The organism is Halomonas halodenitrificans DSM 735 (assembly GCF_000620045.1).
GTDB lineage: Bacteria > Pseudomonadota > Gammaproteobacteria > Pseudomonadales > Halomonadaceae > Halomonas > Halomonas halodenitrificans.
In genome coordinates, this window is record NZ_KK211060.1 from 32,987 (window position 1) to 118,993 (window position 86,007).

Annotated in this window: 77 protein-coding genes, 4 tRNA genes and 1 pseudogene; 40 read left to right on the top strand and 42 right to left on the bottom strand. The window is 64.3% G+C overall.

The window, feature by feature from the left end; all coding sequences use genetic code 11:
* Positions 1–336 precede the first annotated feature (336 nt).
* The 4 genes from fmdA (at position 337) to Q358_RS0115805 (ending at position 3,276) form a co-directional block, all read left to right on the top strand.
* Positions 337–1,566: a formamidase gene (gene fmdA, locus Q358_RS0115790; RefSeq protein ID WP_027962852.1), complete on the top strand. Its 1,230-nt coding sequence runs from the start codon at positions 337–339 to the stop codon at positions 1,564–1,566.
* A gap of 3 nt (positions 1,567–1,569) precedes the next feature.
* Positions 1,570–1,869, top strand: a complete 300-nt coding sequence (locus Q358_RS17825) for an FmdB family zinc ribbon protein (RefSeq protein WP_051530469.1) — start codon at positions 1,570–1,572, stop codon at positions 1,867–1,869.
* Between the two features lie 360 nt (positions 1,870–2,229).
* Entirely contained in the window at positions 2,230–2,934 is a 705-nt protein-coding gene (gene csiR / locus Q358_RS0115800; protein ID WP_084286610.1) for a DNA-binding transcriptional regulator CsiR, read from the top strand.
* 126 nt (positions 2,935–3,060) lie between these two features.
* A complete protein-coding gene (locus Q358_RS0115805; RefSeq protein ID WP_027962854.1) occupies positions 3,061–3,276 on the top strand; it encodes a ribbon-helix-helix protein, CopG family in 216 nt (71 codons plus the stop codon).
* Between the two features lie 7 nt (positions 3,277–3,283).
* Here the strand turns inward: Q358_RS0115805 and Q358_RS0115810 are convergent, their stop codons facing one another.
* Genes Q358_RS0115810 through Q358_RS0115820 form a run of 3 tightly spaced genes read right to left on the bottom strand, consistent with a single transcriptional unit; the run spans position 3,284 to position 5,744 of the window.
* Positions 3,284–4,231, bottom strand: coding sequence for a 5-oxoprolinase subunit C family protein (locus tag Q358_RS0115810; protein ID WP_211248352.1), 948 nt, complete (start codon positions 4,229–4,231; stop codon positions 3,284–3,286).
* A complete protein-coding gene (gene pxpB, locus Q358_RS0115815) occupies positions 4,228–4,986 on the bottom strand; it encodes a 5-oxoprolinase subunit PxpB (RefSeq protein ID WP_051530472.1) in 759 nt (252 codons plus the stop codon). Before pxpB ends, Q358_RS0115810 begins: the two co-directional genes overlap by 4 nt.
* Positions 4,983–5,744, bottom strand: coding sequence for a 5-oxoprolinase subunit PxpA (locus tag Q358_RS0115820; RefSeq protein WP_027962857.1), 762 nt, complete (start codon positions 5,742–5,744; stop codon positions 4,983–4,985). The genes pxpB and Q358_RS0115820 overlap by 4 nt, the downstream gene beginning before the upstream one ends.
* Positions 5,745–5,952: 208 nt before the next feature.
* Between Q358_RS0115820 and Q358_RS0115825 the strand changes: the two genes are divergently transcribed.
* The 4 genes from Q358_RS0115825 (at position 5,953) to Q358_RS0115840 (ending at position 9,432) form a co-directional block, all read left to right on the top strand.
* Complete coding sequence (locus tag Q358_RS0115825) at positions 5,953–6,951, top strand: TRAP transporter substrate-binding protein (protein WP_043488630.1); 999 nt, start codon at positions 5,953–5,955, stop codon at positions 6,949–6,951.
* Positions 6,952–7,027: 76 nt separating this feature from the next.
* Positions 7,028–7,579: a TRAP transporter small permease gene (locus tag Q358_RS0115830; RefSeq protein WP_027962859.1), complete on the top strand. Its 552-nt coding sequence runs from the start codon at positions 7,028–7,030 to the stop codon at positions 7,577–7,579.
* A 14-nt stretch (positions 7,580–7,593) separates the two neighbouring features.
* Positions 7,594–8,889: a TRAP transporter large permease gene (locus Q358_RS0115835; protein ID WP_027962860.1), complete on the top strand. Its 1,296-nt coding sequence runs from the start codon at positions 7,594–7,596 to the stop codon at positions 8,887–8,889.
* 6 nt (positions 8,890–8,895) lie between these two features.
* Positions 8,896–9,432, top strand: coding sequence for a winged helix DNA-binding protein (locus Q358_RS0115840; protein WP_027962861.1), 537 nt, complete (start codon positions 8,896–8,898; stop codon positions 9,430–9,432).
* A 185-nt stretch (positions 9,433–9,617) separates the two neighbouring features.
* Here Q358_RS0115840 and Q358_RS0115845 read toward each other — a convergent pair whose 3' ends face one another.
* The 8 genes from Q358_RS0115845 to osmF form a co-directional block, all read right to left on the bottom strand.
* Positions 9,618–11,444, bottom strand: a complete 1,827-nt coding sequence (locus tag Q358_RS0115845) for a protein kinase domain-containing protein (protein ID WP_027962862.1) — start codon at positions 11,442–11,444, stop codon at positions 9,618–9,620.
* Between the two features lie 4 nt (positions 11,445–11,448).
* The gene (locus Q358_RS0115850; RefSeq protein ID WP_027962863.1) at positions 11,449–13,185 is read right to left on the bottom strand and encodes a dihydrolipoyllysine-residue acetyltransferase; all 1,737 of its coding nucleotides are present in this window, start codon (positions 13,183–13,185) and stop codon (positions 11,449–11,451) included.
* 38 nt (positions 13,186–13,223) lie between these two features.
* A complete protein-coding gene (locus Q358_RS0115855) occupies positions 13,224–14,201 on the bottom strand; it encodes an alpha-ketoacid dehydrogenase subunit beta (RefSeq protein WP_027962864.1) in 978 nt (325 codons plus the stop codon).
* A 1-nt stretch (position 14,202) separates the two neighbouring features.
* Positions 14,203–15,429, bottom strand: coding sequence for a thiamine pyrophosphate-dependent dehydrogenase E1 component subunit alpha (locus Q358_RS0115860; protein ID WP_043488632.1), 1,227 nt, complete (start codon positions 15,427–15,429; stop codon positions 14,203–14,205).
* A 180-nt stretch (positions 15,430–15,609) separates the two neighbouring features.
* The gene (locus tag Q358_RS0115865) at positions 15,610–16,338 is read right to left on the bottom strand and encodes an ABC transporter permease (protein ID WP_027962866.1); all 729 of its coding nucleotides are present in this window, start codon (positions 16,336–16,338) and stop codon (positions 15,610–15,612) included.
* Entirely contained in the window at positions 16,335–17,291 is a 957-nt protein-coding gene (locus Q358_RS0115870) for an ABC transporter ATP-binding protein (protein WP_027962867.1), read from the bottom strand. The genes Q358_RS0115865 and Q358_RS0115870 overlap by 4 nt, the downstream gene beginning before the upstream one ends.
* A complete protein-coding gene (locus tag Q358_RS0115875) occupies positions 17,288–18,466 on the bottom strand; it encodes an ABC transporter permease (protein WP_051530488.1) in 1,179 nt (392 codons plus the stop codon). The genes Q358_RS0115870 and Q358_RS0115875 overlap by 4 nt, the downstream gene beginning before the upstream one ends.
* Before the next feature lie 7 nt (positions 18,467–18,473).
* Positions 18,474–19,385 (bottom strand): glycine betaine ABC transporter substrate-binding protein OsmF, encoded by a 912-nt coding sequence (osmF, locus tag Q358_RS0115880; protein WP_027962869.1) that lies wholly within the window; start codon positions 19,383–19,385, stop codon positions 18,474–18,476.
* 27 nt (positions 19,386–19,412) lie between these two features.
* On the opposite strand from osmF, the gene Q358_RS0115885 reads away from it, so the two are divergent.
* The 10 genes from Q358_RS0115885 to Q358_RS0115930 all read left to right on the top strand — a co-directional run bounded on the left by Q358_RS0115885 (position 19,413) and on the right by Q358_RS0115930 (position 31,550).
* Positions 19,413–20,453, top strand: coding sequence for a DUF1853 family protein (locus Q358_RS0115885; RefSeq protein ID WP_245598344.1), 1,041 nt, complete (start codon positions 19,413–19,415; stop codon positions 20,451–20,453).
* A 426-nt stretch (positions 20,454–20,879) separates the two neighbouring features.
* Positions 20,880–23,651 (top strand): chlorate reductase subunit alpha, encoded by a 2,772-nt coding sequence (gene clrA, locus Q358_RS17830; RefSeq protein WP_245598345.1) that lies wholly within the window; start codon positions 20,880–20,882, stop codon positions 23,649–23,651.
* 12 nt (positions 23,652–23,663) lie between these two features.
* The gene (gene clrB, locus Q358_RS0115895) at positions 23,664–24,644 is read left to right on the top strand and encodes a chlorate reductase subunit beta (RefSeq protein WP_027962871.1); all 981 of its coding nucleotides are present in this window, start codon (positions 23,664–23,666) and stop codon (positions 24,642–24,644) included.
* A 14-nt stretch (positions 24,645–24,658) separates the two neighbouring features.
* Positions 24,659–25,399 (top strand): molecular chaperone TorD family protein, encoded by a 741-nt coding sequence (locus tag Q358_RS17835; RefSeq protein ID WP_051530474.1) that lies wholly within the window; start codon positions 24,659–24,661, stop codon positions 25,397–25,399.
* A 47-nt stretch (positions 25,400–25,446) separates the two neighbouring features.
* On the top strand, positions 25,447–26,244 hold the full coding sequence (locus tag Q358_RS0115905; protein ID WP_027962872.1) for a DOMON domain-containing protein: 798 nt from the start codon (positions 25,447–25,449) through the stop codon (positions 26,242–26,244).
* Positions 26,245–26,257: 13 nt separating this feature from the next.
* Entirely contained in the window at positions 26,258–27,382 is a 1,125-nt protein-coding gene (locus Q358_RS17840) for a P-loop NTPase (protein WP_051530476.1), read from the top strand.
* Positions 27,383–27,427: 45 nt separating this feature from the next.
* A complete protein-coding gene (locus Q358_RS0115915) occupies positions 27,428–29,296 on the top strand; it encodes a beta propeller repeat protein (RefSeq protein WP_051530478.1) in 1,869 nt (622 codons plus the stop codon).
* Between the two features lie 96 nt (positions 29,297–29,392).
* The gene (locus tag Q358_RS0115920; RefSeq protein ID WP_027962874.1) at positions 29,393–29,743 is read left to right on the top strand and encodes a DUF1853 family protein; all 351 of its coding nucleotides are present in this window, start codon (positions 29,393–29,395) and stop codon (positions 29,741–29,743) included.
* 239 nt (positions 29,744–29,982) lie between these two features.
* Positions 29,983–30,243, top strand: coding sequence for a helix-turn-helix domain-containing protein (locus Q358_RS0115925; protein ID WP_027962875.1), 261 nt, complete (start codon positions 29,983–29,985; stop codon positions 30,241–30,243).
* The gene (locus Q358_RS0115930) at positions 30,237–31,550 is read left to right on the top strand and encodes a type II toxin-antitoxin system HipA family toxin (protein WP_043488635.1); all 1,314 of its coding nucleotides are present in this window, start codon (positions 30,237–30,239) and stop codon (positions 31,548–31,550) included. Before Q358_RS0115925 ends, Q358_RS0115930 begins: the two co-directional genes overlap by 7 nt.
* Positions 31,551–32,150: 600 nt before the next feature.
* Here the strand turns inward: Q358_RS0115930 and Q358_RS0115940 are convergent.
* Positions 32,151–33,776, bottom strand: a complete 1,626-nt coding sequence (locus Q358_RS0115940) for a phospholipase D family protein (protein ID WP_084286612.1) — start codon at positions 33,774–33,776, stop codon at positions 32,151–32,153.
* A 192-nt stretch (positions 33,777–33,968) separates the two neighbouring features.
* Between Q358_RS0115940 and Q358_RS0115945 the strand changes: the two genes are divergently transcribed.
* Both Q358_RS0115945 and Q358_RS0115950 read left to right on the top strand, forming a co-directional pair.
* Positions 33,969–34,247, top strand: a complete 279-nt coding sequence (locus Q358_RS0115945) for a helix-turn-helix domain-containing protein (protein ID WP_027962878.1) — start codon at positions 33,969–33,971, stop codon at positions 34,245–34,247.
* Positions 34,237–35,526 (top strand): type II toxin-antitoxin system HipA family toxin, encoded by a 1,290-nt coding sequence (locus tag Q358_RS0115950; RefSeq protein ID WP_027962879.1) that lies wholly within the window; start codon positions 34,237–34,239, stop codon positions 35,524–35,526. Before Q358_RS0115945 ends, Q358_RS0115950 begins: the two co-directional genes overlap by 11 nt.
* Before the next feature lie 102 nt (positions 35,527–35,628).
* Here Q358_RS0115950 and cysS read toward each other — a convergent pair whose 3' ends face one another.
* Together cysS and Q358_RS17850 are read right to left on the bottom strand one after the other, a co-directional pair.
* Entirely contained in the window at positions 35,629–37,041 is a 1,413-nt protein-coding gene (gene cysS / locus Q358_RS0115955; protein ID WP_027962880.1) for a cysteine--tRNA ligase, read from the bottom strand.
* Positions 37,042–37,052: 11 nt separating this feature from the next.
* Complete coding sequence (locus tag Q358_RS17850) at positions 37,053–38,852, bottom strand: glutamine--tRNA ligase/YqeY domain fusion protein (protein ID WP_084286613.1); 1,800 nt, start codon at positions 38,850–38,852, stop codon at positions 37,053–37,055.
* 296 nt (positions 38,853–39,148) lie between these two features.
* Here Q358_RS17850 and Q358_RS0115965 point away from each other — a divergent pair, with 296 nt between their 5' ends.
* On the top strand, positions 39,149–39,646 hold the full coding sequence (locus Q358_RS0115965; RefSeq protein ID WP_027962881.1) for a peptidylprolyl isomerase: 498 nt from the start codon (positions 39,149–39,151) through the stop codon (positions 39,644–39,646).
* An 80-nt stretch (positions 39,647–39,726) separates the two neighbouring features.
* Positions 39,727–40,479 (top strand): UDP-2,3-diacylglucosamine diphosphatase, encoded by a 753-nt coding sequence (locus Q358_RS0115970; protein WP_027962882.1) that lies wholly within the window; start codon positions 39,727–39,729, stop codon positions 40,477–40,479.
* Positions 40,480–40,802: 323 nt separating this feature from the next.
* Here the strand turns inward: Q358_RS0115970 and Q358_RS0115975 are convergent, their stop codons facing one another.
* The 10 genes from Q358_RS0115975 to Q358_RS0116020 all read right to left on the bottom strand — a co-directional run bounded on the left by Q358_RS0115975 (position 40,803) and on the right by Q358_RS0116020 (position 50,015).
* A complete protein-coding gene (locus tag Q358_RS0115975; protein ID WP_027962883.1) occupies positions 40,803–42,620 on the bottom strand; it encodes a SurA N-terminal domain-containing protein in 1,818 nt (605 codons plus the stop codon).
* A gap of 158 nt (positions 42,621–42,778) precedes the next feature.
* On the bottom strand, positions 42,779–43,051 hold the full coding sequence (locus Q358_RS0115980) for an HU family DNA-binding protein (RefSeq protein WP_027962884.1): 273 nt from the start codon (positions 43,049–43,051) through the stop codon (positions 42,779–42,781).
* 177 nt (positions 43,052–43,228) lie between these two features.
* Entirely contained in the window at positions 43,229–45,634 is a 2,406-nt protein-coding gene (gene lon, locus Q358_RS0115985) for an endopeptidase La (RefSeq protein ID WP_027962885.1), read from the bottom strand.
* A 169-nt stretch (positions 45,635–45,803) separates the two neighbouring features.
* The gene (gene clpX, locus Q358_RS0115990; RefSeq protein ID WP_027962886.1) at positions 45,804–47,084 is read right to left on the bottom strand and encodes an ATP-dependent Clp protease ATP-binding subunit ClpX; all 1,281 of its coding nucleotides are present in this window, start codon (positions 47,082–47,084) and stop codon (positions 45,804–45,806) included.
* A gap of 109 nt (positions 47,085–47,193) precedes the next feature.
* Positions 47,194–47,814: an ATP-dependent Clp endopeptidase proteolytic subunit ClpP gene (gene clpP, locus Q358_RS0115995; RefSeq protein ID WP_027962887.1), complete on the bottom strand. Its 621-nt coding sequence runs from the start codon at positions 47,812–47,814 to the stop codon at positions 47,194–47,196.
* Between the two features lie 78 nt (positions 47,815–47,892).
* Positions 47,893–49,257, bottom strand: a complete 1,365-nt coding sequence (gene tig / locus Q358_RS0116000) for a trigger factor (RefSeq protein ID WP_027962888.1) — start codon at positions 49,255–49,257, stop codon at positions 47,893–47,895.
* A gap of 310 nt (positions 49,258–49,567) precedes the next feature.
* Positions 49,568–49,642 (bottom strand) — tRNA-His (locus tag Q358_RS0116005).
* Between the two features lie 31 nt (positions 49,643–49,673).
* Positions 49,674–49,748 (bottom strand) — tRNA-His (locus Q358_RS0116010).
* 45 nt (positions 49,749–49,793) lie between these two features.
* Positions 49,794–49,870: transfer RNA gene (locus tag Q358_RS0116015), tRNA-Arg, on the bottom strand.
* Positions 49,871–49,938: 68 nt separating this feature from the next.
* Positions 49,939–50,015, bottom strand: a tRNA-Pro gene (locus Q358_RS0116020).
* Positions 50,016–50,189: 174 nt separating this feature from the next.
* Between Q358_RS0116020 and folD the strand changes: the two genes are divergently transcribed.
* The 3 genes from folD (at position 50,190) to mtnN (ending at position 52,457) form a co-directional block, all read left to right on the top strand.
* A complete protein-coding gene (folD, locus tag Q358_RS0116025) occupies positions 50,190–51,047 on the top strand; it encodes a bifunctional methylenetetrahydrofolate dehydrogenase/methenyltetrahydrofolate cyclohydrolase FolD (protein ID WP_027962889.1) in 858 nt (285 codons plus the stop codon).
* A gap of 214 nt (positions 51,048–51,261) precedes the next feature.
* Positions 51,262–51,723, top strand: a complete 462-nt coding sequence (locus Q358_RS0116030) for an S-ribosylhomocysteine lyase (RefSeq protein ID WP_027962890.1) — start codon at positions 51,262–51,264, stop codon at positions 51,721–51,723.
* Positions 51,723–52,457, top strand: a complete 735-nt coding sequence (gene mtnN, locus Q358_RS0116035; RefSeq protein ID WP_027962891.1) for a 5'-methylthioadenosine/S-adenosylhomocysteine nucleosidase — start codon at positions 51,723–51,725, stop codon at positions 52,455–52,457. Before Q358_RS0116030 ends, mtnN begins: the two co-directional genes overlap by 1 nt.
* Positions 52,458–52,472: 15 nt before the next feature.
* Here mtnN and pyrC read toward each other — a convergent pair whose 3' ends face one another.
* Positions 52,473–53,513 carry a dihydroorotase gene (gene pyrC / locus Q358_RS0116040; RefSeq protein ID WP_027962892.1) on the bottom strand — a complete coding sequence of 347 codons (1,041 nt, stop codon included), beginning with the start codon at positions 53,511–53,513 and terminating at the stop codon, positions 52,473–52,475.
* A 150-nt stretch (positions 53,514–53,663) separates the two neighbouring features.
* On the opposite strand from pyrC, the gene Q358_RS0116045 reads away from it, so the two are divergent.
* Positions 53,664–54,560 carry a DMT family transporter gene (locus Q358_RS0116045; RefSeq protein WP_027962893.1) on the top strand — a complete coding sequence of 299 codons (897 nt, stop codon included), beginning with the start codon at positions 53,664–53,666 and terminating at the stop codon, positions 54,558–54,560.
* A 64-nt stretch (positions 54,561–54,624) separates the two neighbouring features.
* Positions 54,625–55,050: a hypothetical protein gene (locus tag Q358_RS0116050; RefSeq protein WP_027962894.1), complete on the top strand. Its 426-nt coding sequence runs from the start codon at positions 54,625–54,627 to the stop codon at positions 55,048–55,050.
* A gap of 24 nt (positions 55,051–55,074) precedes the next feature.
* Here Q358_RS0116050 and Q358_RS0116055 read toward each other — a convergent pair whose 3' ends face one another.
* The 3 genes from Q358_RS0116055 to Q358_RS0116065 form a co-directional block, all read right to left on the bottom strand.
* On the bottom strand, positions 55,075–56,319 hold the full coding sequence (locus tag Q358_RS0116055) for an NAD(P)/FAD-dependent oxidoreductase (protein ID WP_027962895.1): 1,245 nt from the start codon (positions 56,317–56,319) through the stop codon (positions 55,075–55,077).
* A 273-nt stretch (positions 56,320–56,592) separates the two neighbouring features.
* On the bottom strand, positions 56,593–57,048 hold the full coding sequence (locus tag Q358_RS0116060) for a tellurite resistance TerB family protein (protein ID WP_027962896.1): 456 nt from the start codon (positions 57,046–57,048) through the stop codon (positions 56,593–56,595).
* A 112-nt stretch (positions 57,049–57,160) separates the two neighbouring features.
* Positions 57,161–57,670, bottom strand: coding sequence for a hypothetical protein (locus Q358_RS0116065; RefSeq protein ID WP_027962897.1), 510 nt, complete (start codon positions 57,668–57,670; stop codon positions 57,161–57,163).
* A 176-nt stretch (positions 57,671–57,846) separates the two neighbouring features.
* Between Q358_RS0116065 and Q358_RS0116070 the strand changes: the two genes are divergently transcribed.
* Positions 57,847–58,293: a CopD family protein gene (locus Q358_RS0116070; protein ID WP_027962898.1), complete on the top strand. Its 447-nt coding sequence runs from the start codon at positions 57,847–57,849 to the stop codon at positions 58,291–58,293.
* Here the strand turns inward: Q358_RS0116070 and Q358_RS17855 are convergent.
* A complete protein-coding gene (locus Q358_RS17855; RefSeq protein WP_051530482.1) occupies positions 58,264–60,663 on the bottom strand; it encodes a Lon protease family protein in 2,400 nt (799 codons plus the stop codon). The two genes, Q358_RS0116070 and Q358_RS17855, sit on opposite strands and share 30 nt — an antisense overlap.
* Positions 60,664–60,811: 148 nt before the next feature.
* On the opposite strand from Q358_RS17855, the gene coaE reads away from it, so the two are divergent.
* The 3 genes from coaE to Q358_RS0116090 are packed head-to-tail and all read left to right on the top strand — an operon-like array spanning position 60,812 to position 62,594.
* Positions 60,812–61,444 carry a dephospho-CoA kinase gene (coaE, locus tag Q358_RS0116080; RefSeq protein ID WP_084286614.1) on the top strand — a complete coding sequence of 211 codons (633 nt, stop codon included), beginning with the start codon at positions 60,812–60,814 and terminating at the stop codon, positions 61,442–61,444.
* Between the two features lie 32 nt (positions 61,445–61,476).
* A complete protein-coding gene (gene yacG, locus Q358_RS0116085) occupies positions 61,477–61,704 on the top strand; it encodes a DNA gyrase inhibitor YacG (RefSeq protein ID WP_027962900.1) in 228 nt (75 codons plus the stop codon).
* Positions 61,701–62,594: a hypothetical protein gene (locus tag Q358_RS0116090; protein WP_027962901.1), complete on the top strand. Its 894-nt coding sequence runs from the start codon at positions 61,701–61,703 to the stop codon at positions 62,592–62,594. The genes yacG and Q358_RS0116090 overlap by 4 nt, the downstream gene beginning before the upstream one ends.
* Before the next feature lie 27 nt (positions 62,595–62,621).
* On the opposite strand, the gene Q358_RS0116095 is transcribed toward Q358_RS0116090, so the two are convergent.
* Both Q358_RS0116095 and Q358_RS17860 read right to left on the bottom strand, forming a co-directional pair.
* Positions 62,622–63,032, bottom strand: coding sequence for an SRPBCC family protein (locus tag Q358_RS0116095; protein ID WP_027962902.1), 411 nt, complete (start codon positions 63,030–63,032; stop codon positions 62,622–62,624).
* Between the two features lie 51 nt (positions 63,033–63,083).
* Positions 63,084–64,505, bottom strand: coding sequence for an MBL fold metallo-hydrolase RNA specificity domain-containing protein (locus Q358_RS17860; RefSeq protein ID WP_043488638.1), 1,422 nt, complete (start codon positions 64,503–64,505; stop codon positions 63,084–63,086).
* 130 nt (positions 64,506–64,635) lie between these two features.
* On the opposite strand from Q358_RS17860, the gene Q358_RS0116105 reads away from it, so the two are divergent.
* Genes Q358_RS0116105 through Q358_RS0116120 form a run of 4 tightly spaced genes read left to right on the top strand, consistent with a single transcriptional unit; the run spans position 64,636 to position 68,141 of the window.
* Entirely contained in the window at positions 64,636–65,469 is an 834-nt protein-coding gene (locus tag Q358_RS0116105) for a hypothetical protein (RefSeq protein ID WP_027962903.1), read from the top strand.
* 49 nt (positions 65,470–65,518) lie between these two features.
* Positions 65,519–66,181: a hypothetical protein gene (locus tag Q358_RS0116110; RefSeq protein ID WP_027962904.1), complete on the top strand. Its 663-nt coding sequence runs from the start codon at positions 65,519–65,521 to the stop codon at positions 66,179–66,181.
* Positions 66,178–67,005 (top strand): hypothetical protein, encoded by an 828-nt coding sequence (locus tag Q358_RS0116115; RefSeq protein WP_027962905.1) that lies wholly within the window; start codon positions 66,178–66,180, stop codon positions 67,003–67,005. Before Q358_RS0116110 ends, Q358_RS0116115 begins: the two co-directional genes overlap by 4 nt.
* A complete protein-coding gene (locus Q358_RS0116120; protein WP_027962906.1) occupies positions 67,002–68,141 on the top strand; it encodes a hypothetical protein in 1,140 nt (379 codons plus the stop codon). Before Q358_RS0116115 ends, Q358_RS0116120 begins: the two co-directional genes overlap by 4 nt.
* Positions 68,142–68,221: 80 nt before the next feature.
* Here the strand turns inward: Q358_RS0116120 and Q358_RS17865 are convergent, their stop codons facing one another.
* A complete protein-coding gene (locus Q358_RS17865; RefSeq protein ID WP_051530484.1) occupies positions 68,222–68,650 on the bottom strand; it encodes a phasin family protein in 429 nt (142 codons plus the stop codon).
* A gap of 266 nt (positions 68,651–68,916) precedes the next feature.
* On the opposite strand from Q358_RS17865, the gene Q358_RS0116130 reads away from it, so the two are divergent.
* Complete coding sequence (locus Q358_RS0116130) at positions 68,917–69,699, top strand: PAS domain-containing protein (protein WP_027962907.1); 783 nt, start codon at positions 68,917–68,919, stop codon at positions 69,697–69,699.
* Positions 69,700–69,942: 243 nt separating this feature from the next.
* Here the strand turns inward: Q358_RS0116130 and Q358_RS19145 are convergent.
* Positions 69,943–70,057: pseudogene (locus Q358_RS19145) on the bottom strand (prepilin-type N-terminal cleavage/methylation domain-containing protein); the annotation flags it as partial.
* 229 nt (positions 70,058–70,286) lie between these two features.
* On the opposite strand from Q358_RS19145, the gene pilB reads away from it, so the two are divergent.
* From pilB to Q358_RS0116150, 3 genes are all read left to right on the top strand, one after another.
* Positions 70,287–72,044, top strand: coding sequence for a type IV-A pilus assembly ATPase PilB (gene pilB, locus Q358_RS0116140; RefSeq protein ID WP_027962908.1), 1,758 nt, complete (start codon positions 70,287–70,289; stop codon positions 72,042–72,044).
* 26 nt (positions 72,045–72,070) lie between these two features.
* Complete coding sequence (locus Q358_RS0116145) at positions 72,071–73,303, top strand: type II secretion system F family protein (protein WP_027962909.1); 1,233 nt, start codon at positions 72,071–72,073, stop codon at positions 73,301–73,303.
* A gap of 182 nt (positions 73,304–73,485) precedes the next feature.
* Positions 73,486–74,340: a prepilin peptidase gene (locus Q358_RS0116150; protein ID WP_027962910.1), complete on the top strand. Its 855-nt coding sequence runs from the start codon at positions 73,486–73,488 to the stop codon at positions 74,338–74,340.
* Between the two features lie 97 nt (positions 74,341–74,437).
* Here Q358_RS0116150 and Q358_RS17875 read toward each other — a convergent pair whose 3' ends face one another.
* The 8 genes from Q358_RS17875 to Q358_RS18475 form a co-directional block, all read right to left on the bottom strand.
* The gene (locus tag Q358_RS17875) at positions 74,438–75,748 is read right to left on the bottom strand and encodes an O-antigen ligase family protein (protein ID WP_084286615.1); all 1,311 of its coding nucleotides are present in this window, start codon (positions 75,746–75,748) and stop codon (positions 74,438–74,440) included.
* Positions 75,749–75,850: 102 nt separating this feature from the next.
* Positions 75,851–76,864 (bottom strand): UDP-glucose 4-epimerase GalE, encoded by a 1,014-nt coding sequence (gene galE, locus Q358_RS0116160; protein WP_027962911.1) that lies wholly within the window; start codon positions 76,862–76,864, stop codon positions 75,851–75,853.
* 8 nt (positions 76,865–76,872) lie between these two features.
* The gene (locus Q358_RS18065) at positions 76,873–78,267 is read right to left on the bottom strand and encodes an undecaprenyl-phosphate glucose phosphotransferase (protein ID WP_084286616.1); all 1,395 of its coding nucleotides are present in this window, start codon (positions 78,265–78,267) and stop codon (positions 76,873–76,875) included.
* Between the two features lie 29 nt (positions 78,268–78,296).
* Positions 78,297–79,709 carry a mannose-1-phosphate guanylyltransferase/mannose-6-phosphate isomerase gene (locus tag Q358_RS0116170; protein WP_084286617.1) on the bottom strand — a complete coding sequence of 471 codons (1,413 nt, stop codon included), beginning with the start codon at positions 79,707–79,709 and terminating at the stop codon, positions 78,297–78,299.
* A gap of 3 nt (positions 79,710–79,712) precedes the next feature.
* Entirely contained in the window at positions 79,713–80,834 is a 1,122-nt protein-coding gene (locus Q358_RS17880; protein WP_043488641.1) for a glycosyltransferase family 4 protein, read from the bottom strand.
* Complete coding sequence (locus tag Q358_RS18470) at positions 80,834–81,931, bottom strand: glycosyltransferase family 4 protein (RefSeq protein WP_084286618.1); 1,098 nt, start codon at positions 81,929–81,931, stop codon at positions 80,834–80,836. Before Q358_RS18470 ends, Q358_RS17880 begins: the two co-directional genes overlap by 1 nt.
* Positions 81,932–81,934: 3 nt before the next feature.
* A complete protein-coding gene (locus tag Q358_RS18765; RefSeq protein WP_156940961.1) occupies positions 81,935–83,203 on the bottom strand; it encodes an O-antigen ligase family protein in 1,269 nt (422 codons plus the stop codon).
* Complete coding sequence (locus tag Q358_RS18475; RefSeq protein WP_084286619.1) at positions 83,196–84,434, bottom strand: glycosyltransferase family 4 protein; 1,239 nt, start codon at positions 84,432–84,434, stop codon at positions 83,196–83,198. The genes Q358_RS18765 and Q358_RS18475 overlap by 8 nt, the downstream gene beginning before the upstream one ends.
* A gap of 247 nt (positions 84,435–84,681) precedes the next feature.
* Between Q358_RS18475 and Q358_RS18480 the strand changes: the two genes are divergently transcribed.
* The gene (locus Q358_RS18480; protein WP_211248353.1) at positions 84,682–85,401 is read left to right on the top strand and encodes an IS110 family RNA-guided transposase; all 720 of its coding nucleotides are present in this window, start codon (positions 84,682–84,684) and stop codon (positions 85,399–85,401) included.
* Positions 85,402–85,407: 6 nt separating this feature from the next.
* Here the strand turns inward: Q358_RS18480 and Q358_RS0116195 are convergent.
* Positions 85,408–86,007, bottom strand: a 600-nt coding sequence (locus tag Q358_RS0116195; RefSeq protein WP_027962917.1) for an ISAs1 family transposase, incomplete at its 5' end; no start/stop codon positions are given.

The window sequence follows — 86,007 nt, forward strand, 5'->3', positions numbered from 1 at the left end:
TCCATGGTCTTTCCCTTGAGCACGCGGGAAAGGCGTCGGCTTATCAGAGCAACACCCGCCGCTCACGGCGAGGCCTCTCACTGTGGCGGCTCGGCTGTGAAGCGATTCTGGCCCGCCATCCAGCGGGCCGAATGGACCGACTCTTCCGGTTGATGCGACAAGAGGCGAAATTGGGCGTTACCGTATGATTCGTGGGGAGGCCTCAGGATCTGACCCCATCGACCATCCCATCGACCAGGCAGCCATTCCGGGCTGGTTATCGCGTCTGGCTTTTACCCTATTCTCTACTAATCTAAGCAAGGCGACTCCTACAACAACTCGAATCTCGAGGACGCCATGACCGACACGCTGATTCATATCGATCTGGGCAAGCCCGCCGTAGAGCACGACAACATCCACAACCGCTGGCATCCGGACATCCCGATGGTGGCCACGGTGAAGCCCGGCGACGACTTTATCGTCGAGTGCATGGACTGGACCGGCGGCCAGGTGGGCAACAACGATGGCGCCGAGGACATCCGCGATGCCGACCTGACGCGGGTGCATTATTTGAGTGGCCCCATCGGCGTCAAGGGCGCCGAGCCTGGGGATCTGCTGGTGGTGGACATCCTCGATATCGGCCCCTTTTCCGAGCAGACCTGGGGCTTCAACGGTATCTTCGCTCGCGAGAACGGCGGTGGCTTCTTGACCGAGCACTTTCCCGAGGCGCGCAAGTCGATCTGGGACTTCCACGGCATCACGACGCGCTCTCGCCATCTGCCCGGCGTCGAGTTCGCCGGTCTGATGCACCCCGGCTTGATCGGCTGCCTACCCTCCCGCGAGCTGCTGGATGAGTGGAACCGACGCGAGCAGGAGCTGATCGACACCGACCCCCAACGCGTCCCGCCATTGGCCAACCCGCCCCATGCCGATACGGCCCATATGGGACGCATGGACAGCGCCAGCGTGGCCGGTGCCGCCGCCGAGGGGGCCCGCACCGTGCCGCCGAGAGAACACGGCGGCAACTGCGATATCAAGGACTTGACCCAGGGATCACGGGTCTTCTTCCCGGTCTACGTCAAGGAGGGCGGCCTATCGGTGGGTGACCTGCACTTCTCCCAGGGCGATGGTGAAATCACCTTCTGCGGCGCCATCGAGATGGCCGGCTGGGTTCACCTACGTGTCAACCTGGTCAAGGATGGCATGCGTCTCTATTCGGTGAAAAACCCCATCTTCCAGCCGAGCGTCATGCAGCCTAGGTACCAGAATCACCTGATCTTCCAGGGCATTTCGGTAGACGAGAGCGGCAAGCAGCACTATCTCGATACCAATGTGGCTTACCGCCAGGCCTGCCTCAATGCCATCGAGTATCTCAAGAACTTCGGTTACAGCGGGGCGCAGGCCTACTCGATCCTGGGTACGGCGCCGGTGCAGGGGCATATCAACGGCATCGTCGATATTCCCAACGTCTGCGCGACCCTGTGGCTACCCACCGAGATCTTCGACTTCGATATTCAGCCCCAGGCCTCGGGTCCCCGGAAAAGCATCAAGGCCGGGGATTTGCCCAAGGCCGTCTGGAAGGGATAGCCCATGCCGATCTATGAATTCCACTGCTGCCGGTGCGGGTGCTTCGACGCGCTGGTCTCCATGAGCCAACGCGAAGCCCCCAGGGCCTGCCCCGGCTGTGGCGAGACGGCCACGCGGCGCCTGAGCGCGCCGCGCCTGGCCCTGATGCCGACGGCTCTGCGCCAGGCCCACACCATTAACGAACGCAGCGCCCATGAGCCCAAGAGCCAGCATGGTTGCCGTCACGATCATGCCACCGCCTCCACGGGGCGAGACACCCGGCCACGGGCAGGACGCGGGCGCCCCTGGATGCTCGGCCACTAGACCGCGGTCTTTGAGGGACCGATGGGGTGACCGATGGGGTCAGACCCCCAATTCCTTGGGGTCTGACCCTGAGGCCTCCCCACGAATAGAGTATTAAAATCAGTGTATTAGGATTGAAAAAAGTCTGCATGGGCAGGCATGTTGTTAATCGCGAAACAAACAATATGCCGAGGAGCCCATGCAGACGCCCCTATTCTAACCGCTTGGGGTCAGACCCCCAACCCCCTGGGGTCTGACCCCACCAACTCCCCCGGGGTCTGACCCCATCAGCCAAGCCCGGGCAGAAGGTTGGTGTCGGGGCATTATCCGGAGTGGCGATATTCGGGTACCATATCGTCACATCGGCAGATTGACGACATCATGGACTCTTCGACTCTTGCCTCTTCGGGGGCCCGCGAAAATCTCGGCGTCAGCGCTTATCATCGCCTGAAGCAGGACATCATTCGTAATGTCTTCAGACCCGGTGAGAAGCTGCTGATGAGCCGCTTGAAGGAGCGTTATGACCTGGGGGTCGGTCCCCTGCGCGAGGCGCTGTCGCATCTGGTCGCCGAGCGTTTGGTGGTGGCGATCAGCCAGCGCGGCTACCGGGTGGCTTCCATGTCGCTGGCCGAGCTGGCCGATATCTATGACGCCCGGGCGCATGTCGAGGGCCTGCTGCTGAAGCTCGCCATCGAGCGCGGCGATGACGCCTGGGAGGCCGAGATCCTGGCCCGGGCCCATACCCTCTCCAAGGTGGCACGGGTGGATTCCTCGGAGGAGCTGCTCGAGGTCTGGGATACCCGCCACCAGGCGTTTCATAGCGCCATCGTCGACGGCTGTCGCTCCCCGCATCTGCTGCAGATCCGCGAGAGCCTGTTCGACCAGGTGGAGCGCTATCGCCATCTATGGCTCCGCGAGACGGTGCTCTCCGAGGCGGCGCTGGCCCGCAAGCAGGAGGAGCATGCCGCCCTGGTCGAGGCGATCCTGGCCCGGGACAGCCGGCGCGCCACCGCCATGATGCACGACCACCTGATGACCCCGGTGCCGATCATCACCGAGGCCATGCGCCAACAGGGCCTGTCGTGAGGCCTACGCTAATGCGCGCTGGTCTCTACCATTCTCCAGAAAATCTGTCATGGTAAGGACATAAAGGCCTGCCAGGATGGCCAGTGTCGTATGACGCGGCAAGCCTCTCACCATGGAGAACGTGACATGCCCCATCATCTGCTGCGGTTTTCGCGTGAACTGGATCGACGCCTCGAGTCTCTCGCCCAGGCCACGGGCCTGAGCAGGTCGGAAGTCATCGAGCGCTGCCTCGAGGGCGGTGTCGCTGACCTCGAGGCCGAGCTGATGATGGAGGGTGCGGGGCCAGCGCGGGCGCGCACCAGCATCGACCAGCTTCTACGCGAGAGCGGCCTGGGGGCTTAGCAGCCCGCTACCGCTCCAGAGAGCGGCGAAGCCGGCGGTAGTCGCCCAGCGCTCGTTCGCCGGTGGTGGCCGCCAGCCGCACCTCCTGGCCCGGCAGGCACTGGGCCAGGCGCGATGCCGCCAGCGGCGTCAAGGCGCCCAGCCGGGGATAGCCGCCGATGGTCTGGCGGTCGTTGAGCAGCGCGATGGGCTGGCCGTCCGGCGGCACCTGCACGGCGCCCAGCCCGATGCCTTCCGAGACCAGCGAGCCGATGCGACACGCCAGCCGCGGCCCGCTCAGGCGCACCCCCATGCGATCGGCGCGGTCATCCACCTTCCAGGGGCGGTTAAAGGCGGCGAACAGGCTGTCGCCGGTGAAGTCTGCCACCTGGGCCCCGGGCAGCAGCGCCAACATGGCCGGGCGGGTGTAGTCCGGCGGTGCCGGCACCGGGGCCACGCCGGCCTCGAGGCGCCTGCCGGCGTCTGATGAGACCGCCAGGCGATCCCCCGTGGCGAGCGTGGCGCCATGGCCATCGAAGCCGCCTAGCCCCTCGCGCACCACGCAGCTAACGCTGCCCAGCACCGGCTCGGCCCGAAAGCCGCCGGCCACGGCCAGGTAGGCCCGCAGGCCGTTGCGCGGCGTGGCAAAGACCAGGGTCTGCCCTTCCCGCACGCGCACCGGCTGCCATAGCGGCAGAGGCTTGCCCTCCAGGGTGGCGGCGAGGTCGGCCCCGGCCACGGCGAGGCTCAGGTCACGCTCGGCCACCAGCGCCAGGCCGCCGAAGGTGATCTCCAGCGCCGGCGTGCCCCAGGCATTCCCCGCCAGGCGGTTGGCCCAGGCCCAGCCGTGCAGATCCGCCGGCCCGCCCTGGGTGACGCCCAGCCGACGCACCCCGAATCGTCCTCCATCCTGGAGCAGAGCCAGGGGCCCGGCGCGTTCGACGCGCAGGCCGATAACGGTATCTTCTGGCGTCATGAGTGCTTCTCCACCGGCGTCATATCCCCGCCATGGCGTTCGAAGGTGGCGCGGTCCACCGGCACGAAGCGCACGCTATCCCCTACCTTGAGCAGGCTGAAGCCGTCGCGATCGCGGTCGAACAGCCGGGCCGTGGTGCGCCCCAGCAGGCGCCAGCCGCCGGGGGTCACCGCCGGATAGGCGGCGGTCTGGCGGCCGGCGATGGCCACGCTGTTCACCGGCACCCGGCGGCGCGGCGTCGATAAGCGCGGCACCTCGAGGCGCTCGTCCAGCAGCCCCATGAAGGCGAACCCCGGGGCGAAGCCCAGGGCGAAGACGCGATACTCCCGGCCGGCGTGGCAATCGATGACCTCCGCCACGCTCATTCCCAGGTGCCCGGCCACGCCCTCGAGGTCCGGCCCCACCCGGGGGTCATACCAGGTGGGCAGCTCATGCACCTGGCCGGTGCCGGCCGCGGGGTCCGGCGTCAGGTCGGCGAGCAGCGCCTCCAGCCGGGCCCGGGCCACCTCCGGCGCCAGCCCCAGCGGGTCGAAGGTGACCAGCAGGGTGGTATAGGACGGCACCAGATCCACCAGGTCCTCGCCCAGAGCCGCCTCGCAGCGCCGCGCCAGGGCCCCCAGCCAGGCCAGGTTGTCCTCGTCGATGCGCTCGAAGAGGCGCACCAGCCAGCCATCGAGGCCGGCGGATTCGATCCGCGGCAGCCGGGCCCCGCGCCTCCCACCAAGCTCCGTCTCCTGGTGTATGCCTCGGCTCATGCCCCGGCTCCCGACGCGCCCAGGGCCTGGCGGATCGCCTTGACCGCGGCGATGGACTCGGGGTTGTCGCCGTGCACGCAGAGGGTATCGGCGGCCAGTATCAGCGGGCTGCCGTCGCTGGCCGTCAGGGCCTGGCCGCCGGCGATGCGCACCGCCTGGTCGACGATCACCTCGGCGTCGTGGTGCACCGCCCCCGGCTCGCGGCGCGAGACCAGCCGCCCGTCGCCGTCGTAGGCGCGGTCGGCGAAGGCCTCGAACCACAGCGTCACGTCCTGCTCGGCGGCCAGCTCACGGGCCGTGGTGGTGTCCCGGGTGGCCAGGGTCATCAGGGGCAGCGCCGGGTCGAAGGCCCGCACCGCCTTGAGCACCGCCCTCATGGTCTCGGGCTGCCGGGCCATGTCGTTGTAGAGGGCGCCGTGGGGCTTGATATAGCTCACCGCGAGGCCCTCGGCGCGGCACAGCCCGTACAGGGCGCCCAGCTGATAGAGCACCAGGTTCTCGACCTCCTCCGGCGAACACGCCAGGGAGCGGCGGCCGAAGCCCACCATGTCCGGATAGCCGGGATGAGCGCCGACCCGGACCCCATGCCGGGCCGCCAGGCGCAGCGTCTTGCGGATCACGTCCGGGTCCGAGGCATGAAAGCCACAGGCGATATTGGCCAGGTCCACATGGGGCATGACGTCGTGGTCCATGCCCATGGCCCAGGGCCCGAAGCTCTCCCCCATATCGGCATTGAGCAGCAAGGGACGTTGTGGCATCTCGGTCTCCCGATCAGAAAGTTCGCGAAGAATTTATCAGTGTTTTATCGATAAAACATCGTCATTTAGTCTAGTGGTCGTTGACGTGGCCAACTCATTCCACCTAACCTCGCCTTCCTTTAGCGCCTACACTCATAGCCTAGCCGTTGGCATGGGCCTCATGTCAGACGCACATGTCAGACACAACAACACTCACGAGGATGTCTCGATGTCTGTTAGCCAATCCCGACTCCCCCTTCTGGCCACCGCCCTCGGCGTCGGCCTGGCCACCCTGAGCACCGGCGCCCAGGCGGCCACCGAGTGGGATATGCCCACCCCCTACGGTGATCGCACCTTCCATACCGTCAATATTCGTGAGTTCACCGAGGACGTGCGCGAGGCCACCGAGGGCGAGCTGGATATCACCGTGCATTCCAACGGCTCGCTGATCGGCCATGCCGAGATCAAGAACTCCGTGCGCCGGGGCATCGTGCCCATGGGTGAGGTGATCATGTCGCGCCTGGCCAACGAGAATGCCATCTTCGAGGTGGACTCCGTGCCCTTCCTGGCCGCCAGCTACGCGGACGCCTGGACGCTGTGGGAGGCCTCCCGGGAGATCATCGCCGAGGAGCTCGAGAAACAGGGCCTGCGCCTGCTGTTCGCCGTGCCGTGGCCGCCCCAGGGCATCTACACCAACCAGGCCCTGGACACCGGCGATGACCTCAAGAACCTGAGCATGCGGGCCTATAACACCGCCAGCGAGCGCATCGCCCAGCTCGTCGGCGCCGTCCCCACCCAGGTCGAGGTGCCCGATATTCCCACCGCCTTCAGCACCGGCCGCGTCGAGGCCATGATCACCTCGCCGGCCACCGGTGCCGACACCAAGGCCTGGGACTACCTCGACCACTTCAACCATGCCCAGCTGTGGCTGCCCAAGAACATGATCATCGTCAGCGACAAGGCCTTCTCGCGCCTCTCCGACGATACCCGCCAGGCGCTCCTCGAGGCCGCCGCCGAGGCCGAGACCCGGGGCTGGGAGATGAGCCGCCAGGAGACCGACGACGCCATCGCCGTGCTCAAGGACAACGGCATTACCGTCACCGAGCCCAGCGAGGCCCTGGCCACCAAGCTCCAGGACGTCGGCGATACCATGACCGAGGAGTGGGTCGAACGGGCCGGCGAGCCAGGGCAGGCGATCCTGGATGCCTACTCGAGCGCGCGGGACTGATTCCGGCACGCCCCGACACGACGCGCCCCGGCCGTTCTGGCCGGGGCGCGCCAAGCCCCTTCGCGGAACCTCCCCCATGACCTATCGACTACGCCCCCTCTATAACCTGGGTGGCTATCTTTCGGCCGCCTGCCTGACCCTGATCTGCCTGCTGATTAGCGCCCAGATTGTGGGCCGCATCATCGACCGCCTCGCCACCGCCATCGGCGGCGAACGCATCGGCCTGGCCATTCCCGGGCTCTCCGATATCTCCGGCTTCCTGCTGGTGGGCGCCAGCTTCCTGGGGCTCGCCTACACCTTCGTGCATGGCGGCCATATTCGCGTCACCCTGCTGACCGGGCGCCTGGCGCCGGCGGTGCGCGCCTGGGTCGAGGTCTTCTGCCTCGGCATTGCCCTGACCCTGTGTGGCTACCTGGCCTGGAACCTGTACTGGCTGATTGCCGACAGCATCGCGTTCAACGAGACCTCCTATGGCCTGGTCCGCATTCCCCTGTGGATCCCCCAGAGCGCCATGATCCTCGGCGTCATCCTGTTCTGCCTGGTGCTGATCGAGACCCTGGCCCAGACCCTGAACACCGCCATTCGCCGCCCCCATCACTTCACCATCGACGACAGCGGCCACGAATAGGCCCGGAGCCCCCCATGCTATTGATGATGCTCGTTCTCTTCGGGGCCCTGTTCCTGCTGCTCGGCAGCGGCGTCTGGGTCGGTTTCTCGCTGCTCGCCCTGGGCTGGATCGGCCTCTCCCAGTTCACCTCGATCCCCACCGGGGATGTCATGGCGTCGGACATCTGGGGGGCCAGCTACAGCTGGGAGCTGACCGCCCTGCCGATGTTCATCTGGATGGGCGAGATCCTGTTCCGCTCGCGCCTGGCCGACGACATGTTCACCGGCCTGTCACCGTGGATGCAGCGCATCCCCGGGCGCTTGCTGCACACCAACGTGGTGGGCTGCGGGCTATTCGCCGCCGTCTCCGGCTCCTCGGCGGCCACCTGCGCCACCATGGGCAAGATGACCATCCCCGAGCTGACCCGCCGCGGCTACGACGAGAGCGTGGTGATCGGCACCCTGGCGGGCTCCGCCACCCTGGGCTTGCTGATTCCCCCCTCGATCATTCTGATCGTCTACGGGGTCGCCACCGACCAGTCCATCTCGCGCCTGTTCATGGCGGGTATCCTGCCGGGCCTGATGCTGATCTCGCTGTTCGCCCTCTACCTGATGCTCTGGGCGTGGCGCTATCCGGACCGGGTGCCTCCCGGTGAGGCGCGCCTGCCGCTGGCCGAGAAGCTGCGTCGGGCGCGGCGCCTGATTCCCCTGCTGGGGCTGATCGTCGGCGTCATCGGCTCGATCTACGCCGGCCTCGCCTCCCCCACCGAGGCCGCCGCGGTAGGCGTGGTGCTCTCGCTGCTGCTGGCGCGCTTTCAGGGCAGCATGGACCGCTGGGTGTTTCGCGACGCCCTGCTGGGTGCCGTGCGCACCTCCACCATGATCGCCTTCATCCTCGCCGGCGCCTCCTTCCTGACCGCCGCCATGGGCTTCACCGGCCTGCCCCGGGACCTGGCCGCCTGGATCGGCACCCTGGGCCTGTCGCCCTGGGTGCTGCTGGCGGCGCTGACGCTGCTGTTTATCCTGCTGGGCTGCTTCCTCGACGGCATCTCGGTCGTGGTGCTGACCACCTCCATCATGCTGCCCATGGTGGAAGCCGCGGGGATCGATCTGATCTGGTTCGGCATCTTCCTGGTGATCGTGGTGGAAATGTCCCAGATCACGCCGCCGGTGGGGTTCAACCTCTTCGTGCTCCAGGGCATGACCGGGCGCAACATCCTCTCCATCGCCTGGGCGGCCCTGCCGTTCTTCTTCCTGATGATGCTGGGCGTACTGCTGATCGTCCTGTTCCCCGGGATCGTCACCTTCCTGCCCACCGTGATGAACCAGTAGGCCGCCATGACAGAACCCTCCTCCTCATACGCCAGGGGCCGCATCAGCGGCCCCATCGTCTCGTCGGAACACCTCTCCCACCGCGCCCAGGAGCAGTCGGAACTGGAGTTCGGCTTGATTATCGCGTCCCACGCCTTCACCCGCTGGATGGTGCGCTGCATGGCCGCCGTGGGCTGTCCCGAGCTGGGCTCGCTGGACACCCTGGTCCTGCATAGCGTCAACCACCGCGAACGGGCCAAGCGCCTCGCGGACATCTGCCTGGTGCTCAATGTCGAGGACAGCCACACCGTGAGCTACGCGCTCAAGAAGCTGGCCAAGCTCGAGCTGGTCCACGGCGAGAAGCACGGCAAGGAGACCTTCTTCCAGACCACCGAGCTCGGCCGCGACACCTGCCAGCGCTACGCCGAGATCCGCGAGGACTGCCTGATCGACTCCCTCTCCTCGCTGGGCATCGAACCCGAGGAAACCCGCCGCCTGGCCAGCATGCTGCGGGCCATGTCGGGGCTCTACGACCAGGCCGCCCGAGCCGCCGCCTCGCTATAGCCGCCCATCTCACCCCCACCCCCTCACCTCTTGGGGTCTGACCCCGAGGGGGTTGGGGTCTGACCCCAGGGGGTTGGGGTCTGACCCCTGGCTGAGGGGTCTGACCCCAGGGGCGGGGGTCTGACCCCAAGGGTGGGGGTCTGACCCCAGGGGGTTGGGGGTCAGACCCCCAGGGGGGCTACCCCTCACCCAGGGGTAATCTGGCGCGGGTTGCGGGGATAGAAGCGCTCCGGCTGACACTCCACATGAGGGAAGAAGCGGGTGTCCTTGTAGGGCATCTTCATGAAACCCGAGACGCCGAGGCCTTCGATGAGCCCCACGGCGTCGAGGATCGCCTCCAGGCGTCGGCGGAACTCGTCCTCCCGGGAGGGGTCCAGCAGGCGGTAGTAGCTATGGATCTTGAGGTGGTTGGGCAGCGCCTCGAAGATGATCATGCCGGTATGGTGAATCTCGTTGAGGGCCTCCAGCGAAGCGATGATCGTCTCGGGCAGCACCAGAAACTCTTCCGGGTCGGGGCCATCCTCGAAGTAGCTGTGCAGGCGGGTATGATCCTCCAGCTCCGGCACCGCGCTCACCTCGTAATGCAGTTGCATGCCGGGCTGGGGCACGAAGGGCTGTTCCACTCCCTCGCGTTCCAGGTGCAGGGTATCCCGGGCGTTGAACAAACAGCTCTTGAAGATCCCCTTGCGGTAGATGGCCCGGGCCAGGTTGACCATGTTGTTCACCGCGGCGACGAAGGCCGGCTTCAATGTCGGATCATGCAGGTTCAGGGTGGTATCGATATAGACCCCGTCGCTCTCCCAGCGCACCGCCAGGCCGCCCACGACCGGATAGCGGCCGAGGCGGCTCACCGCGGCGAGGAAGGCCTTCTCGGTCTCGCCCATGCCCTGCATGAAGTTCTTGTAGTAGCGATCGAGCTGCACGTCGTTGACGTCGTTGAGGGTTTCCGCAACGCCCTCCTCGCGCAGGAAGGACTTGCGGGAGCTGTAGACCACGGTGTCGATCTCGCGGCCCGAGGGGCGGGTCCACGCCGGCACCAGCGGCGCTTCATCGGGCTCGGGAAGGTCGATCATGACCGTGCGTGCCAGGCGTGGCATCTCGCGGATGAAATGATCCCCCGCGCGCATGCGCAGGCGCGGATCGGGGTCCAGCATGCCATCGAGCATGCGGGCGAATTCCACCGGCAGCCCCAGGGAGCTGGCCGGAATGGCGTGATGCCCGAAGCGGCATGACTGGGCCGAGGCCAGCGCATAGAGCGTGCCGGCGACGCCCTGCTCGTCGAAGCGCGGCGAGGAGAGCGCGCCGTTGAGCTGCTCCTCACCGATAAAGTAGACGTCACCCAGCCGGGCGTTGGTCTGTTGCAGGTTATCCGACATCAGCTCCATGACGTTGGTCGCCACGAACTGCTGGTTGGCATCGAGCTGGGCGAACACCGAGGAGCCCCAGTCGATCAGGGCGGCGGTCTCGTTGCGGTGGTCGAACACCAGGTTGGAGGGCTTGATATCGCCATGGACGATGGGCTTGCCCGCCGGCCCCCGCTCCTGGCGCAGTGCCCCCAGGATATCCGCCAGCTGGCCGGCAATGCGCACGATCAAGCGCGGCGAGAGGCGCCCCTCGCGCAGGGAGACCTCCTCGAGATTCAGCCCCGGCGCGCGCTCCATCACCAGGATCGACTGGTGGCGCACCCGCTGATAGGCGACCAGCCGCGGCACCCGGGGATGCTCGACCTGCTCCAGCATGAAGGCCTCCTCCTCGAGGCGGTCCTGAAGATGCTGGGGCAGATTGACCCGGGTGAACTTGAAGACATACTCGTCGCCGATCCCCGTGATCCCGGCGAACACGAAGCCATAGGCCCCCTTGCCCACCAGCTCGATATCCCGGTAACCCAGCTGCTCGAGCTGCTCCTGGCATAGCGCCACCCACGCCCGGAGCTTGCGGGCATCACCCTGGCTCAGGAGATAGACCGACTGCTCCTCGGGGATATAGAACTGCTGCAGCGGCGCCTGGGTCATGGCATCAACTCAAGTGGAGCAGCATGGTCTCGGGGGCTTCCAGGTAGCCCTTCCAGGCGTTGCAGAAGCGGGCGATGGTGCCGCCGTCGATGATGCGGTGGTCGCCGGCCCAGGTCACGGTCATGATGGCGCGCTTGACGACGCGGTCGTCGGCGTCGAAGCGTGGCAGCCATTGGGTCTTGCCAATGGCGACGATGGCGAGCTCCGGGGCGTTGATGATCGGGGCGGCGTAGGTGCCGCCCAGGGCGCCGATATTGGAGATGCTGATGGTGCCGTCGCGGAGGTCTTCCTGGGCCACCTTGCCCGAGCGCGCCGCCTCGGTCAGGCGCTGTACCTCCCCCGCCACGCCGAGCAGGCTGCGCCGCTCCACGTCCTTGACGTTGGGCACCAGCAGCCCGGCACGGCTATCCACCGCCATGCCGATATTGACCGAGGGCAGGTAGTGGATCTCGCTGACGTCGTCATTGAGCCGGGCATTGAGGATCGGTGCCTCGCGCATCGCCAGGGCCATCGCCTTCATGAAGAAGGGCATCAGGGTCACGCGTACCCCCTCGGCCTCGGCCAGCGGCTTAAGGCGTTCGCGCAGCGCCAGCAGCTCGGTGACGTCGATCTCCTCGCCATACTGGAAGTGGGGAATGGTGCTGGCCGACTCCACCATGCGCCGCGCCATGACCGCGCGCACCCCGCGCAGCGGTTCCACCCGAACCTCGCCTTCGGGAGAAGGCGTCAAGGCGGATTCCCGCGCCTCGCCAGGCGCTCCCTGGGATGCCGCCGCCTGAGACGGTGCTTCCTGAGACGGTGCGCCTTCAGACGCCGCCGCTTGCCCCCCTTCGAGGTGGTGCAGCACGTCTTCCTTGAGTACCCGCCCCTGCTTGCCGCTGCCGGGCACCGCTTCCAGGGCCAGGCCGTGTTCGCGCAGCAGACGCCGCACCGCGGGGGCCGCGGGGATGCGCCCATAGGGCCCCTGGCCCTGCACGCTCTCCTGCCCGGCTGATTCCTGCCCACCTGACTCCTGCCCACCTGACTCCTGCCCGGCTGACTCCTTCCGAGGCGCCCCGGCGCTCGCGGCGGTGGGTGCCGAGGGTGCCGGGGCCGCCTCCGCCACGGCCGGTGAGCGGGTGCCCTCATCCTCGTCGGCGCCCTGCTCCGGCGTATAGGCGTAGAGCGGGGCGTGGACCCGGGCGACCTCACCCTGGGGCACATGCAGCCGGGTCATGGTACCCGCCTCGGTCGCGGTGATCTCCACCATCGCCTTGTCGGTCATCACATCGACCACCGGCTGGTCTTCCTCGATGGCGTCGCCCGCCTGGACCCGCCACTCGACCACCTCGCATTCGACGATGCCCTCGCCGATATCGGGCAGGATGAAGTCCTTGGCGGCCGCGGCCCGGGAAGCCGGCGCCTGTTCGGCTGTCTGCTCGGTCTTTTGCCGGGGCGCCTCGCCGGCATCCGGCGCCGCCTCGGCCTCTCTCTCTATATCCCCCTCGCCATCGCCTTCCGCCTCGCCCTCGGCGGTATAGGCAAACAGCGGGGCGTGGACCTTGGCGATATCGCCCTTGGCCACATGCAGCCGGGTGACCGTGCCGGCCTGGGGGGCGGTGATCTCGACCAGGGCCTTGTCGGTCATCACCTCGACCACCGGCTGGTCTTCCTCGATGGCGTCGCCCTCGGCCACGCGCCACTCGACTACTTCGCACTCCACGATACCTTCACCGATATCGGGCAGCATAAACTCGCTCATCTCGTCGTCTCCTCGACTGGTTGCGTCCGATATCGGCTTCAGAAGGCCACGCTGGCCTTGATCGCCTCATACACCTTCAGGTAATCCGCCAGATACTCCTTTTCCAGGGTCAGCGGGAAGGGCGTATCCATGCCGGTCACCCGGGCGATGGGCGCCTCCAGATAGAGGAAACAACGGTCCTGGACGGCCGCGGCGATTTCCCCGGCGAAGCCGCCGGTCAGCGGCGCCTCGTGGGTGATCACCAACCGCCCGGTCTTGAGCACCGATTCCACCACGCTGTCCTGGTCCCAGGGCAGAATGGAGCGCAGATCGATCACCTCGCAGGAGATATTCTCCGCCTCGGCAAGCTCCACGGCGCGGTCGATGACCTCCATCTGCGCCCCCCAGCCGAGCACGGTGACGTCGGTACCCTCCCGCGTCACTTCCGCCTCGCCGATGGGCAGCTGATAGTCTTCCTCGGGCACATCGCCGGTGGAGGCGCGATAGAGCCGCTTGGGCTCGAAGAACAGCACCGGGTCGGGATCACGTATGGCGCCCAGCAACAGCCCCTTGGCCTGATAGGGATTGCGCGGCACGACGACCTTGAGACCCGGGGTATGGGCGAAGTAGGCCTCCGGCGACTGGGAGTGATAGAGCCCGCCGGAGATGCCGCCGCCATAGGGCGCACGAATGGTCAGCCCGCCCACATTGAATAGATCACCGGAGCGATAACGGAACTTGGCCGTCTCGTTGACGATCTGGTCGAAGGCCGGAAAGATGTAGTCGGCGAACTGGATCTCCGCCACCGGCACCGAGCCCTGGGCCGCCAGGCCATTGGCGAAACCGATGATGCCCTGCTCCACCAGCGGCGTGTTGAAGCAGCGCGAGCGGCCGTACTTCTCCTGGAGATGGCTGGTGGCACGGAAGACGCCACCGAAGATGCCGACGTCCTCGCCGAAGCACAGCACCTTGTCATCCTCGGCCATGGCGATATCCAGGGCGTTGTTGATCGCCTGCAGCATGTTCATGGTCGGCATTTCACTTCCCTCCCTGGCTGGCGTCGTTGTCGGACGCGTCATGGCCGGCCGCGACATCCGGGTCCAGGGAGCGCGCCCCCTTGGGGTAGGCGTCGGGATACTGGCGCACATGCCGCTTGAGTTGGTCGAGCTGCTGTTGCAGCGCCGGGGTGACATCGGCGTAGACGTCACTGACCAGGCTCTCCAGCGGCGGCGGCGGCCGCTTCTCGGCACGCTTCATGGTCTCCAGCACCTCGCGGCGCAGCGATTCCTGCAGCGCCTTTTCCTCGTCGTCGTTCCACCAGCCCTGATCGATCAGCCAGTGCTGCATGCGCAGGATCGGGTCCTTCTCGCGCCACACCTCCTCTTCCTTCTTGGAGCGATAACCCGAGGGGTCATCCGACGAGGAGTGAGCCGCCAGACGATAGCTCATGGCCTCGATCATCACCGGCTTGTTCTGCTCCACGGCGATACGGCGCGCCTCGCGGGTGGCGGCGAGCACCGCCAGGATGTCGTTGCCGTCGACGCGAATCACGTGCATGCGGTAGCCGAAGGCCCGTGGGGCCACGCCATCGGCGGCGAACTGCTCGATGGAGGGGGTGGAGATCGCGTAGCCATTGTTGCGACAGAAGAAGATCACCGGCGCCTCATGCACCGCGGCCATATTGAGGGCGGCATGAAAGTCCCCTTCCGATGCCGCGCCCTCGCCGAAGAAGCACAGGGTGCACAGCGCCTCGTCGGCGAGCTTCTGGCCATAGGCGTAACCGGCGGCCTGGGGAATCTGGGTGGCCAGCGGCGAGGAAATGGTCATGTAGTGCAGCTTGCGAGACCCGTAGTGAACAGGCATCTGCCGGCCCTTGCCGTAATCGAGCTCGTTGCCGAACAGCTGGTTCATGAACTCGTCGTAGCTGAAGCCACGATAGACCAGGGCGCCCTGCTCGCGGTACTGGGCCATGATCATGTCGGCATCGTCGAGGGCCGCCGTGGCGCCGATCACCGCCGCTTCCTCGCCGATACACTGCATATAGAACGAGAGCCGGCCCTGGCGCTGGGCCGCCAGCATGCGCTCATCGAGCACCCGGGTCGCCACCATGCTGTGGTAGATCCTGAGCGCCAGCTCCCGGGGGAGCTCCGGGGCCTGGGCTCCCTCATAAAGAGAGCCGTCCTGCTTGAGCAGGCGGAAGGTGGGAATCGAAAACTCGTCGCCGCGGAGGAACTCGGGCGAATGGATATCTTGTGTCTTTGTCATCGTGGCATCCTCTACCCCTTTTGGGGGTAGTGTTGTCGCTTGTCTCGCCCCTCGCCAGGAGGATCACTCCCGGGGGATCAACGCAACCCAAAGTTGACGTTAACGTAACCTGACGAGATTCGACAGCCAAAGCGCATGCCCCTTTGGTCGAAGACCAGTGTTCCGGGGCTTGCCACCCGGTTAGCCCCGCCGGCTCAAGCGGGCGAAGAGGCTATCCACCGTTAGCGCCAGCAGGCCGATCAATACCGCCCCCTGGAGGATATAGGCGGTATTGCCGTTGATGATACCGGCGATGATCGGCGCCCCGAGGTTGCTCGCCCCCACGGTGGCGCCCAGCGCCGCCGTGGCGATATTCACGGTCACCGAGGTGCGGATGCCGGCCAGGATCACCGGCGCCGCCAGGGGCAGCTCCACCCGCCATAGCCGCTGGGCGGCCCCCATGCCCATGCCCCGGGCGGCCTCTTCCACCCCGGGGTCCAGGCCCTCCAGGCCCGCCAGGGTATTGCGCACGATCGGCAGCAGCCCGTAGAGCAGCAGCGCCACGATGATCGGCCAGGTACCGAAGCCCAGCACCGGCACCGCCAGGGCCAGCACCGCCACCGGCGGAAACGTCTGGCCCATGGATGCCGCCTGGGCCACCAGGGGCAGGAAGTCGCGCCCCCCGGGGCGGGTCACCAGGATCGCCGCCCCCACCCCCAGCACCACGGCCAGGCCCGAGGCGATGGCCACCACCCAGAGGTGGCGCAGCAACAGCGTCAGCAGGTCGGCCTGGGGATAGAGCACCCGGCGGGCCTCGGGGTCGCTCCAGCGCAAGAGCGCTTCGAACCACTCGCCCCCCGTGGCCAGCACCAGCAACAGGGCACACCAGGCCAGCGGCGCCCGCCAGCGCTTGAAGGCGCTCCGACTCATGGCTCGCCGCCTCCCTCACGCCCGGCGCCGACGATGCGGCGCAGCGAGATCTCGCCCACTGGCTGGTCGTCGCCATCCACCACCGCCAGGCGCTCGGCGTGCTCGCGAAACATCACCGCCAGGGCCTGGTGCAGAGTGGCCTCGCGAGACACCCGGGCCGGGGGCATCGGACGCGTCGCCAGGGGCAGCATCCGCTCGCCGACCCGGGTGATGGCGGCCGCCTTGAGGCCCCGGTCATCGCCGCCCAGCAGCGATGCCACGAAGTCGTCCGCCGGCGCGCGAAGCAGCTCCAGGGGCCCGCCCTGCTGAACGATGCGCCCGGCGTTCATCACCACCAGCCGGTCGGCCAGGGCCAGGGCCTCGTCCATGTCGTGGGTCACGAAGACGATGGTCTTCTGCAGGCGTGCCTGCAGGTCACGCAGCTCGGCCTGCAGCCCCTCCCGGGTGATCGGGTCCAGGGCGCCGAAGGGCTCATCCATCAGCAGGATATCCGGGTCCGCCGCCAGCGCCCGGGCCACGCCCACCCGCTGAGCCTGGCCCCCGGAGAGCTGGGCCGGATACTTGGCGGCAAACTGCTCGACCGGCAGGCCCAGCAGCAGCATCAGCTCCTCGACGCGCTCGGCGACCCGGGCGGCCGGCCACTTGAGCAACCGCGGCACCAGGCCGATATTGCGGGCCACCGTCCAGTGCGGGAAGAGCCCGGTGCTCTGGATGGCATAGCCGATCCGCCGGCGCAGCAGGCGCCCGTCGAACTCCCGGATGGGGCGGCCCTCGATATGGATCTCGCCGCCATCGTGCTCGATCAGGCGATTGATCATGCGCAGGGTGGTGGACTTGCCGCAGCCCGAGGTGCCCACCAGGGCGCACAGCTCGCCGCGTTCCACCGTCAGGGAGATGGCGTCCACCGCCGTCTCGCTGCCGAAACGCTTGGTGACGCTCTTGAGCTCGATCATGGGCTGGCTCCTGTGGTCTGACCGTTGCGGTGATCCAGGCGCCGGGAGAGCGCGCCCAGCAGCGCATCGACGGCCAGGGCCATGGCCAGGATCGGCAGGGCGCCGAGCAGCACCAGATCCATGGCCGCCTGGCCCAGCCCCTGGAAGATAAAGGTGCCCAGGCCCCCGGCCCCGATCAGGGCGGCGACGGCGGTCAGGCCGATGGCCTGGACGGAGGTGATGCGCACACCCTCCAGCACCACCGGCAGCGCCAGCGGCAGGCGCACCTGGCGAAACACCTGGCCGCGGCTCATGCCCATGCCGCGCGCCGCCTCCAGCACGCCGGGGTCCACCTCGGAGAGGGCAACGAAGGTGTTGCGCACCATGGGCAGCAGGCTATAGCCCAGCAGGGCCAGAAAGGCCGGCGCCCAGCCGATGCCGCTGACACCCAGCGCCGCGAGCCACTCGACCCTGGCCGACAGCCAGGCCAGCGGCGCCAGCAGCAGGCCGAACAGCGCCAGGCTGGGAATCGTCTGCAGGAAGTTGAGCAGCGCAAAGCCGAGACGCTCGACGCGGGGATTCTGGCGCATGGCCAGGGCGATGGCCGCCCCCAGCAGCAGGCTCGTGCCCACGGCCCCGCCCACCAGCAGCAGGTGCTGGACCAGCGCCTCGACGAAGGCCTCTCCTCGGCCCCTGAACTCCTGCCAGAGCGCCAGCGACTCGAGCCAGGGGGCCGTCAGCCACCAGGCGCCCAGCACCGGTAGTAGCCAAAGCCCCAGCTGCCAGCCGGCGAGGGCCAGGCGTGTCCGCAACTCGACCAGCAGCAGCGAGAGCCAGAACAGCGCAAGCCACCCGGCCGCTCCAATGCCGAGCCTCGCCTGGGGCAGTTCGGGGTCGAGGTGGCGCTGCGCCATCAGCGCCAGCCAGAGCGGCAGGGCCATCAGCAGCAACAGCGTCAGGGCCAGGGCCGCATAATAGGCGAGCCGGCCGGGCCGCCAGGCCACGACCGCCAGCCCCAGCAGCGGCAGGCAGCTGGCCACCGTCAGCGGCCAGCCCAGGGCCTCAGGCAGCGAGTAGGCCGTGCCCGGCACGATCCGGTTGGGGGCGATACTGCCCAGTGGCAGCCACAGCCAACAGGCCAGCGCCGCCAGTGACAGCATCAACACCACAGGATTGGAGGGCGCCTCCCTGCGCAACACGCGGTTACTCCTTCAGGCTAGACAGGAAGTCGGCGGCGACATCGGCCGGGGGACGCCCGTTGACCGCCACGTCACCGTTGAGGCGCTGCAGGGTATCGAGATCCAGCGCCGCGAAGACCGGCGCCAGCAGCTCCTCGACCTCCGGCCAGGCCGCCAGCACCTCGTCACGCACCACCGGGGCCGGCTGGTAGACCGGCTGCACGCCCAGGGTATCCTCCAGCACCATCAGGTCCAGTGCCTTGAGGCCGCCGTCGGTGCCGTAGGTCATGGCCGCATTCACCCCACTGGTCTGCTGGGCGGCGGCGCGCATGGTGGAAGCGGTATTGCCTCCGGAGAGCACCAGCAGCTGGTCGTCATTCAGCGCGAAGCCATAGGCCGCCTGGAAGGCGGGCAGCGCCTGCTCGGATTCGACGAACTCGGCGCTGGCGGCCAGCTTGAAGGTCTCGCCCTGCTCCAGGTAGCTGGTCAGATCCTCCAGGGTGGTCAAGTCGTGCTCCCTGGCCAGCTCGCCGCGCACGCTGATCGCCCAGGTATTGTTGGCCGGGGCCGGCGCCAGCCAGGTCAGGCCATTCTCGGCATCCCGCTCGCGCACCGTCTCATAGGCGGCCCGGGGGTCGTGCCAGGCGTCGTTGTCGGTCATGTCGAAGAAGAAGGCCCCGTTGCCGGTGTACTCGGGGTAGAGGTCGATCTCACCGGCCAGCAGCGCCTCGCGCACGATGCTGGTGGCGCCCAGCTGCAGCCGCTCCTCCACCTCGACGCCGCCGGCCTCGAGGCGCTGAATGATCAACTCGCCCAGCACCGAGCCCTCGGTATCGATCTTGGAGGAGACCGTGACCGGCTCCTGGGCCTGCAGCGGCGTGGCGCCAAGCGACACGGCGGTGGCGACGGCGGCGAGGGAAAACAGGGGACGTTGCATGGCGGAATACCACCCGACGGATCATGAATGTACCCTGAGTATAAGGAAACCCGGGAATACCTGCAGCACGCCACCGCCAACGCACAGGATACTGGCATGTTCACCGACGCAACGCCCCTGCTGGATCGCTGCCACCACCCGCTGGTGCGCGATCTGGCGTGGCTGCTGCTGGCCCCCGACCTGATCGCCATGCCCTGGCCGGGACGCCCGAGCCGGGGGGTCCTGGGCCTGGCCGATGACGACCGTGTCGCCGGCTGGCTGGATGAGCTGGAGACCTGGCCCCAGGCGCTCGAGGACCATGTCGGCGGCACGCTACAAGGCCGCATGGGGCTCTATCACGAGCGACTCTGGCAGTTCCTGCTCGCCATGGCGCCCGGCACGGAGCTGCTGGCCCATAACCTGCGCATCATGGACGGCAGGATCACCCTCGGCGAGCTCGACCTGCTCTATCGACGCCACGGTGAGGCGTCGATCATCCATCTCGAGGTGGCCATCAAGTTCTACCTGGGGCTGGCAGAGGGGCCTAGCGACGACCGCGCCCAGGCCCGCTGGATCGGCCCCGGCGGCGCCGACAGCCTGGCCGGCAAGCGCGAGCACCTGCATCGCCACCAGCTGCGGATGACCGAGCGGCCCGAGACCCGGGAGGCCATCGGGGCCACGCTGGGAGCGCGCGCCCCCTCGACCGCGACGCTATCGGCGCCAAGCAGCCGGGTCGCCATTCCCGGCGTACTCTTCGCTCCCTGGCACCACCCCCTGCCGCCGCCACGCGAGGCAACGCCCGACCATCTGCGGGGCCTCTGGCTGCACTGGCGCGATTGGTATCGCTATCGCCACGGCCTGCCTCGCGGCACCCGGGGCATCAGGCTTGGCAAGCCCCACTGGCTCGCCCTGCCCCGGCCCGAGCGTCTGCTGGCGCTGCGTGAACTCGACACCCAGCTTATCGCCTATTTCCGCACGCCTGCCGCGCCATTGCAGATCGTCCTGTGGCACCCCGAGGCCGGCTGGCGACGCGTGTTTATCGTCGCCGACGACTGGCCCCGGCAGATCCCCCTCCCGCCGAGGACATAGACTCGGATTCATCGCCATTTCCCCTGTCGAGCCTTCGACAGGCTGTTCCTCGGGCCGGGCAGCGCCACGATTCCTTGTATACAAGGCCAACTTCCCTTACCGCCACGATTTATTGATACACATCATCTCCGCTTCAGATCACGCTGTACCAGCACCGATCTGCCCTATACCACCGGTATACAACGGCTATAATTCCAGGCGAAATGCCTAGTCAAGCCAAGGTGGCCGAATACGCCATCCATCTTCCCTGACAGCCGCACTCCTCCTGGCACGACATCCGTCCCTGCTCCGGTGCAACGCGGTAACCGGCCACCCGGTTTATTAGATGTCAGTTCTTGATTAGCAAACGTTATAAAAGGCCGTGATATGCGTTTCATCGCCGCTGCGGTTCCATGGCCGGCGATGGCCCTTGATGAGGAGAGAACCATGGGGATGTGGAAGCTTAAGCGTCGCGATTTCCTGAAGGGGCTGGGCATCACCGGCACCGGCGCCATGCTCAGCGGCAATGTCTGGGCGCTCAACCGCCTGGAGCCCATCAACGACACCCTGGCCACCGAGTATCCCTACCGCGGCTGGGAAGATCTCTACCGCAACGAGTGGACCTGGGACAGCGTCGGCCATGCGGCCCACTGCATCAACTGCATGGGCAACTGTGCCTGGAACGTCTATGTAAAGGACGGCATCGTCATTCGCGAGGAGCAGATCGCCAAGTACCCCCAGGTCAACCCCAACATCCCTGACGCCAACCCGCGTGGCTGCCAGAAAGGCGCCATCCACTCCACGTCGATGTACGAGGCCGACCGCCTGCGCTATCCGTTGAAACGGGCGGGCGAGCGCGGCGAGGGCAAGTGGCAGCGCATCTCCTGGGACCAGGCCACCGAGGAGGTCGCCGACAAGATCATCGATATCTTCGAGAAGCATGGCCCCGGCAAGCTCAAGACTCACCAGGGGTCCGGCAACCAGACCATGGTGCGCCAGTCCGGGCCCGCCCGCTTTGCCGCCCTGGTGGGTGGCATTCAGCTCGACGGCTTCACCGTGGTGGGCGACCTGTTGACCGGTGCCCATCTGGCCTACGGCAACCCGCTGGAGAGCTTCACCTCGGACGCCTGGTTCGATGCCGACTACATCATGCTCGGCATGATCAACCCCAACGCCACCCGCATCCCGGATGCCCACTACATCTGGGAAGCCAAGTACAACGGCGCACGCATCACCAGCACGGCACCGGACTACAACCCCAGCGCCATTCACACCGACCTGTGGATGCCGATCAATCAGGGCACCGACCCGTTCCTGGCCATGTCGCTGGTGAACGTCATCATCGAAGAGAACCTGTTTAAACCCGCCTTCATGAAGGAGCAGACCGACCTGCCGATGCTGGTACGCCTCGACGACGGCCAGCTGCTGCGCGAAAAGGACCGGGTGGAAGGCGGTTCCGACGAGGTGTTCTACCACTGGGACCTGAACAGCGGCCAGGCGGTAAGGGCCAAGGGCTCCATGGGCGATGATGACAAGACCCTGAAGCTGGGTGACGTGGACCCGGCCATCGAAGGCGAGTTCGAGGTCGACGGCATCGCGGTCACCACGGTCTTCGAGCAGGTCAAGCGCGAGGCGGCCAAGTTCACCCCCGAGTCGACCTTCGAGACCACCAACATCCACCCCGATGTCGTTCGCCGGGAGGCCCGCCACCTGGCCGAGGCCCACAAGGCGATCATCATGCTCGGCTATATCACGTCGAGCTATTCCAACTGCCTGTACACCTGCTGGGGCTACGCGCTGACGCTGGCACTGACCGGCCATGGCGGTCGCACCGGCGGCCTCGACACCTCCTGGGTGGTGTGGAACCACCCGCGCTGGACGGAACTGGCCGGCTTCGAGGGCAAGAAATCGGCTCGCCTGGAGCCGGGTGGCCTGGGCGAGTTCCTGCGCGGCGGAATGATGGAGGGCGCCCGCAATCACTTCGATAACGCCAAGCTCAAGGAGCGCGTCGGCTTCGACCTCGACGAGATGGAAGAGATGATGGACGAGTCCATCGAGAAGGGCTGGATGCCCTACCATGGCGAGATCAAGGGCATGATCGCCATTGCGGACAACACCTTCCGCCGCAACAAGATGTCACACAAGTACCGCGAGGAGCATCTGCGCCAGGCGGAAGAGCTGTACGTGAACATCAACGTGCGCATGGACTCCACCGCGGAGTGGGCCGACTACGTGCTGCCGGCGGCCAGTCATTATGAGGCGTGGGATATCCGCACCCAGGGGTATCACCGCTTCGCCAATGTCTTTACCCAGTCGGTTCCGCCGGTGGGTGAGTCAAAGCCGGACTGGGAAATCATGGCGCTGCTCACCCGGAAGATTCAGGAAAGGGCCATCGCTCGTGGCATCGGCCCGATCCAGGATGGTGACGTTACCCGTGACCTGCACACCATTCATGATGACTTCACGCGCCAGGGCACGCTGAACACGGATTATGACGTGCTCAAGCACATCATCGAGGATTCGCCGGAGTTTGGGGGGGTAAGCCTGGAAGAGGCCGCCGAACGCGGCTTTATCGTGATGAACGAGCACGCGGGACTGAATCAGCCGCTCGAGGCGGACAGGGCCTATGATCCGTTCACCGCCCAGACCGATGGCAAGAAGCCCTACGACACCCTGACCGGACGCATCACCTTCTACTGCGACCACCCCTGGTTCAAGAAGCTGAATTCCACCGTGCCCACGGCACGCCTGTTCGCGGGACCCGAGGCGTCCAACTACCCGTTGAAGTTCTACTCGCCGCACTCCCGCTGGGCGATTCACTCCAACTGGCGCAGCAACAAGTACCTGCTGCGCCTACAGCGTGGCGAACCCAATATCTATATCAACCCCAGGCTGGCCGAGCAGAAAGGGATCCAGGACGGTGACACGGTGCGGCTCTTCAACGGCAACGGGGACTTCTTTGCCCAGGCCAAGTTCTACCCGAGCCTTCCGGCAGACTCGATCATGATGGAGCACGGCTGGGAGCCGCATCAGTATATCCATCGCCGCAACATGAACGTCTCCCACGCCGTGTTCCTGCAACCGCTGGAGCTGGCGGGTGGCTGGGGACACCTGAAGTTCATCTATGCCATGTGGAATGCCAACCAGCATATCCATGAGTCCAGCTACGACATCGAGCTGGCCAAGGCCGAAGACATCACTGACCCGCGGGCCGTTTAAGAGGAGATCGTCATGGCTGTCAAACGCCAACTCAGCATGGTGCTGGATCTTAACAAGTGCATCGGCTGTCACACCTGCTCCGCGGCCTGCAAGCTGATGTGGACCAACCGCAACGGTCGCGAGTTCATGTACTGGAACAACGTGGAGACACAGCCGGGAGAGGGCTATCCCCGCGACTATCAAAACATGGGCGGCGGCTTCGACAAGGAGGGTGCCCTGCGCCTGGGGCGCCAGCCGAGCCAGGAAGACTACGGCATTCCCTGGGAGTACAACTACCAGGAAGCGCTGATGACCGGCACCGACCCCTGGCTGCGTCCCCATGTCAAGCCGACCTGGGGGGCCAACTGGGATGAAGACCGGGGCGAGGGTGACTACCCCAACAGCTACTACTTCTACCTGCCTCGCCTGTGCAACCACTGCGACAACCCGGCCTGCCTGGCGGCGTGTTCACGCAACGCCATCTACAAGCGTCAGGAAGACGGCATCGTGCTGGTGGACCAGGAGCGCTGCCGCGGCTACCGCTACTGCGTCAACGCCTGCCCCTACAAGAAGATCTACTTCAACGAGCAGATCTCCAAGTCGGAGAAGTGCATCTTCTGCTATCCGCGTATCGAGAAGGGGCTGCCGACCGCCTGTGCCCAGCAGTGCGTCGGGCGAATTCGCTGGATCGGTTATCGCGACGACGAGGACGGCCCCATCCATCAGCTGGTGGAGAAGCACAAGGTCGCGCTGCCGCTGCATGCCGAGTGGGGCACTCAGCCCAATGTCTTCTATGTGCCACCCCTCTCGCCGTCTCGCTACGGTGCCGAGGGCCAGGAGCTGGACGAGTCGCGCATTCCCCTCGGCTACCTGGAGAGCCTCTTCGGTCCTCGCGTGGGCGAGGTGCTCGATACCCTGCAGGCCGAGCGCCAGGCCAAGGCCGAGGGACGCGAGAGTGAGCTGATGGACACCTTGATCGGCTACAAGCACGCCGAGATGTTCAAGCTGAGCTGAGACGAGGAGCCCCCGTGAGCACACCTTCCCCTACCCCACACACCGACGAGGTCGAGCGCCTCGTCGCCGCCGAGGCGGTCTACCGCCTGACCGCCGTGCTGTTCGGCTATCCACTGGCCGAGACCCAGCAGGCGCTCGAGAGCGGGCGCCTGCGCGAGGCACTGACTCCCGCCTGGCAGACCCTGACCGGCGAGTCCTGGCCGGAGCTGCCGGCAAGCCCGGACCTTGCCGCACTGGAGCTCGGCTATATGAGCACCTTCGTACAAGGGCAGCGTGGCAAGCCACGAGTGCCGCTGGTGGCCAGCGCCTATTCGGGTCTGCTGGGCGGGCAGACGCCGGGCAGCTTCCTGCTCAACGTCCAGGCCTTCTATCGCCATTTCGATCTGCAGGCCGCCCGGGGCGACGAGGGCCATGCCGATGAGCCCGACCACCTGGTGGCCATGCTCGAATTCTGTGCCCTGCTGTGCCACCTCGAGCACCAGGCGCTGCTGGCCGGGCGTGATCCTGCGCCCTATCAGCGCGCGCAACGCGACTTTATCGCCCGCTATGTGAGACCGCTGCTGGCGGCCATCCAGGAGCGCTTCAACGCCGAACGAATCGACGCACTCGATCCGACACTGGCGCAACTGATCGCGGTGCTCCCCGGCTGGGTAAACGACCGACAGGCGGCGCTGGCCTCCCGAGTCGGCCCCTGCCCGCCCCCCCGTGGTGCCGAGGAACGCTCTGAACTCGATGCCGGCCCGATGTGGGGCTGACCGGAGGGCACCTACAAGGGCCTGTTCCCCTTACGAGGAGATTTGCCATGACAACGCGTTTCATTCTTCACGGCACCCTGGCGTGTGCCCTGGCGCTCACCTCGGCCGGCGCCTGGGCCGACCACACCGAGGTCAACCCCAATATCACCGAGATCAAGCCGGGTGACAGCGTCCAGGCGGCACGCCTGCCCGACAACATCTACCTGCGCACCGAGGATGACCCGGATGACATCATCTGGGATCGACTGCCGATGTATCGCACCGAGCTGTTCGTGGCGCCGCCGGTCCATCAATCGGTCAAGCTGCGCTTCGACGAGGGCGCCAGCCGCAGCAAGCACCTCTACTTCCAGGTCGCTCGCTCCAGCGAACGCTTCCATGTTCGGCTGCAGTGGAAGGATCACAGCCAGGACACCGCAACCACCGTGGACAGCTTCCGTGACGGGGTGGCCATCCAGTACGCCATCGGCGATACCGACACCTCCTACATGATGGGATCGGGCCCGGATAATCCCGTCAACATCTGGTACTGGCGAGCCGATGACGCGGACCGGGTCGAGAACCTCGCCGCCGGCGGTTACCGCAGCACCACGACTCTCGACGAGCAACCCGTCACGGGGATAGGCGCCTACTATCCCGATGCCATCGAGCAGGACAGCATGTGGCGGGTGGTGATGTCGCGCCCCCTGGCGGCCGGCGGCGAGTACGATGTGGGCCTCGAGCGCGAGCAGGTTCCGATCGCCTTCGCCGTCTGGCAGGGTAGCGACAACGAACGCGACGGCAACAAGCGTGTCACCCATACCTGGATTCTGCTGGATACCGGTCTCGACAACGATACCGGCAACTAAGGAGTTACCGCCGATGTCAGTTTCCCACTTTCCCCCTCAGGATCCGCTGGCGCTGGCGCCCGAAGATTGCGGTCGCGGTCATGCCTGCCAGTTCTGCCCGGACGAGACGACCTGCGGGCTGGAGAAGGGGCATCATGAAAAGCAGCTGCTCGAGTCGCGCCTGGCGAGCATCGGTCAGATCATCATGGTGATGGCCAACAAGGGCGGCGTGGGGAAGAGCACCGTCTCGGCCAATGTCGCCGCCGGCCTTGCCGCCAGTGGCTACCGCGTCGGCATCGCCGATGCCGATATCCACGGCCCCAACCAGAGCCGCTTCTTCGGCTTCGTCGGCGAGCGCGTGCGCCTCGATGAGCGTGGCCTCGGCCCCCGGGCCTTTCGCACCGAGGGCATCGACCATCCCATCCGGGTGGGCTCCCTGGCCTTCATGATGGAGAGTGACGACACCCCCATCGTATGGCGGGATGCCTACAAGCACGACTTCATGCACCACCTGGTCGGCTCGTTCGACTGGGGTCCGCTGGACTTTCTGGTGATCGACATGCCGCCGGGTACCGGCAACGAGCTGATCACCCTGGCCGACCTGCTCGAGGGGCACGACGTGGCGGCCCTGTTGGCCACCACGCCCCAGGAGGTGGCGCTGATGGACAGCCTCAAGGCGGTGCGCTTCTGCCAGGAGCGCGGCATGCCGCTGCTCGGCGTCGTGGAGAACATGGCCGGTGTCACCTGCCCGCACTGCGGAGGCGAATTTCACCTCTTCCCGCGTGCTCACCTGGCCGCGGCACTGGCCGAGGTCGGCGTGGACTCCCTGGCACAGATTCCCCTTTCGCCGGCCCTGGCCACCGGTTCCGATAGCGGGCGCCCCATCGTGCTCGATGATCCTCGAGGCATCGAGGCTCGCGCCTTCTCACCGGTGGTGGAGGCGTGTATCGCCCATGCCCGTGAGGCCTTTGCCGCCGCCGCCGCGGATTCCCTGCAGACACTGAGCCAGCATCCGTCGATGTCCGATGGCCTGTCCGATGACCTGGAGACGGCACTGGCGGATGTTCCCGACGAACAGCGCGACGCCCTGCGTGCGGAGCTGGGTGCCCTGCTCGGCGCCGGTGGGGCCTCCTTCCCGGACGACGACGCTTCCCGCTAGCCGCTACGCCCGCACCACATCACTCATTCACGAGGACGCTACACCATGACCCAGGCCCGCCATGGCGACACTCCCCAGGTCGATCGCCGCCGCTTCTTCAGTCAGCTGTTCGACGGCGCCAGGTCACGAACGCCCCAGCGTGCCCCCTGGCGCCGGGTGCCCGAGGTCGGGGCGGGTGACGGGGATGTGCTCTGGTCGGGCTGGGCCGGTGACGGCGAGGTGTTCGTGGTCGGCGACGAGGGCATGGTACTGCGCTATACCGGCGCCCCCGACGCCGCCGGGAAGCAGTGGGAGCCCATGAGCGTGCCCACCAACCTGCCGCTGCACGGCCTCTGGGGGCCGAGCCCCGACCGTCTGATCGCGGTGGGCTGGATGGGAACCATCCTGCATTTCGACGGCGCCGAGTGGCACCTGCAGCGCGGTGGCATCGTCGATGACCAGGGGCGCTTCGCCCCCTGCAGCGAAAACACCCCGCTCTTCGCCATCGACGGCAACGCCGCGGGCGAGGCCTGGGCGGTGGGCGATGACGGCATGATCCTTCACCACGACGGCGACGAGTGGCATCAGGAGACGAGCCCGACACGCATCAATCTACGCGCCGTGGCCTGTGCCCCCAACGGCACCGTCTACGCCGCCGGTGGCGAGGGCACGGTACTCCAGCGCGACCCGGAGGGCGACTGGCGGGCACTGGACTGCCCCCTGAGCTCGGGATTCCAGGCGATGCTGCTGCTGGGAGACGATGAACTGCTGCTGGGCGGCGGACGCTACTTCGTCGACCAGGGAGGCTTTCGCGGGGAGCTGGTGCGCTACCGCCACGGCGAGTTCCAGGCGCTGACCTTCGATACGCCGATGCCGCGCCTGCGCGCGCTGAAGGCCTACAAGGATGGCGTGCTGATCGTCGGCGATCAGGGTCATCTCTACTACTTCAAGGCGCTGCGTCTCGATCGCCTGGAGAGCAACAGTCATCATGACCTGATGGACATCATCACGCTACCCACCGGCGAGGCCCTGGCGGTGGGTGATTTCGGCACCATCATGACCGCCGCCCCCGATTTCACCGCTGCCCTGGCGCCCCCGCCGGCGGCTCCGCAGTCGAGCCCCTGGACCGCCATGACCTCACCCACCGCCAACCAGCTGTGGGGCATTCACGAAGCCAGTGACGGCACCTGCTATGCCTGCGGCGAGGCGGGCACCGTGCTGCGGCTCGACGCGGATGGCTGGCGCGCCCTGCCCGCCCCCAGCGAACTCGCGGTGCATTGCCTCTGGGACAGCGGTAACGGGCTGTTTGCCGCCGGACAGCTCGGCCGCATCTACCGCTTCGATGGCAGTCGCTGGCAACTGCATTTCGATCTGCATCTCGACCTCACGATTCTCTCCCTGTGGGGTACCGGCCCCGACTCGATCTACGCGGCCGGCGATGAGGGCCTGATTCTTCACTTCGATGGCCTGGGCTGGAAGCGCATGCCCAGCGGCACTCAATCGGCGCTCTACAGCCTCCACGGCTGGGACGATCGGCACCTGCTGGCGGTCGGCGATTTCGGCCTGGTGCTGCGCTACAACGGCAAGGAGTGGGGCGAGTTCAACGTCGGCACGGAGAACTTTCTGTATGGCGTCTGGGGATCGGCGCTGGATGATATCTACGCCGTGGGACTGTCGGGTACCCTGGCACACTTCAACGGCCAGCGCTGGCAGCTTCAGGCGACCCGCCTGCGCGATGACCTGCTGGGACTGGCCGGCACCCCGGCCGCCGGCACTTTTGCGGTGGGCACCCGGGGGCGCATCCTGCGCCTGGAAGAGGGCCAGTGGCTGACCGAGCCCAGCGGCAGTGATGTCGGCCTGCGCGCCATCTGTGCCACCCGGGGTGGCGACGTCTATGCCGTGGGCGATCGCGGCACGATCCTGCGCCGTGATTAATCGAGTGCCAGTCCCTTCTCGCTATGACATGGAGAGATAGCGGAGCGGCCGGCAAGCGCGAGCACCTGCATCGCCACCAGCTGCGGATGACCGAGCGTGACGCGACCCGGGACGCCATCGAGCGAGACCACACCCGACCACCTGAGGGGCCTCTGGCTGCACTGGCGAGACTGGCACCGCTACCGCGACGGCGGAACCCACGCCTCGCAAATCGCCAAGCCCCACTGGCTCGCCCTGCCCCGCCCCGAGCACCTGCTGGCCCTGCGCGAGCTGGACGCCCAGCTCAGCGCGCACTTTCACCGCCACACGGCCCCGCTACAGCTCGCCCTGTGGCACCCCGACGCCGGCTGGCAACGCATCTTCGTCGTCGCCGGCGGCTGGCCCCGGCAGATCCCACTGCCGCCGAGGGCATCAGATGGGGTCAGACCCCCAACCCCTGGGGTCTGACCCCAACTCCCGAGGTCTGACCCCAAGAGGCTCCTCATGGAGTCTCGATAACACGGTAGGAGGGAGGCTCTGCCTCGCGACTGGCGTCGCCAGGTGCCCCGGCAAGGCCGCCGATCTGGGTGGCGTCACCCAAGGGATGCCTAGCGATAGTTACCCTTTATAGTTATCCTTGATAGAGGATAAAATATAATTATCCGCTGCAAAGGATAAACCCTTTATTATCCGCCATAGAGGATAAAATGAAGATCACGTCTCCGGACATGCTTTCGCAAGCCTTAAAGAACGCGAGGCGGGAGCAACAACTGACACAGAACACCACCGCGGAGCTGGCCGGGATCAAGCAGGCGACCGTATCCGGGTTCGAGAACCATCCAGAGCGAAGCCAGATCGAAACACTCTTCAAACTGCTCTCGGCGCTGGAGCTCGAGCTGTACGTTGGCGATCGCGAGTCAACCGTTGGTATCACGGGCAATGACGAAGGCTGGGATCAAGAATGGTGAGCTCGACGAATCTAAGCGTCGCGATGAATGGGGTGAAGGTCGGGACCCTGAGCTTAGCTCGTTCTGGTGCCATGATCTTTCAATACCGGCCGGAATGGCTTAAGCGCCCCGGCGCCCGGGCCATCTCCTTATCGCTGCCACTGACCACGGCACCGTACCGAGGCGAGGCCGTCTACAATTTCTTCGACAACCTGCTTCCGGACTCGGAGGCGATACGCGCCCGCATGCAGGCACAGTTTCAGGTCCCAACCCGGCATCCGTTCGACCTGCTGGCCAGCATTGGTCGCGACTGTGTCGGCGCCATCCAGCTCTATCCGTGCGACATGACGATGCCAAGCGTACGGCATGTATCCGCCGAGCCGCTAGATGAGCATGCTATCGAGGCACTGTTGGCGGGGTACCAGGACGCACCGCTGGGAATGGCTCGAAATCAGGATTTCCGCATCTCGCTGGCGGGGGCCCAGGAAAAGACCGCCTTGCTCTGGTATCAAGAAACATGGCAACGCCCCACGGGCAGTACGCCGACCAGTCATATCTTCAAGCTGCCGATCGGCTTTCTAGATCACAGCAATATCGATCTGCGGCAGAGCGGCGAAAACGAGTGGCTCTGCCTTCAACTGCTGGAAGCCTTTGGTATGCCCGTGGCACAGGCCAAACTCGCACAATTCGGCACACAACAGGTACTCGTTGTCGAACGATTTGACCGGCGATGGTCGGAAGACGGCTCCTGGCTCATGCGCCTCCCTCAGGAAGATTTCTGCCAGGCGCTGGGCGTGGCCCCAGCACTGAAGTATGAAAGCGATGGCGGCCCCGGCATCCCTGACGCTCTGCGGCTATTGCGCGGCTCTCAGCAAGCCAGGCGGGACCAGGAACTCTTCTTCAAGGCGCAACTACTATTCTGGGTATTAGCCGCTATCGACGGCCATGCCAAAAACTTCAGCCTGTTCCTCGAGCCGGGCAGCGCTTATCGGATGACGCCACTATATGATGTTATATCGGCCTACCCTCTCATGCGCCAAGGCAGCTTGGCGCCCGAGAGAGCCAAGATGGCAATGGCTGTGAAGGGCAAGAACCGACATTACCGTTGGGCGAGGGTGGAGCCGAGGCATTTTATCCATACCGCAAACCAAGCGGGGTTCTCCATTGATCGAGCCACCGCAGCGATTCAAGATATTGTCGAGCGAGCAGGCAGGATCATCACTGATATCGATGGCCGTCTGCCTGATGACTTTCCTGCGAGCACTAGCGACCCCATTTTCGAAGGTATTCTCCAGCAAGCGGCAAGGCTTGAGGACTTTCTCGCTTAGCGAGCCTTTCCAGCGCCACACGGCCCCGCTACAGCTCGCCCTATGGCACCCCGACGCCGGCTGGCAACGCGTCTTCGTCGTCGCCGACGGCATCAGATGGGGTCTGACCCCATGAGGATGGTCGCGTAGGCCCGATAAGCCGAAGGCGCATCGGGCGTGGTATTGGCGCCCGCTCCATGATTGCCAAGCAGGCGATCGACGCACTTTATCGCATGCTTGGGCTGAATCCGACGCGGGAGCCGTCGTCCGACCGCGGTCAGGGACAGGCGTTGCCCCGATAATAAGGCCTCGACACATGTTGCGAGGGCATTGAAGCGGGCTGAGTGCAACAGGGTGGCTGAAGTCGTCAGAATCCTGTGCAAGAATTGGGGCGTCTGCATGGGCTCCTCGGCATATTGTTTGTTTGGCGATTAACAACATGCCTGCCCATGCAGACTTTTTTCAATCCTAATGTACTGATTTTCTTATTCTATTCGTGGGGAGGCCTCAGGGTCTGACCCCAAGGGGCTCCCCCTAGCCGGTGGGGTCTGACCCCACCCCCTGGGGTCTGACCCCATGTGGCTGACCCCAGGGCTGCCGGCGGGTTTTACACCCGGGCATCTACAGCAGCCATTCGATGGGTAGCCACGACATGACTTTCACGCCGGCCCGGCGCAGCAGGCCGGAATTCGGCTCGCTGTGATGCACGACCTCATCCCCGTCGGCCTGCTCGTGCCAGACCAGGCTGCCGTCGTCTGCCAGCCTGACGCGATAGCTCTGCTCGGGCACGCGGTCATCGAAGGCGTCATGCATGGCCGTGGCCAGGGTCGGGCTCTCGATCATGAAGCCGAGCTCGGTGTTGAGGCGCGCCGAGCGCGGGTCCAGGTTGAACGACCCCACAAATGCCCAGTCTCCATCCACGGCGAATGTCTTGGCGTGCAGGCTCGAGCCGGAGCTGCCAAAGCGCCCGAAGGGGCTGCTGTGGGTGATGGCCTCCCGGGAGCCTCGGCGCTTCAGCTCGAACAGCTGCACCCCGGCATCGAGCAGGTCCCGGCGGCGCTTTGCATAGCCGGCATGCACCGCGGCCACGTCGGTGGCCTCCAGGGAGTTGGTCAGCACCCTGACCCGCACCCCCTGCTCTGCCAGGCCCGCCAGCCAGCTGGCGCCCTCCTGCATGGGCACGAAGTAGGGGGAGACCAGGTCGAGCCGGCGCGTCGGGGCGCTCACGAGCTCGCCGAGTCGGCTGTTCAGGAGCTCCTGCTCTTCGGCCTCCCCCAGGCCCTTGGAGGGGTCATCGCTGACCATCCGGGTCTTTGTCCACTCGAAGCTCAGGTCGCCGCGCACCAGCTCGCTCACCAGGTCGCTCGCCTCCAGCGCCGCCAGGTAGCCTTGCGCCTCCGGCAGGCGGCGCCTCTGCTCGGCTGTGGCGGCCATCCGGGCCAAGCCCTCCCTGCCGGCGCTATCCACAAGCCGGCTGAGCGGATAGGAAGACGGGCTGCTCCAGTAGCGATCGAAGTCCGCGGATACCCTCTGCACGACCGGCCCGATGGCCATCACGTCCAGGTCCGAGAACAACACGCCCCGGGTGGCGCCGAAATACTCGTCGCCGACGTTTCGCCCGCCGATGATGGTGACCTGGTTGTCGATGGTGAACGACTTGTTGTGCATGCGGCGATTGGCGCGGGAAAAGTCGGTCACATAACCGATGGCCCGCGGCGAGCGCACCACGAAGGGATTGAAGAGACGCACCTCGATGTTCGGGTGGGCGTCCAGGGCCGCCAGGGTGTCGTCCAGCCCCAGGGTGTTGTTGTCGTCCAGCAGCAGCCTGACCCGGACGCCGCGGTCGGCGGCGCGTCGCGCGGCGTCGAACAGCAGGCTGCCCGAGGTGTCGTTGTGCCAGATGTAGTACTGCAGGTCGAGGGTCTGCTCGGCGGACTCCGCCAGCAGCATTCGGGCGGCAAAGGCCTCGTGGGCATCACTCAGCGGGTGGATGCCGCTGCGCGCGGGATGGCGGTCCACCTTGTCCAATACCAGCCGTCCCAGGGTGGTATCACGGGCCTGCTCAAGGGGTAGCGCCCGGGTCATGCTCCGCCCTTCCAGGGAGGGCAGGGTACAGCCACCCAGCAGCAGTCCAAGCACTACGCTCAGCGCCAGCCCCCTGATGACTCGACCCTCAGGCGCCGGCGACTCGCCGAACGCCTCGAGACTGACCGAGCCTCGTACTGACTCCTTCGACTTCCTGACCATGACAGACCTGCAACAATAAGATGTACAAGGGAGTAGAACATACCTCACCTCGCCATCGAGGTCTTCTGCCCACTCCAGGCTGTCCAATGCCCTCCTCCAGCGCTTCCTTTCTCAAACAAAAAAAGATACTATCATATCTAAAAAGGAACAAATAAAGAAAAATTAGATAGTATAATGTCTAAAAGGACTGTCATGCGACTCACATTACTGACGGCCAGCGATGTCCAGCACGACCTGGCAGGGGCGGTTCGACAGCGTCGCCGAGAGCAGAAACTATCACGCGCCGCTCTCGCCGAGCGCAGCGGTGTGCCGGCCCCCACGATCAAGCGATTCGAGACGACCGGCCAGATTTCGCTGCGTCAGTTTCTGCTGCTATGGCAAAGCGTGGATCGCCTGGAGCCTATAGCGGAGCTGACCGCGCCCAGGCCGACCATGCCTCGCAGCATCGAGGAGGTACTGCGTGACGAGTGATTTCAGGCCCATCCGGCACCTGGAGGTGCGCCGCCGCCTCAGCGATGGTCGCCAGGTGTTCGTCGGCCGCCTGGCCCAAAACAGGGAGGGTGCCTTCTTCCAGTACGACGAGGCCTACTGTCGTCAGCAGCACAGCTTGTCGCCGTTTCACCTCCCCTTCGACACACGCCTGCACGCGGCCCCGCCATCCCCCCACAAGGGACTCCACGGCCTGTTTGCCGATTCACTCCCAGATGGCTGGGGCCTGATGCTGATGGACCGGCTGTTTCGGCAGCACGGCATTCCACCACATGCCGTGACAGCCATGGACCGGCTGGCTTTCGTCGGGGAGGATGGCATGGGGGCGCTCAGTTACTATCCAGCAGCACCGCTTGTCGATGAGGGCGAAGCCGATCACTGGAGTCGCCTGGGCGAGCTGGGTGAACAGGCTCGACGACTCTTCGAGGGCCAGACAGACACGGTGCTCGCTGCCCTGGCCCAGGCCGGCAGCTCGGGCGGCGCACGCCCCAAGGCCCAGGTCTATCTGTCGCCGGGCGCTACCGATCGGGCCAGCACTCGCCCTCACCCGGAACTGGAGCCGTGGTTGATCAAGTTCACTTCCAACGCCCTGGCGCTGGGACATGAAGAAGGGTTGTGCGAAGCGGCCTACTTGGCCCTGGCCAAACAGGCTGGCATAGAAACACCAGACTGGCAGCTCATCTCTCCTCCCGCGGGCTCTCCGGCAGTGGCCTGGCTGGCATTACGCCGCTTCGACTGCAACCCGCAGGGGCGCTACCACATGAGCAGTGCCTGCGGCCTGCTGGATGCTGACTTCCGCCTGCCATCGCTTGACTACGAAGACCTGATCAAAGCCGGCCAGGTCCTCTGTGGCAGTCCCGCCGTCGGCGGCGCACTGTTTCGACGAGCCATCTTCAACCTCTTCGCCTGCAATCAGGACGATCACAGCAAGAACTGGGCCTTTCTGCTGCAGGATGATGGCCGGTGGCGCCTCTCCCCCGGATATGACCTCACCTTCAGTCCTGGTCCTTATGATGAGCATGCCACCGCCTTTATGGGACACGGCAAGAATCCACCGTTACAGGTCATTCAGGCACTGGCCGATCAGGCCGGGTTCGCTCGCTGGCACGAGGCCAGACAGGTTATCGAGGAAGTGGTAACGGCGATCAACGAATGGAATGAAGTGGCCAAGACACTGGGGGTTAGCACGAGTGTGCGTCGAGAAATAGCGCAGCGCCTGGATTTTCTTCAGAAAGCCAACCGCGGCCTCTGGATCGGATAACCTCTCGCTGCCACCTCGGCTACCACAACGCCCGATCCCGGTAAGCGTCGGGGCCGGACGTTGTGGCTTTCCAGTGAGAAGCGTTCGGGGTGAAGCGGCTATCTATGACGCGGCGTCGGGCTTCTCGAAGACCCAGCCGGTGCCTTCCCGGGAGTCCTTGAGGATGATGCCCAGGGCGGCGAGTTCGTCGCGGATGGCGTCGGCGGCGGCGAAGTCCCTGGCCTTCTTGGCCGCGGCCCGGGCGTCGATCCGCGCCTGGATCTGCGCCTGTGTGAGCGGCAGCTCGCCGGCGCCCGCCTTGAGGAAGCTCGCCGGGTCCTGTTGCAGCAGGCCCAGGATGCCCCCCAGGCGCCGGAGCTCGGCGGCCAGGGCCGGCGCCCGGTCGGGGGTCTCCTTCCTGGCCCGATTCAGTTCCCGAGCCAGGTCGAAGAGCACCGAGAGCGCCCCGGCGGTGTTGAAGTCGTCATCCATGGCCGCGGCAAAGCGCCTGTCGAAGTCACCTTCCACTCGTCCTGCCACGGGCTCGACGCCCTCGAGAGACAACCCTTCGAGAGAATTATAGAAACGCTCCAGCGACTTGCGGGCGTCCGCCAGGGCTTCCGGGGCGTAGTTGATGGCGCTTCGGTAGTGGCTGGCCACCAGCAGGTAGCGCACCACCTCGGGGTCGTGGTGCTCGAGCACCTCGCGGATGGTGAAGAAGTTGCCCAGCGACTTGGACATCTTCTCGTGGTCCACCCGCACCGCCCCGGCGTGCATCCAGGTGTTGACGAAGGGCTTGCCGTTGGCTGCCTCGGACTGGGCGATCTCGTTCTCATGGTGCGGGAAGGTCAGGTCCGGCCCACCGCCGTGGATGTCGAAGGTCTCGCCCAGGCAGCACTTCGACATGGCCGAACATTCGATATGCCAGCCAGGGCGCCCCTCGCCCCAGGGCGATGGCCAGCTCGCCTCGCCGGGCTTGGCGGCCTTCCAGAGCACGAAGTCCAGGGGGTCTTCCTTGTGCTCATCGACCTCGATGCGGGCGCCGGAGCGCATCTCGTCGAGGTCGCGGTTGTTGAGCTTGCCGTAGCCCTCGAAGCGGCGCACCCGGTAGTAGACATCGCCGTTATCCGCCGCATAGGCGTAGTCCTTGGCGATCAGGGTCTCGATCATGGCGACGATATCATCGATATGCCGGGTCGCCCGGGGCTCCTCATCCGGCGGTAACACCCCGAGACGCGCCTCGTCCTCGTGCATCGCCTCGATCATGCGCTCGGTGAGCGAGGCGATCGACTCGCCATTCTCGTCGGCCCGGCGCAGGATCTTGTCGTCGATATCGGTGACATTGCGCACATAGGTAACGTCATAGCCCCTGTAGCGCAGGTAGCGGGTGATCACGTCGAAGGCCACCATCACCCGGGCATGGCCCAGGTGGCAGTAGTCATAGACGGTCATGCCGCAGACATACATCCGCACCTTGCCCGGGTCGATGGGCGTGAAGGCTTCCTTGCGGCGGGTCAGCGTGTTGTAGATCTGCATATCGGTCATGCTCAGCCCTTCTTCTGCGCGTCTGGCTTCCCGGACTCTGGCTTCCCGGACTCTGGCTTCCCGGGCTCTGGCTTCCCGGACTCTGGCTTGTGAGCCTCCTGCTTCTGCGCCTCTTGCTTCTGCGCCTCTTTCTTCTGTGTCTTGGCCCAGGTGTCCTTGAGGCTCACGGTGCGGTTGAACACCAGCTTGCCATCGCGGCAGGCATGACGGTCGGCGCAGAAGTAGCCCACCCGCTCGAACTGGAAGCGGCTCTCGGGCGTCACCTCGGCCAGGCTGGGCTCGCCGATGGCCTGGCGCACCACCAGCGACTCGGGGTTCAGGTGCTCGAGGAAGTCGGCGTCCTTGTCCTTGTCCGGCTGCTCCTCCAGGAAGAGGTTGTCGTAGAGCCGCACCTCCATGGGCACCCCGTGTTCGACACTGACCCAGTGGATCACGCCCTTGACCTTGCGCCCCTCGGGGTTCTTGCCCAGGGTGTCGAAGTCCACGGAGCAGCGCAGCTCGCTGACCTCGCCGGCGGCATCCTTGATCACCTCGTCGCAGCGGATCACATAGCTGTTGCGCAGGCGTACCTCCTTGCCCGGCGCCAGGCGGAAGAACTTCTTGGGCGGCTCCTCCATGAAGTCGTCCTGGTCGATATACAGCTCCCGCCCGAAGGGAATCTGGCGCACGGGCATGTCATCCCGCGCCGGGTGGCCGGGCACCGCATAGGTCTCTTCATGCCCCTCGGGCACATTGGTCAGCACCACCTTGAGGGGCTTGAGCACGGCCATGGCCCGGGGCGCGTTGTCCTCGAGGTCCGAGCGGATCGCGTGATAGAGCATACCGATCTCGACCAGGCCGCCATCGGCGCGGGTCACGCCGATCATATCGCAGAACTTGCGAACCGAGGCCGGCGTATAGCCTCGGCGACGCATCCCGGAGATGGTCGGCAGGCGGGGGTCGTCCCAGCCATCCACGATCTCCTGGTCCACCAGCAGCTTGAGCTTGCGCTTGGAGGTCAGGGTGTAGTTCAGGTTGAGCCGGGCGAACTCGATCTGACGCGGCGTCGCCGGCACCGGCAGGTTGGCCAGGAACCACTCGTAGAGCGGGCGATGGTCCTCGAACTCCAGGGTGCAGATGGAGTGGGAGATCCCCTCGATGGCGTCGGACTGGCCATGGGTGAAGTCGTAGGAGGGGTAGATCTTCCACTTGTCACCGGTCTGGTGGTGGCTGGCATGGCGAATGCGGTAGAGGATCGGGTCGCGCATATTGATGTTGGGCGAGGCCATGTCGATCCTGGCCCGCAGCACCTTCTCGCCCTCGGCGAACTCGCCGCGGCGCATGCGCTCCAGCAGGTCGAGGTTCTCCTCGGGGGAGCGCTCGCGATAGGGACTCGGGCGCCCCGGCTGGGTCAGGCTGCCGCGGTACTCGCGGATCTCGTCCGGGGAGAGGTCGTCGACATAGGCCTTGCCCTCGCCGATCAGGTGCTGGGCCCAGGCGTAGAGTTGGCCGAAGTAGTCGGAGGCGAAGCGCACCTCGCCGCTCCACTGAAAGCCCAGCCAGTTGACGTCTTCCTTGATGGCGTCGATATACGCCTGCTCTTCCTTCGCCGGGTTGGTGTCATCGAAGCGCAGGTGACAGTCACCACCGAATTGCTCGGCCAGGCCGAAGTTGAGGCAGATCGACTTGGCGTGCCCGATGTGCAGGAAGCCGTTGGGCTCCGGCGGGAAGCGGGTCACGACCTTGCCGTCACGGCCGGCCTCGATCTCGTCACGAATCTGGTTGCGAATAAAGTTCGGCGCGCTGGTGGTGTCGGTGGTCATGGTTGGGAAAACAACCTCTGGTTGGAGTGCGGTCCGGGGGCCGTTGACAGTGGCCTTCACTGCTCGGGGCTGTTCCGGCGACGAGCCTGCGAGGAGGCGCTGTGAACCCCTCCCTGGGCGCTACCGATGCCATCCCTGGCATAGGACCTCCTCTTCGGCTCATCCCCGGCGCCCCTCGCCGCAGCGTTCAAGCCGACGTCGGGCTTGTTTCGCGCAGCGAGGCAAAACCGGTATTATAGCGCCACGCCCATGGGCAACGCCAAGGCAGCGCCCCTTTATTGCACAGGACCTTACGCATGATCGTACTGCAGACCACCTTCGGTGACATCCACGTCGAGCTCAACCACGAGAAGGCCCCCAAGACCGCCGCCAACTTCGAACAGTATGTGCGCGACGGCTTCTATGACGGCACCCTCTTTCATCGCGTGATCGAGGGTTTCATGGTCCAGGGCGGCGGCTTCGACGAGGACTTCAACCAGAAGCCGACCCGCGACCCCATCGAGAACGAGGCCGACAACGGCCTGGCCAACGAGGTGGGCACCCTGGCCATGGCCCGCACCCAGGACCCCCACTCCGCCACCGCCCAGTTCTTCATCAACATCGCCGACAACAGCTTCCTCAACCACAGCGGCAAGTCCATCCAGGGCTGGGGCTACTGCGCCTTCGGCCGCGTGGTCGACGGCATGGACGTGGTCGAGAAGATCAAGAACGTCGCCACCACTCGCCGCGGCATGCACGCCGATGTGCCCGCCGAGGACGTGGTCATCAAGAAGGCCTACATCAAGGAGGACTGAGCCGCCTCCCCCCTGCCCTACCTGGCGCCCGCTTCATGCGGGCGTCTTGCCCTCTGCCGCCGAACCGGGAACCCTTCACCATGGCCACCCTGCTGATTTCCGACCTGCATCTGCACCCTGGCGCCCCCGCGATCACCGAGGGCTTTCTGCACTGGCTACAGGCGCGAGCCCGCGGCGCCGACGCGCTGTATATCCTCGGCGATTTCTTCGAGGCCTGGATCGGGGATGACCTGCTGGACCTGGTCGACGTCGACCCCACCGGCAACGCCGACCTGGCGAAGCGAGTCGCCGAGGCGCTGCGCCGCCTGGCCGATGCCGGCACCGCGATCTATCTGATGCACGGCAACCGCGACTTCCTGCTCGGCGAACGCTTCGCCCGGGAGGCCGGCGCCACCCTGCTGCCCGACCCCAGCCTTATCCGGCTGGGCGACACCCCGGTGCTGCTGATGCACGGCGACAGCCTGTGCACGCGCGATACGGCCTACCAGGCCTTCCGCGCCCAGGCCCGGGACCCGCAATGGCAGGCGCAGGTGCTGTCGATGCCGATCCAGGAGCGCATCGCCCTGGCCAGGCAACTGCGCGAGCAGTCCGGCGAGGCCAACTCCAACAAGGCCGAGGACATCATGGATGTCACCCCGGAGGAAGTCGTCGAGGCCATGGCAGCGCACGGTGTCACCACCCTGATCCATGGCCACACCCACCGCCCGGCGGTGCACGACCTCGAGGTCGACGGACAACCCGCCCGGCGCATCGTGCTGGGAGACTGGCAACCCGGCCAGGGCTGGGAAATCGTCGTCGAAGACGACGGCAAGCCCCGGCTGAAGGCATGCTAATAAACACGGGGGTCAGACCCCGGAGGTATTGGGGTCAGACCCCGGGGGTATGGGGTCTGACCCCACGCTCCGACGGGGTCTGACCCCAAGGGAAGGTCGACGGCCAACCCGCCCGGCGCATCGTGCTGGGAGACTGGCAACCCGGCCAGGGCTGGGAAATCGTCGTCGAAGACGACGGCAAGCCCCGGCTGAAGGCATGCTAATAAACACGGGGGTCAGACCCCGGAGGTATTGGGGTCAGACCCCGGAGGTATTGGGGTCTGACCCCAGGGGGTATGGGGTCTGACCCCACGCCCTGATGGGGTCTGACCCCAAGGGGGAGGTTATCTCTCGATCTTGGCTTCGCTGCGCAGGTGTTCGATCAGGCCTTGAATGGCGGCCTGGGCGCGCAGGCGTTCGGTCATGCTGGAAACGGCGCTGGTGATCTGTGCGTCGACTTCGCCTTCGCCGACGGACTCCAGGGCGATGATCACGGCGCGTTCGCCGTCGACGACCTGGCCGTACACGGCGGCGTCGCCTTCGGGTGCCGGGAGCCGGAAGGCCGCGGTGATCACCGCCTGGGACAGCCCGTGGGTGTCCTGGCGGCTGACGCCATCGGCCCGCTGCCAGGCGAGGTCGACCGAGCCGCCCTCGTTCAATGTCTCGACCAGCCCATCGGCCCGAGCGCTCAGGGCGTCGCGGCGCTGCTGGGCTTTGACCTCGGCCACCACCTCGTCGCGTACCTCGGCGAGGGGGAGCGTGGTGGCCTCGCGGTGCTCATCGACGCGCAGCACCAGGCGGCGGTCGCTATCCAGCTCGATCACCTCGCTGTTGTAGCCCTCCTCGAGCACGTCCTCGCTGAAGGCCTGGGTCATCACGCCCGGCTCGGAGAGCACGCCCTCGGCGGTGTCCCGTGACAGCCAGTCGCTGGACTGGAGCTCGAGGCCCACATCCTCGGCGACACTGCGCAGATCATCGGCGGCGAAGCTTTCGTCGATGAGCCGCTGGACCCGGTCATTGAACTCTCCGGACACCTGCTCCCTGGCCAGCTGACGGCGCAGATCGTCGCGCATTGATGCGAAGGATTCGCGCTCCAGGCCAGTCACGGTCAGCAGGTGCAGGCCGTTGTCGGTCTCGACGATGTCGGACACCTCGCCCTCATCCAGCGAGAAGGCGGCGTCATCGAAGGCCTCGCCGAAGAAGCCGCGACTCACCACGCCGAGATCGCCCCCCTGCTCGGCGGAGACGGTGTCATCGGAGACCCGGGCGGCAAGATCGGCGAAGGCTTCGCCATCGGCGAGACGCGCCTGAACCGACTCGAGCTCGGCCACCGCTTCCTCGCGGCTGCGCTCGTCACCGAAGGTCAGCATGATATGCGAGAGTCGGCGATCGGCGTTGGCCGTCTGGTCCTGCCAGGCCTTGCGCAACGCCTGCTCGTCCACTTCTACCCCCGCGGCCATGGCCTGACGGTCGATGACCACATAGTTCAGACGCACCTGCTCGGGCCGGCGGAAGCGGTCCTGGTGCTCGGCGTAATACGCCTCGATGGCGTCATCGGAGGGCGTGATCTCCTGGTCGAGAGATTCCACGCCCAGGGCGGCATGCCGGAAGCTACGCGTCTGGCGCTGCAGGCTAGCCAGGCGCTGCCGCTCGCTGTCCAGGCTGAAGTCGCTGAAGGCCAGCCCCTGCTGTAGCTGCTGCTGCTTCATGTCGGCACGCAGCTGGTCGCGAAAGCCCACCGGTGTATAGCCGGCACTGGCCAGACGGTTGCGGAACAGCTCCTGGTCGAAGCGCCCCTCCTGATCCTGGAACTCGGGGAGTGAGACGATGATCTGATCGAGCTGGTCCTCGGAAAGATGCAGCCCACCCTCATCGGCATACTGGCTCAACAGCTCGGTGGTGATCAGCTCGTCGAGCATCTGGCCACGCAGCGCACGCTCCTGCTCCGCCGGCACCTGGCCGCTGCGGATGGCCCGCTGTACCGATAGCTCGAGATCTTGACGCATGATGGGCTCGCCGTTGACCTGGGCGACCTCGTCGCCGCTATTGCCAAACAGCCCCACCAGCGAATCCACGCCGAACATCGCCATGGTCACGACCACTGCCCCGATGATGATCTTGGCTCCCCAGCTTCGGGAGCGGTCTCGAATACTTTGCAGCATGCAGGCCTCGGAAATGTTGCCTCAAAATGGATACACGAAAAACGTTCGCCAATAACGAAGACAGGCGCACCGCCGTGGGCGGTGCGCCTGTATCAATCAACCATCAGCGACGAACCATCAGCGGCGCCCTGGGCGCACGTCTCCCGGTCGACGCAGAATCAGTTGACGGAATCCTTCAGCGCCTTGCCGGCCTTGAAGCCGGGCACCTTGGCCGCCTTGATCTCGATGGGCTGACCGGTCTGGGGGTTGCGACCGGTGCGTGCGGCACGCTCCTTCACATGGAAGGTGCCGAAGCCGACGAGGGAAACGCTGTCGCCTTTCTTCAGGCTATCGGTCACGGAATCCACCATGGCATCCAGAGCACGTGCGGCGGAAGCCTTGGGAATATCGGCAGACGCGGCGATAGCTTCGATCAGCTCAGATTTGTTCACACTTCACCCCTTGACTTTTTCGTAAATTGACCCTGATCGAACCGGCATTTTAGCTAACAAGCGCGATCACAGCATTGGGTAATTTATAGCAATGCGGAGAAACCACTGTCAAGCAACAATCAGGGCAGAGCCCCACCATATCGGGCTTTGAATCGAATAATGATGGGGAAATCCGCCTTAATGCGTGCTGATCATTGACGGCACCGGTGAGGCATCCTCGGAATGAGATTCCGAATCGGACTCTTCATTCGATTTAACTAACGCTACCTCAAGCACCTCATCGATCCAGCGTACCGGTCTGATATCCAGGGCCTCCTTGATATTATCCGGCACCTCCTTGAGGTCCCGGCGATTTTCCTCGGGTACCAGCACGGTCTTTATACCACCGCGCCTGGCGGCCAGCAATTTCTCCTTCAGGCCGCCAATCGGCATCACCTCGCCACGCAGATTGACCTCACCGGTCATGGCCACGTCGCAGCACACGGGGCGACCCGTATAGGCGGAGACCATGGCCGTGACCATGCCGACACCGGCACTGGGGCCGTCCTTGGGGGTCGCCCCTTCCGGCACGTGGATGTGCAGATCCTCTTTCTCGAAGCGCTCGGGGTCGATGCCCAGGGCCGACGCTCGCGCCCGCACCACGGTATGGGCGGCACTTACCGACTCCTTCATCACATCGCCCAACGAGCCGGTCTTGTTGATGCGCCCCTTGCCGGGGGTCACCACCGATTCGATATTGAGCAGCTCGCCACCCACGGAGGTCCAGGCCAGGCCGGTCACGCGGCCGACCTGATTTTCCTGGTCGGCCAGTCCGTAGCTGTAACGCCGCACGCCAGCATACTCTTCGATATCCCCGGCGGCCAGCAGCATCGGCGCCAGCGCCCCTTCCTTGCTCTCCTTCTGGAGGCGCTCGCGCAGCACCTTGCGGCAGACCTTGGCGACCTGACGTTCCAGCTCACGCACCCCGGCCTCGCGGCTATAGTAGCGGATCAGCTCGAGAAGAGACTCGTCGGAGAAGGCCAGCTCATCCTCCTTGAACCCGTTGGCCGTGAGCTGCTTGGGCACCAGGTAGCGCTTGGCGATGGCCAGCTTCTCGTCCTCGGTGTAGCCGGGCAGGCGAATCACCTCCATGCGGTCCAGCAGCGGCCCCGGGATGTTCATGGAGTTGGCCGTACAGATGAACAGCGTCTCGGAGAGGTCGTAATCCAGCTCGAGATAGTGGTCGCTGAAGGTATCGTTCTGCTCGGGGTCGAGCACCTCGAGCAGCGCCGAGGAAGGATCCCCGCGGTGGTCCATGCCGAGCTTGTCGACTTCATCGAGCAGGAACAGTGGGTTCTTGACGCCGGCACGGGACATGCGCTGGATGATCTTGCCGGGCAGCGAGCCGATGTAGGTGCGCCGATGGCCGCGGACCTCGGACTCGTCGCGCACCCCGCCCAGCGCCAGGCGCGCATACTTGCGGTTGGTGGCCCGGGCGATCGACTTGCCAAGCGACGTCTTGCCGACCCCGGGCGGGCCCACCAGGCACAGCACCGGACCCTTGAGCTTCTTGACCCGCTTGTGCACCGCCAGGTACTCGAGGATCCGGGCCTTGACCTCGTCCAGGCCGTAGTGATCCTCGTCGAGCACCTTCTGGGCGTTGGCCAGGTCATGCTTGACCCGGGTACGCTTCTTCCAGGGCACCGCTACCAGCCAGTCCAGGTAGGAACGCACCACCGTGGCCTCGGCGGAGTTGGGCGACATCATCTTCAGCTTGCCCAGCTCCTGGACAGCCTTCTCGTGGGCCTCCTTGGGCATGCCGGACTCTTCGATGGCCTGCTCGTACTTCTCGGCCTCGTTGGGCACATTCTCGAGCTCGCCTATCTCCTTCTGGATGGCCTTCATCTGCTCGTTGAGATAGTACTCGCGCTGGGACTTCTCCATCTGCTCCTTGACCCGGGAGCGGATGCGCTTCTCCACCTGCATCAGGTCGATCTCGGACTCGATCAGCGCCATCAGATGCTCGATGCGGTCCCGGACCTTGTCCATCTCCAGCAGTTGCTGCTTGTCATCGATCTTCAGGGACAGGTGCGCACAGATGGTGTCCACCAGGCGGCTCGGGTCCTCGATGCCGGAGAGCGAGTTGAGCACCTCGTTGGGTACCTTCTTCGACATCTTGACGTACTGCTCGAACTGATTGAGCAGCACACGCACCAGGGATTCCTGCTCGCGCTCGGTCAGTGGCGTGCTGTCACGCAGCAGCGCCTCGGCGCTGGTATAGGCCTCGCCGGCATCCAGCTCGCCCACATCGGCGCGGGAGACGCCCTCGATCAGCACCTTGACGGTGCCGTCGGGCAGCTTGAGCAGCTGCATGATCTCGGCGACGGTGCCGATGGCGAACAGGTCATCGCGGTCGGGGTCGTCCTTGCTGGCCTCACGCTGGGCCACCAGCAGGACTCGCTTGTCGGCGTTCATGGCCGCATCGAGGGCCTGGATCGACTTCTCGCGACCCACAAAGAGGGGAATGACCATCTGCGGGTAGACGACCACGTCCCGCAGCGGCAAAAGGGGCAGACTCAGGGTCTGATCAGCATTCTGCTGCATCGCAGGCGTACCTCAAGAGAAAACGAAGGGATGCCCCGTGGAATGGGGGCGATCGGGTAACTTTGCAAGGCAGTAACCGAGAGGGCAAAAAAAACGGGAGCCCCCGGCCCCCAGCCGGCCGGGCCGGCGGTGGAGGCGAGGCGCTCCCGTGGGGTCAGCCCCCGGTCATTCAGCCGTCGGTGCCGTCGCTGGCGGCTTCCTGCTGCTGGGAATAGATCAGCAGCGGCTCGCTTTCGCCCTTGATCACCGAGGCATCGATCACCACCTTGCTGACCCCCTCCAGGGAGGGAATCTCGTACATGGTGTCGAGGAGCACCGACTCGAGAATGGAGCGCAGACCGCGTGCGCCGGTCTTGCGTGCCATGGCCTTGTCGGCCACCGCGCGCAGGGCGTCGTCACGGAACTCCAGCTCCACGCCTTCCATCTCGAACAGCTTGGTATACTGCTTGAGAAGCGAGTTCTTGGGCTCGGTCAGGATCTCGATCAGCGCCTCTTCGGTGAGGTCGGTCAGGGTCGCGATCACCGGCAGACGCCCGACGAACTCGGGGATAAGGCCGAACTTGACCAGATCCTCGGGCTCCACGGTGGCCAGGGTATCCCCTACCGGCTTGCCGTCTTCCTTGCTCTTGACCTCGGCATTGAAGCCGATGCCACCCTTCTCGACGCGGTCACGGATGACCTTCTCCAGGCCCGCGAAGGCCCCGCCGACGATGAACAGCATATTGGTCGTATCGACCTGCAGGAACTCCTGCTGCGGGTGCTTGCGGCCGCCCTGGGGCGGAATCGAGGCCGTGGTGCCTTCGATCAGCTTGAGCAACGCCTGCTGAACGCCCTCGCCAGACACGTCCCGGGTGATCGAGGGGTTGTCGGACTTGCGCGACACCTTGTCGATCTCATCGATGTAGACGATGCCACGCTCGGCCTTGTCCACATCGTAATCGCACTTCTGCAGCAGCTTCTGGATGATGTTCTCGACATCCTCGCCCACGTAGCCGGCTTCGGTCAGCGTGGTGGCATCGGCGATGGTGAACGGCACATTGAGCAGCCGCGCCATGGTCTCGGCGAGTAGCGTCTTGCCGCTGCCGGTGGGGCCGATCAGCAGGATGTTCGACTTGCCCAGCTCCACGTCGTCTTTCTTGACGTCGGAACTCAGGCGCTTGTAGTGATTGTAGACGGCAACGGACAGCACCATCTTGGCGCGATCCTGGCCGATCACATAATCATCGAGGGTGTGACGGATCTCACGAGGCGTCGGCAGACGCTCGTCGTCGCTCTCGGCATCGGCATCGAGCACCTCCTCGCGAATGATGTCATTGCAGAGGTCGACACACTCATCACAGATATAGACGGACGGGCCGGCAATAAGCTTGCGCACCTCGTTCTGATTCTTGCCGCAGAACGAGCAGTAGAGCAGCTTGCCACCGTCGTCCTTGCCTTTGCCGTCAGCCATTCGCTTACCTCTTTTCATAGTGATGGCGCCTGCCAATGCCGACGCCACCGAGTTCACAGCGGCGGCACGCACCGCCGGGAACAATCAGCGTATTTTGCAAATCACGCTATCAGGATGTGGGCCGCTTATCCAGCATGGCATCGATCAGCCCATACTCCGCCGCCTGGCGACCATCCATGAAGTTGTCGCGGTCGGTATCCCGGGCGATGGTGTCGATATCCTGGCCGGTATGCTGGGCGAGGATATGGTTGAGCCTGTCGCGGATGCCGAGGATCTCACGGGTGTGGATCTCGATGTCCGAGGCCTGGCCCTGATAGCCGCCCAGCGGCTGGTGGATCATCATGCGCGAGTTGGGCAGGCAGAAGCGCTTCTCCGGCGCCCCGCCGGCCAGCAGCAGCGCGCCCATGCTGGCCGCCTGGCCGATGCACACGGTGGACACATCGGGCTTGATGAACTGCATGGTGTCGTAGATCGACATGCCGGCGGTCACCGAGCCACCCGGGGAGTTGATGTACAGGTGGATGTCCTTGTCCGGGTTCTCGGACTCCAGGAACAGCAGCTGCGCCACCACCAGGTTGGCCGTGTAGTCTTCCACCGGACCCACCAGGAAGATCACACGCTCCTTGAGCAGGCGGGAATAGATGTCGTAGGAACGCTCGCCGCGCGCGCTCTGCTCGACCACCATGGGCACCAGGCCACCGGCGTTCTGGATATCGAACTCGTTGCTCATTGCGTGTTGTCCTTGCATCCGATGAATGGAAGCGAAGAGAAACAGCGCCCCGACACCGGCCGGGGCGCAGGGCATCGATCAGGCCTGGCTTTCTTCCTCGCTGGCCGCTTCGCTGCCGTCTTCCTCGTCGGCTTCTTCCTGCTGCTGGGCCGCCGCCAGCACGTCCTGGTAGGACATCTCGACGTCCTGGACGCTGGCCTGGCCGAGCAGCACGTCCACGGCCTTCTCTTCGAGAATCGCGGACTTGACCTGGGTCTTGAGCTGGTCGTCGCCCATGTAGTGCTCGACCACCTGTTCGGGCTCCTGATACTGCTCGGCAAGCTCCTGAACCTTGGCACGAATCTCGTCGTCGCTGGCCTCGAGCTCGTTGACCTTGATCACCTCGGCCAGCAGCAGGCCGACCTCGACGCGGCTCCTGGCCTGCTCCTCGAACAGCTCGTTGGGCAGCTGGGAGACATCGAAGTCCTCGCCCAGGCCGAACTGCTGGGCCGCCTGGCGCTTGAGGCCATCGGTCTCCTGCTGAACCAGTGCCTGGGGCACGGCGACCTCGTTGGCCTTCTGCAGCGCGGCAAGTACCTGCTGCTTGACGCGGTTATCCACCGCCTGGCCGGCCTCGCGGGTCATGTTCTTCTTGACCTCGGCACGGAAGGCGTCGAGATCGCCGTCCTCGACGCCAAACTTCGCGATGAACTCGGCATCGATCTCGGGCAGGGCCTTGCCCTTCACCGCGTGGACGGTGACCTTGAAGGTCGCTTCCTGGCCGGCCAGGTTCTCGGCCTGGTAGTCCTCCGGGAAGGTGACCTTGATTTCCTTGTCGTCGCCGGCCTGGGCGCCGATCAACTGCTCCTCGAAGCCGGGGATGAAGCTGTTGGAACCGATCACCAGGTCATGGCCTTCGGCGCTGCCGCCTTCGAAGGGCTCATCGCCCAGGAAGCCCTGGAAGTCGATGGTCAGCTGGTCGCCATCCTCGGCGGCACGCTCGACGTCTTCCCAGTCGGCGTTCTGCTTGCGCAGGGTGTCGATCATCTCGTCGACATCGGCCTCGGTCACCTCGACCACGGGCCGCTCGACGTCGGCGCCCTCGATGGGTGCCAGCTCGACTTCGGGGTAGGTCTCCAGGGTCGCCACGAACTCCAGATCCTTGCCCGTCTCATTGACGGTGGCTTCGATCTGGGGCATGCCGGCCGGGTTGAGCTCGTTCTCGGTGATGGCACGGACGTAACGCTCACGCATCACTTCCCCGACCACCTCGTTGCGCACTTCGCTGCCATAGCGCTGACGGATCACCGACATCGGCACCCTGCCCCGACGAAACCCGTCCATACGAACGTTCTTGGCGGCATCCTTGAGGCGAGCATTGACGGCCTCATCGATTTCGGCGGCCGGCACTTGGACCGTGATGCGGCGTTCGATCTGGGAGGTCGTATCGACGGAAACTTGCATGAAATGTCCTCTACCGACTGGGGCACTGTGTTGATTGCGTGAATGAAAAATCAAGGGGATGATTTTATGAATCCCGTGCGGCACTGGCAAGCGCCGAGGGGGAAGAAATGGGGGCACGGCGAACGATTACAAGGGGCGAAACTACATCCATGCCAAAAAACGCCGACGCCTGAGCGACCGCGTGCCGTATACCGCGCAATACCGATAAAAAATCAGACTGACTGAAGCAGGAGCCGATCCCGAGAGGAACGATCCAAAAAGAGAGATCTGGAAGAATAGTCTGAAGGGGTCGATCGGGAGGGTCAAGACATGGGGTGGATGATGGGGATCGAACCCACGACCACCGGAGCCACAATCCGGGGCTCTACCACTGAGCTACATCCACCATTGCCTTGCTGATACCGCCTGTGTCGAGGTGGGGTGGATGATGGGGATCGAACCCACGACCACCGGAGCCACAATCCGGGGCTCTACCACTGAGCTACATCCACCACATCGACAACGACTCGAACAACATCCTGCTACCGCACCGAAGCTGGCGCGCCCAGCAGGACTCGAACCTGCAACCTACGGCTTAGAAGGCCGTTGCTCTATCCGATTGAGCCATGGGCGCATTGTACGTTTCAGCTCGCCTCGCCGCAACCCTGAGTGCCAATAAACCGCAAGACATTCAAGACGTTATGGTCGGAGTGGAGGGATTCGAACCCCCGACATCCTGCTCCCAAAGCAGGCGCGCTACCAGACTGCGCTACACTCCGCGGCGATCAAGCGGGCTGGACGCCGCCACACGGGCCTCGTCGAGCGATGCGTATTCTACGTGACTTTCGCCCTTCGTCAAGTGCCGGAGGGCGACAACCGCCTCGAGCGCTTTGTTTCGCCCGCCTGGCGTGCGAAAATCACGCCTTCCTTTTCGACCATCCAGAGGACACTCGATGACCGCGCAACTGATCGATGGCAAAGCCGTAGCCGCCCGCGTTCGCCAGCAGGTAGCCCGCCAGGTGCAGGCACGCCGCGACAGCGGGGGCCGCGCGCCAGGGCTTGCCGTCGTGCTGGTCGGCGAGGACCCCGCCTCCGCCGTCTATGTGCGCAACAAGCACAATGCCTGCGTCGAGGCCGGCATCGAGTCGTTTCGCCATACGCTGCCCGCGGACGCCTCTCAGCAACAGCTCGAGGCGCTGGTCGACCGGCTCAACGACGACCCGGCCGTCGACGGCATCCTGGTCCAGCTGCCACTCCCCGAACAGCTCGACGCCCGCCCCATTCTCGAGCGCATTCGCCCGGACAAGGACGTCGATGGCTTTCACCCCTATAACCTGGGGCGCCTGGCCCAGCGCCTGCCGCTGCTGCGGCCCTGCACGCCCAAGGGCGTGATGACGCTGCTCGAGGAGACCGGCCTGGCGATCCGCGGCCTGGACGCCACCGTGGTGGGGGCCTCCAATATCGTCGGCCGCCCCATGTCCCTGGAGCTGATGATCGCCGGCTGCACCACCACCGTCTGCCATCGCTTTACGCGCAACCTGGAGGAACAGGTCCGCCGCGCCGATGTGCTGATCGTGGCGGTGGGCAAGCCGGGCCTGGTCAAGGGGGAATGGGTCAAGGAAGGCGCCATCGTCATCGACGTGGGCATCAACCGCCAGGCGGATGGCCGCCTGATCGGCGACGTCGACTTCGATGCCGCCGCCGAGCGCGCCGCCTGGATCACCCCCGTCCCCGGCGGCGTCGGCCCCATGACCGTCGCCACCCTGCTGGAGAACACCCTCCAGGCCGCCGACCTCCACGACGCCGACTAGCCCCCACCACCCCGCCCCCTGGGGTCAGACCCCAGGAGGTTACCCCAGGCTCGGGGTCAGACCCCAAAGAGACTCACGGGGCAGGGGTCAGACCCCATGGGGTTCGGGGTCTGACCCCGGGGGGTTACCCCAGAGGGGGGTCTGACCCAGGGGGAGGGGTTACCCCAAAGAGACTTACTCCAAAGAGACTTTGCATCAGCATGAGGATTGATTGATGAGCGACAAGATGAACGTCGAGAGCTTCAACCTGGATCACACCAAGGTAAAGGCTCCCTATGTGCGCCTGGCGGATATCAAGACCGGCGAGCATGGCGACACCATCCACAAGTACGACATGCGCATCTGCCAGCCCAACCAGGACCATATGGAGATGCCCGGCCTGCACTCCCTGGAGCACCTGATGGCGGAGCTGTCGCGCAACCACTCCGACAAGGTGGTCGATATCAGTCCCATGGGCTGCCAGACCGGCTTCTACGTGGCGATGATCAACCACGACGACTACGAGGGCGTGCTCGAGCTGCTCGAGAACACCCTCGAGGATGTGCTCGAGGCCAGCGAAGTGCCGGCCTGCAACGAAATGCAGTGCGGCTGGGCCGCCAGCCACAGCCTCGAGGGCGCCAAGCAGATCGCCCGGGGCTTTTTGGCCAAGCGCAACGAATGGACGGAAATCTTCTAATGCAGCGCATCGGCATCATCGGCGCCATGCCCCAGGAAGTGGCGCGCCTCGCCTCCCTGCTCGAGGGGGGCGAGACACACACCCATGTCGGCATCACCTTCTACAGCGGCAGGCTGCACGGCGTCGAGGTCGTGGTCCTCCAGTCGGGGATCGGCAAGGTCAACGCCGCCGTCGGCACCACCCTGCTGCTGGACATGTACCAGCCGGACGTGGTCATCAATACCGGTTCCGCCGGCGGCTTCGGCGAGGGACTCGAGATCGGCGATATCGTGGTCTCGAGCGAGGTTCGCCACCACGACGTGGATGCCGTGGTGTTCGGCTACGAGCACGGTCAGGTCCCCAACATGCCGGCGGCCTATATGCCCGACGCGCGACTGGTGGATCTCGCCCGGGAATGCGTGGAGGCCCTGGGCGAGGTCCGGGTCGTGGAGGGGCTGATCGCCACCGGCGATGTCTTCATGGCCTGCCCCAACCTGGTGGCCCAGACCCGTCAGCGCTTCCCCACCATGCTCGCCGCCGAGATGGAGGCCGCGGCCATCGCCCAGACCTGCCATCTCTATGGCTGCCCCTTCGTGGTGATCCGCGCCCTCTCCGACATTCCCGATGCGGGCGACAACCATCTCTCCTTCGAGGAATTCCTGGAGAAGGCCGCCCTGCACTCCTCCCGCATGATCGAGGCAATGGTCGCCCGCCTGGGCGACCGGCAGCGTGAAACCGTGGCACAGCCCGCCTGACGCCTTCACCGGCGCCTATTCGCCGGCCAACGCCCACTCCAGGGTCTCGCCGGCCATCAGCGGCACAATGCGCGCCCCGCCGGCGTAGGGCAGCGATTCGGGGAGGCGCCGGGCGTCGCGCACCAGGGTAATGGTGTCGGCGTTGCGGGGCAGCCCGTAGAAATCCGGCCCATGGTGGCTGGCGAAGCCTTCCAGGCGGTCCAGGGCGCCGGCCTGCTCGAAGGCGGTGGCGTAATACTCGATCGCCGCCGGGGCGGTGTAGGCCCCGGCGCAGCCACAGGCGCTCTCCTTGTCACCCTGGGCGTGTGGGGCGCTGTCGGTCCCCAGGAAGAACTTCGGACTGCCCGAGGTGGCCGCCGCCAGCAGCGCCTCGCGATGCCGCTCGCGCTTGAGGATGGGCAGGCAGTAGTAGTGCGGGCGAATGCCGCCCACCAGCATATGGTTACGATTGAACAGCAGGTGGTGGGCGGTGATGGTCGCGCCCACATTGGCCGGTGCGGCGGCCACAAATTCGGCCGCCTCGGCCGTGGTGATATGCTCGAAGACCACCTTGAGGGTCGGGTGGCGCTCCAGCAGGGGCTTGAGCACCCGCTCGATAAACACCGCCTCACGATCGAAGATATCGATCTCGGCGTCGGTCACCTCGCCGTGCATCAGCAGCGGGATGCCGAGCCTTGCCATGGCGGCGACCGCGGCATCGCAGTGCGCCAGGTCGGTCACGCCCGAGGCGGAGTTGGTGGTGGCGCCGGCGGGATACAGCTTGACCGCCTGCACCAGGCCGCTGGCATGGGCGCGCTCGATTTCCTCGGCGGGGGTGTTATCGGTGAGATAGAGCGTCATCAGCGGCTCGAAGCGGCTGCCCGCGGGCAGCGCCGCCAGGATCCGCTCGCGGTAAGCCAGGGCCTGCTCGGTGGTGGTCACCGGCGGCTTGAGATTGGGCATGATGATGGCGCGGCCCATCTGTCGGGCCGAGGCCTCGACCACGGCGGACAACACCGCGTCGTCGCGCAGGTGGAGGTGCCAGTCGTCGGGGCGAGTCAGGGTCAAGGTAGTCACGGCGGTTCCTGTCGTGGCGGTTCGGTCGATGTGGCGCCAGTATACCGAATGCCGCCTGCCTGAGCAGAGCCCGGCGACCCGATTTCACGGCACCCCAGGCCACATCGTCTGATAACATGCCGACATTGCCCTTGCACCGGACCCCTTGTGATGCCCGATTCACTGGAACGCAGCCCGCTGCGCGCCGACCTGCTGCTGCTCACCGTCACCCTGCTCGCCGGCGCCGGCTGGATCTTCTCCAAGGAGGCCCTCGGCGGCCTGCCGCCGCTGTTGTTCATGGGCACGCGCTTTTTGCTCGCCGGACTGATCCTGGCACTGTTTGCCTGGCCCGCCCTGCGCCAGCTGAGTCGACGCGACCTGGCCGCTGGCGCCGGCGTAGGCCTGTTGTTCAGTGCGGCACTGGGCTTCTGGGTCATGGGGCTCTACCACTCCCGCCACCTTGGCGAGAGCGCCTTTATCAACAGCCTGGGCATCCTGCTGGTACCGGTCATGGCCCGCCTGCTGTTCGGCGACCGCCCGCCGCGCACCACCTGGATCGCGCTGCCCGTCGCATTGGTCGGCTTCGCCCTGCTGTCTCTCAATGCCGGCCTGCGCCTGGAGCCCAGCCAGTGGCTGATCGCTACCTCGGCGCTGCTCTTCTCGCTGCAGATCAATGCCAACACCCGGGTGGTACGCCACCTCCCCGCCCTGCCGCTCTCCGCCATCCAGCTTACCGTGGTGGGCATTCTGCTCAGCCTGGCCTCGGCGCTGATCGAGCCCTGGCCGGAACGGGTCGGCGGCGACATACTCGGTTGGCTGGCGGCCAGCATACTGCTCTCCAGCACCCTGCGCTTCTTCCTGCAGATCCACGCCCAGGGCCTCACCACCCCGAGCCATGCCGCCGTCATTCTGATGCTCGAAGCGGTCTGGACGGCACTGCTGGCCGCCGTCTGGTACGGCGAGACCATGACACTGCTGCAGCTGGCCGGCTGCTCGTTGATCTTCACCGCCCTGCTGATCAACCGCTGGTACTGGGTCCGCCAACTGATACTGCGCTTCGCCGGATAGCGCGAGCTCGCCAGGCAGCTAGAAAATCCCGTATCATGCGGCCAGTTTCCACGGGGGAGAGAGAATGCCCAAGGTTCGCCACTACGCCGATCTGGCCGCTACCCTGGCCGGCCTGATGTGGCTGGTCGTGTACTGGTCCATCAGCCTGTCGGCCCAGCTGGGCAATCTACAGCCGACCATGGCGGCCCTGCTGCTGCTGGGCACCACCGTACTGGTCACCTTTGTGCACCGGCCAACCCGGGTGCTGCTGCGCCGCTACCACGTCAGGAAGCGGCGCACCGAGATGTGGATGCACATCCTGGCACTGCCGCTGTTTCTCGCCTTCCTGCTCGGCATTACCTTCGAGATGATCGTCACCCCCCTCAACGGGGTTCAGAAGCTGCTGCTGTTCAATGTGATGGCCACCGCCGGCTGGCTGGTCTTCATCATCACCCTGGGGGTCAAGCTCGCCACCCACCAGATCAAGCAGCGCCGCAAGGCCCAGCACTAGCCCCGGAGAGGGCCCCCGCTTCGATCAGAAGCGCGTGGCGCTGAATGGTGCCATGTCCACCTCCGGGGTCTCGCCGGCCATCATCTGGCTCAGCAACAGCCCGGTCACCGGCCCCAGCGTAAAGCCCTGGTGGCCATGACCGATGGCCAGCCACATTCCGTCCTGCCCCGGAGCCGGCCCGATGATCGGCTTCATGTCCGGCAGGCAGGGGCGCGCCCCCTTCCAGGCTTCGGGGTCGCGGCGCTCTCCCAGCGGATAGATCTTGCCGGCCGCCCGCTCCGCCGCCTTGAGCTGCTTGAACTTCGGGGGGGCGTCCAGGCCGGCAAGCTCGGCACCGGTGGTCAGGCGGATCCCCGCCCGCATCGGCTCGAGCAGGAAGCCGGTTTCGGCATCCATGATCCAGTGGTTGAGGTGGGCATTCTCATCGGCACTGGCGTAGTGCATGTGATAGCCGCGCTTGACGAACAGCGGTAACGAGATCCCCTGGCGCGAGAGCAGCTTATCGCTCCAGGGCCCCAGCGCCACGACCAGCTGGTCGGCCTCCAGGGACTCGCGGTCGGTCGTCACCTTCCATCCCTTGCCGCTCTTCTCGACTTCCTGGACTTCGGCCTTCAGGAAGCGACCGCCCTGCTGCTGAAAATTCTCGGCATAGGCCTGCACCAGCGCGCCGGGGTCGGCCACGGTCCAGGGCTGGGTCCAGTGGATGGCACCCTCAAGCCCCTTCTTGAGATGAGGTTCCTTGGCATAGAGGCCGGCGGCATCGAGCACCTCGAATTCGACCCCGTATCGATCATGGTTCTCGTGGGCCTCGGTGATACGCTCATCGAAGGCCTTCCGGGTGTGATAGAGCTCCAGCCAGCCGTCGCGGCGCACCAGGTGATCGGCGCCGGCGGCCTCGATCATCGGGGCATGGGTATCCAGGCAGCGCATGATCAGCGAGGCATACTGCGGCACGATCTTCGCATAACGGGACTTGCCGGAGTTGATCCAGTACTGGAGCAGCGGGCTTGCCGCGCTGAACATGCCCCCCGGACGATAGCGAATGTCGACCTCACGGTTGGGAATCACGCGCAGCAGCGTGCCGAGATCCCGGGGAAAGGCATAGGGACGCACCGACTCACGCTGGATGATGCCGGCATTGCCGAAGGAGGTCTCGCGGCCGGGCTCACGGCGATCCACCAGCGTCACCGAATGCCCCTGGCGAACCAGATGCCAGGCCACCGATACGCCGACCATGCCGGCCCCCAGAACCACGATTTCACGAGACATCACCCACACCTCCCAGGAAAGAACGCAGGCCTCGCCACACGACGAGGCCTGCCACAACGATAGTCGCTCAAGCGCCGCCGGGTCGAATATCGCCCCGGCGGTCCATTACCAGAGGCATCATAACGCCTCGCGGTCAGATAATGATGCCAAAAGAGCGCATTTTGGCATGGGTTATTCCTTATTTAACACCCGGAATCAGGGTAATATTCCAACCAGGGACCGTTTTCTAGAACAGACATCAAGCGTGGCGCACCCCGTAAAAAAACCAAGGCCCTATAGCTGCTTTTGAGCCTTCAGCTTGGCGCGAATAAAGTCGGCGTGGCTGACGTAGAGCAGATCGGCCAGCTGACGGATGCGATGCTCCTCAAGATGATGACGCTCGCCATCGGCCAGTGCCAGGGCCCACATCATGCGCACCAGCTCACACCGCCGATCATAGGCATAATGCTCCTTGATCAGGCTGACGAACTGGTAGTGGTCCACGGCGGCGTCCACCTCCTGCTGGGCCAGGGTCATCAGCTCGTCGATGGCATCGTCACTCACGCTCAGGTGGCTGCGCAGCTGGCCACGCAGCGTGTTGAGCTCATCCGGGGTGACCGCATAATCGGCGCGCATCACCTCGCAGAGCAGCGCCGCCGCGGCGAGCTCCAGGCTCGGCGCCTGGCGCCCGCCCCCGCCGCCACTCTCCTCGAGCATCTCCTGAAAGAACCGCTGAATATTGGCTAGCACATGACACTCCTTCGATGGCTTTCTGGGTGAGACTCACTCGGCTCCGGCGGGTTCATCATCATTGGGGTCAGACCCCGTGGGGGTGGGGTCTGACCCCAAGGGCTACCAAGGGCTAGTCTCGGCAGCGCCAGCGGGCCAGCAGGGCGAGCAGGGCCAGGCCGCCGAGTATCGCCGCCGCCCAGCCCAGCCCCGTGACCGCCTGGCCAAAGGAGGCCGGCACTTGTGCCGGGCGATGCTGCAGCCCGAACCCCACCAGGCGCCCCAGAGCGTAAAGCATCAGGGCCAGGCTGGTGAGGGGAAGAAAGGTACGGCTCGCCGCCAGCCAGCGAGTCAGGGCCCAGGGTTCACTGGCGGACTTGGCCACCGGCTCGCGGGCGGGTGCCCGGCGCGGCGCCTCGGCCTTGGCGGCGGGTGCCTTGCTCGCAGGCTTCCTGGGCTGAGACTGCTTGGGCTGAGACTGCTTGGGCTGAGACTTGCGGGCGCGTGGCTTGACCTTCGTGGCACCCGAGGGGGAAGCGCCGCCCACCCAGCCCAGGGCCACTCGAACAAGACGCCACAGCGCCCAGCCCAGGGTAAAGCTAACCGAGAGGGCGAGGCCGCCCATCACCAGCACATACGCCATTGGCGATCCTTGTCGATTCACGAACCGGATATTGTGCCACAAGGCACGCCATGACTATCGCCGTTTGCGCCAGGTGATAGCGAAAGGCGCCGGGCCGCCTACCTCCTCGGGGAGATGGCCAAATCGGCGCACCGGAGTAGAATTATCGAACACCATTCTCGCCAACGGAGGGCGTCATGACCGCGATCCTGCTGCTCCTGCATCTGCTGGGTGCCACCATCTGGACCGGCGGCCATCTGGTGCTCGCCGTCACCATCCTGCCCCGCGTGCTCAAGGACCGCGACGTCGCGTCCCTGCACTGGTTCGAGCAGGGCTACGAGCGGCTCGGCATGCCCGCGCTGCTGGTGCAGATCATCACCGGGCTGTGGCTGGCCTGGCAGAAGCTGCCCTCGCTTGCGCTCTGGTTCGACCCAGGCGCCGGGCCCATCGCCGAGCTTGTTCGCCTCAAGCTGATGCTGTTGCTGCTGACCATCCTGGTGGCCGCCCACGCCCGCTTTCGGGTCATTCCCCGACTCTCTCCCGCCACCCTGCCGCTGATGGGCTGGCATATCGTCGCGATGACGCTGATCTCGGTGGCCTTCGTGGCCACCGGGCTATCGTTTCGGGTCAGCTGGGGGATCTAGGCCCACGGCACCGCCGGCGGCCTTCACGATCGACTGGAATGCCGCCAGGCGTGCCTGAACCCGGCCGTTGAGGCTCTCGGCAGGGAAGTTACCCGCCGTGTCGGCCTCGCCCGGGACGTCGCCGGTCAGCAGCTCCAGCGCCTCATCCACGTGGTACACCGCATAGAGGCGGAACGCATCCGCGGCTATCGCCTCGCGTACCTCCCGTTTGAGCATCAGGTGCTCGACGTTGCTGGCCGGCAGGATCACCGCCTGGCCGGCGAGCGCCCCCCGATCACGACAGACATCGAAGAAGCCCTCGATCTTCTCGTTGACGCCGCCCACCGCCTGCACCTCGCCGTGCTGGTTGATGGAGCCTGTCACCGCAAACGACTGGTCGAGCCCCTCGCGCACGATGGCGGATACCAGCGCGCATACCTCGGCCACCGAGGCGCTGTCTCCGTCGATGCCGCCGTAGGACTGCTCGAAGGCGAGGCTCGCCGATAGCGAGAGCGTCGACTCCCGGGCATAGCGACCGGCCAGGTAGCGCGACAGGATCATCACCGCCTTGGAGTGAATGCGACCACCCAGGCGGGCCTCGCGTTCGATATCCACCACCTGGCCGCTACCGGGCCTCGCCGTGGCGGTAATCCGGGTCGGCTGACCGAAGGCAAAATCCCCCACGGCGAGCACCGACAGCCCATTCACCTGGCCCACCACGCGTCCTTCGGTGGCGATCATTACCGCCCCGCGATCGATCTGCTCATGGCTACGCTCACGGATGCGCCCGGCCCGCCACTGCTGCTGAGCCACCGCCTTTTCCACGTGCTCCCGGGTGATCCGCTCGGAAGCCGCCTCCTTCGCCCAGTGCCCCGCTTCCAGCAGCAGATCATGCAGGTCGCGATGGCGCGCCGTCAGCCGCTGCTGGTCATCGGCCAGCCGGCCGGCACGCTCGATGGTCGCCGCCACGCCGCTGCGATCCAGGGGCGCCAGCGCGGCCTCCCGGGCCAGCGTGGCGATCACCCGCGCATAGAAGGCCAGGCTCTCCGCGTTGCGCTCGAGCGTATCTTCGAGGTCCACCTGCACCTTGAACAGTTCCAGAAACGCCGGGTCATGTTCGCAGAGCAGGTAGTAGAAGTGCCGTGCGCCGAGCAGCACGATCTTGACGTCCAGTGGAATCGGCTGGGGCTCCAGGCTGACGGTACTCATCATCCCGTAGGCCTGCTCCAGCGATTCGGTGCGGATCTCGCCGGCATGCAGCACTCGCTTGAGACTTTCCCAGGCGCCCGGCTGGGCCAGCAGGCCACGAATATCCAGGACCAGGTAGCCGCCGTTGGCACGATGCAGCGCCCCGGCGCGAATCAGCGAGAAATCGGTCAGCAGGGTGCCGTTGTGCACATGGTGCTCGATGCGCCCCACCAGATGCTGGTGACCCGGCAGGTCCTGGTAGATCACCGGCGCCCCATCGGTATCGGCATTGTCCACCAGCAGGTTGATAAAGAAGCGGCTGAAGATCGCCTCCGGCGGGACCTCGGGTTCATCGGCCAGAAACGCCTCCGCGTGCTGCAGGAGCGTCTCGCGAATCGCCGCCAGATGGGCCATCACCCCCGGCTGCTGCCGATAGCGCTCCTCGAGCTCCTCCAGGGGGGAATCAATGGCCGTCTGCAGTACCTCTTCATTGAGTCGCTGGACCTGCTCGCGCAGCTCCTTGGCGAGCTTGGGCATGCGGCGGATCGTCTGGGTAAGCTTGCGCCGCAGGATCTCCAGCGTGCGCTCGAGGCGCTCACGCTCTTCCCTGGGCAGCGTCTCGTAGTCTTCCGACGGGATCACCGTGTCGCTATCGCCGTCGGCGGGGGCGAAGGTAAAGCCGTTGGGCGTGGACAGCAGCAGCACACCCTGTTCGCGGGCCTCGCGACGCACCTGCTCGATGGCATCACGCTGACGCTCGCCCATCGCCTGCTTCATCTCCTGCAGGCGATTCTGATACTCGTCGCGCTCGAACACCGCCGGAATGGCACTGCGCAGCTCATCCACCAGCGATTCGATATCCCGGCGCAGCCGACGCCCCTGCCCCGCCGCCAGGCTCAGGTAACGCGGCTTGGCGGGGTCCTCGACGTTGTAGAGGTAACACCAGTCCTGTGGCGTCGGCTCCTGACTCGAACGCTCCGTGAGATAACGCTCCACCAGGCGATGCTTGCCGTGTCCCGGTTGGCCGAGCACAAAGAGATTGAAGCCGTCTCTGCGAATGGCCGTGCCGAAGGCCAGCGCCTCCCGTGCCCGCCGATGCCCCCTGAGCAGGTCCAGGGACTCGAGTTCGCGGGAGTCCTCGAAGGGCAACGCCTCCTCCGGACATGCCTGAAACACCTGTGCAACGCCAAGCGGCTCGACCATATGTCCCTCTTATCAAGGCCCGCGGTTGATATCTCTACCATGCCGCAGGATGGCCTAACCTGCCAGGGCACGAGCCAGGAATGGTAGGCTATTCGGGCTAGAGTTTTCGAAACGGCTATCGCCGCTACCACGACCAAGGAGGCCCAGCATGGCCCTGATCATCGGCCTGACCGGCGGGATCGCCTCGGGGAAGTCCACCGTGGCCCGGGCCTTCGCGGCGCTGGGTGCGCCCTGGGTCGACGCCGACGACGTCGCCCGCGAGGTGGTGATGCCCGGGGAGCCGGCCCTGGCCGAGATCGCCGAGCGCCATGGCGAGCGGGTGCTCAATGCCGATGGCACCCTGGACCGCCGCGCCCTGCGCGACATCGTCTTCGCCGACGAGGCCGAGCGGCGCTGGCTGGAATCGGTCACCCATCCGCGCATCCGGGATCGCCTGGTCGAGCATCTGGCGCGCATCCAGGCCTCCGGCGCGCCCTATGGCCTGCTGGTCTCGCCGCTGCTGTTCGAGTCCGGGCAAAGTGCGATGGTCGACCGGGCACTGGTGATCGACGTGCCCGAGGCCCTGCAGGTCGCACGCACCGCCGCCCGCGATACCGTGGATGAGGCCCAGGCCCGCGCCATCGTCGCCGCCCAGATGCCCCGCCACGAACGCCTGGCCCGCGCCGACGACGTGCTGGATAATGGCGGCAGCGAGGCCGCGATGCGCCGCCGGGTCGCCGAGCTCGACCGACAATATCGCGGCCTAACCCCTGGGGTCAGACCCCAAACGGACGGGGTCTGACCCCAATATCCACCAGATTTTTCCGGAGTCCCATGAGCCAGTCACACCGCCCCCTGGAAGTCGCCTGCCCCCAGTGCTACAAGAAGGTCGAGTGGCGCGAGGACCATCCCTACCGTCCCTTCTGCAGCAAGCGCTGCCGGCTGATCGATCTCGGCGCCTGGGCCGACGGCACCCACCGCATCGCCGGTGAGCCGGCCATGGACGAGACCGACATCGACGAGATGGTCATGCGGGCCGAACGCGGCCTCCAGGACGAATGACCACGCCGCACGCCCAGCGTCCCGAGTATCGGCTGCTGGCCGAGCTGGAAGCCGCCTTCGATGCCCTGATCGAGGCCACCGCCGCCGTGGCCGAGGCCTATGCCCGCGCCCCGGGCCCCTGCTGGATCTTCGGCGAGCCCGAGCCGGTGGATCAGGCGCGGGCCGAGGCATGGCTGCGCCATGCGCTCCAGGATGTCTGGTATCAGGATGGCCAGGATGGCCGGGCCACCCGCGCCTATATCGGCCTGGTGGCGGCCAGTGACGCGGTGATGGAGGCCGTGGCGGCGGCCAATACGGCCAAGGCGGCGTTCGCCGCCCTGACCGCCAGGATTCGCGACCAGGCCCCGGCGCTGATCCCCGAGGCCAAGGCGGTGCTGCCCTTCCGCCACCCGGCCCTGCACGACCACCTGCGCGGCGAGGGCCTGGCGAGGGTGCACCTCAAGCAATGCTGGCGCGCCATTCCGACCAGCGAGGCCCCGCTGGCGCGGGCGCGCCTGGCCTGGTACTCGAGCGGCCGGTCGATCAAGAAGTTGACGGTGCAGGAGGCCGAGCAGAAGCTGCTGGCCCTGGACAGCGAGGCGGCGCATATCCGCATTCAGCTGCGCAAGCTCGCCGGCCTGCCCGGCGGCGAGCCCCTGGCCCAGGTGCAGCGTCAGGCGCCGCTGATGCGCGCCAACCTCTTCTATCGGGAACCGCTGGAAGACGGGCGCACCCGCCGCGCCATGAACGTCGCCCTGCCGCTGTTCATCCCCACGCCCGACGGCCGGCTACCCGACCACAACCTGCCGCCGCTGCAGCCGCCCGAGACGCGCACCCGTGCCCGTCGGCGGGACGAAAGACTCGAGGAAGCGCCCTTCCTGCCCAGCCTGAGGGTCTATCGCTATCGGTAGGGGCGCAAGCCTCGACGCGCCGGATGTTCACAACCGCTGCTCCACCCGCTCCAGGATCTGGCGGCTCACTCGGTTGACCAGCGGCGTGGCGGCCTTGTTGACGGCCTTCTCCAGCAGCTTGCTGCCCAGCCGATAGGTCAGGGTGAGGCTGACCTCGGTGCCGGCGTCCACCGGGCGCAGGTGGTAGCGGCCCTGATTCTCCACGCCGTCCAGCGATTCCCAGGCCAGGGCCTCGGGGGCTTGTCGCTCGGTGATCGCCACATCGAAGTGCCAGTCGCGTCCCACCGCATGGACGTGCCAGCGGAAGCGCTCATCTCCCAGCGACTCGATGCTGTGGATCAGGTCGGAGTAGTCGGCAAAGTCCTCCACCCGCTCCAGCAGGGCGAAGACCCGTTCCGGCGACGCGGCGAGAATCGCGCTGTGTTCGATGGTGGCCATGGCTTGCTCCCTGCAACACGGTTCACGAAGGCCTCGATTATCGCAGCTACCTCAGGCGTTGGGGAAATCCGCCCCCAGGGTGACGTCCATCCCATGCCCCTTCTCCGCCGCCCAGGCCAGCAGCGTCTCCCGCAGCGCCTGCTGGGCGTGGCGCTCGCCGTGGACGAGCCGGACATGGCGCGGGGGATGGCGCATGCGGCGCACGAAGTTCAACAGATCATGGGCATCGGCGTGGGCCGAATAGCCCGAAACGGTCTCGACCCGGGCGCGAATATCGATGCGCTCGCCGTCCAGCGCCACCCAGCCGCCCCGGGGTCCGTAGCGCTGGATATCGCGCCCCGGCGTGCCGGCGCCCTGGTAGCCGGTAAACAGCACGCCGTGGCGGGGGTCGCCGAGCATGCGCTTGAGGTAGTTGACCACCCGTCCGCCACTGACCATGCCGCTGGCCGCCACCACCACCGCCGGGCGATGGCTCTCGGCCAGATAGGCCACCGTGCGCTCATGCTCCTCATGCGAGCTAACGGTATACAGGTTCGCGAAGCTCAGCGGATGCCGGCCGCCACGTAGCCGCGCGTGGGCCTCGGCGTCCCACCAGGGCTTGAGTTCGCGGTATACCGCGGTAAAGCGGGCCGCCAGGGGGGAGTCCACGATGATCTCGAGATCGCGCCAGCGCCGGTCCGTGGCTCGGTGGATCAGCGTCTCCAGCTCGTAGAGCAGCTCCTGGGTACGGCCGATGCTGAAGGCCGGGATCACCACCGTGCCGCCGTTGGCAAGCGCCCGGTCGATGGCCGCCTCGAGCCTGGCGCGGCGGTGGCGGCGAGCCTCGTGGCGGCGATCGCCGTAGGTGCTTTCCAGCACCAGGGTATCGCACCCCCAGGGCGCCCGGGGCGCCGACAGCAGCGGCGCATAAGGCGCCCCCAGATCGCCGGAGAAGATCGTGCGCCCCGAGGCGCCGCCGTCACGGGCCAGCACATCCACCTCCACATAGCAGGAACCCAGGATATGCCCCGCCCGCTGCAGCTTGACCCGCACCCGGTGGCGCGAATCGTCTACCAGGGTATGCCAGGCGCGGTAAGGCAACGCCACCAGCCGCCCCGCCACCTCGGCCAGGAAACGCTCGATCAGCCCCCGGTCGCGGGTAAACCCGATCTTCAGGGCGTCCTCGATGACCAGCGGCAACAGCCGCGCCGTGGGCAGCGAGCACAGAATCGGCCCCGCATACCCCGCCGCCAGCAGGTAGGGCAGCCGGCCGATATGGTCGATATGCACGTGTGTGACCACGAGCGCCAGCACATCCTCGACGGGGAATGTCACCCTGAGCTGCCCGAAGCCGTCGGCATGATCGGCGTCCTGGCCCTGGAACAGGCCACAGTCGACCAGTAGGGCCCGGTCATCACTGAGCCGCAGGCGATGGCAGCTGCCGGTCACGCCGGCGGCGCCGCCATGATGGGAAACCTGGGGATACTCGCGCATGGCCGGGGCCCCCTGCCGATATGGTAACGACAGTGTAGGCGGCCACACACAATGCAGCAGGCCGCCGATAAGCTGTCTACGCTATGTTAAAAAATGTGAAGATTTAAAAGCGTGATGTCGGAGGCGAGAGATGCGCCCAATCCTGCGTGCGGTGCTGGCCGGTCTGCTGCTGACACCAGCGGCCGACGCCTCATGGGCCGCGGAGGGTGTGCTGGTCAGCGGGGCGACACAAGGTCAGGGCATGCTGCGTGCCCGTAGCGGTGAATGCTTCGCCATCACGCCGCAACACGTGGTGGGACTGGGTGGCGTGGGACTCACCGTGACCAACGCCGAACGCGCCCGGGCGCCGGCGCAGCACCTGACCGACTACGGTGACGATATCGCCGTGATCCGCGTCGATGCCGCCGGGCGCATGACCTGCGGTTCGAGCTGGCGGCGTAGCGAGCCCCTGGACGAGCGCCTGGAGGAGGCGGTGCGCCTGGGCCGTCAGGGCACGCTGCTGAGAGTGCGCCCCACCGGCGGCATCGAATCCTATGCGGTACGCTTCAGCGCCCTCGACTCGCGGCATGTCGAAGTCACGATGCTCACCCCCAGCGGCGAGGCCTTCGAAGGCATCAGCGGCTCGCGACTGATGCTGGATGGCCGCCCGGTCGGCATGGTGCTGACCACCTTCCAGGGCACGATTCGCGCCTACCGACAGGACGCCTTGAACCGCCGAATCCAGGACTTCTTCCCGGGGGACGAGGGGCGTATCCCCTCCTCCGATCTCCCGCTTGAAGCGCGCCACGGGCGAGTGGTGATAACGACCCCGACGGTGGTACACGAAACCCCCACCCCCTTCTCCAGGACCGTTCGCCGGCTGAGCGTCGGGCAGCGCATCGAGTTGCGGGGCAAGGTCAAGGGGCGACCCTGGTGGCAGACCCATGATGGCTATGTGCGGGTCGGTCATACCTCGGGCCCCTAGCGGCGCCGAAACACAATAACAACATCACGACCGTAACCAGGAGATGCCCATGCTTCCCAAGCCATTTGCCGCCCTCTTGCCGACACTGCCTCTCGCCCTGGCGCTGACGCTTAACGCCACTCCCGCCCCGGCCTTCGATCAGAATCGCTTCGAGGCCGCCCAGGAACGCGCCGCCCTGCTCGACCAGGTACGCAATCTACTTGCCGACGAGAGCGCCTCGGTGCGCCTCGCCGTCATGGAAGAGGTCATGAAGGATGACGATCCCGTGTTGCGCAGCATGGCGCTGGAAGCCGCCTTCAGCGGCGACGACGAACGCCTGCATACCGCCGGCCTTCGCCAGCTGCTCAAGGAGCGGGATTTCCTGGCCGTGGAACTGATCGAACCCATGGACCCCAGTCAGCCCCAGGCCTACACCTACCATGTATGGCGTGAATTGATGCTGACGGACCTCGCCATCGACACCGACACGGATCAGGTAAGCGGGTATTTCAACAGCGCCAATATGAATGGCCCCATCATGGGGCAATTGACGCGTGGCGGCTGGCGCCTGCAGCTGAAAAGGGGACACTACAACTGCCACCTGACGCTGACCGAACTTGGCGGCGTCGACCTGATGGGGTCACTGAACTGCGCCATCACCGGATCCACCGCCAATGATGACCATGCGGGCGGCAACCGCGCCGCTCTTCCCTTCAGGATTCGTCTGTCATGACCGGCCTGGCCGCGGGACGCGCCTCGAGGCTCGGTGGCATGCTGCTGGGCGGATTAACGCTGCTCAGCCATGCCGACGCCCAGCCGGCCGCATCGCCGGAGAGTGTAGTGCTGGCCGCCACCATCCTCAACGAGGGGTATGAGCCGGCGGTCGATGTCTCCGGCAACACGCTCAAGGGAGTGATGGCACGGCCCAGCGGCGACCCCGACGGCCAGGACGACAGCCAGCATCTCTACATCTGGATGCCCGAGCGGCTGGATACACGGGGCAAGCGCCTGTGCATCTCGCTCAACTCCCGCGATGGTCAATACGTCAGTCAGCTGGAAGTGCCGCTGGAGGGCGACCCACGGCTAGCCTCGCCTCTCGAGGCTGATACGGTGCTGCGCGCCGACTTCATGACGAGCGAGCCCGACTACTATATCCGGTACGCCGAGACACCGCCGCCTTATCGCCTGGCGGTGCTCGCCGAGCTCAAGATCGACTGCCGCCCCGCCACGCCGCGAGAGGCCGTGCTGGTTGCCGGCTGGCAACCCTACGCGGCGCCGCCCCAGTCCGTCAGCGTGCTGGTAAACGCCAGCCGGCTGGAGGCGCTGCTGGCGGTGTGGCTGGAAAACAACCGCGGCAATCACCAGCAGCAAGGTGTCCGCTGTGCGCCTCTCGAGGTGTCGCCGCGCATCGCCTATGACACCGCCTGCGAGCTCAACCGCGATGGCCTGGCCAAGTATGGCGCCCTGGTTCTCGACGACGCCGCCAAGTCACCCTCCATTATCCTGCGGCGCGGCGGTAATGTGGCGGCGGCGGTGCCGGTGGAAATCCGGCTGTGAGCGGCGCACCCACGCCACGCGGCGGACGCGGCCTGCCGGCCGTCCTGCTGGGCAGTCAACTGGCCGACAGGCCCATCGGCCAGATATTGCTGGCCCTGGCCGCTACCCTGGCCGCCTTGCCGTTGATCCTGCAGCTACTCACCGGCGCGCTGGAGCGCCCTTATGCCTTCTATATCAACGCCAACAGCGAAGTCCTGCGGCTGACTACCCAGGAAAATGCCGCGGCCAGCTGGTTTATCGAGAATGCCACCCTTGTGAGGCGAGCCGAAACGCTGCCCGACCCCGACATGCCGGTGATTCTCACGACAGCGGAGACGACCATGGACGCCCCGGGGCCGACGCCTGAGCCCTTCAGCGGCTGCCTGGAGATCGGCCCCCATGCCGAGGTGACCCTGCGTCGCCAGGGTGTCGGGTCCCTCTGGATCACCGTCGATGGACTCGATATCTCTCAGCGCGACACCACGCCTGCCGTGGTGCTTCGCCCGCTGACGGTGCTCGAGGACGGTAGCCTGAGCACCCAATGTGCTTCCTCCCAGGGAGTACAGGCGCTGCAGCGGATCACCCTGGAAGCCAGCATCGGGGACCTACCGATCAACGGCAGCCTGCAGGGACGCGGAAAGATCGGCGGTGACCCCTATTTCAGCGGCATTGCCCAGTCACCGCCGCTGCTGCGTGGCGGCGAGGCCAGGGTCATGGGGCGCCGGCTGCTCTTCGAACGCGCCTATACGCTGATGCAGACGCCGCTGCACCTGGGCGATACGCTGAAAGTCCTCGGTTCGATGAACCAGGACCCTGAACCGGCACTGCTGACCTGTCTGTTCTCCATCGAGGGTCGCATCATGAATGGTCACGGCATGGAGCTCTCCTGCCATGCCAATGGGCGCGCCCTGTCCATCACCCGTTACGGTGATCGCAGCCGCGATCGCATGGCTCCCCGCCCCTGGGACGTGCTGATCAACGAACCCAGCATGCAGGTCATCCTGCCCCTGGCGATCACCGGCCTGTTCGTGTTCATGCTGCGGCTGCTGGACGGCGGCTACCCCTGGCTCTGCCGGCGCCTGAGACGCGCCGGCAGGCAGGCGGCGGCGGAACCGGATGACGCCGATACGCCGCCGACCCGGAAGTCCGGCGACTAGAACGACAGCAGGCCGCCGATAGCGTATCGGCGGCCTGCTTTTCGCGCCCCTGGCGGCGGCGCGAAAGACGCGGGTCGAGCTTACTTGCCGCCCTTGGCGGACGCTTCCTTGCCGGACTTGCTGGTAGCGGAAGCCGTTGCCTTCTCGGCGCTTTCCTGGGCCTGCTTGACGCTGCCTTCGGTCAGCTTCTGGCTCTCCTGCACGAACTCCTGCTGCAGGGCCACCGCCTTCTCGGCGTCGCCCTTCAGGCGCTCGGTCAGCTGCTTGGCGACGTCCTGCTGGCCTTCGAAGTAGCCCTTGAGGCCTTCGACGTCCTTGACCTCGGTCAGGCGACGCAGCTGCGCCAGGTTGACGTCGGCGTAGGCCTGGGTGGCTTCGATCTGGGCGTTGACCAGCTTCTCGGTGTAGTCCACGGACAGGGCGGCGAAGGCGCGGGCCGGGGCAAAGAACAGCGAATCGATCTGGGCGGTATCGAACTGCTTGGTGTCGAATGCGAATGCGTTGGTCATCTTGGAACCTCCTGGTTCAGTTGCTGTGAACGGGGTCTCTCGTCTGGAAATCCCGCCCTGCTGCCATGAACGGGTTCTCCCCTCTGGAGGTCCCGCTCTGTTGCATTGCACAATAGCAGGCATTTTTGTGCGTTGCAACATGCCGCCTCGCTATCGATTCGACCCTCGCCTCGCTTTCCGACACGCCCGCCCCGCAGAAGACGGGATAATTCGACGGCCAGGCGCCATACTCAAGCCCAGCATGTCGCCATCGCCAGGAGGTCCACATGACCGACGCGTCCCACGACAACGGCCATGACCACTACCAGCAGCTGATGCAAAGCCGCGCCAGGTCGCTGTTCCTGCACCATCCCCATGCCATCTTCGAGCTCGACCCCCAGGGGCGCTTCCGCCACGCCAACCCCGCCGCGGGGCGCTTCGCCAACCTGGATGAAAATGAAGGCCAGGGACTGCATTTCTCCCGTTTCCTGGAGTCCGACGATGCCGCCCAGGTGGAGCGCCACTTCCAGCAGGCGGTCGCCGGTCGCCCCGGCCGATGCGAGGTCATCATCAACACCCTGGACGGCCAGCGCCAGCAGGCCCGTCTCCATCTGCTGCCGGTGGCCTATGGCCGCCATGTGACGGGCGTCTACGTGATACTCGAACAGCCCGACGCACCGCCGGAAAACGCCATCTCGCCGGCCACCCGCCGCCTGGTGGAGGCGATGCCGGTCGGGGTCGCGCTGCTCGACACCACCCGGCGGGACTACCCGATACGCCTCTGCAACCCGGTGTTGTGCCAGCTGTTGGAAACCCCTCGGGACGCGCTCGAGGGCCACCCTCTGCCCCTGCTGAGCGCGCACAAGGACCCGGCGGTGCGTGAGTTACAGGCGGCGCTGGCGAATCGCCGGGCGGCCAGCCAATGCCTGGCGTTGACCCGGCACGGCAAGCCACTCGGCATACGGCTGTATCTGCAGCCAATGGCCGGCGAAAGCGGCGAAAGCGAGGCGAGCCCCCCGATGCTGGCGGTGGCGACTCCCCTCGAGACGCCTTTTTCGCTCGAGGGATAGCCTTGGCGCTTATATCACCCTAGTCGCTCACCCCGATGGCCACGCTCTCAACGGTACCATCGGCGAAGGAGGTAAACTGGACGGCATCATCCCCGTTGGCGTCCTGGCCGATGGTCAGCGTACAGGGGTCGGCATAACTCGCCCCAAAGACAGCATTCAGACCTGGGGTGCCCGCCCCATCGACACGCTCCGTCGCAATGGCAGAGGCGTAAGAGCGCGCATCCGCTAGACAGGCCGCATCCTGCGACCTGTCGGTATAATTCTGATATTGCGGAATGGCAATGGCCGCCAGGATGCCGATGATCGCCACCACGATCAGCAGTTCGATCAGCGTAAAGCCGTGCTGTGCCCTTGTCATGTTCATTGTGAGTCACCTCTCTACGGGGCGCTGTAACGCGCCGAGTCCACAGCGCGTTTCCGAGCTCAGGCCCTCCATGTTCCCCTACTGAAACATACACCAGGCCCTCGACCGCTGTAGGGTGAAATTAGCCGTCCTCCTCCATTGAAACGTCATACCCGGCAGGCCCATGACCGGGGAAACCCGACTAGAATGTCGGTATCCGACGGCTATCGAGGTATGAGGCTCGATGGACGAACTACCCAGGGCACGCTTCTCACCAGCAACGCCCGACACCCGCCTGGGTGGCCTGACGCACCGGCTCGTGGAAGACGGCCTGATGACCGCCGCCGCCGCACGGCACGCCGAGCAGGAAGCGCATGAGGTGCAGATCTCGCTGATGCAGCATGTGGTGGAGAACGGGCTCGTTCCCCCACGCCTGGCCTGCGTCTCGGCGGCATGGGAGTACGGCATTCCGGCCCTGGACCTGGAGGCCTGGCGCCAGGACGCCCTGCCCCCGGCGGATGCCTTTCCCGAAGAGCTGTTGCGCCGGCTGCAGGTACTGCCGCTGAAACAGGCGGCCAACCGCCTGCTGGTGGCGGTGCCTTACCCCGCCACCCTGGTCGGACTGGATGAGTTGCAGTTCGCCACCGGGCTGACGCCGGAAGGTTTCCTGGCGCCCCAGGACCAACTACAGGCGCTTCTGGAACAGTATCTGCTGAACAATAGCCGCAGTCGCCTGCTGGAGGAACTGGAGGGCGCCGACGAGGCACTGGGCCAACTGGAGCATGAGGAGAGCGAAGGCAGCGAGGTCAATCTGCAGGGCGAGATGGCGGCGACCCGCGAGGATGGCCCCATCATCAAGTTCGTCAACAAGATCCTGATGGATGCCATCGAGCGTGGCGCCTCGGATATCCACCTCGAGCCCTACGAGACCCGCTTTCGGGTGCGCCTGCGCGTCGATGGCATCCTCCATGACGTGGCCACCCCGCCCTTCAGCATGCGCAGCCGCATCCTGGCGCGGATCAAGGTGATGGCACGGCTGGATATCTCCGAACGCCGTCTGCCCCAGGATGGCGCCATCAAGCTGCGCACCTCCAGCACTCACTCCACCGACTTTCGCGTCAACTCGCTGCCTACCGTCTACGGGGAAAAGATCGTGCTGCGCCTCCTGGACCCCGCCTCGGCCACGCTGGGCATCGAGAGGCTCGGCTTCGCCGCCCAGCAGCGCGCCCTGTTCGAGCATGCCCTGTACCGGCCCCAGGGCATGATCCTGGTCACCGGCCCCACCGGCAGCGGCAAGACGGTCACCCTCTATACCGGCATCGCCATGCTCAACCAGGAGGAGCGCAATATCTGCACCGCCGAGGACCCGGTCGAGATCAAGGTGCCCGGGGTCAACCAGGTCAATATCATGCCCAAGGTGGGGCTCGACTTTCCCAGCGCCCTGCGGGCCTTCCTGCGCCAGGACCCCGACACCGTGATGGTGGGCGAGATTCGCGACCTGGAGACCGCCGAAATCGCGGTCAAGGCCTCCCAGACCGGCCACCTGGTGCTCTCCACCGTCCACACCAATTCGGCCGCCGAGACCCTGACCCGCCTGGCTAACATGGGCCTGGCGCCCTTCAATATCGCCAGCTCACTCAGCCTGGTGATTGCCCAGCGCCTGGCCCGCCGCCTGTGTTCACACTGCAAGCAGCCGACCCGGCTGCCGCCCGAGACGCTGCGGGAAGAAGGCTTTAGCGAAGCGCAGATCGATGAGCTGACCCTCTACACGCCGGTAGGCTGTGGACGCTGCACCAAGGGCTTCGCGGGGCGCATCGGGATCTACGAGGTCGTACCGATCAGCTCCGCCATGGTCGAGCTGATCCTGCGCAACGGCAGCGCCCTGGATTTCGACCAGCAGGCGCGCCGGGAGGGGTATCCCGACCTGCGCCACAGCGGCCTCGCGTGCGTGGGTGCCGGGCTGACCAGCCTGGCCGAGATCAATCGCGTCATCATGGTATAGCCCAGGGAGGGAAAGGAGGAGAGAGCATGGCCGTCCCCAAGCGCTACCCGGCGAGACCCGTCACCCAATCGCGCTGGGGCTGGGTCGGCAAGAATACCCAGGGCCAGCGCGTCAGGGGCAACCTGGTGGCCGGCTCACGCCAGGAGGTCGAGACCCTGCTGCGCAACCAACGCATCACGGTAAGCAGCATTCGGCGGCGGGGCCGGGTCGGGGGCGGCATGGGGCGCATCACGCCGCGGGATATCATGCTGTTCGCCCGCCAGATGGCCACCATGATCCGCGCCGGTGTGCCCATCCTGCAGGCCTTTCAGGTGGTGGCGGAGAGCATGAAGAAGCCCGCCATGAACGCCCTGGTGCAGGAGCTGATCAGCGACGTTGGCGCCGGTGCCAGTTTCTCCGAGGCCATGCAGCGTCATCCCCGGCATTTCGACGGCCTGTTCTGTAACCTGGTGGCGGCCGGCGAGCAGTCCGGTTCGCTGGACCAGATGCTCGACCGCGTGGCCACCTACAAGGAAAAGGTCGAATCGCTCAAGGCCCGAGTCAAGAAGGCGCTATGGTATCCCACCGCCGTGGTGGTCGTGGGCCTCGGCGTCACCGCCCTGCTGCTGATCAAGGTGGTGCCGCAGTTCGAGAGCCTGTTTCACGGTTTCGGCGCCGAGCTACCGGCGATGACCCGCATGACCCTCACCCTCTCGGCGTTCGCTCAGCAATACTGGTGGTGGGGCCTGCTGGGCATGGTCGTGCTGGGACTGTGTATCCGCCAGGGCCTCAAGGGCTCGGGGCGCTTTGCCTACCGCCTGCACGCCGTATCATTGCGGCTCCCGGTGATCGGCCAGATCCTGGACAAGGCCGCCGTGGCGCGCTATTCACGCACGCTGGCCACCACCTTCGCCGCCGGTGTGCCGCTGATAGAGGCGCTAGATACCGCCGCCGGCGCCACCGGCAACCGGGTCTACGAGCGCGCCGTGGGGGAGGTTCGCGAGAACGTGGCCACCGGCCAGCAACTCCACTTCGCCATGCGCATGACCGAACGCTTCCCGCCCCTGGCGGTACAGATGGTCGGCATCGGCGAGGAGGCCGGCTCGCTCGACGCCATGCTCAACCGCGTGGCCGACTACTACGAGGAAGAGGTCGACAATCGGGTCGACACCCTGACCTCGCTGCTCGAGCCCTTTATCATGGTGGTACTCGGCGTCCTCGTCGGCGGCCTGGTCATCTCCATGTACCTGCCGATCTTCGAACTCGGCTCGGTACTCTAGCGGGGGACTGTCCCAGCTGTGGGGACTGTCCCCTTTCCTGCCAGCCGGGGACTGTCCCAGCTGTGGGGACTGTCCCCGGGGGTTGGGGGACCGTCCCCTTTCCTGTCGGGGGACTGTCCCCTTCCCTGTCCCTTTCCTGCCGGGCACGCCGTCACGAGCCTTCACTCACCAATCAGGACAACATCTTGCTGGATCTCCCACTCCCCCTTCTCTACCCCCTGGCGGCCCTGATCGGCCTGTGTCTGGGCAGCTTCCTCAACGTGGTGATCACCCGCCTGCCGGTCATGCTGATGCTTGGCTGGCGGGCCGAGGCCCGCGAGGCCCTGGAGCTCCCCGAGGAGCACCAGGAACCCTTCAACCTGCTGACGCCGCGCTCACTATGCCCGCGCTGCGAGGCTCCCATCGCCTGGCAGGATAATATCCCGTTGCTCGGCTGGCTCAGGCGCCGGGGGCGCTGTGCCAGCTGCGCCGGGCGCATCAGCCCCCAGTATCCATTGATCGAGCTGGTTGGCGGCGTGCTGGCCGTGGCCGTGGTGGCGCTGTTCGGCACCAGCTGGCAGGGGCTCTTCGTGCTCGGGGCCTGCCTTTCACTGCTCGCCATGGCGGTGATCGACCTGCGCACCCAGCTGCTCCCCGATGTGCTGACCCTGCCACTTCTGTGGACAGGCCTGCTCTATCAGCTGCTGTTCCAGCCGCTGATGCTGCCCAGTGCGGTGATCGGCGCCATGACGGGCTACCTCACCCTATGGAGCGTCTACTGGGTCTTCAAGCTTGTGACCGGCCGGGAGGGCATGGGCCATGGCGATTTCAAGCTGCTCGCCGCCCTGGGCGCCTGGGTGGGTTGGCAATACCTGCCGCTGCTGCTGATCCTCTCCGCCGGTAGCGGCGCGCTGCTGGGCATCCTGATTCAGCTCGCCGTGCCCAGACTACGCGGCGCCCCCCTGCCCTTCGGGCCCTATCTCGCTCTTGCCGGCTGGATCGTCCTGCTCGGCGGCGAACCGCTGATGGCGCTGTATGGCCAGTTCTTTCTGGTGTAGGGCACGTCTGAACCGGTCTTTTTTAACACGAAAGCCGCCGCCTCGATCTCTCGAGACGGCGGCTTCCAGGGAATGCGACAGCGCTTTTGGTAAACCTCTATGCAGGCGCCCTACCGGGATTGTCCGACACCTGCTGTCCCGCGCCCCCATGTCCACGCAACAGGCCCCACAGCACCGCCAGCAGGAAGGCGAACATCATGGTGCCGCTATTGTGGGCAAGAAATGCCTGGGATAGGCCAAAATCGATATAGGCTACCGACAGCAGCACCCCGGCGATCGCCAGGCTTCGCCGCTCGAGGTTCCGATCCGCCATCTGCCGACCAAACAGACGCATCGGAATCAGATAGAGGGCCAGCAGTGCCACCAGGCCGAACACGCCCCGCTTGGCCAGCTCGTTGAGAAACTCGTTGTGCGGGTGACCATATTTCTTCGCCACCCTGGGATGCACGATATCTTCGTCCCCCAGGGCTCGCATGCCTCGGCGATACCCGTTGTCGCCCCAGCCGGTCAGCGGCTTCTCCATGACCAGGTGGGTAGCGCCCTTCCACATCTCGAAGCGCGCGCCGAGTGAACTGGTGCGGCTCTCCCCGGAAGCATAACGCTCGATATCATCGAACGCCTTGAGGACCCGCGGCTGCACTCCGGTCTGCGGCAGGGCATACATCAGCGCACCACCGCCGACCACAACGGCCAGGGCGGTAATCTTGAGCTTGAGTGAGAGATGGCGCCCATAGCCCCGATAGAGCACCAGCAGGACGAAGGGAATACCCACCCAACCGCCACGGCTACCGGAGAACAGCGAGCCCAGGACACCGAGCAGCGCTCCCGCCGCCATCAACCCCAACCAGGCATGACGCTGGCGCTGCACATAGGCCCACCCCAGCCCGGCCAGGCAGAGAATGCCCATGAGCATGCTCAGATTGCCGAACTGGATCACGTAGGTATAGCCCGTCGCACGATCCACGCCGGCCACCAGCTTCTGCCAGCCGGCCCAGCTGCCGGCCCCTATAGCGCCGATGGCCAGGCCAGCCCAGAGCCAACTCAGGCGCGGCGGGTAGGCCATGACCAACAGCATGGCCGGAATCGCCAGCATGAAGCGAGAGGGCTTGTCGACACCCGGCCAGCCCTGCCCATCCCACCATGCCGCGGCGATGCGTATCACCGCATAGAGGGCCAGAACCGACATGATGGCGAGATCACGGCGATCCAGGCCCAGCGTCGGCCGCTTGATCACCAGCACCACGCTGCCCAGCAGCAGCATCACGGCACCCAGTGAGTAGCCACTGGGCACCACCAGGGCAATCGCCCCCAACAGGAAGACGGCGAGGCCGTTGTAGAGCTGGACCGGAGAGGATCGGTGAATCGATGCGGGTGACACAGGCGAGGCGGAGTCAGTAGGCGTGATCATGGAGGGGGCCAAGGTCAGGCAGTCGGTAATTCGGTGGGCCAGAAAACAGAAATGGCCGGCGCAAGGCCGGCCATTCTATCACACGCCATGGATCAATCTGCGCTACTCGGCGTAGCCTTGTGGATTGGCCGACTGCCAGCGCCAGGTATCGGCCATCATCTCGTCGAGACTCTTTTCGGCAGACCAGCCTAGCTCCTGCGCGGCCTTCGACGCATCGGCCCAGAATGCCGGCAGGTCGCCCGGGCGGCGATCCCCAAAACGATACGGCACCTCAACCCCGGTCACCCGCGTAAAGCTGCCCACCATCTCGAGCACCGAAACGCCCTGGCCGGTGCCCAGGTTATAAATGGAGACGCCCGGAGCCTCTACCGCCTTCAGAGCCTTGAGATGCCCCACGGCAAGATCCACCACATGCAGATAGTCCCGCTCACAGGTGCCATCCGTCGTGGGATAGTCACTGCCGAAAATCGTCAGCTCATCGCGGCGCCCTACCGCTACCTGGGCGATAAACGGCATCAGATTATTGGGAATCCCTTGAGGATCCTCACCGATAAGCCCCGAAGGGTGGGCGCCAATGGGATTGAAGTAGCGCAGCAGTGCCACCGACCAGCGCTTATCGGCCACCACCAGGTCCTCGAGCAGCGTCTCCACCATCGCCTTGGAGGTACCGTAGGGATTGGAGGTGGTGCCGCGGGTTGTGGTTTCCACATAGGGTACCGGCGCCTCGGCGCCATAGACCGTCGCCGAGGAGCTGAACACCATGCGTCTTACGCCCACCGCCTCCATGGCCTGGCAGAGCACCAGGGTGCCGTACACATTGTTCTCGTAGTATTCCAGCGGCTTGCCGACGCTCTCCCCCACCGCCTTCAGACCGGCGAAGTGGATCACCGCCTCGATGGCATGCTCGCGAAAGAGCGCATCCAGCCCTTGGCGGTCACGGATGTCACACTGGACGAAGCGAACCGGCTTGCCGGTAATGCGTTCCACGCGACGAACCGCCTCCCGCGAACCATTGCAGAGGTTATCGATAACGACGACCTCAAGACCCGCCTCGAGTAGTTCGACGACGGTATGGGAACCGATATAGCCGGCGCCGCCGGTTACCAGGATTGCCATCTTGCTCCTCAATATGCGTTCTTGTTGATAAATCCTTTAAAGATAGTCAAGCAGATAACCTTGATATCCAGCCACAGAGACCAGTTCTCAATATACCAGAGGTCGCATTCGATGCGCTTTGAAAGATCGGTGTCACCCCGCCAGCCATTAATTTGTGCCCAACCTGTAATCCCTGCCTTAACCATATGCTTTTGCATATAACCAGGTATCTCATGTTTGAACTTATCCACGAATACCGTGCGCTCAGGCCGTGGTCCTACGATCGACATATCTCCTTTGAGCACATTAATGAACTGAGGCAACTCATCCAAGCTCGTTCGCCGGATGAAAGCACCGAACCGGGTCGTTTGCTTTTCCTGCGCACCTCCCCAATGCACACCATTTCTTTCGACATCCACCGGCATGGAGCGGAACTTGAGCATCTCGAAGGGCTGACCATTCCAGCCAACCCGTTCTTGGCGATAGAAGATAGGTCCCGGAGAAGTCAGCTTGACACCAATGGCTACCAAAGAAAGAACCGGACTGATCAATAGCAGGATGACGGCCGCGATCAGCCGATCCTCGCCGGCCTTAAGGAAGCGACTCCACCCTGTCATGGGGCTGCAGCTCAAGTCCAACAGGTAGAGATCGGCCACGTTCGAGACGCTATGGTTGATCAGGCGAAAATCATGCATATCCGGCATGTAGCGCACATTGCTGGTTGAGAGACTCAGGTTATTCTGAATCTCGCGTACCGTCCGACCTTCCGATACTGGAAGGCAGATCCAGACCTCTTCCTCCTCATGCTCGACAGAAACTCCTGGGAAGTAACGCTGATGATGCCGACCTTGGAGCTCATCCTGATCATCATCCCTGACCAGCAGAATCCGATTGACATCGAAGCCCGCCGACGGCACGCGTTCCAGGTGGGCATAGGCAGTAGCACAAGAATGCGCATCACCGACCAACAGGACGCGACGACGGTTCTTACCGCGCGCGCGCAGATTATTCAGCACCGGATAGGCGATGGCGCGTACCAGGATGGACAGCAAAGCACCGTTGAGCATCCAACCGAACACCCACAACCGCGAAAAGTCGAGGCTTCTTCCACTAAAGAAGGCGACAACAGTAAGCCCCGCACCGATGACCAGGTAAGCAACAGCCAACCGCACCATTAGCTCGGCACGCAGCCTACCTCGCCAAGACTGATAGAGTCGAAAGCTAGGCAGGATAATCGACGCCAATACCACACCAACTGTCACCGCCCACACATATCGCTCGGACATTCCCAAGGTGCCGAAGCGCATGATATGCGCCAGCATAGCGGCCAGCACGACAATAAGCAGGTCAGCACTGCGCGTCAGTATATGAGTATAGCCTTGGAAGCCGCTGATCTGGCGTGTCTTGGTTGAAATACTTGACATTGCAAAACCTTTACCCGATGAACCGCTGACTATTGTCGACCATACCGGTCTTCGAACCGCACGATATCGTCTTCGCCAAGGTAGGAGCCCGACTGGACCTCGATCAGCTCCAGCGAAATCTGGCCCGGGTTTTCCAACGCATGCACCTGGCCGATAGGGATAAAGGTGGACTCATTCTCGGTGACCAGATAGCTCTTCTCTCCCACAGTCACCTTGGCCGTGCCGCTGACCACGACCCAGTGCTCGGCGCGGTGATGGTGCATCTGTACCGAGAGCTTAGCGCCGGGTTTGACCGTAATACGCTTGACCTGATAGCGATGGCCTTGGTCCACAGAGTCGTAGACACCCCAGGGGCGATAGACTTCACGGTGGTTGAAATGCTCGCTGCGCCCCGACTCCTTTAGCCTGGCAACGATCCGCTTGACATCCTGCACCTTATCCTTGTGCGCCACCAGCACGGCATCCTTGGTTTCAACTACCACCAGGTTTTCGACCCCTAACGTTGCCACCAGGCGATGTTCGGCCTGTACCAGGGTATGGGAGGTGGCCTCAGCGAGAATATCACCACGCAGCACGTTGTCGTTGGCATCCTTGTCGCTCACCTCCCACAGCGCCGACCAGGAGCCGATATCGCTCCAGCCGGCATCCAGGCTGACCATGGCGGCACTCTCGGTCTTCTCCATCACTGCATAGTCGATGGAGTCTTCAGGGCAGGCCGCAAAGGCGTCCTTACCTACCCGCAAGAAGTCCAGATCTCGCTGCCCTTCTTCCAATGCCTGCCGACAAGCCGTCAATATCTCCGGTGCATGGCGCTGCAGCTCTTCCAGATAGCGACTGGCCCGGAACAGGAACATGCCGCTATTCCAGAAGAACTCCCCGCTGGTTAAGTAGCCCTCGGCCGTCTGGTGATCGGGTTTCTCAACGAAACGCGATACCTCGAAGCCCTGCTCACCCAGGTTGGCACCTCGCTGAATATAGCCATACCCCGTCTCAGCCTGGGTGGGCACGATGCCAAAGGTCACTAGCCGACCCGCTTCTGCCAAGGGCAGCGCCGCATTGATTGCCTCATGAAAAGCTTCTATCCGCTGGATCAGGTGATCCGCCGCCAGCACCAGCAGCACCGGGTCCTCCTCACGTTCCAAGGCATGCAGCGCGGCCAGGCCGATGGCCGGCGCCGTGTTACGCCCCACCGGTTCCAACAAGATGGACGGGGCCTTGCCCAGTTGACGCAATTGCTCTGCCGCCAGGAAGCGATGCTGCTCGTTGCAGATCAGGATCGGCTCGGCATGCGGGATGCCGTCGAGGCGCTCCATGGTAGCCTGCAACATCGACCGACTGCCGGTCAGTGGCAGAAACTGCTTGGGATTGAGTTGACGCGAAAGCGGCCACAAGCGTGATCCCGTACCACCGGCCATGATCACCGGACAAAGCGGTTGTGACATGAGTTACTCCAAAGCACCAAAAAATTCCTGGCAATGCGACTCGACGAAGGCCTTAAAGCGCTCCTGAAACACCGCCGTCGAAAAGCGCTCGGCGTTTTGACGTATTCGCCAAGGCTCGAAGGCGAAGTCACTCTCGAACCGACCGACCGCAGCCTGCAGCGAGGCTTCGCTCTGCTCGTCGAAGAATACACCCGTCTCACCTGCCACTACGGTCTCCCAGGCGCCGCCCCTGCCGTACGCGATCACCGGCGTGCCGCAGGCCTGAGCCTCCACGGGGATGATGCCGAAATCTTCTTCGGCAGCGAACACAAACGCCCTGGCACGTGCCATATGGTCCTTAAGCACATCGAAGGGCTGATAGCCGAGCACCTGGATATTAGGGGTAGCCGCGGCCTTTACCTTCTCCATTTGCGGCCCATCACCGATCACTACTAGTTGCTTGTCGGGCATCCCGGCGAAGGCGCGGACGATCAGGTCCACCTTCTTGTAGGGCACCAGGCGTGAGGCGGTCACATAGAAGTCATCCTTTTGACCGACGACGCTGAAGTCTTCCACCGCCACGTTAGGGTAGATGGTCGTTGCCTCTCGACCATAGACCTTTTTGATGCGCCGGCCGATGTAATCGCTATTTGAAACGAAATAATCGACCCCGTTGGTGGTGCGCAGGTCCCAAAGCCGCATCTTGTGCAGAGACCAACGTGCCAGCCAGCTCTTGGGCCCCTTGGTAAGCCCCGCCTCTCGAAGGTACTGATGCTGCAGGTCCCAAGCATAGCGAATGGGCGAGTGACAATAACAGATATGCAGCTGGTTGGGCCCGGTGATCACCCCCTTGGCCACCGCATGCGAGCTGGAGATCACCAGGTCATAGCCCGACACGTCCAGCTGTTCGATGGCCAACGGCATCAAGGGCAAATAACCCCGATACTTCTTCTGGGCAAAAGGCAGCTTCTGGATGAAAGAGGTCCGGGCCTTCTTGCCCTGCACAAAGCCACGCTGATCGTCGGGCAAAAAGTCGACAACCGAGAAGATATCGGCCGAGGGGTAGAGGGTAAGGATCTGCTCGACAACGCGTTCAGCACCAGCGTATGTGATTAGCCAGTCGTGGACAATGGCGACGCGGGTCATCACTCGCCCCCCAGTTCTCGATAAATATTACAAACTTCTTGAGCCATCACTTTTGATGAGTAACATTTCTGTTGAACCTTGCGACCACGGTCACCCAATTGCCGGCGTAAGCCTTCATCAGCCACCAGTAGTTTAAGCTTCTTTACCGCTTGGCCCGGCCGACCTAGCGGGTAGAGCACACCACCACCCGACTCTCCCACTATTTCGAAGTGCCCTGTCACATCACTTGCCACCACCGGCAATCCCATCGCCATCGCCTCCAGAACGGCAAGCGGAAGTCCCTCCCACCGAGCCGATGAAAAATAGACGTCCGCTGCTGCAAGTGCTGGAGTAGATGAATCCATGGCACCCAAAAAAATTAAATTTTCGACCTTTTCTTCAGCTGCTTTTTTCTTCAACTCAGCAAAATCGTTCCCGTGCCCCACCCAAAGAAACACCACTTCAGGCAACTCTTGAGCGACCTGAAAAGCTTCCTGCATATTCTTCTGGAAGTCGAAACGGCTCAATGTAGTCACCACCACAGCCTCACTTGAGATACCTAGGCACTGACGAAAGGCACTCCTTTCAGAAATTCTCTCTTCGTGAGAAACATCTTCTACACCATTCTCGATGACTTTATATGGCGTTCTAGGCCATAGTCGATTTTTTTGTGCGACTTTATACTCTTCATTGGATACAAAAACCAGGCGATCAACCAGGCGAATAGTCAGATTTTCGTAAAAACGATACAGTCGTTCCGAGAGAGCATTATAGTTTCCAACATGTACGCCATGTGGTGTATGCAAACATGGCTTACCTGTTAAAAGTGAAACAAAACGCCCATATACACCGGCACCTTTTCCATGCGTATGAACTATATCAACACCTTTTCTTAATACATATCGAGAAAGCCTAACCGCGCAGGACAGGTCGAATTTTCGATGTGGAATAGAAAACACATTCCCGCGTGCCAACTGGTTAAATCGCTCAGCATAAGGTGGCTCTTGTGGACAAGCGACATGAGCTTCAATTAATTTATCAAGGTTTTTAATCAATAATTCAATATGTCGCGGACCGCCACCATGATCAGCTCGGACAGAAACCATTAGGACACGCATAAATTAATAACCATTTTTCAAATGAGAGGCAGCCAAACCAAAAAACAAAGCAACCAAAGAGCTTTCAACAATATTAGTCACAACACCATAGCTACTAACAAACAGCATTACCGGTAAAAACCAAGCCTCTCTATCTCGCTGCAAACTAACCAACACTACCTTTACAAAGAGGGCAACAATTAAAAATATGGCCACTAGAGTACCTAGCGAAACAGAAAGATACACAAAAAGGTTGTCCGCAGCAAAATAATGGTCAGGCTCAAAGTGCTTTTGCGCAGCTCCAACACCGCCAAGACCACGCCCGAACCACCAGTGATAATTGCCATCTAAGGTCAGCAGCCGAAAAGAATCCGGCCACATCCAATTTAATCTATCACCAAAGCTAGCTAGGAAAAAGTTAGTTTCTGCTCTTTGCAAACCAGGATCATAATTTATCCATAACGTAGATAATGGGACCACAACCATCACTATCAGTATAAACCCAAACAATATAAGCCACAGCTGTACCCAGAGCCTGGCCCAGTGTAAAATCGCACCTCCAATAAAATAGACTGATAGCAGCATCCATGCACCGAATGGGCCCTTCGACGTTGTCATTGCTATACCGGCTCCCGCCAAAAGCCAGACTAGGGCTTTCAACCACCGCCGCTCCAGTGATACAACTAGCGCCATCCCAAACATGAGCAGTTGTGATGCCGTATTGAATGAGGCTCTCGTAAAGCCGGCATAGCGCTCGATGCCAAAGGCACTCCATTGACGAGAAATCTCAACACTGCTTCCAAATATGGTCATGCTTTGCCCACTCCACGGGTAGGCAATCAGTGGATCAAAGAACAATCCTAAGAGAGTGACAACAAAAAGAGCCCTGAACAAACGGTAGAAGTGGGAAAGTTGGACCAATGAACCTATCCACAAACCGAACAGTAGAGGTACTACTACCCAAAACCCAAACACCGCTTGCAAGGGGTTGTCTAGATTCAGCATACCCCAGAACAAATACAATACCGCTAAGCCGCTAAGCAACCAGGCCGCAGGGGAAGCTTGAGGCCTTAGTAGAAACAGCAAAGCCACTGCTACACACAGTAGCAACTTGGGCACATAGATTAGCACCTCAAGGTTTACGAGCGAAAGACCATAACGAAATGGTGAATCTAGAACCAGCGACCATAAAAAAAATGCCGCCAGCCAGTATGCGATAGGGCCAAGCCTCAGTTGAAGCAACCTAACGTCTGGTGGAAGGCCGTCTTTGATATGGCTACCTGGCTCAAGCACTGTAACGCTTCCTACCGGCCTTTTCGAACCCTTCTTCAATGACCTCAGCGTACAATGCCTCGTAACGAGCAACCCATGCATCAAGGTCCATAAAGGAAGTACTACTTGGCTGCGCATTAGCTTTCAATTTCTCGCGCAGGGCTGAATCACCATGCATGCGCTGCAGGCATTCGGCAAGCTCTCCTTGCACATCCGGCTCAAAGAGGAGTCCATTCTCACCATCTTGAATCATCTCGGGGATACCACCACGACGCGCGCCGATAACCGGCTTTCCGAAGGCGAGAGCTTCAGCAACCACCATACCCAACGCTTCATTCAAGGTAGACGGCACTACCACCACATCCACTTTCGAATAGAATTCTCGCTGAGGCACTCGGCCCATAAACTGTATACGCTCATCTGTGACATTCAAATGCAAGTATGACTCATAATGGTGTTTACCACTACCAGCAACCAAAAGCTCAGCATCAGGCAAGTCACTGGATAAAAACACCTCTATCAAAATCTCAATACCCTTTGCTGGGTATAAGCTACCAATAAACCCAAAACGCAAGCCATCATGCGAATTTTCTTCAGATATTGCACTGACTCCAAGCGCAATGGGGTCGCGCGCATTATGAATCACTCTCTGGATTGGCACGCCGGCAAAATAACCAAGATTACAATGCCGCTCCAGAATAAAATGACTTACACCAACAACTGCTTTTACATTTTGACTTAAAACGCGATGTGGAAGGCGGAAAATTCTGCAGTCAGCACATTGGTTTGTACAATTTCTACCATTACGGTGCATCGTAGCCTTTACACAAACTGAATACGAATCATGTAACACTTGCACGATTGGAATATTTAATTCAACCAAGGTGGTCCAGCTAGCAGATGACCAACCCGGCAGGTTATGCAACGAGGCGACATCCGGTTGTTCCTCGGCGACAACCTGTTTGAGAAAACTCTGCATCCACGGATTGTAGCTGTCCAGCGCATGCCATAGCAGCCGAGTCGCAGCAGCAGGACGCTTCTTGTGATACGGCCAATACACGTTGCGGATGCCGGCTTCCCATACCGTAATTCCCTCACGCTCTGTCATCCTCAAACCCGATGTATCGGAGGTGGCAAGCAACACGCAATCGTGACCGGCATCACGCAGGCCACGCATCAGGGTCCAGAGTGTTTGTTCGGCACCACCCCCCTTCTCGGGATCGGCTAAAGCGTGCAGGAATAGAATCTTCATAGCGAAAACCGCTCATCAATGGAGTGGACCCCATCCTTCGGAACACCTGACAGTTCATCAAGCTCGGGTCGGGTCGAGTCGGGTCGAGTCGGGTCGAGTCGGGTCATTAAAGGCATGAGGCCGCCTGCGGCATCTGTCAACCCAGGGAAAACAATGGGATGGACTCCTCCTCACCTAATCGGCATCAATGTGCCAAAATGGTGAGTAGGTAGGCTACAAACCATCATAACGATGAGGAGAAGTCCAGATGACTATTATCCGTGTCGGTGTTGATATTGCAAAGTCTGTGTTCCATGTTCATGGTGCTGACCGTCAGGGTAAAACCTGTTGGCAAGGTAAGTATTCACGCAGCAAATGGCTGGATGCGATCAGTAAAAAAGTTCCCGTCAACGCTGAAATCGGCATGGAAGCCTGTGCTTCTTCTCATCACTGGGCGCGAGAACTCCAAAAACGTGGCTATCAGGTTCGTTTGATTGCTGCGCAATTTGTTAAGCCTTATGTCAAAAGTAACAAGAATGACCGAGTTGATGCTGAAGCCATTTGCGAAGCTATGAGCCGCCCCAACATGCGCTTTGTCACTCCAAAATCGGTTGAACAGCAGAACATCCAGGCCATGCATCGAATTCGGGAAGAGCTAGTTGCTCAACGCACAGCCAAGGCCAACCAGATTCGAGGTTTAGTCGGTGAATACGGCATCATTGCACCCGTTGGTATTCATCAGTTAAGGCGAGCTTTACCCTGCTGGTTAGAAGAGGCAGGTAATGGGCTTACTTACCCCTTCCGGCTCTTACTGAGTAACCTTGCAGAAGATCTTCGTTATCTCAATGACCGTGTTCAAAAACTTACCGATCAGATTACAGAAAGCGTACAGCGTGACCCTGTTGCTAAGCGTTTAATGACACTGCGTGGTGTCGGCCCTTTAATTGCCAGTGCCTTGGCCGGAGCACTGGGCAGGGAAAACGCATGAAAACTTTCAGACCGCGAGAATGTCAGCAAGGTATGTCTCAACCAATGCCGCTTTCTTTTGTTTCCGCCGAATTCCGCCCTTGAAAGATTTCTCTCCTTTCAGGTAATTCAGCGCAATATGTCGGACCCTGGCGAGATTTCCCGCCGCCTGTCCGCGGTGGATTTTGCAGGCATCTTCACGAAGCGCCACATCCAAAGACCAGTGGAGCTTGGCCTCAATATGCCAGTGCTGCCGAGCTGCTTCGGCGAGCTTCTTGGCGGTCAATTCGGCTGAACTGATGTAATAGCGGATCATCGGCTCTTCAGGAGCCTCATCGCCCTCTTGGCGAAAACTCATCACCACACCTACCGTTTTCAAGCCCGGCCATTCGTAGCTAAGCTCTTGAAACTCTTCAGTAAGCTCACTCACGATGTGATAGCGCGACTCTTGCCGACCGCGGTTCTTTTCATCCGTGATGTACGAGTCACCCGCAAAGTTCGCCACCTTGGTTATCGGGAATGCCGTCTCGAAGGCGTCAGCCAAGGCCGGCTGATTCCCCTTTACCGATAGCAGGTAATCGGCGCCCTTCTGCAGGACCTGAGTGGCGATCTTTTTCTGGCAGCCCAT

Bases quoted from the DNA above. Each gene is read 5' to 3' on its own strand.
- fmdA (WP_027962852.1), top strand. From the start codon at position 337: ATGACCGACACGCTGATTCATATCGATCTGGGCAAGCCCGCCGTAGAG.
- Q358_RS17825 (WP_051530469.1), top strand. From the start codon at position 1,570: ATGCCGATCTATGAATTCCACTGCTGCCGGTGCGGGTGCTTCGACGCG.
- csiR (WP_084286610.1), top strand. From the start codon at position 2,230: ATGGACTCTTCGACTCTTGCCTCTTCGGGGGCCCGCGAAAATCTCGGC.
- Q358_RS0115805 (WP_027962854.1), top strand. From the start codon at position 3,061: ATGCCCCATCATCTGCTGCGGTTTTCGCGTGAACTGGATCGACGCCTC.
- Q358_RS0115810 (WP_211248352.1), bottom strand. From the start codon at position 4,231: ATGACGCCAGAAGATACCGTTATCGGCCTGCGCGTCGAACGCGCCGGG.
- pxpB (WP_051530472.1), bottom strand. From the start codon at position 4,986: ATGAGCCGAGGCATACACCAGGAGACGGAGCTTGGTGGGAGGCGCGGG.
- Q358_RS0115820 (WP_027962857.1), bottom strand. From the start codon at position 5,744: ATGCCACAACGTCCCTTGCTGCTCAATGCCGATATGGGGGAGAGCTTC.
- Q358_RS0115825 (WP_043488630.1), top strand. From the start codon at position 5,953: ATGTCTGTTAGCCAATCCCGACTCCCCCTTCTGGCCACCGCCCTCGGC.
- Q358_RS0115830 (WP_027962859.1), top strand. From the start codon at position 7,028: ATGACCTATCGACTACGCCCCCTCTATAACCTGGGTGGCTATCTTTCG.
- Q358_RS0115835 (WP_027962860.1), top strand. From the start codon at position 7,594: ATGCTATTGATGATGCTCGTTCTCTTCGGGGCCCTGTTCCTGCTGCTC.
- Q358_RS0115840 (WP_027962861.1), top strand. From the start codon at position 8,896: ATGACAGAACCCTCCTCCTCATACGCCAGGGGCCGCATCAGCGGCCCC.
- Q358_RS0115845 (WP_027962862.1), bottom strand. From the start codon at position 11,444: ATGACCCAGGCGCCGCTGCAGCAGTTCTATATCCCCGAGGAGCAGTCG.
- Q358_RS0115850 (WP_027962863.1), bottom strand. From the start codon at position 13,185: ATGAGCGAGTTTATGCTGCCCGATATCGGTGAAGGTATCGTGGAGTGC.
- Q358_RS0115855 (WP_027962864.1), bottom strand. From the start codon at position 14,201: ATGCCGACCATGAACATGCTGCAGGCGATCAACAACGCCCTGGATATC.
- Q358_RS0115860 (WP_043488632.1), bottom strand. From the start codon at position 15,429: ATGACAAAGACACAAGATATCCATTCGCCCGAGTTCCTCCGCGGCGAC.
- Q358_RS0115865 (WP_027962866.1), bottom strand. From the start codon at position 16,338: ATGAGTCGGAGCGCCTTCAAGCGCTGGCGGGCGCCGCTGGCCTGGTGT.
- Q358_RS0115870 (WP_027962867.1), bottom strand. From the start codon at position 17,291: ATGATCGAGCTCAAGAGCGTCACCAAGCGTTTCGGCAGCGAGACGGCG.
- osmF (WP_027962869.1), bottom strand. From the start codon at position 19,385: ATGCAACGTCCCCTGTTTTCCCTCGCCGCCGTCGCCACCGCCGTGTCG.
- Q358_RS0115885 (WP_245598344.1), top strand. From the start codon at position 19,413: ATGTACCCTGAGTATAAGGAAACCCGGGAATACCTGCAGCACGCCACC.
- clrA (WP_245598345.1), top strand. From the start codon at position 20,880: ATGGGGATGTGGAAGCTTAAGCGTCGCGATTTCCTGAAGGGGCTGGGC.
- clrB (WP_027962871.1), top strand. From the start codon at position 23,664: ATGGCTGTCAAACGCCAACTCAGCATGGTGCTGGATCTTAACAAGTGC.
- Q358_RS0115905 (WP_027962872.1), top strand. From the start codon at position 25,447: ATGACAACGCGTTTCATTCTTCACGGCACCCTGGCGTGTGCCCTGGCG.
- Q358_RS17840 (WP_051530476.1), top strand. From the start codon at position 26,258: ATGTCAGTTTCCCACTTTCCCCCTCAGGATCCGCTGGCGCTGGCGCCC.
- Q358_RS0115915 (WP_051530478.1), top strand. From the start codon at position 27,428: ATGACCCAGGCCCGCCATGGCGACACTCCCCAGGTCGATCGCCGCCGC.
- Q358_RS0115925 (WP_027962875.1), top strand. From the start codon at position 29,983: ATGAAGATCACGTCTCCGGACATGCTTTCGCAAGCCTTAAAGAACGCG.
- Q358_RS0115930 (WP_043488635.1), top strand. From the start codon at position 30,237: ATGGTGAGCTCGACGAATCTAAGCGTCGCGATGAATGGGGTGAAGGTC.
- Q358_RS0115940 (WP_084286612.1), bottom strand. From the start codon at position 33,776: ATGGTCAGGAAGTCGAAGGAGTCAGTACGAGGCTCGGTCAGTCTCGAG.
- Q358_RS0115945 (WP_027962878.1), top strand. From the start codon at position 33,969: ATGCGACTCACATTACTGACGGCCAGCGATGTCCAGCACGACCTGGCA.
- cysS (WP_027962880.1), bottom strand. From the start codon at position 37,041: ATGCAGATCTACAACACGCTGACCCGCCGCAAGGAAGCCTTCACGCCC.
- Q358_RS17850 (WP_084286613.1), bottom strand. From the start codon at position 38,852: ATGACCACCGACACCACCAGCGCGCCGAACTTTATTCGCAACCAGATT.
- Q358_RS0115965 (WP_027962881.1), top strand. From the start codon at position 39,149: ATGATCGTACTGCAGACCACCTTCGGTGACATCCACGTCGAGCTCAAC.
- Q358_RS0115970 (WP_027962882.1), top strand. From the start codon at position 39,727: ATGGCCACCCTGCTGATTTCCGACCTGCATCTGCACCCTGGCGCCCCC.
- Q358_RS0115975 (WP_027962883.1), bottom strand. From the start codon at position 42,620: ATGCTGCAAAGTATTCGAGACCGCTCCCGAAGCTGGGGAGCCAAGATC.
- lon (WP_027962885.1), bottom strand. From the start codon at position 45,634: ATGCAGCAGAATGCTGATCAGACCCTGAGTCTGCCCCTTTTGCCGCTG.
- clpX (WP_027962886.1), bottom strand. From the start codon at position 47,084: ATGGCTGACGGCAAAGGCAAGGACGACGGTGGCAAGCTGCTCTACTGC.
- clpP (WP_027962887.1), bottom strand. From the start codon at position 47,814: ATGAGCAACGAGTTCGATATCCAGAACGCCGGTGGCCTGGTGCCCATG.
- tig (WP_027962888.1), bottom strand. From the start codon at position 49,257: ATGCAAGTTTCCGTCGATACGACCTCCCAGATCGAACGCCGCATCACG.
- folD (WP_027962889.1), top strand. From the start codon at position 50,190: ATGACCGCGCAACTGATCGATGGCAAAGCCGTAGCCGCCCGCGTTCGC.
- Q358_RS0116030 (WP_027962890.1), top strand. From the start codon at position 51,262: ATGAGCGACAAGATGAACGTCGAGAGCTTCAACCTGGATCACACCAAG.
- mtnN (WP_027962891.1), top strand. From the start codon at position 51,723: ATGCAGCGCATCGGCATCATCGGCGCCATGCCCCAGGAAGTGGCGCGC.
- Q358_RS0116045 (WP_027962893.1), top strand. From the start codon at position 53,664: ATGCCCGATTCACTGGAACGCAGCCCGCTGCGCGCCGACCTGCTGCTG.
- Q358_RS0116050 (WP_027962894.1), top strand. From the start codon at position 54,625: ATGCCCAAGGTTCGCCACTACGCCGATCTGGCCGCTACCCTGGCCGGC.
- Q358_RS0116055 (WP_027962895.1), bottom strand. From the start codon at position 56,319: ATGTCTCGTGAAATCGTGGTTCTGGGGGCCGGCATGGTCGGCGTATCG.
- Q358_RS0116065 (WP_027962897.1), bottom strand. From the start codon at position 57,670: ATGGCGTATGTGCTGGTGATGGGCGGCCTCGCCCTCTCGGTTAGCTTT.
- Q358_RS0116070 (WP_027962898.1), top strand. From the start codon at position 57,847: ATGACCGCGATCCTGCTGCTCCTGCATCTGCTGGGTGCCACCATCTGG.
- Q358_RS17855 (WP_051530482.1), bottom strand. From the start codon at position 60,663: ATGGTCGAGCCGCTTGGCGTTGCACAGGTGTTTCAGGCATGTCCGGAG.
- coaE (WP_084286614.1), top strand. From the start codon at position 60,812: ATGGCCCTGATCATCGGCCTGACCGGCGGGATCGCCTCGGGGAAGTCC.
- yacG (WP_027962900.1), top strand. From the start codon at position 61,477: ATGAGCCAGTCACACCGCCCCCTGGAAGTCGCCTGCCCCCAGTGCTAC.
- Q358_RS0116090 (WP_027962901.1), top strand. From the start codon at position 61,701: ATGACCACGCCGCACGCCCAGCGTCCCGAGTATCGGCTGCTGGCCGAG.
- Q358_RS0116095 (WP_027962902.1), bottom strand. From the start codon at position 63,032: ATGGCCACCATCGAACACAGCGCGATTCTCGCCGCGTCGCCGGAACGG.
- Q358_RS17860 (WP_043488638.1), bottom strand. From the start codon at position 64,505: ATGCGCGAGTATCCCCAGGTTTCCCATCATGGCGGCGCCGCCGGCGTG.
- Q358_RS0116105 (WP_027962903.1), top strand. From the start codon at position 64,636: ATGCGCCCAATCCTGCGTGCGGTGCTGGCCGGTCTGCTGCTGACACCA.
- Q358_RS0116110 (WP_027962904.1), top strand. From the start codon at position 65,519: ATGCTTCCCAAGCCATTTGCCGCCCTCTTGCCGACACTGCCTCTCGCC.
- Q358_RS0116115 (WP_027962905.1), top strand. From the start codon at position 66,178: ATGACCGGCCTGGCCGCGGGACGCGCCTCGAGGCTCGGTGGCATGCTG.
- Q358_RS17865 (WP_051530484.1), bottom strand. From the start codon at position 68,650: ATGACCAACGCATTCGCATTCGACACCAAGCAGTTCGATACCGCCCAG.
- Q358_RS0116130 (WP_027962907.1), top strand. From the start codon at position 68,917: ATGACCGACGCGTCCCACGACAACGGCCATGACCACTACCAGCAGCTG.
- pilB (WP_027962908.1), top strand. From the start codon at position 70,287: ATGGACGAACTACCCAGGGCACGCTTCTCACCAGCAACGCCCGACACC.
- Q358_RS0116145 (WP_027962909.1), top strand. From the start codon at position 72,071: ATGGCCGTCCCCAAGCGCTACCCGGCGAGACCCGTCACCCAATCGCGC.
- Q358_RS17875 (WP_084286615.1), bottom strand. From the start codon at position 75,748: ATGATCACGCCTACTGACTCCGCCTCGCCTGTGTCACCCGCATCGATT.
- galE (WP_027962911.1), bottom strand. From the start codon at position 76,864: ATGGCAATCCTGGTAACCGGCGGCGCCGGCTATATCGGTTCCCATACC.
- Q358_RS18065 (WP_084286616.1), bottom strand. From the start codon at position 78,267: ATGTCAAGTATTTCAACCAAGACACGCCAGATCAGCGGCTTCCAAGGC.
- Q358_RS0116170 (WP_084286617.1), bottom strand. From the start codon at position 79,709: ATGTCACAACCGCTTTGTCCGGTGATCATGGCCGGTGGTACGGGATCA.
- Q358_RS17880 (WP_043488641.1), bottom strand. From the start codon at position 80,834: ATGACCCGCGTCGCCATTGTCCACGACTGGCTAATCACATACGCTGGT.
- Q358_RS18470 (WP_084286618.1), bottom strand. From the start codon at position 81,931: ATGCGTGTCCTAATGGTTTCTGTCCGAGCTGATCATGGTGGCGGTCCG.
- Q358_RS18475 (WP_084286619.1), bottom strand. From the start codon at position 84,434: ATGAAGATTCTATTCCTGCACGCTTTAGCCGATCCCGAGAAGGGGGGT.
- Q358_RS18480 (WP_211248353.1), top strand. From the start codon at position 84,682: ATGACTATTATCCGTGTCGGTGTTGATATTGCAAAGTCTGTGTTCCAT.